General features: G+C 71.4%; 98 protein-coding genes, 2 tRNA genes, 1 pseudogene and 1 riboswitch (1 of these 102 cut by a window edge). Of the genes and pseudogenes, 63 read left to right on the top strand and 38 right to left on the bottom strand.

The window, feature by feature from the left end; translation table 11 throughout:
- Nucleotides 1–53: 53 nt before the first annotated feature.
- The gene (locus ACGFNV_RS08415; protein ID WP_393620506.1) at nt 54–1,148 is read left to right on the top strand and encodes a bifunctional succinyldiaminopimelate transaminase/glutamate-prephenate aminotransferase; all 1,095 of its coding nucleotides are present in this window, start codon (nt 54–56) and stop codon (nt 1,146–1,148) included.
- 91 nt (nt 1,149–1,239) lie between these two features.
- On the opposite strand, the gene ACGFNV_RS08410 is transcribed toward ACGFNV_RS08415, so the two are convergent.
- Both ACGFNV_RS08410 and ACGFNV_RS08405 read right to left on the bottom strand, forming a co-directional pair.
- Nucleotides 1,240–1,665: an ATP-binding protein gene (locus ACGFNV_RS08410; RefSeq protein ID WP_393620504.1), complete on the bottom strand. Its 426-nt coding sequence runs from the start codon at nt 1,663–1,665 to the stop codon at nt 1,240–1,242.
- Between the two features lie 274 nt (nt 1,666–1,939).
- Entirely contained in the window at nt 1,940–2,935 is a 996-nt protein-coding gene (locus tag ACGFNV_RS08405; protein ID WP_393620502.1) for a heavy metal transporter, read from the bottom strand.
- A gap of 83 nt (nt 2,936–3,018) precedes the next feature.
- Here ACGFNV_RS08405 and dapE point away from each other — a divergent pair, with 83 nt between their 5' ends.
- Nucleotides 3,019–4,098, top strand: a complete 1,080-nt coding sequence (gene dapE / locus ACGFNV_RS08400) for a succinyl-diaminopimelate desuccinylase (RefSeq protein ID WP_393620500.1) — start codon at nt 3,019–3,021, stop codon at nt 4,096–4,098.
- 91 nt (nt 4,099–4,189) lie between these two features.
- Nucleotides 4,190–4,948: a TIGR00730 family Rossman fold protein gene (locus tag ACGFNV_RS08395; RefSeq protein WP_393620498.1), complete on the top strand. Its 759-nt coding sequence runs from the start codon at nt 4,190–4,192 to the stop codon at nt 4,946–4,948.
- Nucleotides 4,949–5,070: 122 nt separating this feature from the next.
- On the opposite strand, the gene folP is transcribed toward ACGFNV_RS08395, so the two are convergent.
- Nucleotides 5,071–5,931: a dihydropteroate synthase gene (gene folP, locus ACGFNV_RS08390; RefSeq protein ID WP_393620496.1), complete on the bottom strand. Its 861-nt coding sequence runs from the start codon at nt 5,929–5,931 to the stop codon at nt 5,071–5,073.
- A 145-nt stretch (nt 5,932–6,076) separates the two neighbouring features.
- Here folP and ACGFNV_RS08385 point away from each other — a divergent pair, with 145 nt between their 5' ends.
- Together ACGFNV_RS08385 and ACGFNV_RS08380 are read left to right on the top strand one after the other, a co-directional pair.
- Entirely contained in the window at nt 6,077–6,427 is a 351-nt protein-coding gene (locus tag ACGFNV_RS08385; RefSeq protein WP_393621461.1) for a DivIVA domain-containing protein, read from the top strand.
- Nucleotides 6,424–7,011, top strand: coding sequence for a DNA-3-methyladenine glycosylase I (locus ACGFNV_RS08380; RefSeq protein WP_393620494.1), 588 nt, complete (start codon nt 6,424–6,426; stop codon nt 7,009–7,011). The genes ACGFNV_RS08385 and ACGFNV_RS08380 overlap by 4 nt, the downstream gene beginning before the upstream one ends.
- Before the next feature lie 94 nt (nt 7,012–7,105).
- On the opposite strand, the gene ACGFNV_RS08375 is transcribed toward ACGFNV_RS08380, so the two are convergent.
- Nucleotides 7,106–7,897, bottom strand: coding sequence for an enoyl-CoA hydratase/isomerase family protein (locus tag ACGFNV_RS08375; protein WP_393620492.1), 792 nt, complete (start codon nt 7,895–7,897; stop codon nt 7,106–7,108).
- A gap of 377 nt (nt 7,898–8,274) precedes the next feature.
- Between ACGFNV_RS08375 and ACGFNV_RS08370 the strand changes: the two genes are divergently transcribed.
- Nucleotides 8,275–8,442: a DUF3117 domain-containing protein gene (locus ACGFNV_RS08370; protein WP_003966491.1), complete on the top strand. Its 168-nt coding sequence runs from the start codon at nt 8,275–8,277 to the stop codon at nt 8,440–8,442.
- 134 nt (nt 8,443–8,576) lie between these two features.
- Here the strand turns inward: ACGFNV_RS08370 and ACGFNV_RS08365 are convergent, their stop codons facing one another.
- On the bottom strand, nt 8,577–9,275 hold the full coding sequence (locus tag ACGFNV_RS08365) for an O-methyltransferase (protein WP_393621459.1): 699 nt from the start codon (nt 9,273–9,275) through the stop codon (nt 8,577–8,579).
- Nucleotides 9,276–9,438: 163 nt separating this feature from the next.
- On the opposite strand from ACGFNV_RS08365, the gene sigE reads away from it, so the two are divergent.
- The 5 genes from sigE (at nt 9,439) to ACGFNV_RS08340 (ending at nt 15,001) form a co-directional block, all read left to right on the top strand.
- Nucleotides 9,439–10,212 carry an RNA polymerase sigma factor SigE gene (sigE, locus tag ACGFNV_RS08360; RefSeq protein ID WP_393620490.1) on the top strand — a complete coding sequence of 258 codons (774 nt, stop codon included), beginning with the start codon at nt 9,439–9,441 and terminating at the stop codon, nt 10,210–10,212.
- Nucleotides 10,209–11,195, top strand: a complete 987-nt coding sequence (locus ACGFNV_RS08355) for a zf-HC2 domain-containing protein (RefSeq protein WP_393620488.1) — start codon at nt 10,209–10,211, stop codon at nt 11,193–11,195. The genes sigE and ACGFNV_RS08355 overlap by 4 nt, the downstream gene beginning before the upstream one ends.
- 139 nt (nt 11,196–11,334) lie before the next feature.
- Complete coding sequence (locus ACGFNV_RS08350; RefSeq protein ID WP_393620486.1) at nt 11,335–13,452, top strand: trypsin-like peptidase domain-containing protein; 2,118 nt, start codon at nt 11,335–11,337, stop codon at nt 13,450–13,452.
- A 167-nt stretch (nt 13,453–13,619) separates the two neighbouring features.
- Complete coding sequence (locus ACGFNV_RS08345) at nt 13,620–14,072, top strand: sec-independent translocase (protein ID WP_393620484.1); 453 nt, start codon at nt 13,620–13,622, stop codon at nt 14,070–14,072.
- A 269-nt stretch (nt 14,073–14,341) separates the two neighbouring features.
- Nucleotides 14,342–15,001 (top strand): hypothetical protein, encoded by a 660-nt coding sequence (locus ACGFNV_RS08340; RefSeq protein WP_393620482.1) that lies wholly within the window; start codon nt 14,342–14,344, stop codon nt 14,999–15,001.
- A 112-nt stretch (nt 15,002–15,113) separates the two neighbouring features.
- Here the strand turns inward: ACGFNV_RS08340 and ACGFNV_RS08335 are convergent, their stop codons facing one another.
- Genes ACGFNV_RS08335 through ACGFNV_RS08325 form a run of 3 tightly spaced genes read right to left on the bottom strand, consistent with a single transcriptional unit; the run spans nt 15,114 to nt 18,156 of the window.
- Nucleotides 15,114–16,247 (bottom strand): Mrp/NBP35 family ATP-binding protein, encoded by a 1,134-nt coding sequence (locus ACGFNV_RS08335; protein WP_393620480.1) that lies wholly within the window; start codon nt 16,245–16,247, stop codon nt 15,114–15,116.
- A gap of 42 nt (nt 16,248–16,289) precedes the next feature.
- The gene (locus ACGFNV_RS08330; RefSeq protein ID WP_393620478.1) at nt 16,290–16,883 is read right to left on the bottom strand and encodes a DUF1003 domain-containing protein; all 594 of its coding nucleotides are present in this window, start codon (nt 16,881–16,883) and stop codon (nt 16,290–16,292) included.
- A complete protein-coding gene (locus tag ACGFNV_RS08325) occupies nt 16,867–18,156 on the bottom strand; it encodes a magnesium transporter MgtE N-terminal domain-containing protein (protein ID WP_393620476.1) in 1,290 nt (429 codons plus the stop codon). Before ACGFNV_RS08325 ends, ACGFNV_RS08330 begins: the two co-directional genes overlap by 17 nt.
- Before the next feature lie 202 nt (nt 18,157–18,358).
- Here ACGFNV_RS08325 and ACGFNV_RS08320 point away from each other — a divergent pair, with 202 nt between their 5' ends.
- Nucleotides 18,359–19,138: a hypothetical protein gene (locus tag ACGFNV_RS08320; protein ID WP_393620474.1), complete on the top strand. Its 780-nt coding sequence runs from the start codon at nt 18,359–18,361 to the stop codon at nt 19,136–19,138.
- 4 nt (nt 19,139–19,142) lie between these two features.
- On the opposite strand, the gene ACGFNV_RS08315 is transcribed toward ACGFNV_RS08320, so the two are convergent.
- Complete coding sequence (locus tag ACGFNV_RS08315; protein WP_393620472.1) at nt 19,143–19,661, bottom strand: hypothetical protein; 519 nt, start codon at nt 19,659–19,661, stop codon at nt 19,143–19,145.
- 24 nt (nt 19,662–19,685) lie between these two features.
- Nucleotides 19,686–20,801 (bottom strand): magnesium and cobalt transport protein CorA, encoded by a 1,116-nt coding sequence (locus ACGFNV_RS08310; RefSeq protein ID WP_393620470.1) that lies wholly within the window; start codon nt 20,799–20,801, stop codon nt 19,686–19,688.
- 456 nt (nt 20,802–21,257) lie between these two features.
- On the opposite strand from ACGFNV_RS08310, the gene ACGFNV_RS08305 reads away from it, so the two are divergent.
- Nucleotides 21,258–21,854: a suppressor of fused domain protein gene (locus ACGFNV_RS08305; RefSeq protein WP_393620468.1), complete on the top strand. Its 597-nt coding sequence runs from the start codon at nt 21,258–21,260 to the stop codon at nt 21,852–21,854.
- A gap of 63 nt (nt 21,855–21,917) precedes the next feature.
- Here the strand turns inward: ACGFNV_RS08305 and ACGFNV_RS08300 are convergent, their stop codons facing one another.
- The gene (locus ACGFNV_RS08300) at nt 21,918–23,153 is read right to left on the bottom strand and encodes an MFS transporter (RefSeq protein WP_393620466.1); all 1,236 of its coding nucleotides are present in this window, start codon (nt 23,151–23,153) and stop codon (nt 21,918–21,920) included.
- 158 nt (nt 23,154–23,311) lie between these two features.
- Here ACGFNV_RS08300 and ACGFNV_RS08295 point away from each other — a divergent pair, with 158 nt between their 5' ends.
- From ACGFNV_RS08295 to ACGFNV_RS08285, 3 genes are all read left to right on the top strand, one after another.
- A complete protein-coding gene (locus tag ACGFNV_RS08295) occupies nt 23,312–23,953 on the top strand; it encodes a DUF6758 family protein (RefSeq protein WP_393620464.1) in 642 nt (213 codons plus the stop codon).
- 202 nt (nt 23,954–24,155) lie between these two features.
- Nucleotides 24,156–25,013, top strand: a complete 858-nt coding sequence (locus ACGFNV_RS08290) for a PHP domain-containing protein (protein ID WP_393620462.1) — start codon at nt 24,156–24,158, stop codon at nt 25,011–25,013.
- A 52-nt stretch (nt 25,014–25,065) separates the two neighbouring features.
- Nucleotides 25,066–25,668, top strand: coding sequence for a MarC family protein (locus ACGFNV_RS08285; RefSeq protein WP_393620460.1), 603 nt, complete (start codon nt 25,066–25,068; stop codon nt 25,666–25,668).
- A 71-nt stretch (nt 25,669–25,739) separates the two neighbouring features.
- Here ACGFNV_RS08285 and ACGFNV_RS08280 read toward each other — a convergent pair whose 3' ends face one another.
- A complete protein-coding gene (locus ACGFNV_RS08280; protein WP_125504360.1) occupies nt 25,740–25,892 on the bottom strand; it encodes a hypothetical protein in 153 nt (50 codons plus the stop codon).
- A 201-nt stretch (nt 25,893–26,093) separates the two neighbouring features.
- Here ACGFNV_RS08280 and ACGFNV_RS08275 point away from each other — a divergent pair, with 201 nt between their 5' ends.
- Nucleotides 26,094–26,990 carry an NYN domain-containing protein gene (locus tag ACGFNV_RS08275; RefSeq protein ID WP_393620457.1) on the top strand — a complete coding sequence of 299 codons (897 nt, stop codon included), beginning with the start codon at nt 26,094–26,096 and terminating at the stop codon, nt 26,988–26,990.
- 13 nt (nt 26,991–27,003) lie between these two features.
- Here the strand turns inward: ACGFNV_RS08275 and ACGFNV_RS08270 are convergent, their stop codons facing one another.
- Nucleotides 27,004–27,915 carry an alpha/beta fold hydrolase gene (locus ACGFNV_RS08270; RefSeq protein ID WP_393620455.1) on the bottom strand — a complete coding sequence of 304 codons (912 nt, stop codon included), beginning with the start codon at nt 27,913–27,915 and terminating at the stop codon, nt 27,004–27,006.
- A gap of 200 nt (nt 27,916–28,115) precedes the next feature.
- Entirely contained in the window at nt 28,116–31,097 is a 2,982-nt protein-coding gene (locus ACGFNV_RS08265; protein WP_393620453.1) for a DEAD/DEAH box helicase, read from the bottom strand.
- A 496-nt stretch (nt 31,098–31,593) separates the two neighbouring features.
- Here ACGFNV_RS08265 and ACGFNV_RS08260 point away from each other — a divergent pair, with 496 nt between their 5' ends.
- Nucleotides 31,594–32,331 carry a ferritin-like fold-containing protein gene (locus ACGFNV_RS08260; protein WP_393620451.1) on the top strand — a complete coding sequence of 246 codons (738 nt, stop codon included), beginning with the start codon at nt 31,594–31,596 and terminating at the stop codon, nt 32,329–32,331.
- A 45-nt stretch (nt 32,332–32,376) separates the two neighbouring features.
- On the opposite strand, the gene ACGFNV_RS08255 is transcribed toward ACGFNV_RS08260, so the two are convergent.
- The 4 genes from ACGFNV_RS08255 to ACGFNV_RS08240 all read right to left on the bottom strand — a co-directional run bounded on the left by ACGFNV_RS08255 (nt 32,377) and on the right by ACGFNV_RS08240 (nt 34,335).
- Nucleotides 32,377–32,646: a hypothetical protein gene (locus ACGFNV_RS08255; RefSeq protein ID WP_393621457.1), complete on the bottom strand. Its 270-nt coding sequence runs from the start codon at nt 32,644–32,646 to the stop codon at nt 32,377–32,379.
- A 206-nt stretch (nt 32,647–32,852) separates the two neighbouring features.
- Nucleotides 32,853–33,080, bottom strand: a complete 228-nt coding sequence (locus tag ACGFNV_RS08250; protein ID WP_037674258.1) for a DUF3107 domain-containing protein — start codon at nt 33,078–33,080, stop codon at nt 32,853–32,855.
- Between the two features lie 145 nt (nt 33,081–33,225).
- The gene (locus ACGFNV_RS08245; protein ID WP_133927234.1) at nt 33,226–33,870 is read right to left on the bottom strand and encodes a TetR/AcrR family transcriptional regulator; all 645 of its coding nucleotides are present in this window, start codon (nt 33,868–33,870) and stop codon (nt 33,226–33,228) included.
- Between the two features lie 240 nt (nt 33,871–34,110).
- Complete coding sequence (locus ACGFNV_RS08240; RefSeq protein WP_393620449.1) at nt 34,111–34,335, bottom strand: hypothetical protein; 225 nt, start codon at nt 34,333–34,335, stop codon at nt 34,111–34,113.
- Between the two features lie 162 nt (nt 34,336–34,497).
- Here ACGFNV_RS08240 and ACGFNV_RS08235 point away from each other — a divergent pair, with 162 nt between their 5' ends.
- The 12 genes from ACGFNV_RS08235 (at nt 34,498) to moeZ (ending at nt 49,084) form a co-directional block, all read left to right on the top strand.
- On the top strand, nt 34,498–35,523 hold the full coding sequence (locus ACGFNV_RS08235; protein ID WP_393620447.1) for an alpha/beta fold hydrolase: 1,026 nt from the start codon (nt 34,498–34,500) through the stop codon (nt 35,521–35,523).
- A gap of 71 nt (nt 35,524–35,594) precedes the next feature.
- Complete coding sequence (locus ACGFNV_RS08230) at nt 35,595–36,866, top strand: DUF3152 domain-containing protein (protein WP_393620445.1); 1,272 nt, start codon at nt 35,595–35,597, stop codon at nt 36,864–36,866.
- A 57-nt stretch (nt 36,867–36,923) separates the two neighbouring features.
- Nucleotides 36,924–37,016, top strand: coding sequence for an Ms4533A family Cys-rich leader peptide (locus ACGFNV_RS08225; protein ID WP_393620443.1), 93 nt, complete (start codon nt 36,924–36,926; stop codon nt 37,014–37,016).
- Between the two features lie 169 nt (nt 37,017–37,185).
- Nucleotides 37,186–38,907 (top strand): ABC transporter substrate-binding protein, encoded by a 1,722-nt coding sequence (locus ACGFNV_RS08220; RefSeq protein ID WP_393620441.1) that lies wholly within the window; start codon nt 37,186–37,188, stop codon nt 38,905–38,907.
- Nucleotides 38,908–38,911: 4 nt separating this feature from the next.
- A complete protein-coding gene (locus ACGFNV_RS08215) occupies nt 38,912–39,934 on the top strand; it encodes an ABC transporter permease (protein WP_393620439.1) in 1,023 nt (340 codons plus the stop codon).
- Nucleotides 39,931–40,929, top strand: a complete 999-nt coding sequence (locus ACGFNV_RS08210) for an ABC transporter permease (RefSeq protein WP_393620437.1) — start codon at nt 39,931–39,933, stop codon at nt 40,927–40,929. The genes ACGFNV_RS08215 and ACGFNV_RS08210 overlap by 4 nt, the downstream gene beginning before the upstream one ends.
- The gene (locus ACGFNV_RS08205; RefSeq protein WP_393620435.1) at nt 40,926–42,539 is read left to right on the top strand and encodes a dipeptide ABC transporter ATP-binding protein; all 1,614 of its coding nucleotides are present in this window, start codon (nt 40,926–40,928) and stop codon (nt 42,537–42,539) included. The genes ACGFNV_RS08210 and ACGFNV_RS08205 overlap by 4 nt, the downstream gene beginning before the upstream one ends.
- Before the next feature lie 226 nt (nt 42,540–42,765).
- A complete protein-coding gene (locus tag ACGFNV_RS08200) occupies nt 42,766–44,442 on the top strand; it encodes a DUF3492 domain-containing protein (RefSeq protein WP_393620433.1) in 1,677 nt (558 codons plus the stop codon).
- Between the two features lie 32 nt (nt 44,443–44,474).
- On the top strand, nt 44,475–46,013 hold the full coding sequence (locus tag ACGFNV_RS08195; protein WP_393620431.1) for a hypothetical protein: 1,539 nt from the start codon (nt 44,475–44,477) through the stop codon (nt 46,011–46,013).
- A gap of 132 nt (nt 46,014–46,145) precedes the next feature.
- The gene (locus tag ACGFNV_RS08190; RefSeq protein WP_393620429.1) at nt 46,146–47,105 is read left to right on the top strand and encodes an NAD-dependent epimerase/dehydratase family protein; all 960 of its coding nucleotides are present in this window, start codon (nt 46,146–46,148) and stop codon (nt 47,103–47,105) included.
- A complete protein-coding gene (locus tag ACGFNV_RS08185) occupies nt 47,093–47,842 on the top strand; it encodes a spherulation-specific family 4 protein (RefSeq protein ID WP_393620427.1) in 750 nt (249 codons plus the stop codon). Before ACGFNV_RS08190 ends, ACGFNV_RS08185 begins: the two co-directional genes overlap by 13 nt.
- A gap of 63 nt (nt 47,843–47,905) precedes the next feature.
- Nucleotides 47,906–49,084, top strand: a complete 1,179-nt coding sequence (moeZ, locus tag ACGFNV_RS08180; RefSeq protein WP_393620425.1) for an adenylyltransferase/sulfurtransferase MoeZ — start codon at nt 47,906–47,908, stop codon at nt 49,082–49,084.
- A gap of 71 nt (nt 49,085–49,155) precedes the next feature.
- On the opposite strand, the gene ACGFNV_RS08175 is transcribed toward moeZ, so the two are convergent.
- The 3 genes from ACGFNV_RS08175 to ACGFNV_RS08165 all read right to left on the bottom strand — a co-directional run bounded on the left by ACGFNV_RS08175 (nt 49,156) and on the right by ACGFNV_RS08165 (nt 55,248).
- On the bottom strand, nt 49,156–50,721 hold the full coding sequence (locus ACGFNV_RS08175; RefSeq protein WP_393620423.1) for an alpha/beta hydrolase: 1,566 nt from the start codon (nt 50,719–50,721) through the stop codon (nt 49,156–49,158).
- A gap of 136 nt (nt 50,722–50,857) precedes the next feature.
- The gene (locus ACGFNV_RS08170) at nt 50,858–52,402 is read right to left on the bottom strand and encodes an alpha/beta hydrolase (RefSeq protein ID WP_393620421.1); all 1,545 of its coding nucleotides are present in this window, start codon (nt 52,400–52,402) and stop codon (nt 50,858–50,860) included.
- 101 nt (nt 52,403–52,503) lie between these two features.
- Nucleotides 52,504–55,248, bottom strand: a complete 2,745-nt coding sequence (locus ACGFNV_RS08165) for a lysylphosphatidylglycerol synthase domain-containing protein (protein WP_393620420.1) — start codon at nt 55,246–55,248, stop codon at nt 52,504–52,506.
- A gap of 186 nt (nt 55,249–55,434) precedes the next feature.
- Here ACGFNV_RS08165 and ACGFNV_RS08160 point away from each other — a divergent pair, with 186 nt between their 5' ends.
- From ACGFNV_RS08160 to nudC, 5 genes are all read left to right on the top strand, one after another.
- Nucleotides 55,435–55,821 carry an MGMT family protein gene (locus ACGFNV_RS08160; RefSeq protein ID WP_393620418.1) on the top strand — a complete coding sequence of 129 codons (387 nt, stop codon included), beginning with the start codon at nt 55,435–55,437 and terminating at the stop codon, nt 55,819–55,821.
- Nucleotides 55,822–56,114: 293 nt separating this feature from the next.
- The gene (locus tag ACGFNV_RS08155; protein ID WP_393620416.1) at nt 56,115–59,678 is read left to right on the top strand and encodes an ATP-dependent helicase; all 3,564 of its coding nucleotides are present in this window, start codon (nt 56,115–56,117) and stop codon (nt 59,676–59,678) included.
- A 35-nt stretch (nt 59,679–59,713) separates the two neighbouring features.
- Nucleotides 59,714–63,280: an ATP-dependent helicase gene (locus ACGFNV_RS08150; RefSeq protein ID WP_393620415.1), complete on the top strand. Its 3,567-nt coding sequence runs from the start codon at nt 59,714–59,716 to the stop codon at nt 63,278–63,280.
- 10 nt (nt 63,281–63,290) lie between these two features.
- Complete coding sequence (locus ACGFNV_RS08145) at nt 63,291–64,703, top strand: dipeptidase (protein ID WP_393620413.1); 1,413 nt, start codon at nt 63,291–63,293, stop codon at nt 64,701–64,703.
- A gap of 156 nt (nt 64,704–64,859) precedes the next feature.
- A complete protein-coding gene (gene nudC, locus ACGFNV_RS08140) occupies nt 64,860–65,801 on the top strand; it encodes an NAD(+) diphosphatase (RefSeq protein ID WP_393620412.1) in 942 nt (313 codons plus the stop codon).
- 81 nt (nt 65,802–65,882) lie between these two features.
- On the opposite strand, the gene ACGFNV_RS08135 is transcribed toward nudC, so the two are convergent.
- A complete protein-coding gene (locus ACGFNV_RS08135; RefSeq protein ID WP_133927214.1) occupies nt 65,883–66,125 on the bottom strand; it encodes a mycoredoxin in 243 nt (80 codons plus the stop codon).
- Nucleotides 66,126–66,310: 185 nt separating this feature from the next.
- On the opposite strand from ACGFNV_RS08135, the gene ACGFNV_RS08130 reads away from it, so the two are divergent.
- The 4 genes from ACGFNV_RS08130 to ACGFNV_RS08115 all read left to right on the top strand — a co-directional run bounded on the left by ACGFNV_RS08130 (nt 66,311) and on the right by ACGFNV_RS08115 (nt 69,863).
- Nucleotides 66,311–68,509 (top strand): ATP-dependent DNA helicase UvrD2, encoded by a 2,199-nt coding sequence (locus tag ACGFNV_RS08130; protein WP_393620410.1) that lies wholly within the window; start codon nt 66,311–66,313, stop codon nt 68,507–68,509.
- A 165-nt stretch (nt 68,510–68,674) separates the two neighbouring features.
- Nucleotides 68,675–68,998, top strand: a complete 324-nt coding sequence (locus tag ACGFNV_RS08125) for a hypothetical protein (RefSeq protein ID WP_393620409.1) — start codon at nt 68,675–68,677, stop codon at nt 68,996–68,998.
- Nucleotides 68,999–69,174: 176 nt separating this feature from the next.
- On the top strand, nt 69,175–69,543 hold the full coding sequence (locus ACGFNV_RS08120) for a WhiB family transcriptional regulator (RefSeq protein ID WP_005480495.1): 369 nt from the start codon (nt 69,175–69,177) through the stop codon (nt 69,541–69,543).
- Nucleotides 69,540–69,863 (top strand): hypothetical protein, encoded by a 324-nt coding sequence (locus ACGFNV_RS08115; RefSeq protein ID WP_393620408.1) that lies wholly within the window; start codon nt 69,540–69,542, stop codon nt 69,861–69,863. Before ACGFNV_RS08120 ends, ACGFNV_RS08115 begins: the two co-directional genes overlap by 4 nt.
- Before the next feature lie 162 nt (nt 69,864–70,025).
- Here the strand turns inward: ACGFNV_RS08115 and ACGFNV_RS08110 are convergent, their stop codons facing one another.
- Together ACGFNV_RS08110 and ACGFNV_RS08105 are read right to left on the bottom strand one after the other, a co-directional pair.
- Nucleotides 70,026–71,423, bottom strand: coding sequence for an ABC1 kinase family protein (locus ACGFNV_RS08110; RefSeq protein WP_393620406.1), 1,398 nt, complete (start codon nt 71,421–71,423; stop codon nt 70,026–70,028).
- Nucleotides 71,416–72,698: pseudogene (locus ACGFNV_RS08105) on the bottom strand (TOMM precursor leader peptide-binding protein). Before ACGFNV_RS08105 ends, ACGFNV_RS08110 begins: the two are co-directional and overlap by 8 nt.
- Nucleotides 72,699–72,956: 258 nt before the next feature.
- Between ACGFNV_RS08105 and ACGFNV_RS08100 the strand changes: the two are divergent.
- The 4 genes from ACGFNV_RS08100 to ACGFNV_RS08085 all read left to right on the top strand — a co-directional run bounded on the left by ACGFNV_RS08100 (nt 72,957) and on the right by ACGFNV_RS08085 (nt 76,827).
- Nucleotides 72,957–73,553: a M48 family metallopeptidase gene (locus tag ACGFNV_RS08100; protein ID WP_393620404.1), complete on the top strand. Its 597-nt coding sequence runs from the start codon at nt 72,957–72,959 to the stop codon at nt 73,551–73,553.
- Between the two features lie 162 nt (nt 73,554–73,715).
- Complete coding sequence (locus tag ACGFNV_RS08095; RefSeq protein WP_393620402.1) at nt 73,716–75,362, top strand: TerD family protein; 1,647 nt, start codon at nt 73,716–73,718, stop codon at nt 75,360–75,362.
- An 11-nt stretch (nt 75,363–75,373) separates the two neighbouring features.
- A complete protein-coding gene (locus ACGFNV_RS08090; RefSeq protein WP_393620400.1) occupies nt 75,374–76,054 on the top strand; it encodes an AIM24 family protein in 681 nt (226 codons plus the stop codon).
- A gap of 17 nt (nt 76,055–76,071) precedes the next feature.
- On the top strand, nt 76,072–76,827 hold the full coding sequence (locus tag ACGFNV_RS08085; RefSeq protein ID WP_393620398.1) for an AIM24 family protein: 756 nt from the start codon (nt 76,072–76,074) through the stop codon (nt 76,825–76,827).
- Nucleotides 76,828–76,871: 44 nt separating this feature from the next.
- Here the strand turns inward: ACGFNV_RS08085 and ACGFNV_RS08080 are convergent, their stop codons facing one another.
- Both ACGFNV_RS08080 and ACGFNV_RS08075 read right to left on the bottom strand, forming a co-directional pair.
- A complete protein-coding gene (locus tag ACGFNV_RS08080) occupies nt 76,872–77,387 on the bottom strand; it encodes an NUDIX hydrolase (protein ID WP_393620396.1) in 516 nt (171 codons plus the stop codon).
- The gene (locus ACGFNV_RS08075) at nt 77,384–78,826 is read right to left on the bottom strand and encodes a zinc-dependent metalloprotease (protein ID WP_393620395.1); all 1,443 of its coding nucleotides are present in this window, start codon (nt 78,824–78,826) and stop codon (nt 77,384–77,386) included. Before ACGFNV_RS08075 ends, ACGFNV_RS08080 begins: the two co-directional genes overlap by 4 nt.
- A 192-nt stretch (nt 78,827–79,018) precedes the next feature.
- On the opposite strand from ACGFNV_RS08075, the gene ACGFNV_RS08070 reads away from it, so the two are divergent.
- From ACGFNV_RS08070 to ACGFNV_RS08055, 4 genes are all read left to right on the top strand, one after another.
- On the top strand, nt 79,019–80,131 hold the full coding sequence (locus ACGFNV_RS08070; RefSeq protein WP_393620394.1) for an SDR family oxidoreductase: 1,113 nt from the start codon (nt 79,019–79,021) through the stop codon (nt 80,129–80,131).
- Between the two features lie 114 nt (nt 80,132–80,245).
- Complete coding sequence (locus tag ACGFNV_RS08065) at nt 80,246–80,707, top strand: molybdenum cofactor biosynthesis protein MoaE (RefSeq protein ID WP_393620393.1); 462 nt, start codon at nt 80,246–80,248, stop codon at nt 80,705–80,707.
- Between the two features lie 150 nt (nt 80,708–80,857).
- Nucleotides 80,858–81,022 carry a hypothetical protein gene (locus ACGFNV_RS08060; RefSeq protein ID WP_166662292.1) on the top strand — a complete coding sequence of 55 codons (165 nt, stop codon included), beginning with the start codon at nt 80,858–80,860 and terminating at the stop codon, nt 81,020–81,022.
- Nucleotides 81,023–81,072: 50 nt separating this feature from the next.
- Entirely contained in the window at nt 81,073–82,170 is a 1,098-nt protein-coding gene (locus ACGFNV_RS08055; protein ID WP_393620391.1) for a PDZ domain-containing protein, read from the top strand.
- Between the two features lie 76 nt (nt 82,171–82,246).
- Here ACGFNV_RS08055 and ACGFNV_RS08050 read toward each other — a convergent pair whose 3' ends face one another.
- A complete protein-coding gene (locus ACGFNV_RS08050; protein WP_393620389.1) occupies nt 82,247–82,792 on the bottom strand; it encodes a PPA1309 family protein in 546 nt (181 codons plus the stop codon).
- A gap of 164 nt (nt 82,793–82,956) precedes the next feature.
- Between ACGFNV_RS08050 and ACGFNV_RS08045 the strand changes: the two genes are divergently transcribed.
- The 4 genes from ACGFNV_RS08045 to ACGFNV_RS08030 all read left to right on the top strand — a co-directional run bounded on the left by ACGFNV_RS08045 (nt 82,957) and on the right by ACGFNV_RS08030 (nt 88,353).
- Nucleotides 82,957–85,926 carry a UPF0182 family protein gene (locus ACGFNV_RS08045; protein ID WP_393621455.1) on the top strand — a complete coding sequence of 990 codons (2,970 nt, stop codon included), beginning with the start codon at nt 82,957–82,959 and terminating at the stop codon, nt 85,924–85,926.
- 41 nt (nt 85,927–85,967) lie between these two features.
- Nucleotides 85,968–86,041 (top strand) — tRNA-Met (locus tag ACGFNV_RS08040).
- 228 nt (nt 86,042–86,269) lie between these two features.
- Complete coding sequence (locus tag ACGFNV_RS08035) at nt 86,270–88,144, top strand: tetratricopeptide repeat protein (protein ID WP_393620388.1); 1,875 nt, start codon at nt 86,270–86,272, stop codon at nt 88,142–88,144.
- Nucleotides 88,145–88,279: 135 nt separating this feature from the next.
- Nucleotides 88,280–88,353, top strand: a tRNA-Met gene (locus tag ACGFNV_RS08030).
- A gap of 141 nt (nt 88,354–88,494) precedes the next feature.
- Here ACGFNV_RS08030 and ACGFNV_RS08025 read toward each other — a convergent pair.
- From ACGFNV_RS08025 to hisN, 3 genes are all read right to left on the bottom strand, one after another.
- The gene (locus tag ACGFNV_RS08025; protein ID WP_393620387.1) at nt 88,495–88,911 is read right to left on the bottom strand and encodes a Fur family transcriptional regulator; all 417 of its coding nucleotides are present in this window, start codon (nt 88,909–88,911) and stop codon (nt 88,495–88,497) included.
- 174 nt (nt 88,912–89,085) lie between these two features.
- Nucleotides 89,086–89,490, bottom strand: a complete 405-nt coding sequence (locus ACGFNV_RS08020; protein WP_393620385.1) for a cyclic nucleotide-binding/CBS domain-containing protein — start codon at nt 89,488–89,490, stop codon at nt 89,086–89,088.
- A gap of 170 nt (nt 89,491–89,660) precedes the next feature.
- A complete protein-coding gene (gene hisN, locus ACGFNV_RS08015; RefSeq protein ID WP_393620383.1) occupies nt 89,661–90,461 on the bottom strand; it encodes a histidinol-phosphatase in 801 nt (266 codons plus the stop codon).
- Between the two features lie 292 nt (nt 90,462–90,753).
- Between hisN and ACGFNV_RS08010 the strand changes: the two genes are divergently transcribed.
- Nucleotides 90,754–91,368, top strand: a complete 615-nt coding sequence (locus ACGFNV_RS08010; RefSeq protein WP_393620381.1) for a TetR/AcrR family transcriptional regulator — start codon at nt 90,754–90,756, stop codon at nt 91,366–91,368.
- A 36-nt stretch (nt 91,369–91,404) separates the two neighbouring features.
- On the opposite strand, the gene ACGFNV_RS08005 is transcribed toward ACGFNV_RS08010, so the two are convergent.
- The 4 genes from ACGFNV_RS08005 to ACGFNV_RS07990 form a co-directional block, all read right to left on the bottom strand.
- Complete coding sequence (locus tag ACGFNV_RS08005; protein WP_393620380.1) at nt 91,405–91,728, bottom strand: DMT family transporter; 324 nt, start codon at nt 91,726–91,728, stop codon at nt 91,405–91,407.
- A gap of 121 nt (nt 91,729–91,849) precedes the next feature.
- Nucleotides 91,850–92,860: a ribosome small subunit-dependent GTPase A gene (gene rsgA / locus ACGFNV_RS08000; RefSeq protein ID WP_393620378.1), complete on the bottom strand. Its 1,011-nt coding sequence runs from the start codon at nt 92,858–92,860 to the stop codon at nt 91,850–91,852.
- A gap of 11 nt (nt 92,861–92,871) precedes the next feature.
- On the bottom strand, nt 92,872–94,212 hold the full coding sequence (aroA, locus tag ACGFNV_RS07995; protein WP_393620376.1) for a 3-phosphoshikimate 1-carboxyvinyltransferase: 1,341 nt from the start codon (nt 94,210–94,212) through the stop codon (nt 92,872–92,874).
- A 121-nt stretch (nt 94,213–94,333) separates the two neighbouring features.
- On the bottom strand, nt 94,334–95,056 hold the full coding sequence (locus ACGFNV_RS07990; RefSeq protein WP_393620375.1) for a M50 family metallopeptidase: 723 nt from the start codon (nt 95,054–95,056) through the stop codon (nt 94,334–94,336).
- A 50-nt stretch (nt 95,057–95,106) separates the two neighbouring features.
- On the opposite strand from ACGFNV_RS07990, the gene ACGFNV_RS07985 reads away from it, so the two are divergent.
- From ACGFNV_RS07985 to ACGFNV_RS07940, 10 genes are all read left to right on the top strand, one after another.
- Nucleotides 95,107–95,922 (top strand): SOS response-associated peptidase, encoded by an 816-nt coding sequence (locus tag ACGFNV_RS07985; RefSeq protein ID WP_393620374.1) that lies wholly within the window; start codon nt 95,107–95,109, stop codon nt 95,920–95,922.
- Between the two features lie 19 nt (nt 95,923–95,941).
- Nucleotides 95,942–96,625, top strand: coding sequence for an alpha/beta family hydrolase (locus tag ACGFNV_RS07980; protein WP_393621453.1), 684 nt, complete (start codon nt 95,942–95,944; stop codon nt 96,623–96,625).
- A gap of 256 nt (nt 96,626–96,881) precedes the next feature.
- Complete coding sequence (gene sigR, locus ACGFNV_RS07975; protein ID WP_037674162.1) at nt 96,882–97,565, top strand: RNA polymerase sigma factor SigR; 684 nt, start codon at nt 96,882–96,884, stop codon at nt 97,563–97,565.
- On the top strand, nt 97,562–97,882 hold the full coding sequence (gene rsrA / locus ACGFNV_RS07970) for a mycothiol system anti-sigma-R factor (protein ID WP_393620372.1): 321 nt from the start codon (nt 97,562–97,564) through the stop codon (nt 97,880–97,882). Before sigR ends, rsrA begins: the two co-directional genes overlap by 4 nt.
- Before the next feature lie 142 nt (nt 97,883–98,024).
- The gene (locus ACGFNV_RS07965; RefSeq protein WP_393620370.1) at nt 98,025–99,329 is read left to right on the top strand and encodes an HD-GYP domain-containing protein; all 1,305 of its coding nucleotides are present in this window, start codon (nt 98,025–98,027) and stop codon (nt 99,327–99,329) included.
- Nucleotides 99,326–100,603, top strand: coding sequence for an HD-GYP domain-containing protein (locus ACGFNV_RS07960; RefSeq protein WP_393620368.1), 1,278 nt, complete (start codon nt 99,326–99,328; stop codon nt 100,601–100,603). Before ACGFNV_RS07965 ends, ACGFNV_RS07960 begins: the two co-directional genes overlap by 4 nt.
- A gap of 107 nt (nt 100,604–100,710) precedes the next feature.
- Complete coding sequence (locus tag ACGFNV_RS07955; protein WP_133927797.1) at nt 100,711–101,691, top strand: hypothetical protein; 981 nt, start codon at nt 100,711–100,713, stop codon at nt 101,689–101,691.
- A 77-nt stretch (nt 101,692–101,768) separates the two neighbouring features.
- Nucleotides 101,769–102,419, top strand: a complete 651-nt coding sequence (def, locus tag ACGFNV_RS07950; RefSeq protein WP_393620366.1) for a peptide deformylase — start codon at nt 101,769–101,771, stop codon at nt 102,417–102,419.
- Between the two features lie 278 nt (nt 102,420–102,697).
- The gene (gene cyc1 / locus ACGFNV_RS07945; protein WP_393620365.1) at nt 102,698–103,807 is read left to right on the top strand and encodes an epi-isozizaene synthase; all 1,110 of its coding nucleotides are present in this window, start codon (nt 102,698–102,700) and stop codon (nt 103,805–103,807) included.
- Nucleotides 103,804–105,174, top strand: coding sequence for a cytochrome P450 (locus tag ACGFNV_RS07940; protein WP_393620363.1), 1,371 nt, complete (start codon nt 103,804–103,806; stop codon nt 105,172–105,174). The genes cyc1 and ACGFNV_RS07940 overlap by 4 nt, the downstream gene beginning before the upstream one ends.
- Before the next feature lie 4 nt (nt 105,175–105,178).
- On the opposite strand, the gene ACGFNV_RS07935 is transcribed toward ACGFNV_RS07940, so the two are convergent.
- The 4 genes from ACGFNV_RS07935 to ACGFNV_RS07920 form a co-directional block, all read right to left on the bottom strand.
- The gene (locus ACGFNV_RS07935) at nt 105,179–106,141 is read right to left on the bottom strand and encodes a GlxA family transcriptional regulator (RefSeq protein ID WP_393620361.1); all 963 of its coding nucleotides are present in this window, start codon (nt 106,139–106,141) and stop codon (nt 105,179–105,181) included.
- Nucleotides 106,142–106,352: 211 nt separating this feature from the next.
- Nucleotides 106,353–107,360 carry a ribonucleotide-diphosphate reductase subunit beta gene (locus tag ACGFNV_RS07930; protein WP_393620359.1) on the bottom strand — a complete coding sequence of 336 codons (1,008 nt, stop codon included), beginning with the start codon at nt 107,358–107,360 and terminating at the stop codon, nt 106,353–106,355.
- The gene (locus ACGFNV_RS07925) at nt 107,360–109,726 is read right to left on the bottom strand and encodes a ribonucleoside-diphosphate reductase subunit alpha (RefSeq protein WP_393620357.1); all 2,367 of its coding nucleotides are present in this window, start codon (nt 109,724–109,726) and stop codon (nt 107,360–107,362) included. Before ACGFNV_RS07925 ends, ACGFNV_RS07930 begins: the two co-directional genes overlap by 1 nt.
- Before the next feature lie 142 nt (nt 109,727–109,868).
- Nucleotides 109,869–109,951, bottom strand: a riboswitch (cobalamin riboswitch).
- A 77-nt stretch (nt 109,952–110,028) separates the two neighbouring features.
- Nucleotides 110,029–110,535, bottom strand: a complete 507-nt coding sequence (locus ACGFNV_RS07920; protein WP_393620355.1) for a GNAT family N-acetyltransferase — start codon at nt 110,533–110,535, stop codon at nt 110,029–110,031.
- Nucleotides 110,536–110,680: 145 nt separating this feature from the next.
- Here ACGFNV_RS07920 and ACGFNV_RS07915 point away from each other — a divergent pair, with 145 nt between their 5' ends.
- Nucleotides 110,681–113,192, top strand: the 5' portion of a protein-coding gene (locus ACGFNV_RS07915; protein WP_393620353.1) for an NACHT domain-containing protein. It continues 1,094 nt past the right edge of the window; only the first 2,512 of its 3,606 coding nucleotides appear in the window; the start codon lies at nt 110,681–110,683; the stop codon falls past the right edge of the window.

Below are 113,192 nucleotides of genomic sequence, written 5' to 3'. Positions count from 1 at the left end.
CGCGGTACGGGACCGAGGCGTTCGCCGTAAGAACGCAAGAAAGTGAGCCACCCGTGTCCGCAGTCTCCGACCGCCTCCCGACCTTCCCCTGGGACAAGCTGGCGCCCTACAAGGCGACGGCCGCCGCTCACCCGGACGGCATCGTCGACCTCTCCGTCGGCACTCCGGTCGACCCGGTGCCCGAGCTGATCCAGAAGGCGCTGATCTCGGCGGCCGACTCGCCGGGCTACCCGACGGTCTGGGGCACCCCCGAACTGCGCGACGCGATCACCGGCTGGGTCGAGCGCCGCCTGGGCGCGCGTGACGTCACCCACCGCCACGTTCTGCCGATCGTCGGCTCCAAGGAACTGGTCGCCTGGCTCCCCACCCAGCTGGGCCTCGGCCCCGGCGACAAGGTGGCCTACCCGCGCCTGGCCTACCCGACGTACGAGGTCGGCGCCCGCCTGGCCCGCGCGGAGTACGAGGTCTACGACGATCCCACCGACCTGGACCCCACGAACCTCAGGCTCCTCTGGCTGAACTCCCCGTCCAACCCGACGGGCGAGGTCCTGTCGAAGGAGGAACTGACCAGGATCGTCGCGTGGGCCCGCGAACACGGCGTCCTCGTCTTCTCCGACGAGTGCTACCTCGAGCTGGGCTGGGAGGCCGACCCGGTCTCCGTCCTGCACCCGGACGTCAACGGCGGCTCCTACGACGGCCTCGTCGCGGTCCACTCCCTCTCCAAGCGCTCCAACCTCGCCGGCTACCGGGCCGCCTTCCTCGCCGGTGACCCGGCGGTCCTCGCCCCGCTCCTGGAGATCCGCAAGCACGGCGGCATGATGACGTCGGCCCCGACCCAGGCGGCGGTGGTGGCGGCCCTCGGCGACGACACCCACGTCCACGAGCAGCGCGAGCGCTACGCGGCCCGCCGCACCCTGCTGCGCCAGGCCCTCCTCTCCCACGGCTTCCGCATCGAACACAGCGAGGCCAGCCTCTACCTCTGGGCCACGAGGAACGAGTCCTGCTGGGACACGGTCTCCCACCTGGCCGACCTCGGCATCCTGGTGGCGCCGGGCGACTTCTACGGCGAGGCGGGCGCGAGCTTCGTACGGGTGGCCCTGACGGCGACGGACGAGCGGGTACGGGCGGCGGTGGCGCGTCTGGCGTAGGCCACCGCTGTGGGCAGGCGCGCACGCCAAAAGGCGACGGGGCCCAGGAACCACCCTGAACCCCGTCGCCCGGCGAACCGGCACTCGGACATCAGCCGCCGATCGGCAGCCCACCCGGCAGCCCGCCCTTCGCACCCTTCGTGAGAGAGTCCGTCGGCAGCCCGCCCTTCGTAGCCCTGGACGTGGTGTCCCCGACGACGTCCCCGGCGGAGCCGGCCACCTCGCCGGCCGCCTTCTGCGCGTCCGGAGCCGCCTTCTTCACGGTCTTGCCGACCTTGCCCGTGTCGGGAACCGCCTTCTTGACCGCCTTGCCGCCGGTGTCGCCGAGCCCGGTGACGTGCTGCGTCGCACCGCCGAGGGTCTTCGCCCCGTCCAGGCTGTTGACCCCGGGCAGGTTGGGGGTGGCGGGCAGTTCGGGGGCCGCGCTGGCGGAGCCGGCCGCACCGACCCCGGCGGCCGCTCCCGCTGCGACGATCAGCGCGGCACGGGCGATCCGACGGGTCAGGGGGAGGGACATGATGCTCCTTTGACGGAAGAGAACGTTGACGTGTCCGACCTCGGACGCAGTGACTACCGCTCGAACTCCACGAAGGTTGCGGCGCGCCAACGTAAAGAGTTGGCAATGCACCGCATGGTCGGCTACGGATAAAAACGGGCAAAGGGCACCCGGAGCGGAAGTCCGCTGAATCCTTACGGCCCTGTGTTCTCAAGGGTTCCGACGAACGCGGAGCCCAGCCGCCACACCCCGCCCACCCCGCCGCCCGGGTAACCCGTGCGGGGGAGGACCCGTACTACTGCGCGGTCACGATCCGCACGGAACCCGCCCCGGCCCCCGCCGACTGCCCCGCCCCGGCCGCGTCCTCCGTACGGGTCGCCCGCCACCGGCTGTCGGTGTTCCCGGCGGTCCACTCCCGGCCGGCGTACGACACCCGCTCGATGTGCAGCGCGGAGGCGTTGGCCACCGCCCAGTGCGCCAGCTGCCAGCCCCGCTCCCGCGCGCTGCGCCCGGACGCGTCCTTCGGGTCCTCGGGCACCGGCACGGTGACGGTCCGCCCGTCCGTCGTGGCGGTCGGGACGGTGCTCGCCGTCGGGGTGGGCGACGCCTTGCTCCCGACCTCGGCGCCCGCCTTCTGCACGGCGCCCTGCCCGAAGTCCCGTACGAGCGCCGCGCGCACCGCGTCCGGCCCGTCGGTCGGGGTCGCGCCGGGGCGCCCCTCGCAGGTCAGCGTGGCCGCCGACTGTCCCGTGAGGGCGGCGGCGAGCAGCGTGGCGTCCGACTCGTGCTTGGCGTACGCCTCCGGGTAGCCGCTGCGCTGCACGCGCTGCGCGGCGACGGTCAGGGGGAGCCGGGTGTAGTCGCGGACCTTGGCGAGGTGCTCGTAGAAGATGTCCGCCGAGTAGATCGGGTCCATGATCTCGTCCGGAGTGCCCCAGCCCTGCGAGGGCCGTTGCTGGAAGAGGCCCAGGGAGTCGCGGTCGCCGTGGCCGATGTTGCGCAGGCCCGACTCCTGGAGCGCGGTGGCGAGCGCGATGGTCACGGCCCGCTGGGGCATGCCGCGGTTGGTGCCGACGGCCGCTATCGTCGCCGCGTTCACCGCCTGCTCGGGCGAGAACTCGTAGGTCCCGGCGCCCTTGCCGGCGACGACCTTGCAGCCCGGGTCGCCCGCTCCTCCGGTGACGTACTGCACCGCGAGGTAACCGGCCACTGAGGACAGTGCGACGAGCGCCGCCCCGTAACGGAGGAGACGGCCGCGGCGCTTGGGGGAGGAGGGGGACGGCTCTGGCACGCGTACAAGGTACTGGAGAGTACGCTCGTCGCCGAGCCAGGTTCGGACCGTGCCCCCCTGGCTGGCGCGTTAGGGTCGTTGCCATGGCCGACACCTCGCTTGACCTCACGCTGGATGCCGCCGCGCTCACGGCGCGTCTCGTCGACTTCCCCTCGGAGAGCGGTACCGAGAAGCCGCTCGCCGACGCCGTCGAGGCCGCGCTGCGTACGCTGCCCCACCTGACGGTGGAGCGGTACGGCAACAACGTGATCGCCCGGACGAACCTGGGGCGGTCGGAGCGTGTGATCCTCGCCGGCCACATCGACACCGTCCCGATCGCGGACAACGTCCCCTCCCGGCTCGACGAGGACGGCGTCCTGTGGGGCTGCGGCACCTGCGACATGAAGTCGGGCGTGGCGGTGCAGCTGCGCATCGCGGCGACGGTCCCGGCCCCCAACCGCGACCTGACCTTCGTCTTCTACGACAACGAGGAGGTCGCCGCCGACCTCAACGGCCTCAAGCACGTCGCCGAGGCGCACCCGGAGTGGCTCGAGGGCGACTTCGCGGTACTGCTCGAACCGTCGGACGGCCAGGTCGAGGGCGGCTGCCAGGGCACCCTGCGGGTCCTGCTGAGGACGAAGGGCGAGCGTGCCCACTCGGCCCGCGGCTGGATGGGCTCCAACGCGATCCACGCGGCGGCCCCCGTCCTGGCCCGCCTGGCCTCGTACGAGCCGCGCCACCCCGTGATCGACGGCCTGGAGTACCGGGAGGGCCTCAACGCGGTGGGCATCAGCGGTGGAGTCGCCGGCAACGTGATCCCCGACGAGTGCGTGGTCACCGTCAACTTCCGCTACGCGCCCGACCGCACGCCCGAGGAGGCGATCGCGCACGTCGAGGAGGTCTTCGCGGACTGCGGAGTGGCCGAGTTCGTGGTGGACGACCACAGCCCCGGGGCCCTTCCCGGCCTTTCCCACCCGGCCGCGGCGGCCTTCATCGAGGCGGTGGGCGGCACCCCGATGCCGAAGTACGGCTGGACGGACGTCTCGCGCTTCTCGTCGCTCGGGGTTCCGGCCGTCAACTACGGCCCCGGCAACCCCCACTTGGCGCACAAGCGGGACGAGCGGGTGGACACGGCGAAGATCATCGCGGGGGAGGAGCGCCTGCGCGCCTGGCTGACGGCGTGACGGCAGTTCACGGCAGACACGCGGAGGTCCCCCGCACGTAACCCGCGTAGATCTACGCTGAGGTCGAAAGAGGCAAGCGGAGGGAGCGCACATGGCTACCGGTAACCCCGAGGGGAAGAAGCAGCCGCCGGAGGAGCAGCGCCTGGGTCCGGTCCTCCGGAGACGGGGTCAGGTCACGGCGAGTACGACGGACCAGCGCCTCCTGGACGCGGGCGGCCCCTCGGACTGGGTGCACACGGACCCCTGGCGGGTACTGCGCATCCAGTCGGAGTTCATCGAGGGGTTCGGCACGCTCGCCGAACTCCCGCCCGCGATCAGCGTGTTCGGCTCGGCCCGCACTCCTGTGGAGTCGCCCGAGTACGAGGCGGGCGTCCGGCTGGGCAGCGGTCTGGTCGAGGCGGGCTTCGCGGTCATCACCGGCGGCGGCCCCGGCGCCATGGAGGCCGCCAACAAGGGCGCGAGCGAGGCGGGCGGCATCTCGGTCGGCCTCGGCATCGAGCTTCCCTTCGAGCAGGGGCTCAACCCGTACGTCGACATCGGCCTGAACTTCCGTTACTTCTTCGTGCGGAAGATGATGTTCGTCAAGTACGCCCAGGGGTTCGTGGTCCTCCCCGGCGGTCTCGGCACCCTCGACGAACTCTTCGAGGCCCTCACCCTCGTCCAGACCCAGAAGGTGACCCGCTTCCCCATCGTCCTCTTCGGCACCGACTACTGGGGCGGCCTCATCGACTGGCTCAAGAACACCCTGATCGCCCAGGGCAAGGCCTCCTCGGACGACCTCCTGCTGTTCCACGTGACGGACGACGTGGCCGAGGCGGTGGCGCTGGTGTCCAAGGAGGCGGGCAGGTAGGCGCGGAGCCGGTGGGCCCCCGCTTCGGCCTGGACGGTCTCGTCCTCGAGCGCCGGACGGGCTGAGAACGCCCGGCCGGCGTCGGACGGCCGGGCTCGGTCCCGAGGGTGGGTCCGTCCTGGCTACGCCAGCCCGCGCCGGGCCACCGTCGGAGGGCGGTGGCCCGCGATGGACGCGACCATGTCGAGGACCTGGCGGGTCTCCGCGACCTCGTGGACGCGGTAGACCTGGGCTCCCAGCCAGGCGGACACGGCGGTCGTGGCGAGGGTGCCGACGACGCGTTCCTTCACCGGGCGGTCCAGCGTCTCGCCGACGAAGTCCTTGTTCGACAGGGACACCAGCACGGGCCACCCGGTGGCGACCATCTCGTCCAGCCGCCGGGTCGCCTCCAGACTGTGCCGGGTGTTCTTGCCGAAGTCGTGCCCGGGGTCGATCAGCACCGACTCCCTCGGCACCCCCAGCGACACCGCCCGCTCGGCCAGCGCCACGGTGACCCGCAGGATGTCCGCCATGACGTCGTCGTACGTCACCCGGTGCGGCCGCGTCCGCGGCTCCGCGCCGCCCGCGTGGGTGCACACCAGCCCCACCCCGTAGCGCGCGGCGACCTCCGCCAGCCCGGGGTCGACCCCGCCCCACGCGTCGTTCAGCAGGTCCGCGCCCGCCTCGCACACCGCCTCGCCGACCTCGGCCCGCCAGGTGTCCACGCTGATGACCACGTCGGGGAAGCGCCGCCGGACCTCCGCCACGAAGCCGACCGTCCGCCGCGCCTCCTCCTCGGCGGTCACCTCCTCGCCGGGTCCCGCCTTGACCCCGCCGATGTCGATGATCGCGGCCCCCTCGGCCACCGCCTGCTCCACGCGCGCGAGGGCCGGCTCGTCGCGGAACGTGGCCCCCTGGTCGTAGAAGGAGTCCGGGGTCCGGTTCACGATCGCCATGATCACCGGCTCGTGCGGTGCGAACTCCCGCCTGCCCAACCTGAGCATCCCGTGTGCACTCTCCTAGTACGACCTGTGGTTCGTCCTGCTCTTCGCCCGCCTGTGACCCTAACCGTCAGAGGCTCATGGCACGATCGGACCCTGACACATTCGACTTTCGAGCACACAGAGCGTGGGGCCTCAAGCCATGGTTATGTTCTTGTTCCTGGTCGTCGCGCTCGCCGTCGTGGTCGCCGCGGTGACACTCGCCGTGGTGGGCGGCGGCGAGGGCACCGGCCCGCTGCCCGAGGCCGCGCCCGAGCGCCTTCACGACCCGCTGCCCGTGGACCGGCCGCTCCACCGCGCCGACATCGACCACCTCCGCTTTCCCCTCGCCGCCCGCGGCTACCGCATGAACGACGTCGACGACGCGCTCAACCGAGTCGCCGCCGAGCTCGCGGAGAGAGACGCCCGCATCGCCGACCTGGAGTCCGCGCTGGCCGGCGCCCAGGCCGCCGCGTCCCACGTCTCCATGGAGAAGCACCGGCCGGAGGACCACCAGTGAGCGACGGCACCGCCCTCGCCGGCCCCGACGGCGCGCCGCGCTGCCCCTGGGCCCTGTCCACGCCGGACTACATCACGTACCACGACGAGGAGTGGGGCCGCCCGGTCCACGGTGACGACGCCCTCTTCGAACGCCTCAGCCTCGAGGCCTTCCAGTCCGGCCTTTCCTGGATCACCATCCTGCGCCGCCGTCCGGGCTTCCGCACCGCCTTCGCCGACTTCAAGATCGCCTCGGTCGCCGCCTTCACCGACGAGGACCGCGACCGCCTCCTCGCCGACCCCGGCATCATCCGCAACCGCGCCAAGATCGACGCGACGCTCGCCAACGCGCGGGTGCTGGCCGACTGGGCGCCGGGCGAGCTGGACGAACTCATCTGGTCCCACGCCCCGGACCCGGCCACCCGCCCGGTCCCGAAGACCTTGGCCGACGTCCCAGCGGTCACCGACGAATCGACGGCCCTCTCCAAAGCGCTGAAGAAGAAGGGCCTGCGCTTCGTGGGCCCGACCACGGCATACGCCCTGATGCAGGCCTGCGGTCTGGTGGACGACCACTTGCAGACCTGCATCGCGAGAGGTGCCGCCTGAGGGGCGCGGGGCCGTATCGATCTGCGGCTCCGCCGCGGGGGCGCGACCAGCCACAACCGACCCGCAGCCCCCGACGGCGCTCTCGCCCCCTCACCTACCGGCCCAAGTACTTCGGCTTCTCCTTGTTCACAAACGCCCGCACCGCGATCCCGTGATCCTCGGACGCCCCCGCCCGAGTCTGCAACTCGTCCTCCTTCTCCAGCGTCTCCGCCAGCGAGTGGGAGAACCCGAACGCCACCGCCTCCTTGAGCGCCGCGTAGGCGACGGTCGGCCCCTCGGCCAACGCCCGCGCGACGCCCTCCGCCTCGGCACGCAGCTCCGCCGAAGGCACAACCCGGTTCGCGATCCCCAGCTCGTACGCCTCCTGCGCCTTCACGCTCCGCGGAAAAAGCAGCAGGTCAGCGGCGCGCCCGGGCCCGACCACCCGCGGCAGTGTCCACGAGACGCCCGAGTCTGCCGTCAGGGCGACCCCGGCGAACGACGTGTTGAAAGCCGCCGTGTCAGCCACGATCCGGTAGTCGGCCGCCAGCGCGAAACCGAACCCGGCGCCCGCCGCGACCCCGTTCACCGCGGCGACCACCGGCTTCGCCATCTCCGTCAGCGCCCGCACGACCGGGTTGTAGTGCTCCTTGACCGTGCTCATGACCTGCCCCGAGCCCTCGGCCAGCAGCCCGATGTGCTCCTTGAGGTCCTGGCCCACGCAGAACGCCCGGTCCCCGGCGGCCGTCAGCAGCACCGCCCGTACGGCGTCGTCGTCCGCCGCCGCGCGGACCGCGTCACGGAGGGCGACCTTGGTCGCGATGTTCAGCGCGTTCATCGCCTCGGGGCGGTTCAGCGTGATCGTCGCGAGCCCGTCGTTCACCTCGTAGAGCACGGTGTCGGCCATGGCGTATCCCCTCCGGTGTCACGGTTCGACGTACTGGTCAGTACGTCGTCGGTATGAAGGAACAGCATGGCGGAGTTCGCCGTCCACGGCCCGGACCCGACGTGTGACCTGCGTCAAAGAGTTCTCGGAGGTTTACGACCGGTGGAACTCCGTGCGGCCGCGCAGTATCGCAGTCACATCGCCGAATTGAGTGGTTTTGCTCGCGCGCGTTGCCCAAGTGATGCCGACTGATGTTGGTCATCGGGTCCTGAGATGCGGGATAATGGCCTGGAAGCAATGTGTTCGATGCCGGTGTCGCGTGTCCCTCTCTGGACTGCGCGTGCCCTTCGGGGGCCGTCGGCCTTGACGATGAGCTGGTTTCAGGAAGGGGAACGAGCATGGCGGCCATGAAGCCGCGGACGGGCGATGGTCCGCTCGAGGTGACCAAGGAGGGGCGGGGCATCGTCATGCGCGTTCCGCTCGAAGGCGGCGGACGGCTCGTCGTCGAGCTGACTCCCGACGAGGCCGACGCCCTCGGCGACGCCCTCAAGAAGGTTGTCGGCTGACGCGCAAGCGACCATACCCTTTCAGTGCCCCGGCATCGCATTCCGATGCCGGGGCGACTGATTTTCCGGGCGGTCCCACTGTTTTCCCGCTTGTCGCGGCGGTTTTCCGAGAGCCCGTCAGCGCTTCTCGGCGCTTATCGCTTGACCGCGCACAGCAGGCCGTCACCCACAGGGAGCAGTGACGGCACCAGTTCCTGGCTCTCGCGCACCGCGCGCAACAGTTCCCGGATCCTTATGACCTCGGTCGGCTGCGGGCCGGAGTCCACGGTGCGGCCGTTGGCGAAGACGCCCTCGAAGACGACCAGCCCTCCGGGCCGTAGAAGACGCAACGATTCAGCGAGGTAGTCGAGGAACTCCAGCCGGTCGCCGTCGCAGAAGACCAGGTCGTAGCCCGCGTCCGCGAGCCGGGGCAGTACGTCCAGCGCGCGGCCGGGGATGAAGCGGGCGCGGTTGCTGGCGAAGCCGCAGGCGCGAAAGGCCTGCCGGGCGAACTGCTGGTGCTCCGGCTCCGGGTCGACGGTGGTCAGGACGCCGTCGGGTCGCATGCCGTACAGCAGGTGGATGCCGGAGACGCCGGTACCGGTGCCGATCTCCGCGACCGCCTTCGCGTCCACGGAGGCGGCGAGCAACCGCAGCGCTGCGCCCGTGCCGGGCGACACCGAGCGCAGCCCTGCCTCGCGGGCCCGGTCCCGGGCCCACCGCAGCGCTTCGTCCTCGGCGACATAGGCGTCGGCGAACGCCCAGCTCGTCTGCCGGTTGCCGGTAATGACCCTCTCCTGTCCCCGTGGTTGCCTCGGCGTGACTGTATCCGTTGCCGTCGGGAACCCGCTGATGGGACCGGGCGTTTAGAAGGGTGGGAGACAGGACGGGGGGACACAGTTGGATCACGATGACGGGCGGGACGCCGAGCAAGTACTGACGCAGCCGCATGAGCCGTATCAGCACAGATCAAATTCTCGTAAAACCGCTTATCCGGAGCTAACGGGCGAGGTGGCTATGGTAGGGGCTCCACTGGACACCACCAGAGCTGACAGGGGAGGTGCGGCTGCGCCTGTGGATCGGAGAGGAGCGCTGCGGCGCTTCCTCGGATCGGCGGGTAGGCCGACATCCGTGAACGACACCGCTGCTGACCACAGCCACGCCGCTGACCAGACCCAGACCGCGACCTTCTCCACCGACGCGGACGGGCAGGCGTGGACTCCGCCCACCTGGGAGGAGATCGTCAGCACGCACAGCGGGCGGGTCTACCGGCTGGCCTACCGCCTCACCGGTAACCAACACGACGCCGAGGACCTCACCCAGGAGGTCTTCGTCCGTGTCTTCCGCTCCCTGTCGACCTACACGCCGGGGACCTTCGAGGGCTGGCTGCACCGCATCACCACCAACCTCTTCCTGGACATGGTCCGCCGCAAGCAGCGCATCCGCTTCGACGCCCTCGGCGAGGACGCGGCCGAGCGACTGCCCAGCCGCGACCCCTCCCCCCAGCAGGTCTTCAACGACGCGCACTTCGACGCGGACATCCAGGTGGCCCTCGACACCCTCGCGCCCGAGTTCCGCGCCGCGGTCGTCCTGTGCGACATCGAAGGACTGTCGTACGAGGAGATCGCCGCGACCCTCGGCGTCAAGCTCGGCACGGTCCGCTCCCGTATCCACCGCGGCCGCTCCCAGCTGCGCAAGGCCCTGGCGCACCGTTCGCCGGAGGCCCGCGCCGAGCGGCGCTCCTTCGTGCCTCGTGTCCCCGCGCTGGGGGGAGGGGGCGCGACCGCGTGAACGGATCACGGCCCAAACCCGGCGAGGGGCACCTCGCGGAACAGCATCTGGGAGACCGACTCTCCGCCCTGGTGGACGGAGAGCTCGGTCATGACACGCGCGAGCGCGTCCTGGCGCATGTCGCCACCTGTCCGAAGTGCAAGGCGGAGGTCGACGCGCAGCGCCGGCTGAAGAACGTCTTCGCGGAGGTCGCTCCGCCCGCCCCCTCCGAGAGCTTCCTGGCCCGTCTCCAGGGGCTGCCCGGGGGAGGTGACCCGGACGGCGGTGGCTCGCCGCTCGACGGGGGAGGACTGGCCGGATTCTCCGGACCGCCCGGGGCCGGCGGGATCTTCGGAGTGAGGCGCCGAGACCACTTCGAGTTCGGCTACGTCCCCGCCCGCGGACACGACTCCGTCCTGGTCCCGTCCTCCCCGGACCGCGGCTTCCGCATCCACGCCGTGGGGCGCGGTGACGCCGAGCGGTCGCGCGGAATGCGGATCGCCTTCGTCGCCGCCGGGGCGGTGTCACTGGCCGCGATCGCGCTGGGCGGCATGACCAACGGCGTCCCCGCCGACACCGAGGCACGCGGCGGCACCGGCGGCAGCAATGTGACGCCCGCGCGGACCCAGGGCACGGGGGCCGCCGCGGTGCCCGAGACCCTGCGTCGCCGCCCCGTGGGCCCCTTGGTCGCCCAGGGTGGCCAAGGCTCCCTCGGTGAGACGCCGGTGGCCCCGACGGAGGCCTCCGCACCCCTGCTGCCCGGTGTGCCCTCCCCGGCCGCCGGCCGGTACCACGAGGACACGCTGCACGCGCTCACCGCACCCGTGGTGGCCGGCGCGGCCGCGGTGTCCCCTCTGATACGTCCGCTCACCTCGACCCCGCCGATCGCCCTGACCGCGTGGACCCCCACCCCGGTACCCGAGGCCACCGGCGCCGCCCTGCTCGCCGCGCCCGTCCCCGACGTGACCTCCGCTCCCTCGCCGTCCTCCGACCAGGCCCGCTGACCCGGCCCCTGCCGTGGCACCCGGTGCACCTGGTTGAATCCAGGGTGAGCTGCGCCCCACGACACTCCGTCGGGCGCGCCGAGCAGATCATCCGCGGCCAACGCCGACATGCCGTGCCGCGGCCAGCTGTGGGGAGAGCATGAACGAGGACACCTCCGCCGAGGTGACACCCCGGAACCCCTCCGGGGACCGGGCCGCACACGACGGCGACTACAGGCTGAGCGAGCCGTCGGCGCGTGCCGGCACCGGTGCCGGTGAGGAGGGGCTCGTCGGCGCGGGGGCGGACACCACCGTGAGCGAGTCGCCGTCGAGTCCCGGCGGCGGCGCCGGGGCGGCGGTCGGTGACGAGGGTGAGGGCGACTACGTGCTGAGTGGGCCCTCGGCTCCCGCGGGCTCCGAGGGCGGGCGCGACGCCGGTGACGCGTCGGGTGCCGCTGCCGCCGCTCCCGCGCCGTCCGGCTCCGCCGTCGCGTCGGCGACCGAGCGGCCCAAGCCCCTGCACGACCCGGACCCCTACAGCACCCCGCCGTACGGCGAGCCCGGGCCCTGGGCCCCGGCCCCGCCGGTGCAGCACCCCGCGGCCACTCCGGCGCAGGGCACGGCGGCACCGGCGGCGGGACCGGTCGGCGAGCCCCACGGCACGGCTACGCCCGCGCCCGGCCCCGTGGCTTCACCGCCCCCCGGCGCCGGGCTGCCCGCGCCGCGGCCCGTCGCCGCCGAAGTGCCTGCCCCACACCCCACTGCCGCCGATGCGCAGGCCGCATATCTCTCCGCGCCCGCGCCCCTCGACCAGCCGCACGGCACCGAGACGCCGGCGCCCGGCAGCACGGGCGCGCCCGCCTCGCACGCCGCTGCTCCCGCGCCCCTCGACCAGCCGCACGGCACCGAGGCCCCGGTGTCCGCTGCCCCGCAGGCCCCACATCCGTACGCTCCCGTGCCCTCCGGCCCCCCGCCGGTCCAGAGCGGACCCCCTGTCACCTCACCGCCCTCCGCTCTCCTCCCGACCAGCGACGCGTTCCCCCAGGACGCACCGGCTCCGGACGCCCCGGCCGATCCCTGGCAGCGCTACGACCCCTGGGCGGCCACCCCCATTCCCGGCGCTCCCCTCCAGCAGACCGGTGCCGCCGTGCTCAGTCAGGAGCAGCGGCGTCGGAGGGGGAGGAAGGCGCTGGTGGGTGGGGCGGTGGTGTTGGCGCTCGTGGCCGGCGGCATCGGTGGTGCCGTAGGGGCGTATGTCGAGCGCAACGGTGGGGTCGGGGCCGTGGAGCTGCCGCAGGCCGCCGCCGAGCCGGCCGGGCGGGCCCCGGACAGTGTCGCCGGGATCGCCGCGCGGGCGCTGCCCAGTGTGGTGACCCTGCATGTCAGCGGCAGCAAGGAGCAGGGCACCGGAACCGGCTTCGTGCTGGACACCCGAGGGCACATCCTCACCAACAACCACGTCGTCGAGCCCGCCGGGGACGACGGGCAGATCACCGTTGTCTTCAACGGGGGTGAGACCGCCAGGGCCGAGGTCGTCGGGCACGACAGCGGATACGACCTCGCGGTCGTGAAGGTGACCGGCGTGAAGGGCCTGAAGCCGCTTCCGCTCGGCAACTCCGACAGCGTCCAGGTCGGCGACCCCGTCGTCGCCATCGGCGCCCCCTTCGACCTGGAGGGCACCGTCACCTCCGGCATCATCAGCGCCAAGGAACGGCCCATCACGGCGGGCGGCGAGACCGGCGACGCGAGCGACGTGTCGTACGTCGACGCCCTGCAGACCGACGCCCCGATCAACCCCGGCAACTCCGGCGGGCCCCTCCTCGACTCGCGCGCCCGCGTCATCGGCATCAACTCCGCCATCCGCTCCGCCGACGACGGCGCCGAGACGGACGGCACCCAGGCCGGCTCCATAGGCTTGGGCTTCGCCATACCCGTCAACCAGGGCAAACGTGTCGCCGAGGAGCTGATCAACACCGGCAGGGCGACCCACCCCGTCATCGGCGTCACCCTCGACATGGACTACTCCGGCGACGGTGCCCGTATCAACACCAAGGGCCACGACGGCGGCCCCGCGGTCACCACGGGCGGCCCCGGCGCCCGGGCCGGCCTCGAGGCGGGGGACGTCATCACCGAGGTGGACGGCCAGCGCGTCCACTCCGGCGAGGAACTCATCGTCAAGACCCGCGCCCACCGCCCCGGCGACCGCCTCCGGCTGACCGTCGAACGCGACGGCAAGGAGAGGACGGTCTCCCTGGAGCTCGGGTCGGCGGGCAGTTGAGCAGCGATTGACAGAAACCTCACAGGCGTCGGCCGAAACACGCCTCGACAAGGCAAACAACGCGAAAAACCGGTCCGCCACCCACACGCGGACAGCTCGGGACGGTACCGGTCGGACGGGTGCGACAGGTACCGTGGACCCGGCCCGGACATCGCAAGGAGCTTCAGGTGTTCAATGACATAGGACCGCTCGAGCTGATCACGCTCGTTGTCCTTGCCGTGCTCGTCTTCGGTCCGGACAAGCTCCCGAAGGTCATCCAGGACGTCACGCGGACGATCCGCAAGATCCGCGAGTTCTCGGAGAGCGCCAAGCAGGACATCCGGACGGAACTGGGTCCGGAGTTCAAGGACTTCGAGTTCGAGGACCTCAACCCCAAGACGTTCATCCGCAAGCAGCTGGACAACGACGAGCTGGGGCTCAAGGAGATCCGCAACGGCTTCGACCTGAAGAAGGAGATGGCCGAGGTCACGGACGCCGTCCACGGCCGCGAGTCGGAGGCCTCGGCTTCGTCCTTGTCCTCGTCCTCCTCCGGTTCCTCGTCCGGCCGCGTCGACATGTCCAAGAAGCCGGAGGAGCCCGGCAAGGACGACCGCCCGCCCTTCGACGCCGACGCCACCTGATCGACGTAGCCCCACCGCACTCGCACCACGGAGCCGCACGTCAGAGACGTGCGGCTCTTTGCGTACGTGACGTGTTTCATACGGCGCCACGGCCGCGCACGACGTGAACGCGCTGTCGGAGCGACCCACGCGCCGGGCGGTTTCCCCGCAGCTCGGAGCGGGGTGGATATGCTGCCGTGTTGTTGTGCGGGCCGTACGCGAACCAGCGACGCCGCCCGAAGGGGGGCGGGCCGCTTCGGTCCGACGAGAGCGAGGAGGCGTCCGGGCACATGGAGACGACAAGTCGGGCAGTCGCGCAGGCGCCGGCCGCGGAGGACGGACAACAGGTCCCCTCCGCCCGGCGTACCGTCGACGGCTACCTGCTGGCGCCCTTCCCGTGGTACGGCCTCGACGAGGCCTTCACGGGGCCGCGCTGGCTGATGCAGGTCGGGACGGCGGCCGACGGGGCCGTGGAGCACGGTTCCATCGGACACGGTGACGAGCCCTCCGTACGCAACGAGTCGACCGCGGAGGACCGGGAGAAGTTCGCGGTCGTGGTGACCGTCGCGGCGAATCCCGTGCGGCGCAGCGCGGACGGTACGGGGCTGCTGGAGGCCACGTCGGTGGCCTCGGCAGCGTGGCTCGCGGGGGTGGGACTGCTGTCCTTCACCTGGCCCGGGCAGATGGACCACAGCCTGCGGGACGACTGGCTGGATCAGCAGACGGAGACGGCGTGGGCGCTGGCCGACGACCTGGCCGGGCCGGAGTGGTCGACGCTGTCCCTGCCGGTGGACGGGACGCCGACGCGGTTTCACTACCGTGAGTCGGAGTTCGGGTGGGTGCTGGCCGGGTCCACGGAGGCGGGGGTGCATGTGGGGGCGTACGGGAGAGGGATGAGTGCGTACGGTCTTGGGTTCGCCGTGATCAAGGACGTTGGCGAGTACGCATGATTGAAGGGGCGCCGTGGGTTGTGGCGCCCCTTCGCCGTAGCAGTTCGGATATCCGGCGGGTGCGGGTTGTCTGTGGTTGGTCGCGCAGTTCCCCGCGCCCCTGGTTGGACAGCTAGAACTTGTTCTTCGGGGTGATCCCCAGCGACAGTCCCGAAAGGCCCCGCTGGCGTCCGCCCAGCTTCCCCGCGATCGCCCGCAGGGCCGAGCCCGCCGGGCTGTCCGGGTCCGTGAGGACGACGGGCTTGCCCTCGTCGCCGCCCTCGCGGAGGCGGACGTCGATGGGGATGTTGCCGAGGACGGGGACGGAGGTGCCGGTCGTGCGGGTGAGGCCGTCGGCGACCGCCTGGCCGCCGCCGGTGCCGAAGACGTCGACCATCTCGCCGCAGTGGGGGCAGGGCAGGCCGGACATGTTCTCGACAACCCCGACGATCTTCTGGTGGGTCTGCACGGCGATGGAGCCCGCGCGCTCGGCGACCTCGGCCGCCGCCTGCTGAGGCGTGGTGACGACGAGGATCTCGGCGTTCGGGACCAGCTGGGCCACGGAGATGGCGATGTCGCCGGTGCCGGGCGGCAGGTCGAGGAGGAGGACGTCCAGGTCGCCCCAGTAGACGTCCGCGAGGAACTGCTGGAGGGCGCGGTGGAGCATCGGGCCGCGCCAGACGACCGGGGCGTTGCCCGGGGTGAACATGCCGATCGAGATGACCTTCACGCCGTTCGCGGACGGCGGCATGATCATGTTCTCGACCTGGGTGGGACGGCCGTCGGCGCCCAGCATGCGGGGCACCGAGTGGCCGTAGATGTCGGCGTCGACGACACCGACCTTCAGACCGTCCGCCGCCATCGCCGCCGCCAGGTTCACCGTCACCGACGACTTGCCGACGCCGCCCTTGCCGGAGGCGACCGCGTACACGCGGGTGAGGGAGCCCGGCTTGGCGAAGGGGACCTCGCGCTCGGTCTGGCCGCCGCGCAGGGCGCTCGCCAGCTCCTTGCGCTGCTCGTCGCTCATGACGTCGAGCGTGACGTCGACACGGGTGACGCCCTCCACCCGCGAGACCGCCTCCGTCACGCGCTGCGTGATGGTGTCACGCATGGGGCAACCGGAGACCGTCAGGTACACGGTGACCGCGACCGCTCCGTCCGCGCCGATGTCCACCGACTTGACCATCCCGAGTTCGGTGATGGGGCGGTTGATCTCGGGGTCGTTCACCGTCGCCAGTGCTTCGCGCACCGCGTCTTCCGTAGCCATAGGACGATGGTACGGCGCATTACCGCGGCGTAGGAAAGGCTGTCAGCGGTCGTCTGCGTCACGTCCGTGCGACCGTTCCGACCGTTCCGCCGGAAATACGACATGGCCGTCCCGGCGCGCCTCCAGCTCCTTGACGAGGTCCTGCAGCTCCGAGCGGATCCAGTCGCGCGTCGCGACCTCCCCGAGCCCGATGCGCAGCGAGGCGATCTCCCGGGTCAGGTACTCGGTGTCCGCGATGGACCGCTCGTTCTGCTTGCGGTCCTGTTCGAGGTTGACCCGGTCCCGGTCGTCCTGCCGGTTCTGCGCGAGGAGGATCAGCGGGGCCGCGTAGGAGGCCTGGAGCGACAGCATCAGCGTCAGGAAGATGAACGGGTACTCGTCGAAGCGCAGGTCGTGCGGCGCGAAGATGTTCCACACCACCCACAGGATGATGACGACCGTCATCCAGACGATGAACCGCCCGGTGCCCAGGAAGCGCGCGATGCGCTCCGACAGCCGGCCGAAGGCCTCCGGGTCGTACTCGGGCAGGATCCGGCGGCGCGGGGGGCGCGGCTGGTCGAGCCGGGGGCGCGTACGGGTGGTCGCCGTGGCGCCCGCCGGGGTGCGCTCGCGGGTGCTCTCACGCTCCGGTGCCATCGGTCACACCCCCCTCGTCCAGGTGGAACTCCGTCTCCCGCCAGTCCTCCGGCAGCATGTGGTCCAGTACGTCGTCCACGGTCACCGCGCCCAGCAGCGACCCGGTGTCGTCGACGACGGGCGCCGCGACCATGTCGTACGCGGCGAAGAACCCGGCGACCACGGGCAGCGTCGCGTCCGGCTCCAGGGGTTGCAGGTCGTCGTCGAGGATCGAGCTGACCAGGGTGTACGGCGGGTCGCGCAGCAGGCGCTGGAAGTGGACCGTGCCGAGGTACTTGCCGGTGGGTGTGTCGTCGGGCGGCCGGCAGACGTAGACCTGGGCGGCGAGCGCGGGGGACAGGTCGGCGTTGCGCACCCGGGCCAGCGCGTCGGCGACGGTCGCGTCGGGCCGCAGGACGATCGGCTCGGTGGTCATCAGACCGCCCGCCGTGTGCTCCTCGTACGACAGCAGGCGCCGCATGTCGGCCGCGTCGGCGGGCTGCATCAGGCTCAGCAGCCGCTCCTGCTCCTCCTGGGGCAGCTCGGAGAGCAGGTCGGCCGCGTCGTCGGGGTCCATGGCCTCCAGGACGTCCGCGGCGCGCTCCTCCTTCAGCTTGCCGAGGATCTCGATCTGGTCGTCCTCCGGGAGCTCCTCCAGGACGTCGGCGAGACGGTCGTCGTCGAGGGCGGCGGCGACCTCGGCCCGGCGTTTGGGGGAGAGGTGGTGCAGCATGTTGGCGAGGTCGGCGGGGCGCAGCTGCTCGAAGGTGGCGAGGAGGCTCTCGGCGCCCTGCCCGTGCTCCTCCAGGGAGAAGCCGGTGACGGCGGACCACTCGACGGTCAGGGTCTCGCCCTTGCTGCGCCGGAACGCTCCGCCCTTGCGGCCCTTGCGCACGAAGACCCGGTCGATCTCCCACTCCCGGCGCGCCGGCAGCTGCTGCACCGACAGGTCGAGGACGTTGACCTCCTCGTCGGTCTCGACGAGCGTGACCCGCCGGTCGAGGAGTTCGCCGAACACGAGGCGTTCGGTGGGCCGCTGTTCGAAGCGGCGGACGTTGAGCACCCCGGTGGTGATGACCTGTCCGGACTCGATGCTGGTCACCCGGGTCATGGGCAGGAAGATGCGGCGCCGCGTGGCGAGTTCGACGACCAGGCCGAGCATCCTCGGCGGTCGCCGCCCGACGCGCAGCATGACGACCAGATCGCGCACCCGCCCCACCTGGTCGCCGTTGGGATCGAAGACGGCGACACCGGAGAGGTGCGAGACGAAGATCCGGGGGGCGCCGGCTGCCATGGCTGTGCTTCCTTTTCGTACCGCGTGTCGGAGGGTGCGTTCCTTTTCCGTATTGCCTGCTCGGGTGGGCTTCAGGCTAGCCCGTCCCGATCGGAAACGCCCTGGTGGCCGGTCCGGACAGGCTGGCTCCGCCGAGTGGCCGCAACCCCGGTACGCTGCCGTACGCCGTTCAGGACACCCCCGCAGAGAGGCAGCCCCACCTGTGACTGCGATTCCCCAGGGCCGTACCCGCCGGGCCACACTGGTGGGCGCCATGTGCGCGCTGGTCGTGACGGGAACGGGCCTGACGGGTTGCGGGGGCGAGGATCCCGACGCCGGCACCAACGGGGTCGGCAAGCTGCCCGCCACGCAGATCCAGTCGAAGACCCGGGCCGCCGCGGACGCCGCTCCGGCGGTGCGCCTGTCGGGCAGTGTGGTCACCAGTGGGCGCACGTACAAGCTCGACATGAGCCTGAAGGCCGACGGCGGCAGCGGATCCGTCACCTCGCAGGGCGCCGAGTTCCACCTGCTGCGCATCGGCGAGGAGCTGTACCTCAAGGCGAGCGCGGAGTTCTGGAAGCACGAGGACGGCAAGGGGAGCGGAAACGGGGCGGGCAAGGGGGCCGACGGCTCGGACACGGCCGCCGCGGACAAGCTGGGCGGCAAGTACGTGAAGGTGCCGCAGGGCGACCCCTCGTACAAGAGGTTCAGCGGTTTCACGGACAAGGACGTCCTCCTCGACAGTCTGCTGACGCTGCACGGCACGCTGGGGACGGAGGGCCACTACGAACAGGCGGGCGTCCGCACCATCCGCATCACCGGCGACAAGGGCTCCGGCGGCACGCTGGACGTCTCCCTGGAGGGCACGCCGTATCCCCTGCGCCTGGTGCGGGCCGGAGGCGCGGGCACCCTGACCTTCGCGGCCTGGGGCAAGGACTTCGCCCTGACCGAGCCGGGGAAGGACGAGACGGTCGACTACGGCAAGCAACTGCCCACGTCGTGACCGACTATGTCCGCTTGCGCTTCTTCTTGACCAGCAGCCGCGGAAGCCCCGCGGGAATCGCCTGACGGGTGGTCGCCGGCGTCGGCACCGGGGCCTCGGCCAGGGAACCCTCGGGCAACGGCAGGGTCGCCCCCGTCGGTTCCAGGCGCAGCACCCTGCACTCGCGCGCCCAACGCGCCGTCATGGCCTCCCCGTCGGGCGCGTTCAGGCGCTTGCCCTTGAGCTCGGCGACGGCGGCCGCCCAGCCCTCGGAGTCCGGCGCGAGCTCGACGACTCGCGCCGTCCAGGACACCAGCCGGCCGCCCTTGTCTTTGCTGCGGACCGTCACCTCGGCCTCGGCCCCGTCGGCCAGCCCGGGCAGCGGCTGCTCCCCGGGCCCGTCGCCCACCAGGCAGGCCGCGCCCTCGTGCCACACGTGCCACAGGGCACGCGCCGCCGGAGCGCCGGCACCCCTGACCCAGACGAGGCCGGACTTCTTCGTGGCCTCCTCGACGAGGGCCCGGTCGAGCAGCTCACTTGTCATGGTGCCCAGCCTAACCAGGTGCTCTCAGAGCCAGCCGTTGCGCTTCAGGGTGCGGTGGATGCCCAGGCAGATGACGCCGGTGATCATCATGATCACCGGGTAGCCGTACCGCCAGTGCAGCTCCGGCATGTACTTGAAGTTCATGCCGTACACCCCGCACACCATCGTCGGTACGGCGATGATGGCGGCCCAGGAAGTGATCTTGCGCATGTCCTCGTTCTGCGCCACGGACGCCTGCGCGAGGTTGGCCTGGAGGATGGAGTTGAGGAGCTCGTCGAAGCCGACGACCTGCTCCTGGACACGGGCGAGGTGGTCGGCGACGTCCCGGAAGTACTTCTGGATGTCCGGGTCGATCAGCCGCATCGGACGCTCGCTCAGCAGCTGCATGGGCCGCAGCAGCGGCGACACCGCCCGCTTGAACTCCAGTACCTCACGCTTCAGTTGGTAGATCCGGCCGGCGTCCGTGCCGCGCGGGGCGCCCTTGCGGCCCGGCGAGAACACCTCCGTCTCCACCTCGTCGATGTCGTCCTGCACCGCGTCGGCCACCGCGATGTACCCGTCCACGACGTGGTCGGCGATGGAGTGCAGCACGGCCGAGGGACCCTTGGCGAGCAGCTCGGGGTCGTCCTGCAACCGGTGCCGCAGCGCCCGCAGCGAGCCCTGCCCGCCGTGCCGGACGGTGATGAAGAAGTCCCGGCCGGTGAAGCACATGACCTCGCCGGTCTCCACGACCTCGCTGTTGGCGTCGAGCTGGTCGTGCTCCACGTAGTGGATGGTCTTGAACACCGTGAACAACGAGTCGTCGTAGCGCTCCAGCTTGGGGCGCTGGTGCGCCTGCACCGCGTCCTCCACGGCCAGCGGGTGCAGTCCGAACTCACTGGCGATACCGGCGAATTCGGCCTCGGTCGGCTCGTGCAGGCCGATCCACACGAAGCCGCCGTCGCGGCGCACCTGGCGCATCGCCTCGTGCGGGGTGAGCGGCTTGTCGGTGTGGACGCGGGCGCCGTCGCGGTAGACGGCGCAGTCGACCACGGCCGACGGCGTTCCGGGGGCGCGCGTGGTGTCGTACACGCCGGTGTCCTTGCGCAGGGAGATGCGGGACGGGCGGACCACGGCTCGCAGGTCGCGGATCATCGACATCGCAGGCTCCTTCGTACGGGCAACGAAAGGCCGCCGGGGAATCGGGTGGAACTACCCGGAATGGGGACGTCCTGACTGCGGATGTTTGGCACGTCCACAAAGCGGGGAGCACCGCACCGTCGCGGTGGCGAGCTTCGTTACTGCTTCAGATCAGACAGATCAGATAGATCAGGCAAAGCGAAACGAAGTGCTCTTCCGCACGAAGACGCGAACGTGAAAGGCGGCGGTCAGCCGGAGCAGCATCAGTGGCCGGAAGAGCGAGTGGTACTACCAGGTCGACTTCGATCCATGACAGCCCCACCTCCTCCAGCCGGTCCCTCGTAAGGGAGTCTCAGCGGCGTCGGGACTGACGGCGACGCTTCTGCGTGCTGCCCCGAACCACCGGGCAAGAGTATCAGCCGACAGAAGTGTCAAGGCGTTGCTTTGCCCGCTACTGACAAGTTCTATGCTCGCGACATGGCTGATGTTCTTCCTCTGGTCGAAGCCCGTTTGCGCACCGCGCTGGGCGAGCCGGACGCGCGCGCCGCGGTCACCTTCCTCGGTACGGACCGCATCGAGGTGCTGCGTTTCCAGGAGGACTCCAGGGACGGCGCCGTCGTCCGCTACGCCACGCTCGGCATGTCCGCGCAGCCCATGGCGGACCCCACCGCGATGCTCGCCGACCCGGTCAAGGGCCCCCGGGCCGAGCTGGTCCTCACCGTCCGCGCGGGCCTCGCCGACACCGGCAAGGCGCTCCGCCCCCTCGCCGTACTCGCCGCGTCCCCGCAGGTCGAGGGCGTGATCGTGGCCCCCGGTGCCTCCCTCGACGTGGGCGAGCCGCTGTGGCCCGGCGCCCCGTTCACCTCGGTCCTGGTCGCCGAGCCGGGCGGTCTGGTGGAGGACCTTGAGCTCGACGAGCCCCTCGACCCCGTACGTTTCCTGCCGCTGCTCCCGATGACCCCGAACGAGGCCGCGTGGAAGCGCGTGCACGGCGCCCAGGCCCTTCAGGAGCGCTGGCTGACGAACGGGACGGACCTGAGGGATCCCTCCCGCAGGTCCGTCCCGCTGGACTGACACCACGACCGACACCACGAGGGCGCCGCGTGAGCAAGGTCACCAACCGGTGGCCGAAAAGCATCAGTTGGCGAAGACCGCCACACCGTCCTCGGTCGCGTGCTTCGGCTCCAGCTCCTCGGCCTCGTTGGTGAGCGCGTTCCGCCGTACGACGACCACGAGCGCGCCCACGACCGCGGTGACCGCTGCGACCACGAACGGCATGTGGATGTCGCTCCACTCCTCGATCTTCGGCGCGAAGTACGGAGCGGCCGCCGCGGCGAACCAGCGCACGAAGTTGTAGCCCGCGCTCGCCACGGGCCGCGGCGCGTCCGAGACCCCGAGAGCCAGCTCGGTGTAGACCGTGTTGTTCACGCCGATGAAAGCGCCGGACAGGATCGTGCAGACGACGGCGGTCGTGTGGTCGCCGTACCCGAGGACGAGCACGTCCGCGGCGAGCAGCACCAGCGAGCCGCCGAGCACCTTCAGCGAGCCGAACCGCCGCTGCAGGCGCGGCGCCACGATCACCGAGAAGACGGCGAGCAGCACACCCCAGGCGAAGAACACGGCACCCGACTTGTACGGACTCATGTCCAGCACGAAGGGCGTGAAGGCCAGCACGGTGAAGAACGTGTAGTTGTAGAAGAAGGCCGAGACCGCCGCGGACGCGAGTCCGCCGTGGCCGAGCGCCTTGACCGGGTCCAGCAACGAGGTCTTGCGGGCCGGCTTGGGCTGCTCCTTCAGGAACGCCGTGATGCACAGGAAGCCGACGGCCATCAGGAACGCGGTGCCGAAGAACGGGTAGCGCCAGCTGGCGTCCCCGAGCAGCGCGCCCAGCAGGGGGCCGCACGCCATGCCGAGGCCGAGGGCGGACTCGTACAGCAGGATCGCGGCCCCGCTGCCGCCGGCCGCCGCGCCGACGATCACCGCGAGGGCGGTGGAGACGAACAGGGCGTTGCCGAGTCCCCAGCCGGCCCGGAAGCCGACGAGTTCGGCGACCGAGCCCGATGTGCCGGCGAGGCCCGCGAAGACCACGACGAAGGCGAGGCCGAGCAGCAGGGTCCTGCGGCCGCCGATGCGGCTGGAGACGAAGCCGGTGACCAGCATCGCGATCGCGGTGATCAGGAAGTACGAGGTGAACAGCAGGGAGACCTGACTGGCCGTGGCGTTCAGGCCCTGCGCGATGGACGGCAGGATCGGGTCGACGAGTCCGATGCCCATGAACGCGACGACGGACGCGCCGGCCGTGGCCCAGACCGACTTGGGCTGTCGCAGGATGCTGCCGGTTCCGGCGTCGGTTCCCGGGTTGAAGGGGTCCATTGCTTCTCCCGTCGCGGCTAAGTAGTTGGTATATACACACGATAAGTTAGGTCTGCTAAATAATGCAAACTACATCTAGTTTTTCCTGGTGAACGGGTTCCGTCCGGACGGGTGATCGTCCTTGACGTGAGCGTGCCGGGGTAGGACCGTGGGGCCCTATGAGGGGCGAACCCAGTTGCCCGAAGTGTGGTGGCCGGGTCAGGGCTCCCGGACTCTTCGCCGATTCCTGGCAGTGCGATGTCCATGGGACGGTGCATCCGCTGCAGCCCGTGATCCCGCCCAGCGTCGAGGCCCTCAGTGTCGTGGTGCATCGCACGCAGGTGCCCATCTGGATGCCGTGGCCGCTGCCGGTCGGCTGGCTCTTCACGGGTGTGGGCTACGCGGGAGACGACCGCAGCGGTGGCCGCGCCACGGCCGTGGCCTGCTCCGGGCCCGGACCGGTAGGCGGCATGGGCGAGTTGATCCTGGTCGCCGAGGAACTCGGCGTCGGCCTCGGCGCGCGGTACGCGGGCATCGACGGGCCGGACCCGGGCCCGTACATGAACGTCGAGAAACCGCCCCAGGCCAAGGTGCTCGCCGCGGGGCGCCCGACGCCGCTGTGGCATGTCGCCGGTTCACCGGACGACCGCGCGGTGTTCGCCGGGGAGGCGCGGGGGTTGTGGCTGTGGGCGGTGGTGTGGCCCGAGCAGTCGGGGCTGCTGATGTACGACGAGCTGGTGCTGACGGATCTGCGGGACGCGGGGGCGGAGTTGGAGCTGGTGCCGTGCGGGGCGTTGTCGCCGCGCTTGCTCAAGCCGTAGCGCGGGGGTGGTGGGGGGTGCGTGTTGGTGTGCGGGTGCGGGTTCGTTGTGGCCGGTCGCGCAGTTCCCCGCGCCCCTTTGCGGGGTTCTGGTTGCCCTGCGTGTAAAGGGCGCACCCCTGGTTTGGGTGTGACGAGAGGGGTGAAAATCCGGTTATCCTTGAGCGTCCCCTTCTGTCCCGGTGTCGTTTGGAGCCTGTGTCGTGCGCATTGACCTGCACTGCCACTCCACTGCGTCCGACGGTACGGACACGCCGGCTGAGCTGGTGCGGAAGGCGGCCGCGGCCGGTCTTGATGTGGTGGCGCTGACCGACCATGACACGACCCGGGGGTACACGGAGGCGATCGCCGCGGTGCCGGAGGGGCTCACGCTCGTCACGGGGGCCGAGCTGTCGTGCCGTCTCGACGGCATCAGCATGCACATGTTGGCGTACCTCTTCGATCCCGAGGAGCCCGCTCTGCTCGCCGAGCGCGAGTTGGTGCGGGACGACCGGGTGCCTCGGGCGCGGGGCATGGTGGCCAAGTTGCGGGAGTTGGGCGTACCGGTCACCTGGGAGCAGGTGGCGCGGATCGCGGGGGACGGTTCGGTCGGGCGCCCGCATGTGGCGACCGCGCTCGTCGAGCTCGGTGTGGTGCCGACCGTGAGCGATGCGTTCACGCAGGACTGGCTGGCCGACGGCGGCCGGGCCTATGTGCCGAAGCACGAGACCGACCCCTTCGAGGCGATCCGGCTGATCAAGGGCGCCGGCGGAGTCGCGGTGTTCGCGCATCCGGCCGCCGCCAAGCGGGGGCTCACGGTGCCGGACTCGGCGATCGCCGAGATGGCCGCGGCCGGTCTGGACGGCATCGAGGTCGACCACATGGACCACGACCCGGACGCGCGGGCGCGGCTGCGGGGGCTGGCCGGCGAGCTGGGACTCCTGACGACCGGGTCCAGCGACTACCACGGCAGCCGTAAGACGTGCGTGCTCGGGGAGTACGTGACGGATCCCGAGGTGTACGGGGAGATCACGCGGCGGGCGTTCGGGGCGTTCCCCGTGCCGGGGGCCGGCGGAGCCTGACGCTCACCCCGGACGTCCACTTTCCCCTCTTTCTCGCAAGGCCCCTGTACTGATGTTCGACGTCGCCGTCTTCGGCTCCCTCTTTCTCACCCTCTTCGTCATCATGGATCCCCCCGGGATCACCCCGATCTTCCTCGCCCTGACCGCCGGACGTCCCGGCACGGTGCAGAAGCGGATGGCCTTCCAGGCCGTCTGTGTCGCCGGCGGCGTGATCACAGTCTTCGGGCTGCTCGGGCACCAGATCCTCGACTACCTGCATGTCTCCGTGCCCGCGCTGATGATCGCGGGCGGGTTGCTGCTTCTGCTGATCGCCCTCGACCTGCTCACCGGCAAGACGGACGAGCCGAAGCAGACCAAGGACGTCAACGTGGCGCTCGTACCGCTGGGCATGCCGCTGCTGGCGGGCCCGGGTGCGATCGTGTCGGTCATCCTGGCCGTGCAGAAGGCGGACGATGTCGCCATGCAGGTGTCGGTGTGGGCGGCGATCCTCGCCATCCATGTCGTGCTGTGGCTGGTGATGCGGTACTCGCTGCTGATCATCCGGGTCATCAAGGACGGCGGGGTCGTCCTGGTGACGCGGCTCGCGGGCATGATGCTCTCCGCGATCGCCGTGCAGCAGATCATCAACGGCGTGACCCAGGTGATCCGCGGGTGACATACGCAGGGCCCCCGTACGGCGTCGGTGTCGTACGGGGGCCCTGAAGTCTGTCGCGAGCGATTCGCGCGTTATGAGGCCGAGGTCTCGGCCGGGCGGATCCAAAGGCGCTGCCCGATGGCGGCGGCCTGTTGCACGATCCGGTTGACGGAGGCGGCGTCCACAACGGTGGTGTCCACGGGCGTACCGTCGACGTCGTCGAGTCGCATGATTTCGAAGCGCATGGCTTCTCCCTTCGTCTGGTGATCCTCCTGCGGAGAACTACTGGCTACGGTGTTCTGTAGTAGTCAACGGGTTGTGTGTTACAAACATTCCCTACGCTAAAGAAATTTTTCGAACGTCTAATTACCGACCGGTAAGTGATGATCGCGAGACTGACCGGGACCGGTTGTGTTCGCAGCGTGACCGCCGGGACAATAGAGGCGATGAACGACGACCAGGCGGCCCTCACCGCCCGCATCGACCGCACGAACGAGCTGCTCCAGCGCATGCTCGCCGAGGTGGCCAAGACACCCTCGACCCACGCGATCTTCGTCGACGCGGGGTACCTCTACGCGGCCGCGGGCCGACTCGTCGCCGGAACCGAGGACCGACGCGCCTTCGACCTGGACGCCGAGGGCCTGATCGAGGCCCTCATCGACCGGGCGCGCACGATCTTCGCGGACAGCCGGCTGCTGCGGGTCTACTGGTACGACGGCGCGAGGCGCCGCATCCACACGGCGGAGCAGCAGTCCATCGCGGAACTGCCCGACGTGAAGGTTCGGCTGGGCAATCTCAACGCCAACAACCAGCAGAAGGGCGTCGACTCCCTCATCCGGAGCGACCTGGAGTCCCTGGCCCGCCACCGGGCCATCAGCGACGCCGCCCTCCTCGGTGGCGACGAGGACCTGGTCTCGGCGGTGGAGGCGGCCCAGGGGTACGGCGCCCGGGTGCACCTCTGGGGCATCGAGGCACCCGAGGGCCGCAACCAGGCGGAGCCCCTGCTCTGGGAGGTCGACAGCCAGCGCACCTTCGACCTCGACTTCTTCAAGCCGTACGTGTCACGGCGCACCGCCCCCGCCTACGAGGCGTCCGGGGCGCCCCGGCCGACCCGCGAGGACGTGCGCTTCGTGGGCGCGCAGATCGCCGCGAAGTGGCTGTCGGCGCGGGGCAGGGAGGCGCTGGTGGAACTGCTGCCCGGCCATCCCTACCTGCCCGGCTCCGTCGACCAGGACCTGCTCGTCGAGGCGGAGGGCATCCTCCAGTACTCGCTGCGCGGCCAGGCGGATCTGCGGCGGGCGCTGCGGGACGGGTTCTGGGAGCACTTGCAGACGCAGTACTAGGGCGACGCGAGTACTAGGGCGACGCAGTGCCAGCGCCGTGCTGGCCGTCGGTGCGCTTCTTGTCCCAGAAGTCGGCGAGGGCGTGGGCCGTGGGGAGGGGCTGGTCCAGGTTCGGTGAGTGCTCGGCACCCGGTACGACCGTCCGGTGCGCCCCCAGCCGTACGGCCATGTCGTCGAGGACGGTCACCGGCCAGGTGTCGTCGCGGGCGCCGGACAGGACGTGGAACGGCAGCGGGACGGCGGCGAGCTCGGCGACGCGGTTCGGTTCGACACACAACTGGCGTCCGGTGGCGAGGAGTTGCGCGGGCTTGTGCCTGATCCAGCGTTGGCGCAGCTGTTCCACACGGCCGTAGCCGCGGGCCGGGCCGCCCACCTCCTCCGGTGGTCCCATGGCCAGGATGGCCTCCCACACCTCGGCCATCGTCATCACGGCAAGCGCGTCGTGCAGCAGTTTCACGCGCTGCTGCTGGGAGTCGGAGATCTGGGCGGGGCCGGACGCGATGAGGGTGAGCGAGAGGAAGGGGGAGTGGTCGAGGAGCACGGCCGCGCGCGCGATCTGGCCCCCCAGGGAATGCCCGACCAGATGGAGGGGTGTGCCGAGGGCGGCCGCCTGCGCGAGCACGTCCCGCGCCAACTCGCCCTGCGCGTACGCCGCTTCGTCATCCATCGGCCCGTCCGACTCGTGCTGCCCCCGCCCGTCCACGGCGACAGTCCGATACCCGCGCGCCGCCAACGGCTCATGCATCCGATGGAAGTCCTCCTTGCTACCGGTGAACCCCGGCAGCAGCAGAGCGACCCCCTTCTCTTCGACACCGGACGCCACGGGCGCGTCGACGACGGCGAACTCACCGCGCCCGGTACGGAGCCGGTAGGCGCGTGCGCCGGGGGGCGGGGCGGAGGCGGAGGGAGCGGAGGGGGTGGTCACGGGGTGAGGTTAGCGGAGGGGGCGGGGGTGTGGGGCGGTTGCTCGGGTGGTGGCGTGGCCGCCGATCCGCCGGCCCAGGCCCCGCGCCCCCGGTCCCCAGCCCTCGCACCGCCAAGCCTCCGCGGCTCCCAGGCCCACGCAGCGGAACGCCGACGGCCCGGTCCCACACCTGCGTGGGGCCGGGCCGTCGGGCGGTGTGCTCAGCCTTCCGCGGGCTCCGTGGCGGCCGTCGCCTTGCGGGTACGGCGTGCCCTGGGCTGCGCTGCGGCCGTGTCGACGGCGGTCTCGGCAGCGGCGGCGGTCTTGCGGGTCCGGCGGGGCTTGGCCTCCGGCTCCGCTGTGGCCTGTGCCGGGATTTCGGCGGCCGGGGTGGTCTCCGGTTCGGCGGCCTTGCGGGTGGTGCGGCGGCGCGGCTTGGCCTCCGTACCTTCCGCGGTGTCGACGGCCGTCTCCGCGGCGGCGGTTGCCTTGCGGGTGCGGCGGGGCTTGGCCTCGGGGGCCTCCTCCGGCGCCTGAGCGGTGGCGGTCGCCTTGCGCGTGCGGCGCGCCGGCTTGGCCTCCGCCGTCTCGGCGGTGTCGACGGCCGTTTCGGCAGCGGCGGCGGTCTTGCGGGTCCGGCGGGGCTTGGCCTCCGGCTCCGCTGTGGCCTGTGCCGGGATTTCGGCGGCCGGGGTGGTCTCCGGTTCGGCGGCCTTGCGGGTGGTGCGGCGGCGCGGCTTGGCCTCCGTACCTTCCGCGGTGTCGACGGCCGTCTCCGCGGCGGCGGTTGCCTTGCGGGTGCGGCGGGGCTTGGCCTCGGGGGCCTCCTCCGGCGCCTGAGCGGTGGCGGTCGCCTTGCGCGTGCGGCGCGCCGGCTTGGCCTCCGCCGTCTCGGCGGTGTCGACGGCCGTTTCGGCAGCGGCGGCGGTCTTGCGGGTCCGGCGGGGCTTGGCCTCGGGGGCCTCCTCCGGAGCCGGCGCGGTGACGGCTGCCTTACGGGTGCGGCGGCGCGGTGCGGGCTCCGCCGTCTCCGTGGCCGGCGCGGCCTCGGTGGCGCCCTCGGCGGTGTCGACGGCGGCCTGGGCGGCCGTGGTCTTCCGCGTGCGGCGCGCCGGCTTGGCCTCCGTGGCCTCGGCCGTGTCGACGGCGGTCTCGGCGGCGGCAGCGGCGGCGGTCTTGCGCGTCCGGCGCGGCTTGGCCTCCGTGCCTTCGGCGGTGTCGACGGCAGCCGTCTCCGCGGTGGCGGCGGACTTCCGCGTGCGGCGCGGCTTGGCGTCCGTGGTCTCGGCCGTCTCGGCGACGGGCGTCGCCGCGGCCGTCTTCCGCGTGCGGCGCGGCTTGGCCTCGGTCGCTTCCGTGGGCTCAGCCGTCGTCTCGGCGGCGGGCGTCGCCTTGCGGGTGGTGCGGCGGCGCGGCTTGGTCTCCGTGCCTTCGGCGGTGTCGACGGCCGCGTCCGCGGCGGGGGTTGCCGCCGCCGGCTCCACGACCGGGGCCGGCGTCTCCGGCGTCTCGGTCGGGGCGGTCGTCGCGGCCGTAGCCGTCTCCGCGGACCTGCGGGTGCGGCGGCGGCGCGGCTTCGCCGGGGTCTCGGCGCCGTCGAGGGCCGTGCCCTCTGCCGTCGCCACGGCCGCTGTCGCGGCTTCGCCGACCGTCGGCTCCACGGCCACGGGCGCCTGTTCCACGGCGACCGGCGTCTGCTCGCCCGAGGCCCCGCCGCGCGTACGGCGACGGCGGCGCGGGGTGCGGGGCGCGGTGACGCCCTCCGGTGTGGCCGGGCTCGCGGCGGTGGTCTCCTCCGGAGCCACGGTGCCGGCCGGGGCCGACGTCGCGTCCATCGGGGTGCCCCCGCGCGTACGACGGCGACGTCGCGGCGTACGGGCCGGACGCTCGGAGTCTTCAGTGCGGGACTCGCCGCCCCGGCCGCGGGATTCGCCACCGCGGCCACGGGACTCGCCACCGCGGCCACGGGACTCTCCGCCCCGGCCGCCGCGACCGCGTCCACCGCGGCCGCCCGTCTCGCCCAGGTCCTCCAGGACCTCCGCGTCGAGCCCCGCGCGGGTGCGCTCGGCACGCGGCAGGACACCCTTCGTCCCAGCGGGGATGCGCAGTTCCTCGTAGAAGTGCGGAGAGGTGGAGTACGTCTCCGGCGGGTCACTGAAGTCGAGCTCCAGCGCCTTGTTGATGAGCTGCCAGCGCGGGATGTCGTCCCAGTCGACCAGCGTGATCGCGATGCCCTTGGCGCCCGCGCGGCCGGTACGGCCGATGCGGTGCAGGTACGTCTTCTCGTCCTCGGGGGACTGGTAGTTGATGACGTGCGTCACGCCCTCGACGTCGATGCCGCGGGCGGCGACGTCGGTGCAGACGAGCACGTCGACCTTGCCGTTGCGGAACGCGCGCAGCGCCTGCTCGCGGGCGCCCTGGCCGAGGTCGCCGTGGACCGCGCCGGAGGCGAAGCCGCGCTGCTGGAGCTGGTCGGCGAGGTCGGCCGCCGTGCGCTTGGTACGGCAGAACACCATGACCAGGCCGCGGCCCTCGGCCTGGAGGATGCGCGCGACCATCTCGGGCTTGTCCATGTTGTGCGCGCGGTACACGTGCTGCTTGGTGTTCGCGACGGTCGCACCCGCGTCGTCCGGCGAGGTGGCGTTGATGTGCGTGGGCTGCGACATGTAACGGCGCGCGAGACCGATGACCGCGCCCGGCATGGTCGCCGAGAACAGCATCGTCTGGCGCTTCACCGGAAGCATGTTGATGATCTTCTCGACGTCGGGCAGGAAGCCCAGGTCGAGCATCTCGTCGGCCTCGTCGAGGACGAGCGCCTTGATGTGCTTGAGGTCGAGCTTCCGCTGGCCCGCGAGGTCCAGCAGACGCCCCGGGGTGCCGACGACGACGTCGACGCCCTTCTTGAGGGCCTCGACCTGGGGCTCGTAGGCGCGGCCGCCGTAGATGGCGAGAACGCGCACGTTGCGCACCTTGCCCGCGGTCAGCAGGTCGTTGGTGACCTGCGTGCACAGCTCGCGCGTGGGGACGACGACGAGCGCCTGCGGGGCGTCGGTGAGGGCCTCGGGCTGCGCGCGGCCGGCCTCGACGTCGGCGGGGACGGTGACGCGCTCGAGGAGCGGGAGGCCGAAGCCCAGCGTCTTGCCGGTGCCGGTCTTGGCCTGGCCGATGACGTCCGTGCCCGACAGGGCCACGGGGAGCGTCATCTCCTGGATGGGGAAGGGGGTGGTGATGCCGACGGCTTCGAGGGCCTCGGCGGTCTCGGGAAGGATACCGAGCTGTCGGAACGTCGTAGTCAGGGTGCTGCCTCTTCTGTGTGGGCGGTGCGAGGCGAGCGTGGGGTTCTTGTCAGGACCGTGCCGGGGACGTCGGCTGCCATTACGGTCGGGCCGTAAGGGCACGGGACCACGCCGACGCTCTAGCGCTCGTACCGCTGAGGGGTGCCCCTCCGATCGTCGTACGCACAGTGCCGTACGGTCAGGGAGGGCTGTCGGGTCGGAGCCGATCGGGCCACCGACCGGGCATCCTCATACCTGCGGCCCGTCGAATACTCGGCAGGCGCATTACCACCATACCCCGGAATCGCGCATATGCGATGGCCGATTCGGTCACGTAGTCGTCGTCACACCGATTCGCGTAGTCGTGGTCACACTGATTGACCAGGGACGTCCGAGGCCTGGCGAGCGGACTATTGTGCGCTTCATGACGACGCCTGACAACACCTCTGACGCTTCCGCCGAACACACCGGAGTGGCCGCCCAGAACTGGGCGACGGCCTCCGCCGATCCGCAGTACCGGGCCGCGGTCGTCGACCTGCTCGGCGCGCTCGCGTACGGCGAGCTCGCGGCGTTCGAGCGGCTCGCGGAGGACGCCAAGCTGGCGCCGACGCTGGAGGACAAGGCGGAGCTGGCGAAGATGGCGTCGGCCGAGTTCCACCACTTCGAGCGGCTGCGGGACCGGCTGGCGGAGATCGGGGAGGAGCCCACGCGGGCGATGGAGCCGTTCGTCGCCGCGTACGACGGCTTCCACAAGCAGACGGCGCCCTCGGACTGGCTGGAGGGGCTCGTCAAGGCGTACGTCGGCGACTCGATCGCCAGTGACTTCTACCGCGAGGTCGCCGCCCGGCTGGACTCCGACTCCCGCTCGCTGGTGCTGGGTGTGCTCGACGACACCGGACACGCCAGCTTCGCCGTCGACCGGGTGCGTTCCGCGATCGACGCCGACCCGCGCGTGGGCGGGCGGCTCGCGCTGTGGGCGCGGCGGCTGATGGGTGAGGCGCTGTCGCAGTCCCAGCGGGTGGTCGCCGACCGGGACGCGCTGTCGACGATGCTCGTCGGCGGCGTCGCCGACGGCTTCGACCTCGCCGAGGTCGGCAAGATGTTCTCCCGCATCACCGAGGCCCACACGAAGCGGATGGCGGCGCTGGGACTCGCTGCTTAGCCGCGTCGTACTGCTCAGCCGCGTCGCCGGTGTCTGCCCCGGGGCCTACGCCGGCGCCGAGCGCCGGCGGAGTCGCCCCGACGGGCGCAGCAGGAGCGAGAGCGACGCCGTGGAGACGATCGCGGCTCCGGCGAGGATGGCGAGGAAGCTGCCGGGGTCCAGGGCGCTGTGCGTGACGAAGGCGCCGAAGAGGGCCCCGGCGACGCCGGTCGCCAGCACCAGTGAGCGGATGGGCAGGCGGTGCGACAACCGGTGCATCGCCGCCGCTGCCAGGGCAAGACCGAGCGCAGCGGAGGCGAGCGCTTCCAACAACATCATGGGGGTCCCTCCCACACGGGCGGCCGTGCATTGCGGTCGTCGTCCGTTTTACCCCTGACCTGCGGAATTCAATCCCCCCTGGGGCCGACTTGTGCGCCGTCTGTGGAAGGCGGGCAAGGCGGGCAAGCCGGGAGGGCGGCGGACGAGGGCAAACGAAGAGGGCCCGGCGACGGAGAGTCGCCGGGCCCTCTTCTCGCATGTGCCTAGAGCGCGCCGAAACCCACCTTGCGCGGGGCCGGCTCGCCGAGTTCGACGTAGGCGAGGCGGTCCGCCGGGACCAGGACCTTGCGGCCGTGCTCGTCCACGAGGCTCAGCAGTGCCGACTTGCCGGCCAGCGCCTCGGACACCGCCCGCTCGACTTCCTCGGCACTCTGACCGCTCTCCAGAACGATCTCGCGGGGCGCGTGCTGCACGCCGATCTTGACCTCCACGGCTATGTCCCTCCGACGGTCAGTGAAGTGCGCGACTACCGCGCCGTACGCTGCACACATTAGCCCGGTGAGGGGACGTTCACCCTCCGCCCCCGAACGCCAGGAGCGAACAGCCGACGGGAACAAACTCCCGAGGCGGCCCGACTCAGTGGTGCTGGTCGATGCCGTGCAGCGGGAATCCCGCGATGCCACGCCAGGCCAGGGACGCCAGCAGCTGCACCGCCTGGTCGCGGGGGACGCTGCGGTCGCTGTGCAGCCAGGAGCGGGCCACCACCTGCGCGAGACCGCCCAGACCGGAGGCGAGCAGCATCGACTCCGCGCGCGAGAGGCCGGTGTCCTCGGCGATGACGTCGCAGATCGCCTCGGCGCAGTCGTTGGTGACCTTGTCGACACGCTCGCGCACCGCGGGCTCGTTCGTCAGGTCCGACTCGAAGACCAGCCGGAAGGCGCCGCCCTCGTCCTCGACGTACGCGAAGTACGCGTCCATCGTCGCCCGCACGCGCTGCTTGTTGTCGGTCGTCGACGCCAGCGCGCCGCGCACGGCCTGGATCAGCGACTCGCAGTGCTGGTCCAGCAGGGCGAGGTAGAGGTCGAGCTTGCCGGGGAAGTGCTGGTAGAGCACGGGCTTGCTGACACCGGCGCGCTCGGCGATGTCGTCCATCGCCGCCGCGTGGTAGCCCTGCGCCACGAAGACTTCCTGGGCGGCGCCCAGCAACTGGTTCCGCCGGGCACGGCGCGGCAGGCGCGTGCCTCGCGGGCGTGCCGCCTCTGTCTGCTCGATGGCTGTCACGCCGCCTCCCAAAGTCGTCCACATGCGGTCTGCGCCGCGCCGCCATCGTACTTTTCGGTAACCGCCCTGTGCGCGGTGTGCGTGCAGAATTTCACGGACCGGACGGGGGTGAAAGCGGTACAGAGTGTTTCAAGCAGGGGTGGACAGGGCAAAAAAGGGCCTCGTTCCTGATGGGCCGACGTCCGGCGCCGGTGGTCGTCGTTCCGGCGGCGGTCGTCGTCGCGGTCGTCCCGGCAGTCGTCAGCGGTAGTCGTCCTCGTCGAGGGAGACGACACGCGCCTGCTCCGCGAGGTCGGCCTCGTTGGCGCGGGCAGGGTCCACGCCCTCGAGGGGGTCGTCGCGGTGCGGTGTGACGTCCGCGTGCTGCTCGGCGGCGTCGTGCTCCGGCGCCTCGACGTCGAACTCCGGGGCGTCCTCGTCCTTGAACTCCTCGAACGTCTCCGGGTCGGTCGGGTCGACGGCCATGGTGGGCTCCCTTCTTACGAACGTCCCTGGGAAACAGGGGCTACTTGCGGGTGCCCTGTGTATGAGCCTAGGAGACACCCGATGTGGACGCTATGCGATGTCCACGCCATCTGTGACGGCGAACACATGAACCACTGCGTGATCGTCTCGTAACATTGCCGCATGTCTTCGACCGAACTGCCGCCCGTACCGGCCACCGTCCTTCCGAAGGTGTCGCCCGTCAGGGTCGCGGAGGGCGAACGACTCAGGTCCGTCGGACTGCCCGGGGTCACGCTCTCGGTGCGGTCGAGGCCACCCGCGCGCGAGGGGCTGCCACCCGCGCTCTTCGTTCATGGCCTCGGCGGTTCCTCGCAGAACTGGTCGGCGCTGATGGAGCGGCTCGACGAGGTCGTCGACGGCGAGGCGGTCGACCTGCCGGGGTTCGGCGACTCACCGCCCCCGGACGACGGCAACTACTCGATCACCGGGCACGCGCGCGCGGTCATCCGTTACCTCGACGCCGCCGGACGCGGCCCCGTCCACCTCTTCGGCAACTCCCTCGGCGGCGCGATCAGCACGCGCGTCGCCGCCGTCCGGCCCGACCTCGTCCGAACGCTCACGCTCGTCTCGCCCGCGCTGCCGGAGCTGCGCGTGCAGCGCACCGCGGTGCCGACGGGACTGCTCGGAGTGCCCGGCGTGGCCGCGCTGTTCACCCGCGTCACCAAGGAATGGACGGCCGAACAGAGGGTTCGCGGGGTCATGGCGCTGTGCTACGGGGACCCCGGGCGGGTGTCGGCGGAGGCGTTCGGTCACGCGGTCGACGAACTGGAGCGGCGGCTTCAACTGCCGTACTTCTGGGACGCCATGACGCGCTCCGCGCGCGGGCTCGTCAACGCGTACACCCTGGGCGGCCAGCAGGGGCTGTGGCGCCAGGCCGAACGGGTCCTCGCCCCGACGCTCCTCGTCTACGGCGGCAGGGACCAGCTCGTCGGTTTCCGCATGGCCCAGAAGGCCGCCCGGGCCTTCCGTGACTCCCGCCTCCTCACCCTGCCGAACGCGGGACACGTGGCGATGATGGAATACCCCGATACGGTGGCGACGGCGTTCCGTGAACTGCTCGCCGGGACGGCCGACGGGGCCATTGCCCCGCCCGGGAACGACTCCCGCGCGGCGGCCGGGGCGTCCACCGGCACGAGCGCGGGGAGCTGAGGGGCGGCGTGGGACGCCACAGTCGACGGGGGCCCGCTCCGAAGAGCAACTCCAAGGGTGACGCATCGGACATGGCCGACCGGGATCGAATACCGGGGCCCGCCTCGGGACGGCAGACGCCTCCCACGGGCGGGACGACGGGGTACGGCGGATCGCGTCGGCCGGACGGCACCCCCGCGCACGGGGTGCCGAGACTCCCCGACGGCACCCCCGCCCAGGGCGTCCCGCACGTCCGCGGCGGACACCCCGAGCAGCGTGAACCCGGGGGTGGCTGGGGCGGCGGGGCGAGAGGTCGTTCCGGGGGCACGGGGCCCGTGATACCCCGTCAGCGGCGGGCGCCGGGTCCACGGCAGGAGTACCTCGACGCCTTCGGGCAGGGTGACGGAGCCTTCGCGTCGCGTGAGAGGAGCAAGGGCCAGACCTCCGCGCTCGCCTCGGGCCCCCACGCCTCCGCCACCGACTGGGACGCGGCCGTCCGGACCGGTGACCGCGGCGGCGCCGGCGACGCGCCGCCGAGCGCTGAGCGCGCCCCGGCCAAGGGCACCAAGGGGCGTACGTTCACCGGGATCGCGGCCGCGGCCGTCACGACCGTGCTGGCCGTCGTCGTGGCCGGACAGGTCACGCACGGCGACAACAACGAGGCCCGCTCGCAGTCCGCCACCGACCAGGCCAAGGACGCCCGTGGCTCCGGGGCCGGCGTCGACGGGCAGGCGAGCCCGTCCGCGGCTCCCGACGTGGTCCCGTTGACGTACGAGCAGAAGATGGGGACCAAGTACCCGCTCGGCGCCAAGCTCAAGGGCTCGGGGAAGTTCGACGTGATCCCCGGTGTCGACAAGGCGCCCGGCAAGGGGCAGAAGTACACCTACCGCGTCGACGTGGAGCAGGGGCTCGGACTCGACGGCGCGCTGTTCGCGCAAGCCGTGCAGAAGACGCTGAACGACAACCGGAGCTGGGCCCACGACGGCGCCCTCACCTTCGAGCGGATCTCCACCGGCAAGCCCGACTTCGTCATCACCCTGGCCAGCCCCGGCACGACCGCCGACTGGTGCGCCAAGTCCAGCCTCGACATCACCGAGGACAACGTCTCGTGCGACTCGGCCTCCACCGAACGCGTGATGATCAACGCCTACCGCTGGGCGCAGGGGTCGAAGACCTACGGTGACCAGATCTACGCCTACCGGCAGATGCTGATCAATCACGAGGTCGGTCACCGGCTCGGCCACGGCCATGTGACCTGCGACAAGGACGGCGAGCTCGCGCCGGTCATGCAGCAGCAGACGAAGTTCCTCGACCACGACGGGATCCACTGCAGGCCCAACCCCTGGGCCTACCCCGGGAGTTGACGCAGGGGCACTGATGTCACATTGACATGCGCGGAAAGTTCGACCATATTTCTGCGCATGTCGCCCCGTCCCGCCTCCCCTCACGCCGCCATCGAGCTGGCGCTGATCGGCGTGACCGCGCTCTGCGTGGCCGACATTCTCTGTAGCTGACGCCCGCCTCTGGTGTTCGCGTCGCGAATCTCTTCCCTTCTCCGTGACTTGAGTCACGTTCCATGACCTCGGTCATGGTCTTTCGACGACCTCGACGCCGGGCAGACGTCTGTTCATTTTCGTCTCACTCCTCGTCAATTTGTCTCACCATTCGAGAGGTCGTCTTCCGATGCGTCAACCGTCCGTGAACAGCGCCCGCGTGGCGACTGCCCTGCTGAGCCTGGTCGTGGCAGCGGGCGCCGCCGCCTGCGGGCCGAAGGACAACGATGCCAAGGGCAGCAGCGGTGGCGACGCCACGCCCCACAAGGGCGGCACCCTCACGATCCTGAACTCCACCCCGCAGCAGGACTTCGACCCCGCCCGCCTGTACACCTCCGGCGGCGGCAAGGTGCCCTCCCTCGTCTTCCGTACGCTCACCACGCGCAACCGCGAGAACGGCGCCGCCGGCGCCAAGGTCGTCCCCGACCTCGCGACCGACACCGGGCGCCCCAACAAGGACGCGACCGTGTGGACGTACACGCTCAAGGAGGGCCTGAAGTACGAGGACGGCACGCCGATCACCTCGGCCGACATCAAGTACGGCATCGAGCGCTCCTTCGCCGCCGAACTCTCGGGCGGCGCGCCCTACCTGAGGGACTGGCTGGTCGGCGGTGCCGACTACCAGGGCCCCTACAAGGACAAGGGCGGGCTCGACGCCATCGGGACGCCGGACGCGCGGACCATCGTCTTCCACCTGAACAAGCCCGAGGGCGAGTTCCCGTTCCTCGCCACGCAGACCCAGTTCGCGCCCGTCCCGAAGGCCAAGGACACCGGCACGAAGTACGAGGAGCACCCCATCTCCTCGGGCCCGTACAAGGTCGTCAAGAACGAGAACGACGGTGAGCGGCTCACGCTGGAGCGCAACACGTACTGGTCCGCCTCCACGGATGCCGAGCGCAAGGCGTACCCCGACAAGATCGACGTACGGTCCGGGCTCGACTCGTCCGTGATCAACCAGCGGCTGTCCGCGTCCCAGGGGGCGGACGCGACCGCCATCACCACGGACACCAACCTCGGGCCGGCCGAGCTCGCCAAGGTCACCGGCGACAAGGACCTCGCCGCGCGCGTGGGCACCGGCCACTTCGGCTACACCGACTACATCGCGTTCAACCCGAACGTGAAGCCGTTCGACGACATCAAGGTGCGCCAGGCGATCTCGTACGCCGTCGACCGGTCGTCCGTGGTCAACGCGGCCGGCGGGTCGTCGCTGGCCGAGGCCGCGACCACCTTCCTGCCGAACCAGAAGTCCTTCGGCTACACGCCGTACGACCTGTTCCCGGCGGGGAAGACCGGTGACCCGGCGAAGGCCAAGGAACTGCTGGCGCAGGCGGGGCACAAGAACGGGCTCACCGTGACCCTGACCCACTCCAACAGCAAGGACTTCGAGACCAGCCCCGAGATGGCGACCGCCATCCAGGACGCACTCAAGAAGGCCGGCATCACCGTCAAGCTCCAGGGTCTCGAGGAGAACGACTACTCCGACAAGATCCACAACGCCAGGACCGAACCCGGGTTCTTCCTCGCGCACTGGGGTGCCGACTGGCCCTCCGGCGGCCCGTTCCTGGCGCCGATCTTCGACGGCCGGCAGATCGTCAAGGACGGCGCGAACTTCAACACGGGCTTCCTCAATGACAAGTCCGTCAATGACGAGATTGACGCGATCAACAAGTTGACCGATCTTGACGAGGCGGCCAAGCGATGGGGTGCGCTGGACAAGAAGATCGGTGAGCAGGCGCTGACCGTCCCGCTGTTCCACCCCGTCTACAAGCGGCTGTACGGCAAGGACATCCGCAACATCGTCATCAGCGACTGGGACGGCGTCCTGGACCCCTCGCAGGTCGCGGTGAAGTGACGTCGTGAGCGAAGCACTTCTCGCCACCCCGGCCCCGGGGACGGACACCGCCGTCCCCGGGGCCTCGGGGGCTCGTCAGTTCTGGCGGCGGCTGCGGGCGCAGCGCGCCGCCCTCGTCGCGGCGGTCGTCGTCGCGCTGCTCGTCCTGATCGCGCTCGCCGCGCCGCTGCTCACGGCGATCGAGGGCCAGGACCCCACCGCCTACCACCCGTCTCTCATCGACTCCGCGCGCGGCGGTGTGCCCGTCGGACCGCTCGGCGGCATCAGTGGCGACCACTGGCTCGGCGTGGAACCGCAGACCGGCCGTGACCTGTTCGCTCGCCTGGTGTACGGCGCGCGGGTCTCGCTCGCAGTCGCACTGGCGGCGACCGTCGTCCAGGTCGCCATCGGCGTCGTGGTCGGGGTCGCCGCCGCGCTCGGGAACCGATGGGTTGATCAACTGTTGAGCCGCATCACCGACATCTTCGTGGCCCTGCCATTGATGATCATGTCGTTGGCGCTGCTCGCCATCGTGCCGTCGAGCTTCCCCCGGCCCGTGCTGGTCGCCCTCGTCATCGGCCTGATCGCCTGGGGCAACATCGCGAAGATCGTGCGCGCGCAGACCCTCACCCTCAAGGGGCTCGACTACGTCGCCGCCTCCCGGCTGAGTGGCTGGGGCACCTGGCGGGTCGCCCGCCGCGAACTGCTGCCCGGGCTCGCCGCGCCCGTCCTCACCTACGCGGCGATCCTCGTCCCGCAGAACATCACCGTCGAGGCCGCGCTGTCCTTCCTCGGCGTCGGTGTGAAGCCGCCGACCCCCTCGTGGGGGCAGATGCTGACCGCCGCCGACGTCTGGTACCAGGCCGCGCCGCAGTACCTGCTGCTGCCGGCGGGCGCCCTGTTCGTGACCGTCCTGGCGCTCACCGTCCTCGGCGACGGCGTCCGCACGGCCCTCGACCCGCGCGCCGCCTCCAGGCTGCGCGTCGGAACGGGCCGCAGGCGGGAGACCAGGGCCGACACCGCCGCCCCGAAGGGTGGTGCCTCATGACCGGCTTCACGGGCTTCGTCCTGCGCCGAGCCCTCGGCATGGCGATCACCCTGTTCGCCATCTCGGTGATCGTCTACGTGGTCTTCTACGTCACCCCCGGCAACGTCGCCCAGATCACCTGCGGGCCGCGCTGCTCACCCGCCCAGGTGCACCAGGTCGCGCAGCAACTGCACCTCGACGACCCGCTGTACGCGCGCTACTGGCACTTCCTCCAGGGCGTCTTCGTCGGCCAGGACTACTCGACGGGCACCTCGGTGCAGCACTGCTCGGCGCCCTGCCTCGGCCTGTCGTACCAGAGCGACCAGCAGGTCACCGCGCTGATCCTGACGAAGCTGCCGGTCAGCCTGTCGCTCGTGTTCGGCGCGATGGTCGTGTGGCTGATCCTCGGCGTCGGCACCGGCGTGCTCTCGGCGTGGCGGCGCGGCAGGCTCACCGAGCGGCTGCTGACCGGCATCACGCTCGCGGGCGTCGCCACGCCCGTCTTCGTCATCGGCCTGGTCCTGATGATCGTCGTCTGCGGCGAACTGGAGCTGCTGCCCTTCCCGCAGTACGTCGCCCTGACCGACGACCCCGAACAGTGGGCGTGGAACCTGCTGCTGCCCTGGCTCTCGCTGGCCCTCATCGAGGCAGCCGCGTTCGCCCGGCTGACCAGGGCGTCGATGCTGGAGACGCTCGCCGAGGACCACATCCGGACCTTCCGCGCCTACGGCGTCGGCGAGCGGTCGATCATCGGGCGGCACGCGCTGCGCGGGGCGTTCGCCCCGGTCATCGCGCTGAACGCCAACAACTTCGGGGGCGCGGTCGGCGGCGCCGTGCTCACCGAGACGCTCTTCGGCCTGCCCGGCATCGGACAGGAGCTGGTGCATGCCGTCAACGTCGTCGACCTTCCCGTGGTCGTCGGAATGGTCCTGGTCATCGGATTCTTCGTGGTCGTCGCCAACGCCGTAGCCGACGTGCTGTACGCGGTGGCCGACCGACGGGTGGTGCTGGCATGAGTCTCGTCGAGGTCACTGATCTCACCGTCGAGTTCGGCGAGCTGCGCGCCGTCGACGGACTGTCCTTCACGCTGGAGCAGGGCGCCGCCCTCGCCCTGGTCGGCGAGTCCGGCTCCGGCAAGTCCACGGTCGCCTCGGCCCTGCTGGGTCTGCACCGCGGCACGGGCGCGCGGGTCGGCGGCTCGGTCCGGGTGGCCGGCACCGACGTACGGGCCGCGTCCGGCGAGGAGTTGCGGCGGCTGCGCGGCGGGAAGGCCGCCATGGTCTTCCAGGACCCGCTGTCGTCCCTCGACCCGTACTACGCCGTCGGCGACCAGATCGCCGAGGTGTACCGCGTGCACACGCGCGCGTCCCGGCGAGCGGCACGCGCGCGTGCGGTCGAGGTGCTCGACCGGGTCGGCATTCCGGACGCGCCGCGGCGGTCCCGGTCACGCCCGCACGAGTTCAGCGGCGGCATGCGCCAGCGGGCCCTGATCGCCATGGCGCTCGCCTGCGAGCCCGACCTGCTCATCGCGGACGAGCCGACGACCGCGCTCGACGTGACCGTCCAGGCCCAGATCCTCGACCTGCTGCACACGCTGCGCGAGGAGACCGGCATGGGGCTGCTGCTCGTCACGCACGACGTGGGCGTCGCCGCCGAGAGCGTCGACGAGGTGCTGGTCATGCGGCACGGACGGACGGTCGAGCACGGGGAGGTGGGGGCGGTGCTGGGGGCGCCCACGGAGGCGTACACACGGGAGCTGTTGGGGTCCGTGCCTCGGGTGGATGCGGCTCGGGTGAAGGTGCACCGGCCGGCGGCGTCCGAGGGTGCGTCCGGGGAGGTCGTACTGGAGGCGACCGGACTCAGGCGGGACTTCGGGCGCGGGAGGCGGGCGTTCACGGCCGTGGACGACGTGTCGCTGACGATCCACCGGGGCGAGACCCTCGGCATCGTGGGCGAGAGCGGCAGCGGCAAGACGACACTGGGCCGCATGCTGGTCGGGCTGCTGGAGCCCACGGCGGGGGAGATCCGCTTCGACGGTCGTGCGCGGTCGCGGGTGGACCCGGCCGTGCAGATGGTCTTCCAGGATCCCGTCTCCTCGCTCAACCCCCGCCGCAGCGTGGGCGAGTCGATCGCCGATCCGCTGCGTGCGCGCGGGGAGAAGGACGAGGCCCGCGTGCGCGGGCGCGTGCGGGAACTGCTGGAGCGCGTCGGGCTCGAAGGGGCGCACTTCGAGCGCTACCCGCACGAGTTCAGCGGGGGGCAGCGTCAGCGCGTCGGCATCGCCCGGGCGCTCGCGGCCGACCCGCGCGTCATCGTCTGCGACGAGCCGGTCTCCGCCCTCGACGTCACCACCCAGGCGCAGGTCGTGGCCCTGCTCGCCGAACTGCAGCGCGAACTCGGGCTCGCCCTCGTCTTCGTCGCGCACGACCTCGCCGTCGTACGCCAGGTCAGCGACCGGGTCGCGGTGATGCGTCGGGGCCGGATCGTCGAGGAGGGCCCCGCCGACGAGGTGTACGAGTCGCCCCAGGCCCCGTACACCAAGCAGCTCCTGGCCGCGGTGCCGGCCCTCGACCCGGCGGTCGCGGCCCGGCGCCGGGCGGCGCGCCGGGAGTTGGCGGTGGTGTGAGAGCGCCCTCCTATGAGATGACCGCGATGGCCGTGACGTTTCGTGTGTGATTGATCTCCTAGCGCGACGGAACGCGACCTGCACGGGAAAGTTACGCCCGTTCACCCCTTTTGGTGGCGCGATGGACAACCGTCCGTCGCGCCACCACCTTGTCCGCATACGTTCTTCCCGCTGCGAGCCGTCGAGTCAACGGCGGCTCCCCTAACGGGAGATCGGGGGTGCACTCGTGCGCATCGGACTGCTTACGGAGGGTGGCTATCCGTATGTGAGCGGTGACGCCGGACTCTGGTGCGACCGGCTCGTGCGCGGGCTCGGGCAGCACGAGTTCGACATCTACGCGCTCAGCGGCAGCGAGCGCCAGGAGGACGAGGGCTGGGTCTCGCTGCCTCCCCAGGTGCACCGCGTGCGCACCGCGCCCCTCTGGGCGGCCGAGGACGACGGGGTCGTGTACGGACGCCGTGCGCGCCGCAGGTTCGAGGAGTCCTACGGCGCGTTGGCTGCCGCGCTCTGCCAGGGGGGTGCGTCGGACACCTCCGCCGATTCGTCGGGTGCCGAGGCGGACCGTTTCGGCAACGCGCTGTACGGCCTTGCCGAGCTCGCCCGCGACGAGGGCGGCCTGGTGGGCGCACTCCGGTCCGAAGGTGCTGTGCGCATCCTGGAACGCGCCTGCCGTGCGCCCGGCGCACTGCGCACGGCGCACGAGGCGCGAGTACCGGAACTGCTCGCCGTCGCGGGACACCTCGAACGCGCCCTGCGCCCCCTCTCGCTCGACTGGTACGAGGACGACGGTCTCGGCGCGGTCGACCTCTGCCATGCCGCGTCCGGCGGTGCGGCGGCCCTGCCCGGGCTGCTCGCCCGGCACTTCTCGGGCGTGCCCCTGCTGGTGACCGAGTACGGGGTGCGGTTGCGGTCGCACTACCTCGCGTCCACCGCCGGTCCGGCTCAGGAGTCCGCTCCCGCCGTCCGCGCCCTGCTCGCCGCCTTCCACGGCAGGCTCGCCGCGGAGGTGTACGGGCAGGCGGCGTGCGTCACCCCCGGCAACGCACACGCCCGGCGCTGGCAGGAACGCTGCGGCGCCGACCGGGCGAAGCTGCGCACCGTCCACCCGGGCATGGACGCCTCCCGCTTCGCGGAGGTCGGCGAGGCCCCTGACACCGCCGACCCGCACACGCTGGTCTGGATCGGTCGGGTGGAGCCCGCCAAGGACCTGGTCTCGCTGCTGCACACCTTCGGGGAGGTCCGCAAGGGGGAGCCGAAGGCGCGGCTGCGCATCGTCGGCGCTCCCGCCGGGGCCGAGGGCGCGGCCTACCTCGGGCACTGCAAGGCGCTGGCCGCGCAGCTCTTCCCCGACGAGGCGGAGGGCCCGCACGTCGTGGGCGACAACCCGGTCTCGTTCGAGGAGGTCGGTGGCCCGGAGGCCCCGACGCTCGCCGAGACGTACGCGTCCGGTGCGGTGATCGTCCTCTCCAGCGTCGTCGAGGGCTTCCCGATCGGCCTGGTCGAGGCGATGTTCTGCGGCCGGGCGACGGTGTCGACGGACGTCGGCGCGGTCGTGGAGGTCATCGGCGGCACCGGCTTGGTCGTACCGCCGCGCAATCCGCGGGCGCTCGCCGAGGCGTGCGTGGCGTTGCTGCGCGATCCCGAGCGCCGTGCACGCCTGGGCGCCGCCGCCCGCGCCCGCGCGCTCGAACTGTTCACCGTCGAGCAGAACGTCGAGGCATTTCACGGCATTTACCTGGAGATCGTCTCCCGCTGCCCGATCACCCGCCTCGCTCTCGACGACACCGGCGATCCTCAGCCGTTCGCCGTCCCCGCCGAGGCCCACCTGCCCGGCCACTGGGCCGAGGCGGAACCACCGGCCGGAGCCACGGCCGGCAGCCCGGCGGTGGAGGCGGCGCGATGAGCGGGGGCGGTGCGATGAAGGGGGGCGGCGAGATGAACGAGGGCGGCGGAATTAATGGCGGCGAGCGACTGAGCCGTGCCGGGGTGCCCGCGCGTACTGGGGCGTGGGACGCGGCGGCGGAGGGGGTGGTTGCGTCGGAGGCGAGAGAGGCGAGTGCTGCTCGCAGCGTGCCGGACGAGGGGGAGGCGATGCCCCTTCGCGCGCCCGGCCTTGGGGAGGCGGTGTCCGGTCGCGCGCCGGGCCGTGGGGAGGCGGTGTCCGGTCGCGCGCCGGGCCGTGTACAGGCGGTCTCCGTCGGCGTTTCGGAGGAGGCCGAGGCGTGCGAGCCGGATTCCGCGGACGTGCCCCCCGCGCGCAAGCCGGAGGCCGACGACGCACTCCCCGCGCGCAAGCCGGAGCTCGACGACGTGCCCCCCGCGCGCAAGCCGGAGGCTGACGACGCACCCCCCGCTCGCAACCCGGACGCAGGCTCCTCCCGTCGTGGTGGCGTCGATCCCGTCAAGGTCCTGATGCACCGGCACCGTGAGCTGTGCGAACGGGCGGTGGACCCCCTGGAGATCGCCGCCGGCCTCGAGGCCCACGGCGTCACCGACAGGACCGCGGCCCGATTCCGCCACCGGGACGTCTTCTCGCTCGCGGAGGAGATGTACGCCCGCGTGCCCCGGGACGCCGCGCCACCTGCGAGCCCCACGTCACCCGCCGCCACCGGACCCCGCGTCGGCCGAGCCCTGCTCACCCTCCTCCCCGGCGCGCTCTGTGCCGCGACGATCGCCGGCGTACGCCTCACCCAGGGGCAGCCGCGCCTGATCGCCGCCGCCGCGGGTGTGCTCGCCGTCGCCCTGGGACTGCGCGCGGCCCTCCGCCGTGGCCCCCTTGGCCCTCGACAGGGCACGCACCCACGGCGGCGCGTCTCCAGCGTCTGGACCTGCTGGCTCCTCGCCTACGCCACCCTCGGTGACGGGCTGCTCGGCGCCGCTCTCGCCGGGGGCCCCGACAGCCTGCCCACGGGAGCGCCGGACGGCCCGTGGCCACTCGCCACCACGCCCTTGGCCGCCCTCACCCTCGCCTGTGCGCCCGCGGCCTGGACGACCCACCTCTTCACCGCGCGCGTGCGACGCAAACTGGCCGCCAGCCGTGGCCTGGATGAGTTCGCCACCTCCGTCCGACCGCTGCTGTTCGGCACGTTCGCCCTGTATCTAGGCGCGCTGACAGCCCTGCTCGCACTGTGCGCGGCGGTCCTGGACGAACCGGCCCCTTATCCGTCGGTCCTCACCCTGGGCGCTCTCCTCCTGCTCGCCCGCCTCCTCGCCGTGCACGGTCGCACCCATGCCCCGGCGGTCGTCCTGGCCGCCGCCGTCACGGCCCAGGCGGCCGCCCTCGCCACGGTCTTCACGGGCCGCCTGCCCGGCTGCGCCGCCCTGGCCGTGCCCGTCGAGACCCTCGTGGAGGTCTGGGGCCCTGCCGGTGTCCCGGCCCTCGTGTGCGGAGCGGCCGCCCTCGTCCTCCTGATCCACGCGGCCCGCACTCTCACCAGGGCCTCGGCCCACGCCCAGGCGGACCGCCCCTGGTGACCCGAAGACCGGCTCCCGAGCCGTCGCCCGACACCACCCACACCCCTGTCACCCATAAGGAGACCGCCAGATGACCACCTCCCGACCCGGCGCCACCGCCGCCGCCGGAGCGCAGACCCCGGGAGCCGCACGATGAGGGTCCTGCTGATCGGAGCCAACGGCTACCTCGGCCGCTTCGTGGCCGACCGCCTGCTCGCCGACCCGGCCGTCCAGCTCACCGCGCTCGGTCGCGGGGACGACGCCGACGTCCGCTTCGACCTCGCGACCGGCAGCCCCGGCGCGCTCACCCGCTTCTTCGACGCGGTCCACCCCGGTGTCGTCGTCAACTGCGCGGGCGCCACCCGCGGCGGCGCCCGCGAACTGACCCGGCACAACACCGTCGCTGTCGCCACCGTCTGCGAGGCTCTGCGCCGCAGCGGCTGCGGCGCCCGCCTGGTGCAGATCGGCTGCGGTGCCGAGTACGGCCCGAGCCAGCCCGGCTCCTCCACCGCGGAGGACGCCGTCCCCCGCCCGGGAGGCCCGTACGGCGTCAGCAAACTCGCCGCCACCGAACTCGTCCTGGGTTCCGGTCTGGACGCGGTGGTGCTGCGCGTCTTCTCACCCGCCGGACCCGGCACCCCGGCCGGTTCCCCGCTCGGCCGTCTCGCCGAGGCCATGCGCCGGGCCATGCAGTCCGGCGACGGCGAGCTCAAGCTCGGCGGACTCGGCGCCCAGCGCGACTTCGTCGACGTACGCGACGTCGCCCGCGCCGTGCACGCGGCCTCGCTCTCCGCCGCGCAGGGCGTCATCAACATCGGCTCGGGCCGCGCCGTGCGCCTGCGCGACGCCGCCACGACCCTCGCCCGCGTCGCCGGGTACGGCGGCGCCCTCCACGAACTCGACGGGCACCACGGCCCCCTGCGGTCCACCATCGGGCACCCGCGCTCCGAGTCGGACCACGCGTCCCCCGTCGCGTACCCGTACCCCGACGGCTGCGGCAGTTGGCAGCAGGCCGACGTGCGCACCGCGCGCGACCGGCTCGGATGGCGCCCCCGGATCAACCTGGAGGAGTCCCTCGCCGACATCTGGATGGAGGCGGCATGCCGTATCTGACCAGCTCGGCGACGGGCAGCGCGAGTACCGACGTCCGCCTCCGCTTCGGCGTTCCCGGCTTCGCGCACCCCCTTGTCGCCCGGGCCGAGTGGGGAGAACTCACCCGCCCCGGCACCCCTCTGCACTGGGTCGTCCTGAACGTGGCCGACGGCCCGGGCGTCCGCCCCGACCCGCACTGTCTGGAGGCGGCCGGGCGGCTGCGCAACACCGGCGTCCGCGTCCTCGGCCACCTCGACATCGCCCACGGCGTCCGCGCCTTCGCCGAAGTGGTCTCCGACGCGCAGCGCTACCTCGACTGGTACCAGGTCGACGGCTTCCTGCTGGACCGCTGCCCCGGCGAACGCGCGTCCCTCCCCGACATCCGCCGCGCGGTGACCACACTGCGCACCCTCCGCGACGGCGCCCACGTCGTCCTCGGGCACGGCATCCACCCCTACCCGGGCTACGCCGAGAACGCCGACCAGCTGGTGACCTTCTCCGGCCCCTGGAGCGACTACCGCTGGTCCCAGGTGGCCGAATGGACCGCCGACTACCCGCCCGACCGCTTCTGCCATTTCGTCCACGGCGTGCCCCGTGCCCACCTCGACGAAGCGCTGCGCGTCGCCCGCTGGCAGGGCGCGGCCACGATCTACTTCACCGACCGCACGGACCGCGACGGCCTCAGCGACCCCTGGGAGAACATGCCCGGCTACTGGGACGACATCGTCTCGCGCATCGGAACGGGTGTCTCGGAATGAAGAAGGCCATGGCAGTGTTACGGAGAGAACAACTGTAGTGATTGACCGACCAACGGAGTCCCCGTGTCGTTGCCACCCCTGGTCGAGCCCGCCTCCGAGCTCACCGTAGACGAGGTCCGCAGGTACTCCCGCCACCTGATCATCCCCGACGTCGGGATGGACGGGCAGAAGCGGCTGAAGAACGCCAAGGTGCTGTGTGTGGGCGCCGGCGGCCTGGGCTCGCCGGCGCTGATGTACCTGGCCGCGGCGGGCGTCGGCACGCTCGGCATCGTGGAGTTCGACGAGGTCGACGAGTCGAACCTGCAGCGCCAGATCATCCACAGCCAGTCCGACATCGGCCGTTCCAAGGCGGAGTCGGCGCGTGACTCCGTCCTGGGCATCAACCCGTACGTGAACGTGGTCCTTCACGAGGAGCGGCTCGAGGCCGACAACGTGATGGACATCTTCAGCCAGTACGACCTGATCGTCGACGGCACGGACAACTTCGCTACCCGCTACCTGGTCAACGACGCCTGCGTGCTGCTGAACAAGCCGTACGTGTGGGGCTCGATCTACCGTTTCGACGGTCAGGCCTCCGTCTTCTGGTCCGAGCACGGTCCCTGCTACCGCTGCCTCTACCCGGAGCCCCCGCCCCCCGGCATGGTCCCCTCGTGCGCCGAGGGCGGCGTCCTGGGCGTGCTGTGCGCGTCCATCGGCTCCATCCAGGTCAACGAGGCCATCAAGCTCCTCGCGGGCATCGGTGAGCCGCTCGTCGGTCGCCTGATGATCTACGACGCCCTGGAGATGCAGTACCGCCAGGTCAAGGTCCGCAAGGACCCGAACTGCGCGGTCTGCGGCGAGAACCCGACCGTCACCGAGCTCATCGACTACGAGGCCTTCTGCGGCGTCGTCTCCGAGGAGGCCCAGGAGGCGGCCGCCGGCTCGACGATCACTCCGAAGCAGCTCAAGGAGTGGATCGACGACGGCGAGAACATCGACATCATCGACGTCCGCGAGGTCAACGAGTACGAGATCGTCTCGATCCCGGGCGCCAGGCTGATCCCGAAGAACGAGTTCCTCATGGGCACCGCCCTGGAGAGCCTGCCCCAGGACAAGAAGATCGTCCTGCACTGCAAGACGGGTGTCCGCAGTGCGGAAGTCCTCGCCGTCCTGAAGTCCGCGGGCTTCTCCGACGCCGTCCACGTCGGCGGAGGCGTCATCGGCTGGGTCAACCAGATCGAACCCGACAAGCCGGTGTACTGAGCCTCGGCTCGTCCCGCTCTCCGATCGGCGGGGGCTTCGCGCACCACGAGTGCGCGAAGCCCCCGCCGTCGTCATGAGCAGACCTTGCCGTCCTTCGGGACCGTGCCGTCGAGGAGGTAGGAGTTCACCGTGGAGTCGACGCAGTCGTTGCCACTGCCGTAGGCGCCGTGGCCCTCGCCCTTCCAGGTGAGGACGACGCCGACGTTCTTGCCCAACTCGTCCGCCATCCTGCGGGCGCCCTCGTAGGGCGTGGCCGGGTCGCCGGTGTTGCCGACGACCAGGATCGGGGCGGCGCCCGGGGCGCTCACCTCCGGGGAGTCGTACTGACCGGGCACGGGCCAGTCGTGGCACCAGCCGGCCGTGTCCCAGGCCAGGAAGTCCCCGAAGACGGGGGAGATCTTCTCGAACTCGGGGAGCCGCTTCTTCGTCTCCTCCGCGGTGGGCCGCTGCTTGTCGTCCAGGCACGATATGACCCGCTGAGAATGGGTCGTGGTGCCGTAGCGACCCGAGGCGTCGCGCTCGTTGTAGCCGTCGGCCAGCGTCAGCAGCCCGGAGCCGTCCCCTTGTTCCGCCGCCTTCAGGGCGTTGGTCAGGCTCGGCCAGCCGGACTCGCTGTACAGGGGCAGGACGATGCCGGTGACCGCGAGGGTCTGCGTCAGCTTGCGGCCCGACGACGTCGGCAGCGGCTTGGCGTCGATGCGCTTCAGCAGGTCGGCGATCTTCTGTGTGCCCCGCCGTGGGTCCTGGCCGGTGGACTTCAGATAGTCGTCCAGGGCGCGCTGGAAGCCCCTCGCCTGGTTCTCGGCGTGGCCCACGGTGTCGGCGCTCGGGTCGACCACCGCGTCGAGGATCAGCCGCCCCACGTTCCGGGGGAAGAGGTGGGCGTAGACGCCGCCGAGTTCGGTGCCGTAGGAGATGCCGAAGTAGTGCATCTCACGGTCGCCGAGGACCTGGCGCATCAGGTCCATGTCCCGCGCGGTGTCAGTGGTCGACACATGGGCGAGCCGGTCCCCGGCGTCCTGCCGGCAGCCCTGGCCGAAGTCGTCGGCGTCCTGGAAGTACGCCCGTTCCTCGGCCGTGGTGTCCGGGGTGGCGTCGATCTTCTCCTCGGCCGCCTGGATCTCCTTGTCGCTGCGGCAGCGAACCCCGCCCGAGGCACCGACGCCCCGAGGGTCCCAGCTGACCAGGTCGTACCGCTCGCGCAACTGCGAGACCGTCGACGCGTACGACGGCATCGAGGACACACCGGAGCCGCCGGGGCCACCGAAGTTGAACAGCAGCGATCCGATGCGGTCCTTGCCGTCGGCCTTGGCGCGGATCAACGCGAGTTCGATCGTCGTGCCGTCCGGCTTCGCCCAGTCCAGCGGCGCCTTCAGCTTCGCGCACTGCCATTCGCTGTCCGGCGCGGGGGAGTCATCGGTCGCCCGGCACCGGCCCCAGTCGAGCTTCTGTGAGGTCAGGGACGAGGGCAGGGCCTTGGTCCCGGTGCCCGACGACGGCGCGAAGGCGGACGGGCGGTCACTGCCCCTGCCCTTGCTCCCCTTGCCGTTCTTGCCGTCGGACGACGAGCCGCTACAGCCCGTCACCAGCATCGCGGCGGCGGCGCCCAACGCCGTCCACCGGACGAAACGACCCATGCCATTCCCCCCTCGCAAGCCGTCCGCACTTCGGTCGCGGACGGCGGTCAGGCCATAGTAGGCGGACCGCGTCACACCTGCCGGACCCTGTGGATAACCCTTTGACCTGCACTCTTGCCCGGCAACATACGTCTCGCTAGGAGCAGACGGTCCCGGTGGCCGGCACCTTCCCGTCCAGCAGATAGCCGTTCACGGCGCCCTGCACGCACTTGTTCCTGCTCTCGTACGCGCCGTGCCCCTGCCCCTGGTACGTCAGCTCGACCCCGACACCCGGGCCCAGGGCGCCGACCATCTTCCTCGCGCCCTCGTACGGTGTGGCCGGGTCGCCGGTGTTGCCCACGACCAGGATCGGCGCCGATCCGGGCGCGCTGACGTCCGGGTGGTCGGCGGCGCCCGGCACCGGCCAGTCGGTGCAGCTGATGAGCCCCCAGGCGAGGTAGTCGCCGAACAGCGCCGACGTGGCCTGGAACTCCGGCATCTTCTCCTGCACGTAGCCGGTGTCGTAGCGGGGCTTGTAGTCGGCGCAGCTGATGGAGACGCCGGCGGAGGCGATGTTGCTGTACTCACCGTTCTCGCTGCGCCCGTTCAACGAGTCGGACAGCAGCAGCAGGATCCTGCCGTCCCCGTCGTACGCCTGTTCAAGGCCCTCGGTGAGGTACTGCCAGAAGTCCTTGGAATAGAGTGCCTGGGCGATGCCGCCGGTCGCGGCGCTCTGGGTCAGCTCACGGGGGAAGACGCCCGGGAGGGGCTTGCTGTCGAGGTCCTCGAGCAGCCGGGCGATACGGTCCTTCACGTCCTGCGGGGTGTCGCCGACCGGGCAGTCCTCGGTCTTCGAGGTGCAGTCCTCGGCGTAGTTGTCGAGCGCGCGCTGGAAGCCCTTGGCCTGTCCCAGCGAGCCCTGTTCCGGCGTCTGCGTCGGGTCGACGACCGCGTCGAAGACGGCACGGCCCACGTTCCGGGGGAACAGGTGGGCGTAGACGCCGCCGAGTTCGGTCCCGTAGGAGATACCGAAGTAGTGCAGCTTGTCGTCGCCGAGGACCTGGCGCATCAGGTCCATGTCGCGGGCCGCGTCGGTGGTGCGCACATGCGGCAGCACCTTCTCGGAGTTCTTCTCGCAGGCCTCGTTGAAGTTCTTGGTGTGGTCGACGAACTCGGCGCGCTCGGTGGCGTCGTCGGGCGTCATGTCCTGCTGGAAGTAGGCGTCGAGCTGTTGGTCGTCCTCACAGAGGACCGGGTCGCTGCGGCCGACCCCGCGCGGGTCGAAGCTCACCAGGTCGTAGCGGGTGCGCAGGGCCGCGTAGTCGTCGCCGAAGGCGGGCAGTGTCTTGACGCCGGAGCCGCCGGGGCCGCCGAAGTTGAACACGAGGGAGCCGATCCGTCTGCTCTTGTCGCCGCTCGCCTTCGCCCGGATCAGGGCGATCCCGATGGTGTCGCCCTTGGGCTTGTCCCAGTCGAGGGGCGCCTTGAGGGTGGCGCACTGCCACGGGTCGCCGTCCGGCAGGGGGGACGGAGCGTTGCCGCCGCCCTGCGCCGGGGACGGCGCCGGGCAGTCCTTCCAGCTCAGCTGCTGTGCCGACAGGTCCGTGTCCCCCGCGCCGTCGCCGCAGGCCGCCGCCGGCAAGGACAGCAGGACGGCGACGGCGACCAGGACGGCGGCCCGCGGACGGGAAGGGGTCGGCATGAACCCATCCTGCGGTTCGGCCCGGCAGGGCGCGCGGGGCACGGGCCGTCCGAGGTACGGCCGCCGCGGCCCTGGAGCACCTTGGCCGGGCCGTCGGCGTCCTACAGCGCGCCCTTTCGGGTCAATTGGTTGAAGGCCAGCCAGCCCGGCAGCACCGGGATCCACAGCGTCAGCAGCCGGAACAGCAGGACCGCGGGTGCCGCGACCTCCTTGGGCAGCCCGACGGCGATCAGACCGACCGTCAGGGTCGCCTCGACCGCGCCCACACCGCCCGGCGTCGGCGCGGCGGACCCGAGCGCGTTGCCGGCGAGGAAGACGACGGCGACGCTGGCGATGCTGAGGTTGGTCGACTCGTCGCCGAACGCGCGGATCGAGGCGTCCAGGCACATCACGAAGCAGGCGGTGAGCAGCAGCATGCCGCCGATGCCGGTGATCAGCTTCTGCGGCCGCTGCAGCACGTCCAGCATGCGCGGCACGACACCCGCGAACAGCGACCTCACGCGCGTGACGACGAATTTCCGCAGGAACGGCACCGAGGTCACCACGAGCACCAGGACCGCCACGGTGAGCAGACCTGCGATGACCGTCCGGGACGGCGACAACGACGGCGTCTTCTCAGTGCCGGTCAGATAGCCGAAGGACAGCAGCATCAGGATGTGACAGCCGAGCCCGAACAACTGGGAGGCGCCCACGCTCGCCACCGCGAGACCCGGCCGCACACCCGCGCGCTGGAGGAAGCGTGTGTTGAGGGCGACTCCGCCGACCGCGGCCGGGGCGACGATCTTGACGAACGACCCGGCGACCTGCGCCGCCACCGTCCGCGGGAACGGCACCCGCTCCGGCACGAACCCCAGCAGACTCATGGCCGCGGCGACGTAGCTCAGCGCCGAGAACAGTACGGCCGCGGCCACCCAGCCCCACTGCGCGTTGGCGACGAGCGGGCCGAACTCGATGTGGGTGAGCTGCGTCAGCAGGAAGTACGCGCCGATGGCGCCCGCGATGAAGCTGATCAGCGTGCGCGGCCGCACCCGCTCCAGGCGGGCCGGCTCGACCGGGGCCTGCGGCCTGATCCGCAGCACCTGGTGTCGGATCTGCGTGAGCAGATCGTCCTCGCGCGCCTCCTCCAGTGCCTCGTCGATGGCTCGCTTCTCGGCCCGTGCCTCCGCGCGTACGGCCTTCTTGTCGGCCTTGTCGGGTACGGACGCGGCCTTGTCGTCCCCGCCCGTCTCCAGCCGGGCCTGCTTGGCCTGCTGGGACGCCTCCAGGACCGCCTCGCGTTCGCGCTGGGCCCGCTCCCGGGCCAGTTTCCGCAGCGTCGCGCGCGTGGAGCGGCTGAGGGCGATGGGCTGCAGCATCGGCAGACAGCCCGCCACGCTGTCGGGGCCGAGCACGGCCACCGCCGTGTCCACCGCGCGCTCGGCCCCCACGCGCAGGCCCAGCGTCACCAGCAACTGGGAGATGTCCATGCGCAGCAGCAGGTCACCGGCCGCGATCTCGCCGACGCGCAGGTCGGTGAGGATCACCGTGCCGGAACGATCCACCAGGACCGCGTCACCCACGAGCCTGCGGTGCGCGATGCGCCGGGACTGCAGGGCCCGCACCTGGTGCCAGGTGTCCCGCAGCAGTTCGTCGGTGATCTCCTCGTCGGCCAGCGAGTCGAGGGTGCGGCCCCCGGTGTGCTCGTACACGAGCATCACGGCGTCGGGACCGAGTTCGCTGGTCGCGATCAGCTTGGGGGCGTTGGCGCCGGCCGCGATGGCCGCGTAGGCGAGCAGTGCCTCCTGCTCCAGGGCCTGGCGCAGCGACTGCAGACTGCTGCGCGTGGCGAAGCCGCGCAGGGTGAGATTGCGCCACGCGCGGTAGAAGAAGCCCTGGGCCTGCTGCTCACGGTCGACCACCGTCACGTCCAGCGGCGGCCCGTCCTCGAGGGTGACGAAGTACCGCCGGCCCCGGTCGCCGGTCTCCGGGGTGTCCGCGAGCTCCTCGCGCGCCGCGCTCACCGGGTGGAAGCCGACGTGCCGCAGGCCCGCCATCAGGTTCCGTCCGGTGGGACGGACGTTGGGGGAGCCGACCGCGTACAGCGTGCCGTAGGCGATGGTCCAGCCGATCAGCACCGTCAGGATGATCGAGAACGGTGTCGTGTAGCCGGTGACCAGCATGGAGAAGGCGTCGAGGAGCAGCACGATCCACAGCACCGCGCGCCAGCGCGGCCTGCGCGACATGCCGACGGCCGTCATGTAGGCGATGACCGGCGCGAGGTAGCCGTGCACCGGGTCGGTGAGGGCGTGGATGTCGCCGGGGGAGGGCTGGGTGAGCGCCTCCTGGATCGAGTCGGGAGCGGCCTTGGCGACCCACAGGTCGGTGGCCAGGGTCACTCCGTGTGCGAGGACGGCCGCGAGGACGCCGTCGGCGATGCGCAGCCCGTCGCGTTTGATCAGGCGCTCGATGGCGAACGCCACCGGGACCAGCAGGATGGCGATGCTGGAGGCCAGTCCCGCGATCTTGATCAGCAGGTCGGGCGCCTGCCCGGTGCCCTTGTTGATGTCCTGTTCCAGGCCCGAGGTGGTGCCGTGCGCGAACGCGGCGATCCCGAGCAGGACGACGATCGCGAGGACACCGACCAGGAGTCGCATCAGGTCGGAGGGGCGGTGCACGCGCGCGGGGAGCAGTGGTTCGTCGCCCTCGACCTCGTCGGCGTACACCTCGTCCACCACGTTGGCGTCCGTCTGCTTCTCGTCGGTGTTCGCGTCAGTGACGCCCTTTTCGCCTGCCTTGGGGGTGTCCGGGCGCGACGCAGCCGCAGAGGTGCCCTCCGTGTCCCCGGAATGCGCACCCTGCTGCTTCATCGTCTCTTCTTGATCTCGTATCACCGATCACCGCCCGCACGATGGTGGCATGCCCCACCGACACACGGGGGCATCAGGGTGCAAATGCGGGGGCGCACAGTCTGCCTGAAGCACCACTCCCGGGCGAGGGTCACGCACCGTCGCCAGGGCGTCACACTGTCGGTGGCGTGGGGCAGGATGGGACGGATGAGCGAGCAGAGCCATCCGGACGACACCGGCGCGGAGCACGCGGACGCGCTTCCCGAGTACGCCGAGCGTGTCCTCGAAGTCGCCGAACTGATCCCGCCGGGGCGTGTCATGACGTACGGCGACGTCGCCGAGTGGCTGGAGGAGGGCGGTCCGCGCCAGGTCGGCCGCGTGATGGCCCTCTACGGCGGAGCTGTGCCGTGGTGGCGCGTGGTGCGTTCCGACGGAGTGCTCCTCCCGGGCCACGAACTGCGGGCACTCGACCACTACCGCGCGGAGAGCACGCCCCTGAGGGTGGCGAGCAGGGCCGCCGAGGGCCATCTGCCCCGCCTCGACATGCGGCGGGCGCGATGGGACGGCGGCGAACGCGCGACGGGTCACACCTGACAGCTTCCGCCATCGGACCGGGTCGAGGGGAGTCCGTGGTCCGTACGGGGGAGACGGGGCACGTCCGTGGGATGACGTACGTTCGTGAGGCGAGGGACTCGCGTGGCGTACGCGCCCTGTGGGGCTGCCGGGAAGAAGGGGAAGCCCTCTTTCCGGTCCGCCCGTCGGCGTAGCGTCGGCTGCACGTGTCCCTCTCACCCCGCGGTCACCGCCCGCACCGCACGGCGGCCCGCCCCCGGCGCTCGCGCCGGCAGCGACAAGCCCATGCACTCCCACCAGGACCGGCGAACCACGTGAGCTCCTCTTCCTCCACCAGGCGCCTGCCGCACCCCCAGGTGCGGCAGGGGAGCCGTGGCGCTTACCGACTGGTACGTACCCCGCCGACCCGCGTCGACCCCCCTCGTTTGGACGCCGCACAGCGTGCCGTGGTTGACCACACGTCCGGGCCGCTGCTCGTCCTCGCGGGTCCGGGCACCGGCAAGACCACCACGCTCGTGGAGTCCGTGGCGGCCCGCGTCGCCCGAGGCGGTGATCCCGCGCGGATCCTCGTGCTGACGTTCAGCCGCAAGGCGGCCGTCGAACTGCGCGACCGCATGGCCCTGCGCACCGGAGCCGCCCGCGCGCCACAGGCGACCACCTTCCACTCGTTCTGCTACGCCCTGGTCCGCGCCCACCAGGACAGCGAGCTGTTCGCCGAGCCGCTGCGGCTGCTGTCCGGCCCCGAGCAGGACGTGACCGTCCGCGAGCTGCTCGCGGGACAGCCCGACCTGGAACGGCTCGGCCTCGCTCACGTGCGCTGGCCGGACGAGTTGCGCGCCTGCCTGACCACCCGCGGCTTCGCCGACGAGGTCCGCGCGGTCCTCGCCCGCAGCCGTGAACTGGGCCTGGGGCCCGACGCCCTGGACGCCTTCGCCCGCCGCACGGGCCGTCCCGACTGGCGCGCCGCGGCCGCCTTCCTCGCCGAGTACCTCGACGTGCTCGACCTGCAGGGCGTGCTCGACTACGCGGAACTGGTCCACCGCGCGGTCCTCCTCGCCCACCGCCCCGAGGTCGCCGAGCAGCTCGCCGCCCGGTACGACGCCGTGTTCGTCGACGAGTACCAGGACACCGACGCGGCTCAGGTACGACTGCTGCACGCCCTCGCAGGCGGCGGCCGCACCCTGGTCGCCTTCGGTGACCCCGACCAGTCGATCTACGCGTTCCGGGGCGCCGACGTGAACGGCATCCTGGACTTCCCCGACGCCTTCCCGCGCGCGGACGGGCGCCCCGCCCCCGTCGAGGTGCTGCGCACGTCCCGCCGCTCCGGCGCAGGGCTGCTGGCCGCGACCCGGCTGCTCACCCAACGCATGCCGCTGACCCGCCTGCCGGCCGACAAGGTGCGCGCCCACCGCGAGCTCGCGCCCACCCGGGACGGCGGCCGCGTGGAGGTCTTCACCTACCCGACGCCGGGCATGGAGCTGGACAACGTCGCCGACATCCTCCGCCGCGCGCACCTGGAGGACGGCGTCCCCTGGGGCGAGATGGCCGTCCTGGTGCGCGCCGGATCCCGCTCGATACCGACGGTCCGCCGCGCGCTCACCGCGGCGGGCGTGCCCCTCGACATCGACGGCGACGACCTCCCCCTGCGCCACGAACCGGCGGTGGCACCCCTGCTGACGGCCCTGCGAGCGGTGGCGACGGCGGCGGTCACCCATTCCGAGGTGCCGCTGTCCGAGGCGGGGGCCGCTGCCGAGGTGCCGCTGACCGAGGCGGGGGCCGCTGCCGACGTGCCGCCGTCCGAGCGGGGGGCCGCTGCCGAAGTGCGGCCGTCCGGGTCGGGGGCCGCTGCCGAAAGGCCGACGCCGGAGCCCGGGGGCGCTGCCGAGGTGCCGCTGTCCGAGGCGGGGGCCGCTGCCGAGGTGCCGCTGACCGAGGCGGGAGCCGCTGCCGAGGTGCCGCCGTCCGAGTCGGGGGCCCGCGCCGAAGGGCCGACGCCCGAGCCCTGCTGGCTCGACACCGAGACCGCCCTCGCGCTCCTCGCCTCGCCCCTCGCCGGCATGGACGCCGCCGATCTGCGTCGCCTCGGGCGTGCCCTGCGCGAGGAGGAGCGCGCCGCGGGCAACCCGCTGCCGCCGCCCTCGGACGACCTGCTCGCTCGGGCCCTCGCCGAGCCGGAGTGCCTGGTCGCGCACGACCCGACGTACGCGCGCGGTGCCCAGCGCCTCGGCGCGCTGCTCGGGAAGGCCCGCGCGCGCCTCGCCGGAGGCGGTACGGCCGAGGAGGCGCTGTGGGACCTGTGGGAGGGCACTCCGTGGCCCACCCGCCTGGAGCGGGCTGCCCGGCGGGGCGGCGCGGCCGGTCGCAACGCCGACCGTGACCTCGACGCCGTGTGCGCGCTCTTCGCCACCGCGGCCCGCGCGGAGGAGCGCGTCGGTGGCCGGGGCGCCCTGAACTTCCTGGAGGAGATCGACTCCCAGGACATCGCCGCCGATACCCTCACCCGGCGTGCGGTACGCCCCGACGCGGTACGCCTGATGACGGCGCATCGCTCCAAGGGCCTCCAGTGGCGACTGGTCGTCGTGGCCGGCGTCCAGGAGGGCCTGTGGCCGGACCTGCGCCGCCGCGGTTCCCTCCTGGAGGCCGACCGCATCGGCCGCGACGGACTCGCCGAACCGCTCACCCCCGGCGCACTGCTCGCCGAGGAGCGCCGCCTGTTCTACGTGGCCGCCACGCGTGCGCGTGAACGCCTCGTCGTCACCGCGGTGAAGACCCCCGCCGACGACGGCGACCAGCCCTCCCGCTTCCTGACGGAACTCGGCGTCGAACCCAAGGACGTCACCGGCCGCCCCCGCCGCCCCCTGTCGGTCGCCGCGCTCGTCGCCGAGCTGCGCGCCACGACGGTCGACCCGCAGGCGTCCGACGCCCTCAGGGAGGCGGCGGCACGGCGGCTGGCCCGGCTCGCCGCGCTCGCCGACGAGGACGGGCGCCCGCTGGTGCCGTCCGCGCACCCCTACCGCTGGTGGGGCATGTTCGAGCCGACCGAGAGCAAGGTGCCGCTGCGCAACCGCGACCAGCCCGTCGTCCTGTCCGGCAGCGCCCTCGACCAACTCGCCAACACCTGTGCCCTCCAGTGGTTCCTGGGCCGTGAGGTGAAGGCCGACGCCCCCGCGACCGCCGCCCAGGGCTTCGGCAACGTGGTCCACGTCCTCGCCGACGAGGTCGCCTCCGGGCACACCCCCGCCGACCTCGCCGTCCTCATGGAACGCCTCGACTCCGTGTGGAACGCGCTCGCCTTCGACGCGCCGTGGAAGTCGCACCAGGAGAAGGAACACGCGCGCGTGGCCCTCGAACGCTTCCTCCAGTGGCACGTCATGGACCGCGCGGGACGCGCCCCCGTGGCGAGCGAGCACGACTTCGACGTCACCCTCGGAGCCGGTGACTACGAGGTACGCATCCGCGGCCAGATGGACCGCGTGGAGGCGGACGGCGAGGGCCGTGCGTATGTCGTCGACTTCAAGACCGGCAAACAGCCCGTCAGTTCCGCCGAGGTGGAACGCCATCCCCAGCTGGCCGTCTACCAGCTCGCCGTGCGCGAGGGAGCCGTTGACGACGCCTTCGACGGCGTACGGCCCGAACCGGGCGGCGCCGAACTCGTCCAGCTGCGGCAGGGGGCCGCCAAGCGCGACGGCGGCGAGACCCTGCCCAAGGTGCAGGCCCAGGAGCCACTGGAGGGGGAGTGGATCGGCGAACTGCTGGCCACCGCCGCCGGAAAGGTGCTCGACGAGCGGTTCGCGCCCACCACCGGCCAGCAGTGCGCGCACTGCGCGTTCCGGGCTTCGTGCAGCGCACGGCCCGAGGGGCGGCACGTGGTCGAGTGACACGAGTGTCAGTGCCCGCGGTTAGCCTCTCCGACATGCCCGCCCGTATCTCCGATCCCGAGCAGCTCAAGGAGCTCCTCGGGATCCCGTTCACCCCCGAGCAGATGGCGTGCGTCGTCGCGCCTCCCGCTCCCCAGGTGATCGTGGCCGGAGCCGGGTCGGGCAAGACGACGGTGATGGCGGCCCGCGTGGTGTGGCTGGTCGGCACCGGCCAGGTCGCCCCCGAACAGGTCCTCGGCCTGACCTTCACCAACAAGGCCGCCGGTGAACTCGCCGAGCGCGTCCGCAAGGCGCTGATCAAGGCGGGCGTCACCGACCCCGACGTCATCGACCCGGACAACCCCCCGGGCGAGCCGGTGATCTCCACGTACCACGCCTTCGCAGGCCGCCTGCTGACCGACCACGGTCTGCGCATCGGCCTCGAACCGACCTCACGCCTGCTCGCCGACGCCACCCGCTACCAACTCGCCGCGCGGGTCCTGCGCGAGGCCCCCGGCCCCTATCCGTCCCTCACACGGTCCTTCGCCGACCTGGTCAGCGACCTCCTCGCCCTCGACGCCGAGCTCGCCGAACACCTCGTACGGCCCGAGGACCTGCGCGCCTACGACGCCGAACTGCTGGGCGCCCTCCAGAACGCCAAGCTCACCAACGCCGACCTGCGCAGGGTTCCCGAGGCGGCCGCCGCCCGCCGGGAACTCGCCGAACTGGTGCTGCGCTACCGGGCCGCGAAGCGCGAGCGCGACCTGCTCGACTTCGGCGACCAGATCGCCCTCTCCGCGCGGCTCGCGAGTCTGCCGGAGGTGGGCCGTGCCCTGCGCGAGGAGTTCCGCGTGGTGCTCCTCGACGAGTACCAGGACACGTCTGTGGCCCAGCGCGTCCTGCTCGCGGGCCTGTTCGGGGACGGCACCGGGCACCCTGTGACCGCCGTCGGAGACCCGTGCCAGGCGATCTACGGCTGGCGCGGCGCCTCCGTGGCCAACCTCGACGACTTCCCCGAGCACTTCGCGCACGCCGACGGCCGCCCCGCGTCCCGGCAGGCCCTCAGCGAGAACCGCCGCAGCGGCGGCCGCCTCCTCGACCTCGCCAACGGCCTGGCCGAACCCCTCCGCGCGATGCACGCGGGCGTGGAGGCCCTGCGCCCGGCCCCCGGCGCCGAACGCGACGGCGTGGTGCGCTGCGCGCTCCTGCGTACCCACGCCGAGGAGATCGACTGGATCGCCGACTCCATCGCCCACCTGGTGAACACCGGCAAGGCCCCCGGCGAGATCGCCGTGTTGTGCCGCACGGCGACCGACTTCGCGGAGATCCAGGGCGCGTTGGTCGCCCGGGACGTCCCCGTCGAGGTGGTGGGCCTGTCCGGGTTGCTGCACCTGCCCGAGGTCGCCGACCTCGTCGCCGTCTGCGAGGTCCTCCAGGACCCCGGCGCCAACGCCTCCCTGGTCCGTCTGCTGACCGGCCCGCGCTGGCGCATCGGCCCGCGCGACCTCGCTCTCCTCGGGCGACGCGCCCGGCTCCTCGTCGCCCACGCGCGCGGGGACGACGCCGACGACCCCGACCGCCGGCTCGCCGAAGCCGTCGAGGGCGTCGACCCGGCCGAGGTGATCTCGCTCGCGGACGCCCTCGACACGTTCCTGGAGACACCCCTGTACGGCGACGCCGGCACCAGGGACGACGACGGACTGCCCTTCTCGCCGGACGCGCGCGTGCGGTTCGCCCGCCTCGCCGCCGAACTGCGCGACCTGCGCCGCTCCCTCTCCGACCCGCTGATGGACGTCCTGCACCGCGTCCTCGCCGTCACCGGCCTGGAGGTGGAACTGTCGGCGTCACCGCACGCCCTGGCCGCCCGTCGCCGCGAGACCCTGTCGAACTTCCTCGACATCGCCGCCTCCTTCGCCTCCAACGAGAACGCGGCGAGCCTGCTCGCCTTCCTCGGCTTCCTGCGCACCGCCGCCCAGTACGAGAAGGGCCTCGACAACGCGCTGCCCGGCGGCGAGAACACCGTCAAGGTGCTCACCGCGCACAAGTCCAAGGGCCTGGAGTGGGACGTCGTCGCCGTCCCCGGCCTGGTCACCGGCACGTTCCCCAGCAGCCAGGGCCGCGAGAAGTGGACCGCCCAGGCCAAGGTGCTGCCGCACGAACTGCGCGGTGACGCCGACACGCTGCCCGAGGTGGCGGCATGGGACTCGCGGGGCCTGAAGGCCTTCCACGAGGAGATGAAGGAACACCAGCACACCGAGGAACTCCGCCTCGGCTACGTCACCTTCACCCGCCCCCGCTCCCTCCTGCTGGGCTCCGGCCACTGGTGGGGCCCCACCCAGAAGAAGCCCCGCGGGCCGTCCGCCTTCCTGCTGGCCCTCCACGAGCACTGCGCGGCCGGCCACGGGGAGATCGAGGCGTGGGCGGACGAGCCGGAGGAGGGCGAGGAGAATCCGGCCCTGCACCGCGCGGGCGCCGACCAGGTGTGGCCCCTGCCCCTGGACGACACCGCCCTCGCCCGCCGCCGCGCCGCCGCCGAGACCGTCCTCGCCCACCTCGAGCACCTCACCTCCCCCGAGGACGGCCACCCCGCCGCCCACGCCACGCACCCCTACGACGACCCGGACTGGCCGCCGCCCCCGGAGCACGAGGAGCCGCCGTACGACGAGGAGGACCTCGTCGACGAGACCGACCCCTTCGAGGAGGAGGCTCCCTTCGACGAGCGCTCCTACGACGAGTCTTCCCATGACGGGGACGCCGCCTTCGACGGTGACCTCTCCGACTGGGACGCCATGCCCACGGACCGCCCTACGGTCCCGCACCAGGCGACGGCCCCCGAACCGTCCCTCGGCCCACCCCCCACACGCCACACCACCCACACCGGCCCGGCGCGCCTCACGCCCGAGGAAGCCCGTGCCATCGCCTCCTGGGACCGTGACCTCGACGCCCTCGCAGGCGAGCTCCAGCGCGCCCGCCAGAGCGTCACCGACGTCCCCCTGCCGACCACGCTGACCGCCTCCCAGCTGCTGCGGCTGGCCGCCGACCCGGACGGCTTCGCGCAGGAACTCGCACGCCCCATGCCGCGCCCTCCCCAACCCGCCGCCCGCCGGGGCACCCGGTTCCACGCCTGGGTCGAGGCCCGCTTCGAAGCGCTGACACTGCCCATGCTGGAGCCGGAGGACCTGCCCGGCAGCGAGGCCGAGATCGCCGACGAGCGGGACCTGGAGGCGCTCAAGGACGCCTTCGAGCGCACCGAGTACGCCCACCGCACGCCCCACCGAGTCGAGGCCCCCTTCCAGATCGAGATCGCCGGCCGCGTCGTACGGGGCCGTATCGACGCCGTGTACAAGGAAGGCGACGGCAGGACGGCGACGTACGAGATCGTCGACTGGAAGACCAACCGCGCCCGCACCGCCGACCCGCTCCAGCTCGCCCTGTACCGCCTGGCCTGGGCCGAGCAGCGGGGCGTGCCCCTGGAGTCGGTCACGGCCGCGTTCCTGTACGTCCGCGACGGCGAGGTCGTACGGCCGGACGACCTGCCGGGCCGGGCCGCGCTGGAGCGGCTGCTCCTGGACGAGCCGTCGTGTGACGAACCGCCCAGCGAGGATGCCGGTGCGGGCCGATAGGGTCGTGGCCATGAGCCAGCCCGTTGACAGTGCCGTCAGCGCCGTCCGTACGTACATCGAGCAGCACCGTGCCGCCTTCCTCGACGACCTCGTCGAGTGGCTGCGCATCCCGTCCGTGTCGGCCCAGCCCGACCACGCTCCCGACGTACGACGCAGCGCCGACTGGCTCGCCACCCGCCTCAAGGAGACCGGGTTCCCGACCACCGCGGTCTGGGAGACCCCGGGCGCCCCCGCCGTCTACGCGGAGTGGCCCTCCGGCGATCCCGAGGCGCCCACGGTCCTCGTCTACGGCCACCACGACGTGCAGCCCGCCGCCCGCGAGGACGGCTGGGACGGCGAGCCCTTCGAACCCGTCGTCCGGGAGAACCGCCTCCACGCACGCGGGGCGGCCGACGACAAGGGCCAGGTCTTCTTCCACACGCTCGGCGTCCGCGCCCATCTCGCCGCCACGGGCCGCACCGCCCCTGCCGTGAACCTGAAGCTCCTGATCGAGGGCGAGGAGGAGTCCGGCTCGCCACACTTCCGCACCCTCGTCGAGGAGAACGCCGAGCGGCTGGCCGCCGACGCCGTGGTCGTCTCCGACACCGGCATGTGGTCCGAGGACACCCCCACGGTGTGCACGGGCATGCGGGGCCTCGCCGAGTGCGAGATCCGGCTCCACGGCCCCGACCAGGACATCCACTCCGGCTCCTTCGGCGGAGCCGTCCCCAACCCGGCGACCGCCGTGGCCCGACTGGTCGCCGCCCTGCACGACGAGCACGCGCGCGTGGCGATCCCCGGGTTCTACGACGGCGTCGTCGAGCTCACCGACCGCGAGCGGGAACTCTTCGCCGAGCTGCCCTTCGACGAGGAGCGGTGGCTGCGCACCGCCAAGTCCCGCGCCGCCCACGGCGAGGCCGGGTACACCACCCTGGAGCGCGTCTGGGCCCGTCCCACCGCCGAGGTCAACGGCATCGGCGGCGGTTACCAGGGCGCCGGGAGCAAGACGATCATCCCGTCCTCGGCGATGGTGAAGCTGTCCTTCCGACTGGTCGCGGGCCAGGATCCCGACCGCGTCGAGAAGGCCGTCCGCGCGTGGGCCGCCGACCAGGTGCCCGCGGGGATCCGCCCCGAGATCACCTTCAGCCCCGCCACCCGCCCGTGCCTGACTCCTCTGGACCACCCGGCGCTCCAGTCCGTGGCCCGCGCCATGGGCCGCGCTTTCGAGACGCCGGTCCGCTTCACCCGTGAGGGCGGCTCGGGACCCGCCGCCGACCTCCAGGACGTCCTCGGTGCCCCCGTCCTCTTCCTGGGCATCTCCGTCCCGTCCGACGGCTGGCACGCCCCGAACGAGAAGGTCGAGCTGGACCTGCTCCTCAAGGGCGTCGAGACCAGCGCGTACCTGTGGAGCGACCTCGCGGAGAACTGGCGTCGTGCACCTTGACCGCTCCGAGCCGCCCTTGGCGGCGCCGCGCGCGGGGCACACTGAGAGGGCCGCCCCGCCCACCCAGGACCCGCCGGACCCGGCCGCCTGCTGCCGTACGTCCCGCTGAACCGACCGCCGAAACCATCCTTGCCACCGGGGGAGATGCATACACCCGTGACCGCCTGGACCGACCACACCGCCGACCGACCCATCTCGCTCACCGCGCCCAGCGGCATCGACCGGGCCGCCCACCACCGGCTCGACGAGGCCTGGCTCGCGGCGGCGTGGAGCCACCCCTCGACGCGCTGCTTCGTGGTCTCAGGCGGCCAGGCCCTCATCGACGAGACGCCCGACGGCCGGACCGAACTCGTCATGACCCCGTCCTTCGAGGCCCCTCTCACCGAGGCCCACCGCTACTTCCTGGGCATCGACGAGGACGGCGTCAGCTACTTCGCCCTCCAGAAGGACGGGCTGCCCGGCCGTATCGACCAGTCTGCGCGCCCGGCCGGTCTGCGCGAGGCGGGCCTGCTGCTGTCGGCGCGCGACGCCGGTCTGATGGTGCACGCGGTCGGACTGGAGAACTGGCAGCGCACGCACCGCTTCTGCTCCCGCTGCGGCGAGCGCACGGTCATCGCCGCGGCCGGGCACATCCGCCGCTGCCAGGCCTGTGGCGCCGAGCACTACCCGCGCACCGACCCCGCCGTGATCATGGCGGTCACCGACGAGGACGACCGCATCCTGCTCGGCCGCCAGGTCCACTGGCCCGAGGGCCGCTTCTCCACGCTGGCCGGCTTCGTCGAGCCCGGGGAGTCCATAGAGCAGTCGGTGCGCCGCGAGGTCTGCGAGGAGGCCGGCATCGCGGTCGGTCCGGTCGAGTACGTCGCCAGTCAGCCCTGGCCCTTCCCGTCCAGCCTCATGCTGGGTTTCATGGCGCGGGCCACCTCCACCGACATCACCGTCGACGGCGACGAACTGCACGAGGCCCGCTGGTTCTCCCGCGACGAACTGCGCGCCGCGTTCGAGTCCGGCGAGGTCCTGCCGCCGTACGGGATCTCCATCGCGGCCCGCCTGATCGAGATCTGGTACGGCAAGCCGCTGCCGACGCGCAGCATCTGACGTGGTGTGACGCGAAATGCAGAAGGGGTGGCTGTTCCCGCTCGGGAACAGCCACCCCTTCTGTGTCTCACAGCGGTGCGGTCACGCGCCGATCTTCTGCTTCACCTGAGCCAGCGAAGGGTTCGTCAGCGTCGAGCCGTCCGGGAAGAGGACGGTCGGGACCGTCTGGTTTCCGCCATTCGCCTTCTCCACGAAAGCGGCGGACGCCGGGTCCTGCTCGATGTTGATCTCGTTGTACGTGATGCCTTCGCGCTCCAGCTGCTTCTTCAGCCGCTGGCAGTAGCCGCACCACGTCGTGCTGTACATCGTCACAGTGCCCTGCATGTCTCGCGCGCTCCTCTGATGGCTCGGGGAAAGAGGTCGTCCGGTGCGGAAACGTACGCGAGCGGGCCGCCATTCCCGCCGGGGGTATGCCCGCCCGCGTGACGCCTGCCGCATTAGTACGACTGCGAGCGGCTCCCTGTGGACAACCGACTCACCCGCCCCGGGCGACCTGGCAGCATGGCTGTGTGACAGCAGCAACGCACTCCACCCTCTTCCCGCAGGCACCGGACACTGCCGACGCGGTGCTCGAAGGGCTCGACCCCGAGCAGCGCGAGGTGGCCACCTCCCTGCACGGGCCGGTGTGCGTACTGGCGGGTGCCGGCACCGGAAAGACCAGAGCGATCACCCACCGCATCGCCTACGGCGTACGCGCGGGGATCCTCCAGCCGTCCAGTGTGCTCGCCGTCACCTTCACCAACCGTGCCGCGGGAGAGATGCGCGGGCGGCTGCGCCTCCTCGGCGCGCAGGGGGTCCAGGCCCGCACCTTCCACTCCGCCGCGCTCCGGCAACTGCAGTACTTCTGGCCGAAAGCCATCGGTGGCTCCCTGCCCCGGCTCGTCGACCGCAAGATCCAGCTCGTGGCCGACGCGGCCGCCGCCTGCCGCATCCGGCTCGACCGGGGCGAACTGCGGGACGTCACCGCCGAGATCGAGTGGTCGAAGGTCACCCAGACCGTCCCCGCCGACTACGCGGCGGCCGCCGCCAAGGCCGGTCGGGACACGCCCCGCGACCCCGCCGAGATCGCCCAGCTGTACTCCGTCTACGAGGACCTCAAGCGCGACCGGGGCGTCATCGACTTCGAGGACGTCCTGCTGCTGACCGTCGCCGTCCTGCAGGACCGGCACGACATCGCCGAACAGGTGCGCGCCCAGTACCAGCACTTCGTCGTCGACGAGTACCAGGACGTCAGCCCCCTCCAGCAACGTCTGCTGGAACTGTGGCTCGGCGACCGGGACAACCTGTGCGTGGTCGGCGACGCGAGCCAGACCATCTACTCGTTCACCGGGGCGACGCCGGACCACCTCCTCGACTTCCGCACCCGCCACCCCGGCGCCACCGTCGTCAAGCTGGTCCGCGACTACCGCTCCACCCCGCAGGTCGTCCACCTCGCCAACGGCCTGCTCGCCCAGGCCCGCGGCCGCGCCGCCGACCACCGGCTCGAGCTGGTCTCCCAGCGCGCCCCGGGCCCCGAGCCCGCCTACACCGAGTACACCGACGAGCCCGCCGAGGCGGAGGGTGCCGCCCACCGCATCCGTGACCTCATCGACGCGGGCGTCCCGGCCGGCGAGATCGCCGTCCTGTTCCGCACGAACGCCCAGTCGGAGACCCACGAACAGGCCCTCGCGGATGCCGGGGTGCCCTACCAGCTGCGTGGCGCCGAGCGGTTCTTCGACCGGCCCGAGGTGCGTAAGGCGGGCATCGCCCTGCGCGCCTCGGCCCGCTTCGGCGGCAACGACTCCCTCCTCGCCGACGCCGTCGACCTGCCCTCCCAGGTGCGGGCCGTGCTCTCCGGTGAGGGCTGGACCACGCAGCCCCCGGCCGGCTCGGGAGCCGTCAGGGAGCGCTGGGAGTCGCTGGCCGCGCTGGTCAACCTGGCGCAGGACTTCGCCGCCGCCAAGCCCGGCGCCACCCTGGCCGACCTGGTCGCCGAACTCGACGAGCGGGCGAACGCCCAGCACGCGCCCACCGTGCAGGGCGTCACCCTGGCCTCGCTGCACTCCGCCAAGGGGCTGGAGTGGGACGTCGTGTTCCTGGTCGGGGTCGCCGAGGGGATGATGCCGATCACCTACGCCAAGACCGAGGAACAGATCGAGGAGGAGCGCCGCCTGCTCTACGTGGGCGTCACCCGCGCCCGCGAGCGGCTGCACCTCTCCTGGGCGCTGTCCCGCTCGCCCGGCGGCCGGCCGAACCGCCGCCCCAGCCGCTTCCTGGACGGGCTGCGCCCGGGCTCGGCCGGTGCCGCCGGTCGTGGCGGCACGGCCGCCTCCGGAGGCGTCGAGCGCGGCTTCGCGGGCCGGGGACCGACCGCCGTGCCACGGCGGACGCAGCGGGCCCCCGCCCGGTGCCGGGTCTGCGGGCGCACGCTGACAGACGCCGGTGAGATGAAGCTGATGCGCTGCGAGGACTGTCCGTCCGACATGGACGAGGGTCTGTACGAGCGGCTGCGCGAATGGCGCGCCGAGCAGGCGGAGCTCAGCGGGCAGCCCGGATTCTGCGTTTTCACCGACAAGACCCTTATGGCGATCGCCGAGGCAGCTCCCGACGACCCGGGCGAGCTGGCGCGGATCCCGGGGGTCGGCGCGCGCAAGCTCAACCGCTACGGGGCCGATGTCCTGGCCATCTGCGCAGGCAGAGGCCCCGGGGAGGACGATCGCCGGAACTGACGCGAACTCGTCGAAAAAATAGTTTGCGCATGCCCCAGCAATCCCCATAGGTTCTTAGCCACGGGGACGGAGGCCTTCTCGGAGGCCCCGCTTTCGTGTTGTACTTGCATACCCGCGCGGACTGGTTCACCCCAGTCCCTGAGACGCCGAGAGGAGGCGATTCCAGTGATCAGCATCGAGACCAGCTCCATCAGCACCGCCAAAATGACCGATCGCTCGGTCGTCTCCATGTGCCTGCTCGGCGACTCCCCTCTGGGCACCGGTCTGTCCGGCACTCGTGCCGTGCGTCCGGCGTCCGCCCTGTCTCTCTCGGGCCTTCCCGTCCGCGAGCGCAATGAGCGACCGACCAAGGCACTGGAAGCAGCAGTAAAGGCGCAGGCGCAGGCCTATGCCTTTGCGGTGACCGGTGCCGGATTCCGGAAGCAGACGACGCAGCACCACCTGATGTGGGCCTTCCGTGGGCCAGAACCCTGGAGTGATCCAGCCTGACAGTCGATCAGGCCGGCGCCTTCAGGGCCGCGGAACCCCACCCGGGATCCGCGGCCCTTTTGTTTTCCCCGAACGGGGACGACGGAGCGAAGGGGCCTCGGGGCAAGAAAAGAACCCGGTACCAGCCGCCACCCGGTCCAACAGGACCGGAAACGACCAGACGAGGAAGACGAACCGTGCAACTCGAAGCGCACGCCCCGTCCGTACCGCCTTCCGAAACGATCCCCCCGCCCGGCCTCACGGAGGACTCCACCTTGACCCCGCTCACCGCGCTCACCGCGCTCGACGACGCCATCGAGAACCTCGGCGTACCCGTCCCCTGCCGCTCCTACGACCCCGAGGTCTTCTTCGCCGAGTCCCCGGCCGACGTCGAGTACGCCAAGTCCCTGTGCCGCACCTGCCCGCTGATGGAGGCCTGCCTCGCCGGCGCCAAGGAACGGCGTGAGCCGTGGGGCGTCTGGGGTGGCGAGCTGTTCGTCCAGGGTGTTGTCGTCGCCCGGAAGCGGCCGCGTGGCCGCCCGCGCAAGAACCCGGTCACGGCATGAACACCGCAGGAACGATCGACCGCCCTCTCACGCACGACCCCAAGAAGCAGGCCCCGATGAAGCCGTCCACCAGCGAGCCCGCCGGCTCCGCGACCGAAGACGTCACCACCACCCGCGCGAACGACTCGCGCCAGAACAGGACCCGAGAGATGCAACTCATCCCAGAAGCCCTGGCTCGTGCGCATATGCACGAGCGACTGCACGAGGCCGAGCAGGAACGCCGGGCCGTGCGCCTGGCGACCGCCCGCCGGATGCAGCGCCGGGCCGAGCGCGCCTCGATGCGCGCCCGCCGCGCGCTCGCCATGGCGGTCATGCAGTAAGGAGCCCTTGCACCATGCCCGCCCGGGGCGCTCATAGTGCAAGGACCCCCAAGGCCTTCACCCACCTGAGCGGGGGCCGGTCCGACGAACGGACCGGCCCCCGCGGTGCGTTGTGCGCCCGATCAGCCGAGCAGCTCGGAGGAAAGCCGCGGCCTCCGGGCCTCAGGCTTCCGCCGCCGACTCCTCCTCACCCAGGTCCTCGACCGCGTCCTCGTCCTCGTTTACGTCCTCCGGCACGAACCCGGGGAGCCACTCCTGCAGTTCCTCGCGCATCCGCACCGTCGCACCGAGCTGGCACAGCACGCCGATGGTGCTCAGCGTCACCCGGTGGATGAGGAGATAGGCCGGAGGCAGGTTCAGGCGCTTGCCCAGCTGGTAGGCGGGGGAGCGGGGGTCGGCTATGCGGGCCGCCTGGCTGCGCATCCAGCCGCGGGTGAAGGTGAACTCGTCGACCTGGGCGGGCTCGATGATCGGCAGGAGGTAGTCGAGGACCGCGTCGGGGTCCAGGTCGATGGACTCCTTGACGAATCCCTCGGCGCACAGGAGCTCGTAGACGGCTTCCGCCTCGCCGTCGAGCGTCATCCGCAGGGAGTCGCCGATGGGCGTCGGCAGGCCGCCGGGAAGGCGGTCGACCGTGCCGAAGTCCAGGACGCCCAGACGCCAGGACTCCTCGTCGTCCGGTCCGCCGGGCAGGAGACGGAAGTTGCCGGGGTGCGGGTCGGCGTGCAGGAGGCCGGTGCGGGCCGGGCCGGAGAAGAGGAAACGGGCCAGGAGCTGCCCGGCGCGGTCCCGCTGCTCCTGGGTGCCGTCGGAGATGATCTCCGACAGGGGGATGCCGTCGATCCACTCGGTGACCAGGACCTGGTCGCACTGGTGGACGACCGCCGGCACCACGACGTCGGGGTCGCCCGCGAACTCCTCCGCATGGGCCTGCTGCGCCTGGGCCTCCAGTTCGTAGTCGAGTTCCTCGGAGACACGGTCCCTGAGCTCGGAGATCAGTGGCTTGACGTCCATGCCCGGGATGAGCGGGCCCAACAGCCGGGCGAAGCGGCTCAGTTGGTTCAGATCGGACAGCAGGGCGTCACCGGCGCCCGGGTACTGCACCTTGACCGCGACCTCGCGGCCGTCGTGCCACACGCCCCGGTGGACCTGGCCGATCGAGGCCGCCGCGGCCGGCTTGTCCTCGAACTCCAGGAACAGGCTCTGCCAGTCCTCACCGAGCCGCTCCTCGAGCACGCCGTGCACCGTGCGCGTCGGCATGGGCGGCGCCGCGTCCTGGAGTTTGGTCAGGGCCGCGCGGTAGGGACCCGCGACTTCCTCGGGCAGCGCCGACTCGAAGACGGACAGCGCCTGCCCGAACTTCATCGCGCCGCCCTTCAGCTCACCGAGCACCTTGAACAACTGGTCCGCGGTGCGCTGCTGCAGCTCGCGGCCGACGAGCTCCGCCGACTCGCCCACGATCCGTTTGCCGAGCCCCCAGGTGGCCCGCCCGGCGAAGCCGAGCGGAAGCGCGGCGAGCTTGGCGGTCCGGGTGACCGCCTTCCGGGGAAGATCAGACATGCGCCCTCCAAGTCCCAGCCGGCCGCGCCGCGCCTGCCTTACGGCATAACTCCGTTGACGGCCGTTGCCCCGCCATTGTCGCGTGCGGGCCCTCGGTCTCCGAAGTGTGTTCTCCCTCAGCTTCTTTCTCAGCTACTTTCTCAGTTCGGTCCGTGGCTCTCCGTGGCTCTCCGCAACCTCTTCCGTTGCCTTCCGCGCGGCCCCGCACGGGCATGCGGGGTGCGCCCGGACCGGCCGCGCGTGCCAGTGCAGGCCCGGCAAGGACACCTCCCAGCGGGCGCCCGCGCTCGACGGCACATGACCGTCCAGAAAAGCGAGCGCGTGCGCGGCGGCCAGTCCGGCGACGGTCGTGGCCAGCGTCAGATCGCAGGGGCGCACCTGGCGCGGCTTCCCGGAGCGCCACTGCGCGACCAGCCGCGGCCAGGTCGGATCCCGGTCGGCGCGCCCCTCCTGAAGACAGCCCGCGCAGCCCGTCTCTCCTGGCAGGACGAAGGGGCCGACCACCCCCGTCCCTTCCACGACGCCCGTATAGAGGTGTGGTGTGCCGGAGGAGACGAGCGGAGCGGCGTCGGACGGGCACGGTGAGTGCACGGCGACGTCGTCCCGTGGGGCGAGGACCACAAGGGAGAAGCCGGGGTCCGCCTCCTCGGGCCGCGTGCGGGTGCCGTGGCGCGAGGGCCGGTCGGGGGCGGCCCGGCGCGCCGCACGGCAGGCGGCCTCGTCCCGGCGTTCGCCGACGGCCTCGGCGGGCAGCCCGCCCGGTGCCACGTCCCACGGCTCGACCCGGCCGCCGTCACGGACATCGACCTCGCCGACGCCCGCTCCTGCCAGCAGCGAGGCCAGCACCGCGCCCACCCGTCCCGCGCCCCTGACCTGCACCCGCAAGGAGCGGCGGGCGGCCAGCCGGACGACGGCGTCGCCCGGTTCCCGGGTGATCAGGGAGAGGGAGGCGAGGTCCGGGCGGAGCCGGTCGAGGGCCTGCTTCCTGTCGCGCAGGGCGTCGGCGGCGGCCCCGCCTCCCTTCGCGTCGTCGAGCAGCCCAGCCCGCGACAGCCGTTCCACCAGCGTGTCGACCTGACCGTCCGGCAGGCCCACGCGGCGACCCTCCTCACGCAGCAGCGCCATGCCGCGGGTGCCGTTGAGCAGGTCGAGGAAGTCGCCCGTGGCTCTGTCCATCGGACCGAGTGTCATGGCGTGCGCCGGAGTCATCCCGAACTGCACGGTGTCGAGGTCGCGCCAGCCGCGCCGCAGCGCGGGCTTCACCGTCGGATGCATGTGTGTCCCCCTGGCAACAGGCCCTGGTAACTCCCCGTGAGCCGACGGAGCGGGGGCGTGGGGGCGTCCTCGCCCCGCCGGCGAGTGCCAGCATGCCCGGCCGGGGCGGCGGACGTCGGAAGTTGTCCACAGGCTGTGGGGATTCTTCGTACAAATCACTCTTCATGTCGGTCGTACTCATCCAAACGCATGGTGGGCGATCAGAATCGAAACATTCCGAACCGGGACTTCCTCGTGTGCAGCGGGTAACGTCGGGGCGTGCCCGCCGAACCCCTGCACAGCGCCGGAACGCCACAGCGCAGCGCGACGAGCAAGCCGCCCAGCGGCTCGGGGGCGAGCGCGATCGAGGTCCGCAGGAGTACCCGGCGCCGCCGGACGGTCTCCGCGTACCGCGAGGGCGATCGCACCATCGTGCTCATCCCCGCCCGGATGTCCGAGGCGGAGGAGCAACGCTGGGTGAGCGTCATGCTCGACAAGCTGGCCGCGCAGGAGAGCAAGCGGGCGCTCGGCGACACCGAGCTGGCCGGGCGCGCCGAGCGGCTGTCGGACCAGTACTTCGCCGGCCGGGCCCGGCCCACCTCGGTCCGCTGGGTCACCAACCAGAACACCCGCTGGGGCTCGTGCACCCCGGCCGAGGGCAGCATCCGCCTGTCGCACCGGCTCCAGGGGATGCCCGAATACGTCATCGACTACGTCCTCCTCCACGAACTCGCGCATCTGCTCGTGCCCGGACACGGACCGCGCTTCTGGCGGCTGCTCGACGCGTACCCGCGGACCGAGCGGGCCCGCGGCTATCTCGAGGGGGTGGTCGCGGCCGACCGGCTGCCTCATCCGCCCGGCGCGCGCGACGACTGACGTCACGCGCGCGTGGGCACGTCCCGCGCCTGGCGCTTCTCACTCGCTACGCCGCTGATCGCGGGTTGTGTACCGGCTCTGTACCGACTTCGTGCGATGTCCGAGTTTGCCGTTAGCCTGGCGCGACGCACTCGCATTCGGGATGGGGGACGGTCGTTACGCATGGCCAGGGAATTCCAACGCGGCCACAAGGCCAGGATCAGTGACCTCACCGCGGGCACGGATCTGTACGTAGGCGTGCAGATCTCCGGCCCCGGGCTGACCTTCGACATCAGCTGCTTCGGCCTGGACGCCGACGAACGGCTCTCGGACGACCGGTACTTCGTCTTCTTCAACCAGCCGAAGTCTCCCGAGGAGTCCATCCAGCTCCTGGGTGCGCAGGCGGGCGACACGGAGTCGTTCCGGGTCACCCTCGACCGGATCCCGCCGCAGATCCACAAGCTGTCGTTCACGGCGACGCTCGACGGCGCCGGCCAGATGTCGCAGGTCGGCCCCGGGTACATCCGGATCGTCGCGGGCGGCGAGGAGGTGGCCCGGTACTCCTTCGACGGCTCGGAGTTCTCCACGGAGCGGGCCGTGATGCTGGGCGACTTCTACCTCAAGGACGTCTGGCGGTTCGCGGCCGTCGGACAGGGCTTCGACGGCGGTCTCGAGGCGCTGCTGAAGAACTTCGGCGGCGAGGTGGCGGAGGAGGAGACCCCCGCGGCCCCGCAGCAGCAGTCCGGCGCCGCTCCCGGGTTCGCCCCGCCCGCCCAGGCCTCCGCACCGCCCGCGTTCGGCGCCCCGTCCGCCCCGGCTCCCGCCCCGCAGCAGCCGCAGCCCGCCGCACAGGGCTTCGCGCCCCCGCCCGGAGCCACTGCGCCCCCGGCGCCCGCGCCCGGAGTGCACGCCGCGCCGACCATCGTCGCGCCCATGACCCCGCCCGGCGGCGCCCCCCACCCCCCGGCTCCGGCTCCCGCGCCCTACGGCCAGCCGCCCCAGCAGCAGCCGTACGGCCAGCCGTCCGCCCCGCCTCCCCCGGGCTACGGCCAGCCCCAGGCACCCCAGGCCCCGACGCCCCCGCCGGGCTACGGACAGCAGCCCCCCTTCGGACAGGTCCCCGGCCAGCAGGCCGGCGGCTACGGAGTGCCGCAGGGCGCGCCCCAGGGCGCCGGTGTCACCGCCGCGCTCCAGCAGTTCAAGGAGACGCCGACCGGGCAGCGCTGGACGCAGCAGAACAAGAAGCTCGTCCGCGTCGACCTCGGCATCGGCGGCCAGCCCGTGCTGGCCCGCCAGGGCAGCATGGTGCTCTACCAGGGCAAGGTCGACTTCAGCTACAAGGGCGCGGGCTTCGCCGGCCGGATCGTGGGCAACGCGACCGGCCAGGAGATGCAGCTGATGCGCTGCACCGGCCAGGGGCAGGTCTTCCTCGCCGAGAACTCCACGATGCTGCACCCCATCGAGCTCCAGGGCGACGGCATCTGCGTCTCCGCCGAGAACGTCCTCGCCTTCGACGAGAGCCTCCAGTACGAGGTCCGCCGCATCGAGGGCCACGGCATCCCCGGCGGCGCGCTGTTCACGATGCAGTTCACGGGCACCGGCACGATCGTGGTGAAGACGCACGGCACTCCTGTCGTGCTGCCCGTCACGCCGACGACCTTCGCCGACTGCAACGCCGTGGTCGCCTGGTCGGCCGCCTCCCAGGTCGTCGTCTCCAGCCAGGTGCGGATGCGCCGCAACGCCTACCCGGGCGACACCGGCGAGAGCGTCAACCTCCAGTTCCGGGGCGCCCCCGGCAACTTCATCGTCGTCCAGCCGTACGAGGTCTGAGGGAGCCCGTCATGAACCAGCCGCTCGCGGGCTATGCCCCCGCACCCGTCACCGCCCGCATGGAGAACCACGGCAACCACATGCTGAAGGTCGCCATGCAGACCGGCAACGACCTCTTCGCGCGCGTGGGCTCGATGGTCGCCTACGAGGGCTTCGTCCAGTACGAGCCCAACCCGCCGGCCGTGCGCCAGATCGCCAAGGACTGGATGACCGGCGAGGGCGCGCCCCTGATGAAGTGCTCCGGCGACGGACTGCTCTACCTCGCCGACTACGGGGCGAACGTCGTCGTGATCAACCTCAACGGCGACGGCATCTCCGTGAACGCCACCAACCTGCTCGCCTTCGACGCGCACCTCACATGGGGCGTCGAGCGGGTGAAGGGTCTGGCGAAGTTCGCCGGACAGGGCCTGTGGAACACCAAGATCTCCGGCCAGGGCTGGGTCGCGCTGACCTCCCGGGGCAAGCCCATCGTCGTCGACTGCGGCGGCGGCGAGAACGAGACGTACGTCGACCCCGACGCGCTCGTCGCCTGGTCCCCCAACCTCAAGGTCAAGGGCAAGCGCAGCTTCAAGGCGCAGTCGCTGATCGGCCGGGGCAGCGGCGAGGCGTACCAGATGGCCTTCTCCGGAGAGGGCATCGTCGTCGTCCAGCCCAGCGAGGACAGCACCGACCGCCTCCGGATCCGGGGCTGAGGGGGAGCCAGAACGCCATGCAGAGCCCGCTTTTCGCCTACAACGACCAGCAGACCCAGGAGCGCTGGAGCCTGCAGAACAAGCAGATGCTCCGCGTCACCCTGGAGGGTCACGACGACATCCTCGCCCGCAAGGGCACCATGGTCGCCTACCAGGGTCTCGTCGAGTTCGACGCCGAGTACCAGAGCAACCAGCAGTCACGCGCGCGGGCGCGCACCGGGGAGGGACTCGACCTGATGCGCTGCCACGGGCAGGGCACGGTCTACCTCGCCAACCTCGCGCAGCACGTCCATCTGGTGGACGTGGAGCAGGACGGGCTGACGGTCGACAGCAGCTACGTCCTCGCGATGGACTCCTCGCTGCACCACGAGGTCATCGCCGTCGACAGCCTGTACGGCATCTCCGGCTCCGGGAAGTACCAGCTCAACATCACCGGCCGCGGCAGGGTCGCCCTGATGACCTCGGGCGCGCCGCTGATGATGCAGGTCACGCCCGACAAGTACGTCAACTGCGACGCCGACGCGATCGTCGCCTGGTCCACCGGTCTGCGCGTGCAGATGCAGGCCCAGACGCACTCCTCCGGGGTGTGGCGGCGGCGCGGCAGCACCGGTGAGGGCTGGGAGCTCAGCTTCATGGGCACCGGCTTCGCACTGGTCCAGCCGAGTGAACTGCTGCCGCCGCAGAACGCCCAGATCGGCTCCGGCCTGGCCGCGCAGTACGGCATGGGCCAGCAGGGGGCCCGGGGGCAGAACCAGGGCAACGTCTGGAGTTGAGCACCGGTAAGGGGTGGCCGCCATGGCGGCCACCCCTTACACGTTCAGAGCCTGGCCCGCGTCGCCTCCAGCAGACGTACGACGGAGTTGTCAGCGACGTCCGCCACCTCGTCGTAGGCGAACCACCGCAGGTCCAGGGACTCGTCGCTGATGGCCTCCACCGCGTCGGCCGGGGCGAGCGCCGCGTACTGCACGTCGAGATGCCAGGCGCAGGGCGTCAGGTGCCGGTCGAGCCGCACCGGGCCGCCCGGCAGCAGGGTCAGCCCAGGGATGCCCGACTCCTCCGTGCCCTCTCGCAGGGCCGCCGACGCGAGGGTGGCGTCGTCCGGCTCGCAGTGGCCGCCCATCTGCAGCCACATCCGCAGCTTCTTGTGGAGGGTCAGCAGGACCCGGCTCCGCTCGGGGTCGATCACCAGCGCGCTCGCCGTGATGTGCCCGTCCGCGCAGGACTTCCACATGCCGTCCGGGTGCTCCGTCAAGTGGTCCAGGTACGTCTGGCGCAGCTCTCCCTGGTCCTCGTAGCCCTTGAGCACGAGGACCGCGTCGTCGTACAGGCTCACTCGGTGTCGTCGCCCTTGCCGTCGCCCTCGTCGCCCGTGTTCTTCTTCCTCAGGTCGGGCTTGTCCGCCGCCTCGCCGAGCATCTTGTCCAGCTCGGAGAAGTCCAGCTGCTCGCGGTGGACGAAGCCGTCCGGGTCGTCCAGGTCGGACGCGGTCGGCAGCATGTCGGGGTGGGCCCACAGGCCGTCGCGGCCGTCGACACCGCGCGCGTCCGTGAGGGAGGCCCACAGACGGGAGGCGTCACGCAGCCGGCGCGGGCGCAGTTCCAGACCGATCAGCGTGGCGAACGTCTGCTCCGCGGGACCGCCCGAGGCACGACGGCGGCGCAGCGTCTCACGCAGCGCGTCCGCCGACGACAGACGGGGCTTCGCGGCCGTGTGGACCACCGCGTCCACCCAGCCCTCGACCAGGGCGAGGGCCGTCTCCAGGCGGGCCAGGGCGGCCTTCTGCTCGGGCGTGTCCTCCGGCTGGAACATGCCCTGCTGCAGAGCGTCCTGCAGCTGCTCCGGGTTCTGCGGGTCGAACTGGCCGACCACGTCCTCCAGCTTGGCCGTGTCGACCTTGATCCCGCGCGCGTACCCGTCGACCGCGCCGAACAGGTGCGAGCGCAGCCACGGCACATGCGCGAAGAGGCGCTGGTGTGCGGCCTCGCGCAGGGCGAGGTAGAGCCGCACCTCCTCCTGCGGCACGCCGAGGTCCTTGCCGAACGCCTCGATGTTCACCGGGAGCAGCGCGGCCTTCCCGGCCGGGCCGAGCGGCAGGCCGATGTCGGTCGACCCGACGACCTCGCCCGCCAGGACGCCCACGGCCTGTCCGATCTGCGTGCCGAACATGGCGCCGCCCATCGAGCGCATCATGCCGATCAGCGGGCCGGCCATGGCCTGCATCTCCTCCGGCAGGACGTCGCCCATCGCCGCGCCGACGCGCTCGGCGACCGGGTCGACGAGCTCCTTCCACGCGGGCAGGGTCGCCTCGACCCACTCCGCGCGGCTCCACGCCACCGCGGAGGCGGCACCGGACGGCAGCGACGTCGCGTCGTCCAGCCACAGGTCGGCCAGGCGCACGGCCTCCTGCACCGCGGTGCGCTCGGAGGGGCCGACACTGCTGTCCTTGGTGCCGTCGGCGGTCCCCTGGGAGACCGTCTGGCGGGCGATCTGCTTGGCCATGTCCCAGTTCACCGGGCCGCCCTCGTAGGAGAGCATCTGGCCCAGCTGCTGGAACGCGGCGCCCAAGTCGCTGGGGTTCAGGGAACCGAACATGGCAGCGAGCGGGTTGTCCGCGCCGGGGCCGCCAAAGCCTCCGGCACCGGGCAGACCGCCGAAACCGAACGGGTTGGCGGGTCCCTGACCACCACCGCTCTGCTGGTCCTTCTTCTTGCCCTCGTCGCCGTCGTCCGGCTCCTCCGGCGGAAGGCCGAATCCGAATGGGGTGTCACTCACGGGAATCCTCGGCTGGTAAGGCCGCCGGTTCTCTCCGACGGCGCGACTGCCCGACAACACCACCCAGCGTAGACACCACCGGCCGTTAGGGCCTCGGTGCTTCGCCGAGTCACGGCCTGCGGCAGGATGGATGCCACCTGGTACGTACGCGTCACTCGCGCTCGTACTGAAGACAACCGCTGGAGACGCCCGGTGAGTTCCCCAGATCCGCAGGTTCGCGCACCGCGAAACAACTCGACCAGTCCGGCCATCCGCGGCCCCGTCGTCGCGGTCACCGGCGCAGCGTCCGGCGTCGGCGCGCTGCTGACCGAGCGGCTCGCCGCGTCGGGTGAGATCAAGCAGGTCGTCGCCATCGACGAGCGCAGGGGCGAGTGCGCGGCCGCGCAGTGGCACATCCTCGACGTACGCGATCCGGCCATCGCGGAGAAGCTGCGCGGCGCGGACGTCGTGGTGCATCTGGCACTCGACCTGGACCTGGGGTCCGACACTTCCGCCCGGACGGCCTACAACGTGCGCGGGACGCAGACCGTGCTCACGGCCGCGGCCGCGGCCGGGGTGCACCGCGTGGTGCTGTGCACGTCCGCGATGGTCTACGGGGCGCTGCCGGACAACGAGCTGCCGCTGTCCGAGGACGCGGAGCTGCGGGCGACCGCGGAGGCGACCGGTGTCGGGGACCTGCTGGAGATCGAGCGACTCGCGCGCAGGGCGCCGCGGGCGCATCCCGGGCTGAACGTCACCGTGGTGCGGCCCGCGGTGCTGGTCGGCGGCACGGACACCGCACTGACCCGGTACTTCGAATCGCCTCGGCTGCTGGTCGTGGCCGGGTCGCGGCCCGCCTGGCAGTTCTGCCATGTCGAGGACCTGGTGGGGGCGCTGGAGTACGCCGTCCTGGAGAAGGTCGAGGGGGAGCTGGCCGTCGGGTGCGACGGGTGGCTGGAGCAGGAGGAGGTCGAGGAGCTCAGCGGGATCCGGCGGATGGAGCTGCCGTCGGCCGTGGCCCTGGGCGCGGCGGCCCGGCTGCACCGGATCGGGCTCACGCCGTCCCCGGCGGGGGACCTGGCGTACACGATGTACCCCTGGGTGGTGAGCGGGAGCCGGCTCCATGACGCGGGGTGGCGACCGCAGTGGACCAATGAGGAGGTCCTCGCGGAGCTGCTGGAGGAGGTGTCCGGGAGACACACGGTCGTCGGCCGGCGGTTGGGACGCAAGGACGCGACGGCCGCGGGGGCCGCGGGGGCGACGGTGGCGTTGCTGGGCGCGGCGGCAGTGGTGCGGAGGGCTCGCAAGGTGCGGCGGAGGATCTGAGAGCCGCCACTCACAGGGGCACGCGGTCGTCTGCAGGACGCTCCGACCGGTGCCCGCGCGTGCTGGTGACAAGCCCTGTTCACCCTCGTCGCGCGCGTGCGGCACGATGGACACATGGCATCCAGGAACGATCACCCGGGCGAGCAGGCCGCTGAGGACCCCGTCAAGCTCATCGGCATTCGGGAGACGCCCCTCTCCCTGGACGAGGTCTTCCGGGCCGTCGGGGACGACGCCGCCGGGGGGACCGCGTTGTTCGTGGGGACCGTGCGGAATCACGACGGGGGTGCCGACGTCGACGAACTCGGATACTCCTGCCACCCGAGTGCCGAGGCCGAGATGCGCAGGATCGCGGAGAAGGTGGTCGCCGCGTACCCGGTGCGGGCGCTGGCGGCCGTGCACCGGGTGGGAGACCTGAAGGTCGGTGACCTGGCCGTGGTCGTCGCAGTGTCGTGCCCGCACCGGGGCGAGGCCTTCGAGGCCTGCCGGAAGCTGATCGACGACCTCAAGCACGAGGTGCCCATCTGGAAGCACCAGAGGTTCTCCGACGGCACGGAGGAGTGGGTGGGAGCCTGCTGAGCAGTGGGTGGGTGCCCGCTGAGCCGGGCCCTCGGGCCTCGGTATCCCTCCGGTTGCGTAACCGCCCCCCTGGTATGAGCGTTGTCCGTGCGGATGGTTAATCTGCTGATCAGTCAGTTGCGGTCGCGCACTCGGGGTTGGGAGGTCGGCATGGGGGCGCTCGTCTGGTTGCTGATTCCGCTGATGGCTGCGATCGTCGCCGGAGTGTGGGGGAGTTGGGCCAACCGGACCCGCAAGGCCCGCGGCGACGGTCCTGAGCTCGACGGATACGCCCGTTTCCGTGCCGCGATGGAGAAGCCCCACTCCGGTACCTGAGGTGGCGGCCCTGACGGTGCGCTGACAGAGGCGTCCCGTACTGTCGAGACATGCCACGCCGCACCGCGACGATGCTCGCCTCCACCCTGATGCTGATCGCGCTCCTGTGCGCGGGAGTGTTCATCCCCGTGCCGTACTCGGAGATGTCCCCGGGGCCGACGGTGAACACCCTCGGCGATCACGACGGCGAGCCGGTGCTGCAGATCTCCGGGCGCAAGACCTACCCGGCGAGCGGCCACCTCAACATGACCACCGTGCGGGTCACCAGCGCCGACTACCGGATGAACCTCGTCGAGGCCGTCTACGGCTGGCTCGCGCACGACAACAAGGTCGTGCCGCACGACACGCTCTACCCGGACGGCAAGACCGAGGAGCAGTCCACCCAGGAGAACGCCGAGGAGTTCAGCCAGTCCCAGGAGAGCGCCAAGGTCGCCGCCCTGAAGGAACTCGGCGTCCCGGTGAAGTCCTGGGTGATCGTCTCCACCGTCGGCAAGGCGACACCGGCCGAGGGCAAGCTGCACGCGGGCGACGTCATCAAGGCGGTCGACGGCACGACGGTGAAGGCACCCGACGACGTCGCCAAGCTGGTGACCAAGCACAAGCCGGGTGACGACGTCGTCTTCACGATCGTGCCGGCCAAGGAGCAGGCCGCCGCCGAGAAGGAGAACAAGACGGCGACCCGCACCCAGGACGTCACGATCACCACGACGACCTCGAACGATGAGGGCGCCAAGCGCGCCATCGTCGGGATCTCCGCCGGAACCGACCACACGTTCCCGTTCACGATCGACATCAAGCTCGCCGACGTCGGCGGGCCCAGCGCCGGTCTGATGTTCTCGCTCGGGATCTACGACAAGCTCACCCCGGGCGACCTCACCGGCGGCAAGTTCGTCGCGGGCACCGGGACGATCGACGACGACGGCAAGGTCGGACCGATCGGCGGCATCGAGATGAAGACCGTCGGTGCCCGCAACAAGGGCGCCCAGTACTTCCTCACGCCCGCCGACAACTGCGCGTCCGCCGCCAAGGACACCCCCGCCGGGCTGCGGCTGGTGAAGGTGAACACCATCGAGGACGCCCTCGGCGCCCTCAAGGACATCCGCAGCGGCGACCTCGCCGACCTGCCGAAGTGCACCACCAAGGGCTGACCGGCAGGCCGCCTGCGTAGGACGACGGGGGTGCCCCTCGAAGCAAGGGGCACCCCCGTCGTCGTACGCGATGACCTCAGTCGACGAAGGTGGCCGCCAGCGCCTCCGCGAGGCCCGGCACCAGGTCGGAGCCGGTGAGGACCTCCGTGGCGGCGTCCTTCTCGCGCAGCCGCAGAGCCGACTCGCGCGTGCCGTCCCGCAGGACCGCGACCGTCATGCGGACCTCCTGGCGGTCGGGGTGCTCGGCGACCCACTGAGCGAGCTTCTTCTCGTTGAGCCCCTTCGGGACCTGGGCCTCGGCGGACGGCGGCAGCATCAGACGCTCCACGGTGAGGGCGCAGCCGGCCACCGCGTCGGGCCAGGCGATCGTGCCCAGGAACTCGTCGAGCGCCTTGTCCGTTGGAATCTCGTCCTGCTCGATCGGGGTGAGGCCGGTGGTCTCCGGCTCGTCGTCCGCCAGGCCGAGCTGGGCCGCGAGCGCGGGTTCCTGGACCCGCAGCCGTGCGGTGTCGACGAGGGCGAAGAGGCGGGCGGGCTGGTCCCAGCCGAGGCCGGAGGCGTACTCGTCGATCTCGAGTACGGCCCGGGTGAGCGGGCTCGCCGCCATGGGAGTGTTGGACATGGTCACAATCCTGCCTCGTTCCCGCCCGGAATCGGGAACCGAGTAAACGGTGAGTAAGTTGCATAGGTGTGGGCCCACGATCACGGGGGGCCACGTACGGTCCACGAACACGCGGGCCTGACGAATCAACAGCGAACTTCGAGGTGCGCACCTTGGCTTTCCAGATGCCGGACCGCGGCGGAGGCCCGACAGGGCCGCGGATGAGAGTGGGCCGCCCGTCCCGGCGTGTCCGGACCCTGCTCATGACGCTGGGCGTCCTTGCCGTTCTCGGTATGGCGTTCACCATGTTCGCGGGCTTCTGGACGGACTGGCTCTGGTACCGCTCGGTGAACTACTCGTCCGTCTTCACCACCACGCTGTGGACCAAGGTCGGGCTCTTCTTCGTCTTCGGTCTGCTGATGGCCCTCGCTGTCGGCTTCAACATCTGGTTGGCCCACCGGCTGCGCCCGCCGCTGAGCGCGATGTCGATGGAGCAGCAGAGCCTCGACCGCTACCGCATGGGCATCGCGCCGTACAAGAAGTGGCTGCTGCTCGGGATCACCGCCCTGGTCGGCCTGATCGCCGGCGCCTCGGCGTCGAGCCAGTGGCGGACCTGGCTGATGTGGGTCAACGGCGTCTCCTTCGGACAGAAGGACCCGCAGTTCCACCTCGACGTCTCGTTCTACGCCTTCGACCTGCCCTGGTACCGGTTCCTGCTCGGCTTCGGCTTCGCCGCCGCGATCCTGTCGGTGATCGCCGCCGCGCTCACCCACTACCTCTACGGCGGGCTGCGCGTCACCAGCCCGGGAGCGCGCGCCACCGCCGCGGCCACCGGCCATCTCTCGGTGCTGCTGGGTGTCTTCGTGGCCCTGAAGGCGGTCGCGTACTGGCTCGACCGGTACGGCCTCGCGGTCAAGTCCAGCGACTTCAAGGCGACGGACAACTGGACCGGCCTGAGGTACGTGGACGCCAACGCCTATCTGCCGGCCAAGACGATCCTGTTCTGCATCGCCGTCATCTGCGCCCTGCTGTTCTTCGCCACCCTGTGGCGGCGCACCTGGCAGCTGCCCGTGATCGGCTTCGGCCTGATGGTCCTCTCCGCGATACTCATCGGCGGGCTGTACCCGGCGATCGTGCAGAAGTTCCAGGTCCAGCCGAACGAGCAGGCCAAGGAAGCGCCGTACGTCGAGAAGAACCTCAAGGCGACGCGTGAGGCGTACGGCATCGACGGCGCCAAGGTCACCGAGTACTCGGGCAAGGGCACCACCGAGGACAAGACCAAGCTGCGCGACGACGTCGACGCCACGGCGAGCATCCGCATCATGGACCCGAACATCGTCTCGCCGACCTTCCAGCAGCTCCAGCAGATGCGGAAGTACTACGCGTTCCCGAACAACCTGGACGTCGACCGGTACAACCAGGGCGGCCAGGACCAGGACACGGTCATCGGTCTGCGTGAACTGAACCTCGCGGGCGTCGACAAGCAGAACTGGATCAACAACCACTTCCGCTACACCCACGGTTACGGCGTGGTCGCCGCCAAGGGCACCACCGCCGACGCCGAGGGCCGCCCGGTCTTCACCGAGTCCGACCTGCCGTCCCAGGGCGACCTCCCGAGGTACCAGCAGCGGATCTACTACGGCGAGAAGACATCGACGTACTCGATCGTCGGCGGTCCCCAGAAGGAGATCGACTACTCCGACGACAACGGCGAGAAGACCACCACCTACACGGGCAAGAGCGGGGTCAACCTCTCCAACCCGGTCAACCGGGCCGCGTACGCGGTGGCGTTCGGCGAGCCGCAGATCCTCTACTCCGGTGCCATCGGCGAGGGTTCGCGGATCCTGTACAACCGCACGCCGAAGGAGCGCGTCGAGGCGGTAGCCCCGTGGCTGACGATCGACGGCGACGCCTACCCCGCGGTCGTGGACGGCAAGATCCAGTGGATCGTCGACGCCTACACCACCACCAACGGATACCCGTACGCCTCCCGTACGACCCTCGGTGACACGACGGCCGACTCACTGACCGCGACCAACAACTCGCGCGCGGTGGTGGCCCAGCAGAACCAGGTCAACTACATCCGCAACTCGGTGAAGGCGACCGTCGACGCGTACACCGGCGACGTCAAGCTCTACCAGTGGGACACCAAGGACCCGGTCCTGAAGACCTGGATGAAGGCGTTCCCGGGCACGGTGAAGTCCAAGGCGGACATCTCCAAGTCCCTGATGGACCATCTCCGTTACCCGCAGGACCTGTTCAAGGTCCAGCGCGAGCTGCTCTCCCGCTACCACGTGAAGGACGCGACGACGTTCCTGAGCGGCAGCGAGGTGTGGCAGGTGCCGGACGACCCGACCAACAAGTCGGGCAACGCGGTGCCGCCGTACTACCTGAGCATGAAGATGCCCGACCAGACCAAGCAGGCGTTCTCGCTGACGACGACGTTCACGCCGAACGGCCGTGACAACCTCAGCGCGTTCATGTCGGTCGACGCCGAGGCGGGCACCGGTGACTACGGCAAGATCAGAATCCTGAAACTGCCGACCAGTACGACCGTCGACGGACCCAAACAGGTCCAGAGCCAGTTCAACTCCGAACAGGACATCGCCGAGTCGATCAGGCTGCTGAGAGGCGGCGACTCGGAGGTCGAGTACGGCAACCTGCTGACCGTGCCGCTCGACGGCGGACTGCTCTACGTGGAGCCGGTCTACGTACGCGGTGGCGGACTCAAGTACCCGCTGCTGCGCAAGGTGTTGGTGACGTACGGCGGCACCACCGCCTTCGAGGACACGCTCGACGAGGCCCTCAACAAGGTCTTCGGAGCGGAGGGCGCGACGCCCAAACCCCCGGAGGACGGCGGCACGACACCACCGCCGACGTCGGGCAACCCGACGGTCCAGGAGGCGCTGAACGACGCCCAGAAGGCCTTCGAGGACGGGCAGAACGCCCTGAAGGAGCAGGACTGGACGAAGTACGGCAAGGCGCAGAAGGACCTCGAGGACGCGCTGCAGCGGGCCGAGGACGCACAGGCCGAGGCCGACAAGAAGGCCGGCGGCGGCAGCAAGGGCACCAGCAGCCCGAGTCCGAGCGCCACTCCCAGCGGTAAGCCGAGCAGCAGTCCCAGCGGGAAGCCGAGCAGTAGCCCCAGCGGTTGATCAAACCCACCCCGCGCCGTGATACGGTTGCAGAACAACGGCGCGGGGTGGAGCAGCTCGGTAGCTCGCTGGGCTCATAACCCAGAGGTCGCAGGTTCAAATCCTGTCCCCGCTACTGAAGTCGACGACGAGTCGTGCGACAGCGAAGGCCCGGATCCTTTAGAGGATCCGGGCCTTCGTGGTGTGCGAACGCATGTGCCGCGCCATGCGATGGTCGCGCCGCTGTGGGGGAGTTGAGGGAACTGTGTTTGACTTGTCTCTCTGTGGGCATGTCGACAAAACGCTGAAGTGACCTCACTGGCTGCGGTATACGAGGTGTACCCAGGTTGCAGGTGGTGCGACGATGGACGTTATGGGGGACAAGGCAACTCTGTTCGAGACAGGGCGATTTGTGCAGCCTTCCATGGGGGAGGCAACCCGGGACGAAACCGGGCAGACCGCCGAAGAGGCGGCTGAGGAAGCAGCCGAGGAGGTTCGGCAGCGGCTCGCGGCGGAGGCCGGCGACGTCGAGGCGATGAGCGTCCTCGGAAGCATGCTGCTGCGCCGCGGCGATCTCGACGCAGCCGAGCCCCATCTGCGTGCCGCCACCGCAGCCGGTGACCGGGCCGCGGCCAACAACCTGGGAGTCCTTCTTCACCAGCGTGGCTACGCCGACGACGCCGCCGGGTGGTGGCGGATCGCCGCCGTCGCCGGCTCCGCCGCGGCCGCGCACGCCCTCGGCCGTCACCACCGCGAGCGTGGGGACGAGCCGGCCGCCGAGTACTGGCTGCGCCAGTCCGCCGAGCAGGGGCACGCGCTCGGCGCCTACGCGCTCGCCGACCTGCTGGAGCACCGCGGGGACGAGCGGGCCGAGCGGTGGATGCGGGCCGCGGCCGAGCGCGGGCACCGCGAGGCGGCGTACCGGCTGGCGCGCGCACTGGATCGCCGTGCCGGGCGTACGGGCGAGGCACGTACGGGCGAGATGCCCGCGGGTGAGGCCGGGGCGGGAGCCGGGGCCGACAAGGGTGGCCCCCTGGGCGAGGCCGAGCAGTGGTACCGGCAGGCCGCCGCGCGCGGGCACAGACGTGCCGCGCTGCACCTCGGGACGATTCTGGAGAAGCGCGGGGAGCTCAAGGAGGCCGGGCGCTGGTACCTGACCTCCGCCAAGGACGGGGAGGCGCGGGCCGCCTGCGCCCTCGGGTTCCTGCTGCGGGACGCGGGGGACACCGAGAGCGCCGCCGTGTGGTGGCTGCGGGCCGCGCAGGACGGCGACGGCAACGCGGCGAACGCGTTGGGCGCGCTGCACGCCGAGCGGGGCGAGACGCAGACCGCGGAGCGGTGGTACCGGGCCGCGATGGACGCGGGCGACGTGAACGGCGCGTACAACCTCGGGCTGCTCTGCGCCGAGCAGGGCCGGACCGCGCCGGCCGAGCAGTGGTACCGGCGCGCGGCCTACGCCGGGCACCGGGAGGCGGCGAACGCGCTGGCGATCCTGCTGCTGCAGGGCGGGGACACGACCGGTGCCGAGCCGTGGTTCTCCAAGGCGGCGGAGGCGGGCAGCGTCGACGCGGCCTTCAACCTGGGCATCCTCCACGCCGGACGCGGCGAGGACGAGGCCGCGCTGCGCTGGTACGAGCGGGCGGCGGCCGCCGGGCACACCGAGGCGGCGCTGCAAGTCGGGATGGCCCGGCTGCGGGACGGGGACGAGCAGGCGGCGGAGCGGCATCTGCGGTGCGCGGCGGGGGGCGGCAGCGCGGAGGCGGCGTACCGGCTGGCCACCGTGCTGGACGCGCGGCGGCCGCCGGCGTCCACGCACGAGCTCGGGGAGTCCGTGCACGAGAAGACCGAGTGCGAGGAGTGGTACGAGCGGGCGGCGTCCCAGGGGCACCGGCGCGCGCAGGTGCGGGTGGGAATGCTGGCCGCGGCTCGGGGCGATGTCGTGGAGGCGGCCCGGTGGTACCGGGAGGCGGCCGAGGCCGGGTCGCGCAACGGGGCGTTCAACCTGGGGCTGCTGCTGGCCCGGGAGGGCAGCGAGCCGGAGGCCGCGGTCTGGTGGACACGGGCGGCCGACGCCGGGCACGGGCGGGCGGCGTTGCGGCTGGCCCTGGTCTACGCGCGTCGGGGCGAGCTGGCGGAGGGGCAGCGTTGGGCCGACCGTGCGGTGGGGCTCGGGCCGGTCGAGGTGGCCGAGCGGGCGGCGCGGTTGCGGGACGCGCTGCGGGAGGAACTGTCGGCGTGAGGCTCCGTTGCGGCGGGTGAGTGTCGTCGGCCCTGGTGAGCCAGGTGTCCGGCGCTGCTTCACGCTGAGGCGGACCCCCGCGTTCCTATCGATTTGCTTCTCTGTGCGTCCTTCACGTAACGTTGCATTCATCGACGCGGGGTGGAGCAGCTCGGTAGCTCGCTGGGCTCATAACCCAGAGGTCGCAGGTTCAAATCCTGTCCCCGCTACTGAAGGCCGAGGGCCGGAATCCGAAAGGGTTCCGGCCCTCGGTGCGTTTGCTCTGCGAGCGGGAGCGGCGCCCGGTCGGCAGACGCAAAAAGCAGCCCCGGTACCCGCGAGGGGTGCCGGGGCGTTTCCGTGCGTGTGAGTTACGCCGCAGCGCAGTTCGGGCAGATGCCGCGGTAGGTGACCTCGACGTCCGAGACCGTGAAGCCGAAGCGCTCGGAGTCGGGGAGGTCGGCCAGCGGGTTGCCGCCGGGGTGGACGTCGCGGATCGCGCCGCACTGGGCGCAGACCAGGTGGTGGTGCGGCCGGTGCGCGTTCGGGTCGTACCGCTTCGCGCGCTTGTCCGTGGCGACCTCGAGCACCTCGCCGAGGGAGACCAGCTCGCCCAGCGTGTTGTAGACGGTCGCCCGGGAGATCTCGGGCAGTTTGGCGACCGCCCGCACATGGACCTCGTCGGCCGTCAGGTGGACGTGCTCGCCGTCGAGGACCTCGGCCACGACGCGCCGCTGCGCGGTCATTCGCCAGCCGCGTCCGCGCAGCCGTTCCAGAAGGTCACTCATAGGAACCAGCCTAACAGCACGGAGGACAAGAATCCGAACCTGTGTGACTTTGGACTTCTGTTCAACTTGGACTAAGTCCAATACGGGATCGAGCCCGCGGGTGTCGGCGGCGGTCCTCGTCCAGGACCAGCTCCTGCTGGAGAAGCTGGCCCACTTCAACCGTGGCCCGTACGGTCATGCGGGGAGACGCTCGGGCCGACGCTGTCGCGCCGGTACCCAGCGGCGGATGATGTCGCGCACGGAGACGATGCCGACCGGTTCGCCGCCGTCCAGGACGATGAGGTGGCGGAAGCCGCCGTGGGCCATGGCCTGCGCGGCCTCCTCCAGGGTCCAGGACGGCGTGGCGAACACGACGTCGTTGGTGGTGTGGGCGTGGGTGCGCTCCGTGTCGGGGTTCTGGCCGAGACCCACGGAGTTGAGGATGTCGCGTTCGGTGAGGATGCCGATCCCGCCGGCATCGGGGTCGAGGACCACGGCCGCGCCCACCCGGCGGGCGGACATCAGGGCGGCGGCCTGGCGGAGGGTGTGGGCGGGGCCGATGGTGAGGACCACCGTGCTCATGGCGTCGCGGACGAGCATGGGTTCCGAGTCACCTCCTGGAGCCCCTGATGCTGTTCAGGGGTTCACAAGTTCACAAGTGGGGGTCCTCTCAGAGTGGCAGGTAAAGCGGGGGTCAACAAGAGGGCGTGCGCGGCCGATCGAGGGCGCGCACGCTCATCCCGTTCTTCGTACTTGGCGCGCCGTGCCGCTCACGCGCGCCGGCCGAGATACCCCAGCAACTCGTCGTGCAGCAGCCCGTTCGAGGCCGCCGCGTTGCCGCTGTGCGGGCCCGGGCGGCCGTCGAGCCCGGTGAAGGTGCCGCCGGCCTCCGTCACGATGATCGCGTTCGCCGCCATGTCCCACAGGGACAGCTCGGGCTCGGCGCACACGTCGACGGAGCCCTCGGCGACCATCATGTACGGCCAGAAGTCGCCGTACGCGCGCGTGCGCCACACCTGACGGGTCAGGTCGAGGAAGCCGTCCAGGCGGCCCTGCTCCTCCCAGCCGCTCAGCGAGGAGTACGCGAAGGAGGCGTCCGCGAGCTGGGAGACACGGGAGACGTGCAGGCGGCTCGCGGAGGACAGGCTGCGGCCGCCGAAGGCTCCGTGCCCCTTCGCGCCCCACCAGCGGCGGCCCAGGGCGGGCGCGGAGACGAGGCCCACGACGGGCTGGTAGCCGCCCTCTCCCGCCTCCATCAGGGCGATCAGGGTGGCCCACACGGGGACGCCGCGGACGTAGTTCTTCGTGCCGTCGATGGGGTCGATGACCCAGCGGCGCGGGCCGGAGCCCTCGACGCCGTACTCCTCGCCGATGATCGCGTCCCGGGGCCGGGCGCGCTGGAGCTGGCCGCGGATGAGCTCTTCCGCCGCCTTGTCCGCCTCACTCACCGGAGTCAGGTCCGGTTTGGTCTCGACCTTGAGGTCGAGGGCCTTGAAACGGTCCATGGTGGCGGCGTCCGCGGCGTCCGCGAGAACGTGCGCGAGGCGGAGGTCGTCGAGGTAGTCCGGCATGCAGGGAACGGTATCTGGCCACGGTGACGGTGGGCCACAGGGGGCCGGGGTGCCCCGGACGCGCTCGATGGTCGCGCACCACCGGGGCGGCCCGGGACGGCAAGCGCTGTCGGAAAGGTGTGGGACGGATGCATGCCCGCGGCCGGGTCCGGGCAGGTGTGCCGACGATGTACCACCCCTCAACCTCCCGCGTGCGCCTGCCAGTAGGCGCCCCCCGATGCCCTCGCGAACTCTTGACAGTGCCTCGGTACGCGTCAAATCTGGGCGCAGAGTCGCTCGCCCCAGGGAGGCGATGATGCCTGCAGCGCGGGAGTCCCTGCTGGATGCCGCTTACGAGGCGCTGGAGCGTCGGCCGTGGTCCGCCGTGCGCATGGTGGACGTCGCCGCGGCGGCGGGGGTGTCCCGGCAGACGTTGTACAACGAGTTCGGCAGCAAGGAAGGGCTCGCGCGGGCGCTCGTCCGCCGGGAGGCCGACGGTTATCTCGCCGGGGTGGAGCGCGCGCTCACCACCCCCGCCGACGCCCGGGACCGGCTGACCGCGACCGCCGAGTGGACCACGGCGGCCGCCCGCGAGAACGCGCTCGTACGGGCCATGCTCACCGGCTCCTGGAACGAGCGCCTGCCCTCGCCGACGCTCTCCGGGGTGCCTTCCGCCTCGGCCGCACCGGCGCAGCGGCGGGCGGACGGCCCGCTGCCCTCGCCCGCGGACTTCGTGGCGATGGTCCGCGACCGTGCCGTGGCCGTGATCACCGGCCCCGGTGCCGGTGCGGCCAGGGGGGACAGTGCCGACCTGGCCCGCTCCTGCGAACTCGCCGTGCGTATCGCGCTGTCCTGTGTGGCGGCGCCGCCCGGCGACGGAGGTGTCGCGGACCTCGTACGCGGAGCCCTGTACCGCCAGCCGGTCTGAGTGGCCCGGTGTCCGGCTGCCGGCGCGCCTCGCCTCTCAGTGCGACGACCCCGACAGCTGGAGCCCGATCACGCCGATGACGACCAGGCTGATCGAGACGATCTTCAGCGTGGACACCAGGTCGCCGAGGAAGACCATGCCGTAGATCGCGGTGCCCGCGGCGCCGATGCCCGTCCACACGGCGTAGGCGGGGCCCACGTCGAGTTTCCTCAGTGACAGGGTCAGAAGGCCGAAGCTGCCGAGGGCGAAGACGCTGAACGCCACGGTCGGCCAGAGCCTCGTGAAGCCGTGCGACAACTTCAGACAGACGGCGAAGCCCGTTTCGAGCAGTCCGGCCACTATGACCAGCAGCCACGCCATGTGCTGTCCTCCCGTACTGTCCACGTCCGGTGACCGCTCAGTCATGCTGGGGCGGGTTTGGGATCCGACCCGGTGCGATTATGCCCTTACCGGACCTGCGGGAAGACAAACAACGCGGAGGTCAGTCGCCTTCCGTGCGCTCCCGCGTCGACAGCAGCCGGCGCAGCGAGTACAGCCGGGCGGGATCCGCGTGGCCCTCGGCGACCCACTGGTCCAGCGCGCAGTCCGGCTCGTCGTGGCTGCACGCGCGCGGGCAGCCCTCCGTGCCCGGTTCCAGGTCGGGGAAGGCGTGGATGACGCGGGACGGGTCGATGTGGGCCAGGCCGAAGGACCGTACGCCCGGCGTGTCGATCACCCAGCTGTTCACGCCCGCCAGGGGCAGCGCCAGCGCCGACGTCGTGGTGTGCCGGCCACGGCCGGTCACCGCGTTGACGTGCCCCGTCGAACGGCGGCGGTCCTCCGGCACCAGCGCGTTCACCAGGGTCGTCTTGCCCACGCCCGAATGCCCCACGAACGCCGTCATCCGGCCGTCGAGGTGCTCGCGCACCCGGTCCGCCGCGCCGCCGTTCTCCAGCTCCTCGCGGCTCGTGACGACGTACGGGATGTCCAGGTGGCCGTACAGCTCCAGCAGCTTGTCGGGCTGGGCCAGGTCCGACTTGGTCATCACCAGCAGGGGCTCCAGACCACCGTCGAAGGCCGCGACCAGGCAGCGGTCGATGAGGCGGGGGCGCGGCTCGGGGTCGGCCAGGGCCGTGACGATCGCCAACTGGTCGGCGTTGGCGACCACCACCCGCTCGTACGGGTCGTCGTCGTCCGCCGTGCGGCGCAACACCGACGTGCGCTCCTCGATGCGGACGATACGGGCGAGGGTGTCCTTCTTGCCGGACAGATCGCCGACGAGGGCCACGCGATCGCCGACGATCGCGGCCTTGCGCCCCAGTTCACGGGCCTTCATCGCCAGCACGATCCGGTCCTCGACCAGACAGGTCAGGCGGCCCCGGTCGACGGTGAGGACCATGCCCTCGGCCGCGTCCTCGTGCTTGGGGCGGATGTGCGTACGGGGTCGGTTGCCCTTGCGGTTCGGGCGGCTGCGGATGTCGTCCTCGTCGGTGTGCTTGCCGTAGCGACGCATGGCTGATGTCCCTATGCCCCGAGCATCCCGGCCCACAGCTCGGGGAAGTCCGGCAGGGTCTTCGCCGTGGTCGCCACGTTCTCGATCCGCACCCCCTCGACCGCCAGGCCGATGATCGCACCGGCCGTCGCCATGCGGTGGTCCTCGTACGTGTGGAAGACCCCGCCGTGCAGGGGGCGCGGGCGGATGTGCAGCCCGTCGGCCGTCTCGGTGACGTCGCCGCCGAGCTCGTTGATCTCCTTGGTCAGCGCGGCCAGCCGGTCCGTCTCGTGCAGCCGCAGATGGGCCACGCCCCGCAGCGTCGACGGGGAGTCCGCGAGGGCCGCGACCGCCGCGATGCCCGGGGTCAGCTCACCGACGTCACCGAGGTCCACGTCGATGCCGTGGACCGCGCCGGAGCCGGTGAACTCCAGGCCGTACTCCGTCAGCGTGCAGGAGCCGCCCATTTCGGTGAAGATCTCCCGCAGCCGGTCACCCGGCTGGGTGGTCCGCGCCGGCCAGTCCGGGATGAGGACCTTCCCGCCCGTGACCAGCGCAGCCGCCAGGAACGGCTGGGCGTTCGACAGGTCCGGCTCGATCGTCAGGTCCCGGCCCAGCAGCGCGCCCGGCGTGACCCGCCAGACGTTCTTCTCGCCGCCCGACTCCGGGGTGTCCACCTGGGCGCCGACCGCGCGCAGCATGTCCACCGTCATCCGGATGTGCGGCATGGACGGCAGCGTCGAGCCGATGTGCCGGACCTCAACGCCCTGGTTGAACCGCGGGCCCGACAGCAGCAGGGCGCTCACGAACTGCGACGACGAGGACGCGTCCACCTCGACCGGGCCGCCGTCCAGCGCCCCGCCGCCGTGCACCGTCAGCGGCAGCGCGCCCCGGCCGTCGTCGTCGATCCGGGCACCCAGGACACGCAGCGCGTCGATGACGCCGTTCAGGGGACGCTCGTACGACCTCGGGTCGCCGTCGAACCGGACGGGGCCGTCGGCCAGCGCGGCGACCGGCGGCAGGAAACGCATCACGGTGCCCGCGTTGCCGACGTCGACGGTGGCGGGGCCGCGCAGGCCCGCGGGGATCACCCGCCAGGCCTCGCCGGTGCGGTCCTGGCCGCCGGCGACGGAGGAACTGGACGAGACCGTCTCCTCGATCTCCACGCCCATCGCGCGCAGGGCGCCCGCCATCAGCAGGGTGTCGCGGGAGCGCAGCGGGCGGCGCAGCCAGCCCGGTTCGGAGGCGAGGGCGGCGAGGACGAGGGCGCGGTTGGTGACCGACTTGGACCCGGGCACGTGGACCGTCGCGTCGACGGCTCCGCTCGCGTGCGGGGCGGGCCAGAGGGCGGTGTGTGCGGGGTTCACGGGCATGCGCCCACTTTAGTCTTTGGCCGTCTTTCGGGTGCGGCGCCGTTGTGGCTGGTCGCGCCCCGCGGCGGTGCCCCAGATCGACACAGCCCCGCGCCCCTGTGACCAGCCCCTTCGGGGCTGGTCACACGGCCAGCAGCCAGCGGCCCCCGCCTATCAGCGAGCACAGGCTCACCGCGTGGAACAGGAAGAGCCAGAGGCCGGCCGGTGTGTGCGTCAGCCTCGACAACTGGTCCGCGTCCGAGTCGCCCGCTCCGCCTCGCGAGCGCTTCGCCTGGAGTTCGAAGGCGGGGCGGACTCCGCCGAGGAGCAGGAACCACACCGCCGCGTAGGCGAACGCTGCCTGTACCTGGGGGCCGGTCAGCCAGGACACCAGGAGGAAGGTGCCACCCGTGACGACGACGGTCAGCGCGCCGTACGCGTTGCGGATCATCACCAGCATCGCCACCAGGAGGGCGGTCGCCGCCCACAGCAGCAGAGTGATGCGACCGGCCGCCAGCAGGGCCGCGCCACCCAGGCCGAGGAGCGGGGGAGCGGTGTAGCCGGCGGCGGCGGTGAGGATCATGCCGATGCCGTGGGGCTTGCCGCGGCTGACGGTGAGGCCGCTGGTGTCGGAGTGCAGGCGTATGCCGGTCAGGGTGCGGCCGGTGAGCAGCGCGACCAGGCCGTGGCCACCCTCGTGGGCGATGGTGATGGCGTTGCGGGACAGGCGCCAGAGGTTGTGCGGGACGACTATGGCGAGCGCGGCGGCCATGGTGGCGAGCACCACCCACAGGTCGGGGTCGGGCTGGGTGCCGACGAGACGGTCCCACAGGTCGGGCAGCGCGGTGGCGGCGGTGCTGTCCATGTTGTGCGGTGGCTCCCTCTGGTCGTACGGAGTCTGGCAGTCTGGCACGTATGTGCGGACGGTATGCGGCCAGTCGTGGGCCGGAGGATCTCGCAGGGGTCTTCGAGGTCGAGAAGTGGGAGCCGGAGGAGACCCTGGCGCCCGACTACAACGTGGCTCCGACCAAGGAGGTGTACGCGGTCCTGGACCGTCCTCTGAAGGACGCCGACGACAAGCGCCCGGTTCGCCAGCTGCGGAAGCTGAAGTGGGGCCTGGTCCCGTCCTGGTCCAAGACGCCCGAGGGCGGCGCCCGGATGATCAACGCGCGTGCGGAGACGGTGCACGAGAAGCCGTCGTACCGCCGCGCCTTTGCCGCCCGGCGCTGCATCATCCCCGCCGACGGCTACTACGAGTGGGTCACCGGCACGCAGGAGCGGGACCTGGAGGTCGAGGGGAAGAAGAAGCGGCCCCGCAAGCAGCCGTACTTCGTGCTCCCGGCCGACGGGTCGGTCTTCGCGATGGCCGGTCTGTACGAGTTCTGGCGGGACCGCACACTGCCCGACGACCATCCGCAGGCCTGGTGGGTGACGTGCTCCGTGATCACCACGGAGGCCGAGAAGACCCCGCTCGCGGTGGCGCCGGCCGACGGGCCCCACGCGCTGGCCGACATCCACCCCCGGATGCCGCTGATGCTGACGCCGGACCGCTGGGACTCCTGGCTCGACCCGTCCCGCACGGACCCGGACGACCTGCGCGAGCTGCTCGCCCCGCCGCCCGAGGGCTTGATGCGGGCGTACCCGGTGACGACCGCCGTCAGCAACGTCCGCAACAACGGACCGGAGCTGCTGAAGGAGCTGGAGGGACCCGAAGAGGGCACACTCTTCTGATGTGACGGACGTGAGCGATGTGACTGACGTGACGAAGGCGCCCAGCGGGCCCAGCGGACCCAGCGGGGCCAACGCGACCAGCGAGACCGTCGAGACCGACGTCGGCCCCGCCCGCATCACCTGGCACCCGGCGAAGAAGGCCCGGCTCGTGCTCGCCGTCAGTCACGGCGCCGGCGGTGGCATCGAGGCCCGTGACCTCAAGGCGCTGGCTGCCGAGCTGCCCGGGCACGGTGTGACCGTCGCGCTCGTCGAGCAGCCCTGGCGGGTCGCCGGGAAGAAGGTGGCACCCGCCCCGAAGACACTGGACGTGGGCTGGCGCGGGATCTGGCCCGCGCTCGCGGAGCCGGGGCTCCCCGTGATCTCCGGCGGGCGCAGCGCGGGCGCCCGGGTGGCCTGCCGCACGGCGACCGAGCTCGGGGCGCACGCCGTCCTCGCCCTCAGCTTCCCGCTCCACCCGCCCGGCAAGCCGGAGAAGTCCCGCGCCGGGGAACTGCTCGGCGCCGGGGTTCCCACCCTCGTCGTCCAGGGCGGCAACGACCCCTTCGGCAAGCCCGAGGAGTTCCCGGAGGGGACGTACGAACTGATCGAGGTGCCGTACGGCGATCATGGTTTCGCCGTGCCGAAGCGGGCGGACATCGGACAGGACCGCGCTCTGGAGATCATCACGGCCGGAGTCGTGGGGTGGGCCTCGTCACTCGCGTAGGCGTCGGGAATGCAGCGCGGCCGATCACTGTTGAGGCGGACAGAAGTGCTGGCAGACCAGCGCCGACGTCGTAGGAGAGGGAGTCCGCCGCATGGGTTCGACCATCTGCCCGAGCCGCAGCAGCCGCGCCGACCTGGACTGGACGGTGCTGCACGCGGCCAAGAACGCCCCTATTCGGGCGGCGGCGGGTGCGGATCGTGTTCTATCCTCCGATTCGAGTGGGACCGGTTTCGGTGCCACGAAAAATCTTGAGGAGGTGGGTCCGGTCACTGGGACCGACGCAGGGACCGACAACGGCCAGGCGGAGCTGCCCGAGGGCCGGGGCGACAGCGCGGAGTCGAACACGGAGCGCAGCGCGCGCTTCGAACGGGACGCGCTCGAATTCCTCGACCAGATGTACTCGGCCGCGCTGCGCATGACGCGCAACCCGGCCGACGCCGAGGACCTGGTGCAGGAGACGTACGCCAAGGCGTACGCGTCCTTCCACCAGTTCCGTGAGGGCACCAACCTCAAGGCGTGGCTGTACCGGATCCTCACCAACACGTTCATCAACTCGTACCGCAAGAAGCAGCGCGAGCCCCAGCGCAGCGCGGCCGAGGAGATCGAGGACTGGCAGCTCGCACGGGCCGAGTCGCACATGTCGACGGGTCTGCGCTCCGCCGAGTCGCAGGCGCTCGACCACCTGCCCGACTCGGACGTCAAGGAAGCACTCCAGGCGATCCCCGAGGAGTTCCGCATCGCCGTCTATCTCGCGGACGTCGAGGGCTTTGCGTACAAGGAGATCGCGGACATCATGGGGACACCCATCGGTACGGTGATGTCCCGGCTGCACCGGGGCCGTCGCCAACTGCGCGGCATGCTCGAGGACTACGCCCGTGAGCGCGGACTGGTCCCGGCGGGCGCCGGCGAGTCGAACGAAGTGAAAGGTTCGGGCTCATGAGCTGCGGAGACCCGCACGAGACGGACTGCAGTGAAGTCCTCGATCATCTCTACGAGTTCCTCGACAGCGAGATGCCGGACGTCGACCGCGACAAGTTCCAGCACCACTTCGAGGAATGCTCGCCGTGCCTCGAGAAGTACGGCCTGGAGCAGGCCGTGAAGAAGCTGGTCAAGCGGTGCTGCGGGCACGACGACGTGCCGACCGATCTGCGGGCCAAGGTCATGGGGCGGATCGACCTGATCCGCTCCGGCCAGACCGTGCCCGAGCACGACGTGACGGCCTCTCCGGCCACCCCCGTCACTCCGCGGGAGTCCTGAACCCCCGGGAAAGTTCGGCACCGGCGGCCCTCGGCCGTCACCCGAACGTAGTAATCCGCGGGTGATACGCCCGCGCGCCTCCCCCTGGCCGCCCTAGGCTCCCAAGCCTGGTAGGGCACCGTCATGCCGGGGGAGGGGCGACATGGAGGCGGTTCCGGCACGGGCACGTGTGTACGTCGTCGCCGTCGGCCTCGTCGCCCTCCTCTGTCTGCTGCCCCCGTCGACATCGCGCACACACGCGTGGGCGGTCCTGTTGCTCGCCGCGCTGTACGCCGGCTGTGAACAGGTCGCCCGGCGGCGCTTCGCCGGCACCTTCTACCCCGTGCTGCTCGCCGCGGCGTTCCTGCTGCCCCCGGCCGCCGCCGCGCTCGTCCCGCTGCCCGGGGCCCTGCTCTCCCACGTCGAGGCGCGTCCCTTCCTGCTGCGCCGGGTCTGGCGCGCCTCCCGGCTGGTCCTCGGCGTGTGGGCGGCGGCCCACGCCCACCAGGCGCTGGACGGCTGCGACGCCGTCGCCACCTCCGACTTCCCCTACGCGCTCGGCCCGGCCGGGGCGGCCGTCCTGCTGTTCTGCCTGGTCCTCACCCTGCTGGACGGCGGGATCCTCGCCCTGGCCGAGAAGGCGCCGGCCCGGCGCGCGTGGGGCGGGCTGCTGCCGCGCTCACTGGCGCCGGTCGCGGTGCACGGGACGGCCGGGCTGATGATGGCCGTGCTGTGGCGCAGCCCGTACGGGCCCGTCTCCGCGCTGCTCGTGCTGCTGCCGATGGGCGTGTCGTGGTGGGTGTACGCCCAGTACCACCGGGAGCGGGCGGCCCACCGGGCCACCATCCGGGCGCTGGTGCAGGCCGTCGACATCAAGGACGGCTACACCCGCGGGCACAGCGAGCGGGTCGGGCAGGCGTCCGTGCTGATCGCGCGCGAGCTCGGCATGGACGAGGAACGGGTGGAGGTCCTCCGGTTCGCCGGGATCCTGCACGACGTGGGGAAGCTGGGGGTGCCCACCCGGCTGCTGCGCAAGGACGGGCCGTTGACGCCCGAGGAGCGGCGCGTGATCGAGCTGCACCCCGAGTACGGGCACGAGATCGTGCGCGGGATCTCCTTCCTCGGCGAGGCCCGGACGGCGGTGCTGCACCACCATGAGCGGCTGGACGGGACCGGATACCCGTACGGGCTGGTGGGCAGTCAGATCCCGGAGTGCGCACGGGTGGTGGCCGTCGCGGACGCGTTCGACGCGATGACGTCGACGCGGTCGTACAGCAGGGCCCGGCCGGTTCCCACCGCGCTGGAGGAGTTGGAGCGGTGCGCGGGAACGCAGTTCGATCCCCGGATGGTGTCCGCCCTCGTCCGCGCGGTGGGCAGATCCGGCTGGCACCCCGCGGTGACCGCCGACGAGCCCGTTCGGCCCGGTGACCGGCCGCCGGTCTCCAGCCTGCCGGGAGCACGTGGATGACCCGGCATCGGTGTCCTGCCGCCCTCGCCCTCGTCCATGCCTCCGCCGCCCTCCTCGCCCTCGTCTCCCTCTGCGTCACCCTCTGGAACGGTGTCCACGAAGGCGCCCTCGCCCTCGCCTTCGGGCTGCTCGTCGCCGTGGGCGAGCTCACCCGGTGGAGCGGGCCCGGCGTGCGCGAGATCGCGCCGCTCGGGGCCGCCGGGGCGCTGGCGTACGCGCTGCTGGGCGAGAGCGCCGGACTGCCCCGAACCCTCGACCTGGCCGGCGCGCAGGGGACCCCCGTCGGCGTCTCCCAGGTCGTCACCGTCGTGCTCGCCGCCTCCCTGCTCGGCAGCGTGCCGCACATCGCGCAGGGGCGGAGCCCGACGCTCGACCACCTGGCCCGGCGGGTGCTGACCGTGGGGTTCGCCGTCGTCTGCTTCCAACCCCTGTCCCACAGCGGCACCTTGGCCGCCTGGGGTGGTCCGGCGCACGCTCTGCTGCTGCTCGCGCTGCTCACCCTCACCGTCCTGTGCGACACCGTCCTCGCCGCCGCGCTGGCGCACGCGCGCACGGGTTGGCCGTTCTGCCCCCTGCTGCGGGACGAACTGCGCGCGACGCTCGGCATCGGGTCGGCCGTCTGCGCGACCGGTGCCGTGATGGCGCTCGCGGTGGACGTCGCGGGCCTGTGGGCCCTGCCGGTGTTCTCGCTCCCGCTGCTGCTCACCCAGCTGTCCCTGGGCCGCTACGCCGCCGTGCGGGCCACCTACCGGCAGACCATCGCCTCCCTCGCGCGCGCCACCGAGATCGCCGGGTACACCCCGGCCGGGCACGCCCTGCGGGTCGCCTCCCTCAGCCAGGCCGTCGGCCGCGACCTGGGCCTGACCGAGCCCGAACTCACCGTGCTGGAGTACGCGGCCCTCATGCACGACATCGGCCAGCTCAGCCTCCTCGACCCGGTGCCTGCCGGGGCCACCGCCGCGCTGCCCGTCGAGGAGCAGCGGCGCATCGCCATCCTCGGCGGGGCCGTCGTACGGCAGACCGGGGTGGACCCGCAGGTGGCCGTCGTCGTGGAGCGGCAGGCCGACCCCTGCCGGGAGCAGCCGCCGGCCGCGCGGATCGTGCGGGCGGTGAACGCGTACGAGGAGAAGGCGCGGGACGCCGGGCCGGGCGGGCCGCTGAAGGCGCTGGAGGAACTGCGGCTGGGCACCGCCGACGACTACGCGCCCGAAGTCGTGGAAGCACTGGCCCGGGTTCTGTCGCGAGGCTGTCTTACCCTGCCCGGAGTGGGGTAACCCATGGGTAATGAGCGCCCTTCCAGCCGTACGTGGTTGGATGCGAAGGAGAGAGAGTGTCCGGGGGCACAGGCCAGCCCACACCACGGAACTGGCAGGCGGGAATCGTGAGGATCTTCGGCAAGGGACGGCACCGGCCCTCCGCCTCCTGGCGGCAGGCCACCGACCGCGCGTTCACCCTGATCGGTGATGGTCGGTACGAGGACGCGGGTGCGTTGTTGACACGTGCCGCCGATCTGGAGCCGTGGCTGTCGGAGTCCTGGTTCAACCTCGCCCTGCTGCACAAGTTCCGGCACGACTGGGAGCAGGCACGGGCCGCGGGCCTCAGGGCCGTGGCGCTGCTCGACCGGGAGACCGGGGCGCCCGACTGGTGGAACGTCGGCATCGCGGCGACCGCGCTCCAGGACTGGCCGCTGGCCCGGCGCGCCTGGCAGGCGTACGGGTTGCACGTGCCAGGGGGAGCCACCGCTTCGGGTGAACCCCTCGGCATGGATCTCGGCAGCGCGGCCGTGCGGCTGTCGCCCGAGGGCGAGGCGGAGGTCGTGTGGGGGCGTCGGCTCGACCCCGCCAGGATCGAGGTGCTGTCCATCCCGCTGCCGTCCTCCGGGCGGCGCTGGGGGGAGGTCGTGCTGCACGACGGGGTGCCGCACGGCGAGCGGACCACGGCGGCCGGGCACGCGTACCCCGTGTTCGACGAGATCGAGCTGTGGGCGCCGTCGCCCGTGCCGACCTGGGTGGTGCTGCTGGAGGCGGCGACCGAGGCGGACCGGGACGCGCTGGAGCAGCTCGCGGCCGACGCCGGGTTCGCGGCGGAGGACTGGTCGTCGTCGGTGCGGCTGCTGTGCCGGATGTGTTCGGAGTCACGGATGCCCTCGGACGAGGGCGACGGTGAGCATCTCGACCCGCACGACCACAGCGAGCCCGGACATCCCGGGCCGCTCGGGCACCGGACGGACGGGCAGTTGTGGGTTCCGGAACGGGAGTGCGGGGTGGCCGCGCCGGCCGCGCTGGTGCGGGGGTTGTTGGACGGCTGGGTCGCCGACAGCCCGGATTCCCGGGACTGGCGGGATCTCGAAGAGGTCTGCTGACCCGCTGCCCCTGCTGAACCACCCTTAGGCTGTACAGGCAGAAACTTCTCATGGTTGCAGGAAGGCTTACGTCGGTCATGGCGCAGCAGGACACCGATCAGCAGCACGTGGGCGTGCTCCCCGTGGACGACGAGGGCTTCGTCATCGACACGGAGGAGACGGAGGAGCGCGAGGCCGCCTGGCGCGCGGCCGGTACCTCGCGACCGATCACCGTCGTCGGAAACCCGGTGCTCCACAAGGAGTGCAGGGACGTCACCGAGTTCGGTGAGGAGTTCCAGCAGCTGGTCGCGGACATGTTCGCCTCGCAGCGCACCGCCGAGGGCGTCGGCCTGGCCGCCAACCAGATCGGGGTCGATCTGAAGGTCTTCGTCTACGACTGCCCGGACGACGACGGTGTGCGGCACGTCGGTGTGGTCTGCAACCCGAAGATCGTGGAGCTGCCCGCGGACAGGCGCCGGCTGGACGACAGCAACGAGGGGTGCCTGTCGGTGCCGACCGCGTACGCGCCGCTCGCCCGGCCCGACTACGCCGAGGTGACCGGGCAGGACGAGAAGGGCAACCCGATCAAGGTGCGCGGCACCGGGTACTTCGCGCGGTGTTTGCAGCACGAGACCGACCACCTGTACGGGTACCTGTACATCGACCGGCTCTCCAAGCGTGAACGCAAGGACGCGCTGCGGCAGATGGCCGAGAACGAGCCCCGCTACCCCGTGGTCGCCAACGACTGAGGTCACACAAACCCCGTACGCACGGCGCCTGTTCTGCTTCCCCCGGCCGAACAGGCGCCGTTCGTGTGTCCGTCGCACGTTCGATCGCTTCTCGCTCTCCTGGTGATCCAGAACCAGTCAGGCAACAGGGGATTCTCAGCACTGTGGGGTAGTGAATGCTGCAAATCCGTTCCCAGAGCGGTCAGTTGTAGGGCTGAATGGGAGTGGCGGATACGCAACGGCGCACGCCCGGTACAGCGGAGGGGCGCGTGGCCACAGGCGGCTGAGAGGGGTAGTTCGTGCCTGCTTTCCCACACAGCACCACTTACAGCACCGCGTACAGCACCACTTCGACGGCGACGGTGGTGGCGGTCCCACCCTCGCTCTCTCTTCCGGCGATCGAGGCCGCCTTTCCTCGGCAACTCCATGAGTATTGGCCAAGGCTTCAGGAGAAGACCCGTACCTGGCTCCTGGAAAAACGGCTGATGCCCGCGGACAAGGTGGCGGAATATGCCGATGGACTGTGCTACACCGACCTCATGGCGGGGTACTACCTCGGTGCCCCGGACGAGGTCCTCCAGGCGATCGGAGACTACAGCGCGTGGTTCTTCGTCTGGGACGACCGCCACGACCGCGACATCGTGCACGACCGACCAGCGGCCTGGCGGCGCCTGAAATCCAGGCTGCACAGGGCCCTTGACTCCCCACGGTCCCATCTGCACCACGAGGACCCGCTGGTCGCCGGGTTCTCGGACAGCGTGGTGAGGCTGTACTCGTTCCTGCCCCGGACGTGGAACGAGCGGTTCGCCCGGCACTTCCACGCGGTGATCGAGGCCTACGACCGGGAGTTCCACAACCGCAGAGAGGGGATCATCCCGTCCGTCGAGGAATATCTCGCGCTGCGTCGGCTCACCTTCGCGCACTGGATATGGACGGATCTGCTGGAGCCGAGCGCGGGATACGAACTCCCGGACGTCGTGAGAAAACATCCGGCATATCGGCGGGCGGCGCTGCTGAGTCAGGAATTCGCCGCCTGGTACAACGACCTCTGCTCGCTCCCCAAGGAAATCGCGGGCGACGAGGTGCACAATCTCGGAATCAGTCTCGTCACCCATGAGGGACTCACTCTGGAACAGGCGGTCGAGGAAGTCAGGCGGCGGGTCGACGAGTGCATCACTGAATTCCTGCTCGCCGAACGGGAAGCCTTACGCTTCGCCGACGGTCTCGACGACGGCACGGTGCGGGGAAAGGAACTGAGCGTCGCCGTGCGCGCCTGTCTGGGAAACATGCGGAACTGGTTCAGTTCCGTCTACTGGTTCCACCACGAGTCCGGCCGCTACCGGGTCGACAGCTGGGACGACCGGTCCACGCCCCCGTACGTCAACAACGAAGCGGCAGGTGAGATATGACCGTCGAGTCCGTGCAGCCCGTGGAACCACACTTGCCGGAGCTGCGGGAGCCGCCCCTCGCGGGTGGCGGAGTTCCGCTTCTCGGCCACGGCTGGAAGCTGGCACGCGATCCGCTGGCGTTCATGTCCCGGCTGCGCGAGCACGGGGACGTCGTCCGCCTGAAGCTCGGCCCGAAGACGGTGTACGCCGTCACCACGCCCGCGCTCACCGGCGCGCTCGCGCTGAGCCCCGACTACAAGATCGACGGGCCGCTGTGGGAATCCCTGGAAGGCCTGCTCGGCAAGGAGGGCGTGGCCACCGCCAACGGCCCCCGGCACCGGCGCCAGCGCCGCACCATCCAGCCCGCCTTCAAACTCGACGCGATCCCCGCCTACGGGCCGATCATGGAGGAGGAGGCGCACGCGCTGACCGACCGCTGGAAGGCCGGCGAGACGATCGACTGCACCTCCGAGTCGTTCCGCATCGCCGTACGCATCGCGGCCCGCTGTCTGCTGCGCGGCGACTACATGGACGAGCGGGCCGAGCGGCTGTGCGTCGCCCTCGCCACCGTCTTCCGCGGTATGTACCGGCGGATGGTGATCCCCCTCGGGCCGCTCTACCGGCTGCCCCTGCCGGCCAACCGTGAATTCAACCGCTCCCTGGCCGATTTGCACCTCCTGGTCGACGAGATCGTCGCCGAGCGCCGCGCATCCGGTCAAAAGCCGGACGATTTGCTGACGGCATTGCTGGAGGCCGAGGACGACAATGGCGACCCCATCGGGGAACAGGAGATCCACGACCAGGTCGTCGCGATAGTCACCCCCGGCAGCGAAACCGTCGCGTCCACGATCATGTGGCTGCTCCAGGTCCTCGCCGAACACCCGGAACACGCGGACAAGGTGTGCGCGGAGGTGGAATCGGTGACCGGAGGACGTCCTGTGGCATTCGAGGACGTCCGCAAGCTCACCCACACCAACAATGTCGTCGTCGAGGCCATGCGACTGCGCCCCGCCGTATGGATTCTGACCCGTCGGGCCGTCATCGACACCGAACTCGGCGGGTATCGCATTCCGGCCGGGGCCGACATCGTCTACAGCCCCTACGCGATCCAGCGCGACGCGCGTTCCTACGCCGACCACCTCGCCTTCGACCCCGACCGCTGGCTGCCGGAACGGGTGAAGGACGTCCCGAAGTACGCCATGAGCCCCTTCAGCGTGGGCAACCGCAAGTGCCCGAGCGACCACTTCTCGATGGCGCAACTGTCCCTGATCACGGCGGCCGTGGCGACGCGGTACCGCCTGGAGCAGGTGCCCGGCTCCAACGACGCGACCCGGGTCGGCATCACGCTGCGCCCGCAGCAACTGCTGCTGCGGCCGGTGCCGAGGTGAGGCGTCAGGCGGCCTGAGGTCCTCGGAACGCGCGCCGGTAGGCGTTCGGGGTCGTGTCCAGCGTCCGTACGAACTGGTGGCGCAGCGCGGCCGCGGTGCCGAACCCGGTGCGACCGGCGATCGCGTCCACCGTCTCGTCCGTCGCCTCCAGCAGATGCTGGGCCAGCAGCACGCGTTGCCGCAGGAGCCAGCGGTAGGGAGTGGTGCCGGTCTCCTGCTGGAAGCGGCGGGCGAAGGTGCGCGGGGACATGTGGGCGCGGGCGGCGAGCTGCTCGACGGTGACCTCCTCGTGGAGGTTGCGCTCCATCCACGCGAGGACCTCACCGACCGTGTCGCAGGAGGAACGCGGCAGCGGCCGCTCGATGTACTGGGCCTGGCCGCCGTCGCGGTGCGGCGGTACGACCATGCGCCGGGCGATCCTGTTGGCGACCTCCGGCCCCTGCTCCTTGCGCACGATGTGCAGACAGGCGTCGATGCCGGCCGCGGTGCCCGCCGAGGTGATCACCGGGTCGGCGTCGACGTACAGCACGTCCGGCTCGACGGTGATCCGCGGATGGCGCCGGGCCAGCTCCTCGGCGTGCCGCCAGTGCACCGCGCAGCGGCGGCCGTCGAGCAGCCCGGCGGCCGCCAGGACGAAAGCCCCGGAACACACGCTCAACACCCGTGCCCCCCGGTCCACAGCCGCGCACAGAGCCTCCAGCAGCTCCGGCGGATAGGCGCGCGCCACGTAGCTCTCCCCGGCCGGTACGGCGATCAGGTCGGCGCTCTCCAGCCGCTCCAGACCGTGCTCCAGCACCATGGAGAAGCCGGCGGGCGTGGTCAGGGTCGGGCCCTCCGCCGAGGCCACGGCGAAGTCGTAGACGGGCAGGCCCTCGTCGCTGCGGTCGATGCCGAACACCTCGCAGACGACACCCAGTTCGAAAGGATGCACGCCGTCGAGGAGGACTGCGGCCACGTTCTTCAGCATGCCGACAGTGTGCCCCGAGGGTGGCAGGAATTTGAAGGTGCGCGGCAGTCCTGCCACTGTCAGGAGTGTTCTTCCCGCACGATGCTTACAGCATGAACGCACTCAGTGGTTATGTGACCGTCCTGGTTCTCTTCGTCCTCCTGGCCGGGCCGGCGCTCGTGGGACTGGCCCACGAGCGCCGGATCGACCGCCAGTTGCGCGAGGCGCAGACTCAGAAGTCCTCGTCCAGGTCGACCGTGCCCTCCACCGCGACCTGGTACGCCGACGGGCGCCGCTCGAAGAAGTTGGTCAGTTCCTGAACCCCCTGGAGCTCCATGAAGGAGAAGGGGTTCTCCGAGCCGTACACCGGGGCGAAGCCCAGGCGCGTGAGGCGCTGGTCGGCGACGCACTCCAGGTACTGGCGCATCGAGTCGGTGTTCATGCCGGGCAGGCCGTCACCGCACAGGTCGCGCGCGAACTGCAGCTCGGCCTCGACGGCCTCCCGCAGCATGTCGGTGACCTGCTGCCGCAGCTCGTCGTCGAACAGCTCCGGCTCCTCCTTGCGGACGGTGTCGACGACGTCGAACGCGAAGCTCATGTGCATCGTCTCGTCGCGGAACACCCAGTTGGTGCCGGTGGCGAGGCCGTGCAGCAGACCCCGGCTGCGGAACCAGTAGACGTACGCGAAGGCGCCGTAGAAGAACAGGCCCTCGATGCACGCGGCGAAGCAGATCAGGTTGAGCAGGAAGCGGCGGCGGTCGGCCTGGGTCTCCAGGCGGTCCAGCTTCTCGACCTCGTTGATCCACTTGAAGCAGAACTCGGCCTTCTCGCGGATGGAGGGGATGTTCTCCACGGCGTCGAAGGCGGCCGCCCGGTCCTCCGGGTCGGGCAGGTAGGTGTCCAGGAGCGTCAGATAGAACTGGACGTGGACGGCCTCCTCGAAGAGCTGCCTGCTCAGGTACAGGCGCGCCTCGGGGGAGTTGATGTGCTTGTACAGCGTCAGTACCAGGTTGTTCGCGACGATCGAGTCGCCCGTCGCGAAGAACGCCACCAGACGGCCGATGAGGTGCTGCTCGGCGGGGCTGAGCTTGGCGAGGTCGGCGACGTCCGAGTGGAGGTCGACCTCCTCCACGGTCCAGGTGTTCTTGATGGCGTCCCGGTAGCGCTCGTAGAAGTCCGGGTAGCGCATCGGGCGGAGAGTCAGCTCGAAGCCGGGGTCGAGAAGGTTCCGGGTGGTCATTACTGGCAGGCCTCGCAGGACTCGGGGTTTTCCAGGGAGCAGGCGACGGCCTCGGGGTCCGGGGCCGGCTGCTGGACGGGGACGGTGGCCCGGGCGGCGCGGGCGATGCGGGTCGCCGGGCGCGAGCGCAGGTAGTACGTCGTCTTCAGGCCCGACTTCCAGGCGTACGCGTACATCGAGGAGAGCTTGCCGATGGTCGGCGTCTCCAGGAAGAGGTTCAGCGACTGTGCCTGGTCCAGGAACGGGGTCCGGGCCGCGGCCATGTCGATCAGACCGCGCTGCGGGATCTCCCACGCCGTGCGGTACAGGGCCCGTACGTCCTCGGGGATCCAGGCGAAGTCCTGCACCGAGCCGTTGGCCTCACGCAGCGCCTCACGGGTGCGGGCGTCCCACACGCCCAGGGCCTTGAGGTCCTGCACCAGGTACGAGTTGACCTGGAGGAACTCGCCCGACAGCGTCTCTCGCTTGAACAGGTTGGAGACCTGCGGCTCGATGCACTCGTAGACGCCCGCGATCGACGCGATGGTGGCGGTGGGCGCGATCGCGAGGAGCAGCGAGTTGCGCAGGCCCGTGCTCGCGATCCGCTCGCGCAGTGCCGCCCAGCGCTCCGGCCAGGTGAACTCGACACCGTAGTGGTCGGGGTGCAGGACACCCCGGGCGGTACGGGTCTTCTCCCAGGCCGGCAGCGGGCCGCTGCGCTCGGCGAGGTCGGCGGAGGCCTCGTACGCGGCGAGCATGACCCGCTCGGCGATCCGCGTGGACAGCTGCTTGGCCTCCGGGGAGTCGAAGGGCAGGCGCAGCTTGAAGAAGACGTCCTGCAGACCCATCGCGCCCAGGCCCACCGGGCGCCACTTGGCGTTGGAGCGGCCCGCCTGCTCGGTCGGGTAGAAGTTGATGTCGACGACCCGGTCGAGGAAGGTGACGGCGGTGCGGACGGTGTCGTCCAGCCGCTCCCAGTCGATGTCACCGTTGACCACGAAGGCCCCCAGGTTCACCGACCCCAGGTTGCACACGGCCGTCTCGCCGTCGTCCGTGACCTCCAGGATCTCCGTGCAGAGGTTGGAGGAGTGGACGACATGGCCCGGGGTCGCCGTCTGGTTGGCGGTGCGGTTGGCGGCGTCCTTGAAGGTCATCCAGCCGTTGCCGGTCTGCGCGAGGGTGCGCATCATGCGGCCGTACAGGTCACGGGCGGGGATGGTCTTCTTGGCGAGGCCCGCGGCCTCGGCCTTGCGGTAGGCGGCGTCGAACTCCTCGCCCCACAGGTCGACGAGGTCGGGCACGTCGGCCGGGGAGAAGAGGGACCACTGCTCGTCGGCGTTCACCCGGCGCATGAACTCGTCCGGCACCCAGTGCGCGAGGTTCAGGTTGTGCGTACGGCGGGCGTCCTCGCCGGTGTTGTCGCGCAGCTCCAGGAACTCCTCGATGTCGGAGTGCCAGGTCTCCAGGTAGACCGCGGCAGCGCCCTTGCGCCGGCCGCCCTGGTTCACGGCGGCGACGGAGGCGTCGAGGGTCTTGAGGAACGGGACGATGCCGTTGGAGTGCCCGTTGGTGCCGCGGATCAGCGAACCGCGGGAGCGGATGCGGGAGTACGACAGACCGATGCCGCCGGCGTGCTTCGAGAGGCGGGCCACCTGGTGGTAGCGGTCGTAGATGGAGTCCAGCTCGTCCTTCGGGGAGTCGAGGAGGTAGCAGGACGACATCTGGGGGTGGCGGGTGCCGGAGTTGAAGAGCGTGGGGGAGGAGGGGAGGTAGTCGAGGCGGCTCATGAGCCCGTAGAGCGCGGCGACTTCGTCCAGGGCGCGGGCCGTGTCGTCCTCGGCGAGACCGGCGGCCACCCGGAGCATGAAGTGCTGCGGGGTCTCCACCACCTTGCGGGTGAGGGGGTGCCGCAGGAGGTAGCGGCTGTGCAGGGTGCGCAGGCCGAAGTAGCCGAAGCGGTCGTCGGCGTCCGTGTCGACGAGGGCGTCGAGCCGGTCGGCGTGCACCCGTACGAACTCCGCCGTGCGGTCGGCGATGAGGCCTTCCCGGTGCCCCACGGCCACGGACTCGGTGAAGGACGTGACGCCCTGCGAGGCGGCCTCGGCGCGGATGGAGATCGTCAGCAGACGGGCGGCCAGCCGGGAGTAGACGGGGTCCTCGGAGATGAGGCCGGCGGCCGCCTCCGTGGCCAGCTCGCGCAGTTCCGACTCGTCCGCCCGCGCGGACCGGCCCCGCAGGGCGGCGGCGGCGACCCGGCCGGGGTCGGCGTCGGGGAGGTCGGCGGTCAGCTCGGTCAGGGTCCGCAGCAGTGCGGTACCGGGACCGTCGTCCGCGGCGGATGTCGCAGACGGTGTCGCTGAAGCCGGTTCGGCTGGCGCGATGGTCACGTGGGGCTCTCCCTCGCTCGGCACGGGGCCTGGCGGAGGGCAGGGGGCAGCACGAGCGCACACGGCGTCGCGTCCACCGACCCACTCCACGAGGCCCGGACGTCGGGCACCCGGACCGGACGGGCCGGGCGCGCTGTCGGCAGGTCCTCGGACTGACGCTCATACGCGGGCAAGCGCGCACGAGTACACCGTTGCGGGACAGTTCCGGATTCGCACCGGATTCCCCTGCGGCGACAGCGAGCATGAGCATACATCTTGTGCCGGGCTGCGATGCCACCCCCAGATGTTGTGTTGCGATGGTTTCAGAGCGTCAACTCGTAGGTGAGGAGAGTGATGTCGTCGAGGTGTGGGATCGGGTTCCAGTCGCGCTCGGGCGCGCGGGTGAAACCGAGGCGTGCGTAGACGCGGTGGGCGGTGTGCATGGTGCGCTGGGTGGAGAGGACGATCGAGGCGCAGCCCTCGACGGCGCGTGCGCGCTCGACACAGGCCCGCACGAGGGCCTCACCGACGCCACGCCCGCGTGCGGCGTGCGCGACCGCGAGCATCCGTATCTCGGCCTCTCCCGGCCGGGCGATGTCGGCCATCGGGCCGCCCGCCGGCACGAAGGTGACGCCGCCGAGCACCCGCCCCCGCTCCACCGCGACCAGCACCTCCGCGGCCGCGGCCCGCTTGCCGACGTCCCTCAACTCGCCCAGATACGCGTCGCTCTCCGCGAAGTCGAGGAGGCCGTCCTGAAGGTAGGCCTGGGCGGTGATCTCACCGACGGTCTCGTACTCGTCGGGGTGCGCCTGCCGGATGACGATGTCCATGGGGGTGAGTCTGCCGGACGCCCCCGGCGCCGATCCGCTGGGTTTCCGTACCGGTTGCGGGGCGGCCCGCACGTGCTTCCATGGAAGTAGGTGCCGGTGCCCGCTGAGCCCTCCGCCCCGAGAACGCACTCGGAGGGAGCGCACGATGACGAGTGTCGTCCGTCGACCGCCCGGCAAGGAACGGCCGCGCAACGCGCCGATGGCCACGCTGGACCTGAGACGGGCGGGCAGCCGGGTGCGGAGCGTCCTCGTGGGCCGTTGGCACACCCTGACCATCCGTCTGGAGGCGCGACGCGGTGCCACCCGGCCCAAGAAATGGCGGAGATGGTTCTCCTACGCCAACGCGACCAGGTTCGTCTGGGCCGTCGCCGTGCTCGCCCTCCTGGCCTGGTGCGGGGAGGGCCTGTCCATCCTGATCACAGGGAAGTCGACCGGCTTCGAGCACCTGCGCAAGAGCGGGGGGTTGGACGCCCTGTTCCAGTTCGTCGGCCCCGTACTGACCGCCTCCATCGCCGCCGCGCTCTTCCTGTTCTGCTGGTACGCCTGGACCAAGCGGCGTTACCTCGCCAAGGCCAGCAGGAGACCCGGCCGGCTGGTGCTCACCGTTGGCCAGGACACGGGCGACATCGTGGGCCGCGACGAGGTCGCCGAGGTCATCGCCGAACGGCTGCGGGACCGCGACACCCGGCGGCCCTATCTGCTCGTGGGCGGCGTCGGAGTGGGCAAGACCGCCGTCCTCGTCCGCCTCACGGAACTGCTCGCCCGGCAGCGCGCGGTGCCCGTGCCGATCCGGCTGCGGGACGCGGCCGACGACCCCGACCTCAACTTCGAGCGGATGGCCAAGCTGCGCTTCGCCGAGGAGACACCCCAGGGGACCCTCGCGCGCACCAAGAACGACCGGGTCTGGCAGCAGCTGCTCGCCGACGACAAACCGGTCGTGATCGCCGACGGACTGGAGGAGGCGCTCCTCGCCGACAGCCTCCAGCAGAACCGGGACAACATCATCCGCCGGGCCATCGAGCGCGCCCACCGCGAGAAGCTGCCCCTGGTCATCGCCTCCCGGCCGCACAGCCCCCTGGAGAGCACGGCCGCCGCGATCGTGGAGCTGGAGCCGTTGAGCGAGGAGGAGGCACTGCACTTCGTCGAGGCCCGCGCCTCGGGCCGGGAGGAGCAGTACCTGGACGCCGTCGTCGAGACGGCGGAGGTCACCGAATCACCCGTCTACCTGCAGATCGTGCGCGAACTGCACAGCAACGACCTGCTGCGCCACGACGACTCCGAGCACCTGGACATCTCCGGCCGGGACCGCAGCGCGCTGCGGCTGCAACTGCTGGAGCGGTGGGAACGCGCCCTGTGCGAAAGCCGGCTGCGGCAGGACGTGGTCCTGAGCCGGCAGGAGCGCGGCGACACCGTCGAAGTGGTGTCCGCCCTGGCCTGCATCGGCCTGCTCAAGGACAGCCTGGAGGTCGGCTTCGCCGAGTTGCTCGGCGAGGACGTGCACCCCGGCCCGCTGCGACGCGCACGGACCCGGGCCGAACACCTGTGGACCAGCGCACGCGGCTTCGACCAGTACGGCAAGCGCGGCACCGTCTTCTCCGAGTGGCATCGCAAGCGGATCTGGGACACTCTCTGCGCCCGGCTCAGTGCCGACGAGAGCCGACGGCTGAGCGAGGGAAGCACCGACCAGTGCCAGGCCGTCCTGGCCCGTTTCGCGGCCAACGCCGACAAGCTCAGGCTGCTGGAGGGCCTGGAGCGGAAGGTCCGCTTCCCCCACAGCATCATGCAGGCGTACTTCGGCTTCCGCGTCCTGGACGAGCTGGGCGAGCGGGACGCCGGGGAGCTGGTCGACGAGGCGCTGCAACCGCCCGGCCCCAGCCGTGAGCTGCTCGTGGCCCTGGTGTTCCTGTCCCGTAGCTCGGCGGCGAAGACCACGGCCCGCGGCGGTGGCGTCCGGGCCGAGGCGAAGAAGGAGCTCCAGGAACTGGTGCGGCAGGCACCCGTGTACGGGCGCACCCTGACCCATCGGCTCTGCGCCGCCGCGAGCCGCCGCACGGACGACCCGAAGGTCCTGGACCTGTACGCGGCCGCACTGGAGGTCGAGAGCGTGGAGGAGTCTCCGGAACGGCTCAAGACCGTCGTCGCCGCCGTGCACGACTGCTGGTCCGGAATCAAGGGGGACCGGCGTACCCTCGACGACGCGAAGCTGGCCCTGGTCAAGCAGCTCGGCGCGGCGCTGCGGAGAGTCTCCGACCGGATCGACACCACCGGGCTGTACTGGCGGCTCTTCGTCCTCGGAGTCGAGGAACCCTCCTACGGCATCAGCCTGGCCACCGCCCAGGAGTGCGGCAGCGGAGGCAGCGCCGCGTTCGCGGTGATCCGCGAGCAGTTCGGCCTCGACAACGACCCCGTGCAGGAGTACAACGACGCGGTCACCGCCCTGAAGGCCCGCAAGAGGCAGCGGTACGCGGCCTGGGCCGAGGAGATGGCGGCGACGCAGGAGAAAAACGCCGGCGCGCCCGCCGGGGCCGCGTCGTCCGACCGCACCCAGCGGCAGCAGGCCGAGCTGCGCGAAATCAACGCGGAGTACCGGGGTGAACGGGTCCGCCTGCTCCGGAACTTCGTGATGCGGGCCTGGATCCTCCCCATGCTGCTGGGCT

This window comes from Streptomyces sp. NPDC048751, from assembly GCF_043198595.1.
Taxonomy (GTDB): domain Bacteria; phylum Actinomycetota; class Actinomycetes; order Streptomycetales; family Streptomycetaceae; genus Streptomyces.
Note: the sequence above shows the minus strand (reverse complement) of the source record. Positions and strands in the feature narration are given on the sequence as shown.

Excerpts from the sequence above, each read along its gene's own strand:
- ACGFNV_RS08410 (WP_393620504.1), bottom strand. The coding sequence starts at position 1,665 with ATGTCCCTCCCCCTGACCCGTCGGATCGCCCGTGCCGCGCTGATCGTC.
- dapE (WP_393620500.1), top strand. The coding sequence starts at position 3,019 with ATGGCCGACACCTCGCTTGACCTCACGCTGGATGCCGCCGCGCTCACG.
- ACGFNV_RS08395 (WP_393620498.1), top strand. The coding sequence starts at position 4,190 with ATGGCTACCGGTAACCCCGAGGGGAAGAAGCAGCCGCCGGAGGAGCAG.
- folP (WP_393620496.1), bottom strand. The coding sequence starts at position 5,931 with ATGCTCAGGTTGGGCAGGCGGGAGTTCGCACCGCACGAGCCGGTGATC.
- ACGFNV_RS08385 (WP_393621461.1), top strand. The coding sequence starts at position 6,077 with ATGTTCTTGTTCCTGGTCGTCGCGCTCGCCGTCGTGGTCGCCGCGGTG.
- ACGFNV_RS08375 (WP_393620492.1), bottom strand. The coding sequence starts at position 7,897 with ATGGCCGACACCGTGCTCTACGAGGTGAACGACGGGCTCGCGACGATC.
- ACGFNV_RS08370 (WP_003966491.1), top strand. The coding sequence starts at position 8,275 with ATGGCGGCCATGAAGCCGCGGACGGGCGATGGTCCGCTCGAGGTGACC.
- sigE (WP_393620490.1), top strand. The coding sequence starts at position 9,439 with ATGGTAGGGGCTCCACTGGACACCACCAGAGCTGACAGGGGAGGTGCG.
- ACGFNV_RS08350 (WP_393620486.1), top strand. The coding sequence starts at position 11,335 with ATGAACGAGGACACCTCCGCCGAGGTGACACCCCGGAACCCCTCCGGG.
- ACGFNV_RS08340 (WP_393620482.1), top strand. The coding sequence starts at position 14,342 with ATGGAGACGACAAGTCGGGCAGTCGCGCAGGCGCCGGCCGCGGAGGAC.
- ACGFNV_RS08335 (WP_393620480.1), bottom strand. The coding sequence starts at position 16,247 with ATGGCTACGGAAGACGCGGTGCGCGAAGCACTGGCGACGGTGAACGAC.
- ACGFNV_RS08330 (WP_393620478.1), bottom strand. The coding sequence starts at position 16,883 with ATGGCACCGGAGCGTGAGAGCACCCGCGAGCGCACCCCGGCGGGCGCC.
- ACGFNV_RS08325 (WP_393620476.1), bottom strand. The coding sequence starts at position 18,156 with ATGGCAGCCGGCGCCCCCCGGATCTTCGTCTCGCACCTCTCCGGTGTC.
- ACGFNV_RS08315 (WP_393620472.1), bottom strand. The coding sequence starts at position 19,661 with ATGACAAGTGAGCTGCTCGACCGGGCCCTCGTCGAGGAGGCCACGAAG.
- ACGFNV_RS08310 (WP_393620470.1), bottom strand. The coding sequence starts at position 20,801 with ATGTCGATGATCCGCGACCTGCGAGCCGTGGTCCGCCCGTCCCGCATC.
- ACGFNV_RS08305 (WP_393620468.1), top strand. The coding sequence starts at position 21,258 with ATGGCTGATGTTCTTCCTCTGGTCGAAGCCCGTTTGCGCACCGCGCTG.
- ACGFNV_RS08300 (WP_393620466.1), bottom strand. The coding sequence starts at position 23,153 with ATGGACCCCTTCAACCCGGGAACCGACGCCGGAACCGGCAGCATCCTG.
- ACGFNV_RS08295 (WP_393620464.1), top strand. The coding sequence starts at position 23,312 with ATGAGGGGCGAACCCAGTTGCCCGAAGTGTGGTGGCCGGGTCAGGGCT.
- ACGFNV_RS08285 (WP_393620460.1), top strand. The coding sequence starts at position 25,066 with ATGTTCGACGTCGCCGTCTTCGGCTCCCTCTTTCTCACCCTCTTCGTC.
- ACGFNV_RS08280 (WP_125504360.1), bottom strand. The coding sequence starts at position 25,892 with ATGCGCTTCGAAATCATGCGACTCGACGACGTCGACGGTACGCCCGTG.
- ACGFNV_RS08275 (WP_393620457.1), top strand. The coding sequence starts at position 26,094 with ATGAACGACGACCAGGCGGCCCTCACCGCCCGCATCGACCGCACGAAC.
- ACGFNV_RS08265 (WP_393620453.1), bottom strand. The coding sequence starts at position 31,097 with ATGACGCTCCCCGTGGCCCTGTCGGGCACGGACGTCATCGGCCAGGCC.
- ACGFNV_RS08260 (WP_393620451.1), top strand. The coding sequence starts at position 31,594 with ATGACGACGCCTGACAACACCTCTGACGCTTCCGCCGAACACACCGGA.
- ACGFNV_RS08255 (WP_393621457.1), bottom strand. The coding sequence starts at position 32,646 with ATGTTGTTGGAAGCGCTCGCCTCCGCTGCGCTCGGTCTTGCCCTGGCA.
- ACGFNV_RS08240 (WP_393620449.1), bottom strand. The coding sequence starts at position 34,335 with ATGGCCGTCGACCCGACCGACCCGGAGACGTTCGAGGAGTTCAAGGAC.
- ACGFNV_RS08235 (WP_393620447.1), top strand. The coding sequence starts at position 34,498 with ATGTCTTCGACCGAACTGCCGCCCGTACCGGCCACCGTCCTTCCGAAG.
- ACGFNV_RS08230 (WP_393620445.1), top strand. The coding sequence starts at position 35,595 with ATGGCCGACCGGGATCGAATACCGGGGCCCGCCTCGGGACGGCAGACG.
- ACGFNV_RS08225 (WP_393620443.1), top strand. The coding sequence starts at position 36,924 with ATGTCGCCCCGTCCCGCCTCCCCTCACGCCGCCATCGAGCTGGCGCTG.
- ACGFNV_RS08220 (WP_393620441.1), top strand. The coding sequence starts at position 37,186 with ATGCGTCAACCGTCCGTGAACAGCGCCCGCGTGGCGACTGCCCTGCTG.
- ACGFNV_RS08210 (WP_393620437.1), top strand. The coding sequence starts at position 39,931 with ATGACCGGCTTCACGGGCTTCGTCCTGCGCCGAGCCCTCGGCATGGCG.
- ACGFNV_RS08205 (WP_393620435.1), top strand. The coding sequence starts at position 40,926 with ATGAGTCTCGTCGAGGTCACTGATCTCACCGTCGAGTTCGGCGAGCTG.
- ACGFNV_RS08195 (WP_393620431.1), top strand. The coding sequence starts at position 44,475 with ATGAACGAGGGCGGCGGAATTAATGGCGGCGAGCGACTGAGCCGTGCC.
- ACGFNV_RS08190 (WP_393620429.1), top strand. The coding sequence starts at position 46,146 with ATGAGGGTCCTGCTGATCGGAGCCAACGGCTACCTCGGCCGCTTCGTG.
- ACGFNV_RS08185 (WP_393620427.1), top strand. The coding sequence starts at position 47,093 with ATGCCGTATCTGACCAGCTCGGCGACGGGCAGCGCGAGTACCGACGTC.
- ACGFNV_RS08175 (WP_393620423.1), bottom strand. The coding sequence starts at position 50,721 with ATGGGTCGTTTCGTCCGGTGGACGGCGTTGGGCGCCGCCGCCGCGATG.
- ACGFNV_RS08170 (WP_393620421.1), bottom strand. The coding sequence starts at position 52,402 with ATGCCGACCCCTTCCCGTCCGCGGGCCGCCGTCCTGGTCGCCGTCGCC.
- ACGFNV_RS08165 (WP_393620420.1), bottom strand. The coding sequence starts at position 55,248 with ATGAAGCAGCAGGGTGCGCATTCCGGGGACACGGAGGGCACCTCTGCG.
- ACGFNV_RS08160 (WP_393620418.1), top strand. The coding sequence starts at position 55,435 with ATGAGCGAGCAGAGCCATCCGGACGACACCGGCGCGGAGCACGCGGAC.
- ACGFNV_RS08150 (WP_393620415.1), top strand. The coding sequence starts at position 59,714 with ATGCCCGCCCGTATCTCCGATCCCGAGCAGCTCAAGGAGCTCCTCGGG.
- ACGFNV_RS08145 (WP_393620413.1), top strand. The coding sequence starts at position 63,291 with ATGAGCCAGCCCGTTGACAGTGCCGTCAGCGCCGTCCGTACGTACATC.
- ACGFNV_RS08135 (WP_133927214.1), bottom strand. The coding sequence starts at position 66,125 with ATGCAGGGCACTGTGACGATGTACAGCACGACGTGGTGCGGCTACTGC.
- ACGFNV_RS08115 (WP_393620408.1), top strand. The coding sequence starts at position 69,540 with ATGAACACCGCAGGAACGATCGACCGCCCTCTCACGCACGACCCCAAG.
- ACGFNV_RS08110 (WP_393620406.1), bottom strand. The coding sequence starts at position 71,423 with ATGTCTGATCTTCCCCGGAAGGCGGTCACCCGGACCGCCAAGCTCGCC.
- ACGFNV_RS08095 (WP_393620402.1), top strand. The coding sequence starts at position 73,716 with ATGGCCAGGGAATTCCAACGCGGCCACAAGGCCAGGATCAGTGACCTC.
- ACGFNV_RS08090 (WP_393620400.1), top strand. The coding sequence starts at position 75,374 with ATGAACCAGCCGCTCGCGGGCTATGCCCCCGCACCCGTCACCGCCCGC.
- ACGFNV_RS08085 (WP_393620398.1), top strand. The coding sequence starts at position 76,072 with ATGCAGAGCCCGCTTTTCGCCTACAACGACCAGCAGACCCAGGAGCGC.
- ACGFNV_RS08065 (WP_393620393.1), top strand. The coding sequence starts at position 80,246 with ATGGCATCCAGGAACGATCACCCGGGCGAGCAGGCCGCTGAGGACCCC.
- ACGFNV_RS08060 (WP_166662292.1), top strand. The coding sequence starts at position 80,858 with ATGGGGGCGCTCGTCTGGTTGCTGATTCCGCTGATGGCTGCGATCGTC.
- ACGFNV_RS08055 (WP_393620391.1), top strand. The coding sequence starts at position 81,073 with ATGCCACGCCGCACCGCGACGATGCTCGCCTCCACCCTGATGCTGATC.
- ACGFNV_RS08050 (WP_393620389.1), bottom strand. The coding sequence starts at position 82,792 with ATGTCCAACACTCCCATGGCGGCGAGCCCGCTCACCCGGGCCGTACTC.
- ACGFNV_RS08045 (WP_393621455.1), top strand. The coding sequence starts at position 82,957 with ATGCCGGACCGCGGCGGAGGCCCGACAGGGCCGCGGATGAGAGTGGGC.
- ACGFNV_RS08035 (WP_393620388.1), top strand. The coding sequence starts at position 86,270 with ATGGACGTTATGGGGGACAAGGCAACTCTGTTCGAGACAGGGCGATTT.
- ACGFNV_RS08025 (WP_393620387.1), bottom strand. The coding sequence starts at position 88,911 with ATGAGTGACCTTCTGGAACGGCTGCGCGGACGCGGCTGGCGAATGACC.
- ACGFNV_RS08020 (WP_393620385.1), bottom strand. The coding sequence starts at position 89,490 with ATGCTCGTCCGCGACGCCATGAGCACGGTGGTCCTCACCATCGGCCCC.
- hisN (WP_393620383.1), bottom strand. The coding sequence starts at position 90,461 with ATGCCGGACTACCTCGACGACCTCCGCCTCGCGCACGTTCTCGCGGAC.
- ACGFNV_RS08010 (WP_393620381.1), top strand. The coding sequence starts at position 90,754 with ATGATGCCTGCAGCGCGGGAGTCCCTGCTGGATGCCGCTTACGAGGCG.
- ACGFNV_RS08005 (WP_393620380.1), bottom strand. The coding sequence starts at position 91,728 with ATGGCGTGGCTGCTGGTCATAGTGGCCGGACTGCTCGAAACGGGCTTC.
- rsgA (WP_393620378.1), bottom strand. The coding sequence starts at position 92,860 with ATGCGTCGCTACGGCAAGCACACCGACGAGGACGACATCCGCAGCCGC.
- aroA (WP_393620376.1), bottom strand. The coding sequence starts at position 94,212 with ATGCCCGTGAACCCCGCACACACCGCCCTCTGGCCCGCCCCGCACGCG.
- ACGFNV_RS07990 (WP_393620375.1), bottom strand. The coding sequence starts at position 95,056 with ATGGACAGCACCGCCGCCACCGCGCTGCCCGACCTGTGGGACCGTCTC.
- ACGFNV_RS07985 (WP_393620374.1), top strand. The coding sequence starts at position 95,107 with ATGTGCGGACGGTATGCGGCCAGTCGTGGGCCGGAGGATCTCGCAGGG.
- rsrA (WP_393620372.1), top strand. The coding sequence starts at position 97,562 with ATGAGCTGCGGAGACCCGCACGAGACGGACTGCAGTGAAGTCCTCGAT.
- ACGFNV_RS07965 (WP_393620370.1), top strand. The coding sequence starts at position 98,025 with ATGGAGGCGGTTCCGGCACGGGCACGTGTGTACGTCGTCGCCGTCGGC.
- ACGFNV_RS07960 (WP_393620368.1), top strand. The coding sequence starts at position 99,326 with ATGACCCGGCATCGGTGTCCTGCCGCCCTCGCCCTCGTCCATGCCTCC.
- def (WP_393620366.1), top strand. The coding sequence starts at position 101,769 with ATGGCGCAGCAGGACACCGATCAGCAGCACGTGGGCGTGCTCCCCGTG.
- ACGFNV_RS07940 (WP_393620363.1), top strand. The coding sequence starts at position 103,804 with ATGACCGTCGAGTCCGTGCAGCCCGTGGAACCACACTTGCCGGAGCTG.
- ACGFNV_RS07935 (WP_393620361.1), bottom strand. The coding sequence starts at position 106,141 with ATGCTGAAGAACGTGGCCGCAGTCCTCCTCGACGGCGTGCATCCTTTC.
- ACGFNV_RS07930 (WP_393620359.1), bottom strand. The coding sequence starts at position 107,360 with ATGACCACCCGGAACCTTCTCGACCCCGGCTTCGAGCTGACTCTCCGC.
- ACGFNV_RS07920 (WP_393620355.1), bottom strand. The coding sequence starts at position 110,535 with ATGGACATCGTCATCCGGCAGGCGCACCCCGACGAGTACGAGACCGTC.